Annotated in this window: 113 protein-coding genes and 1 pseudogene (2 of these 114 cut by a window edge); 56 read left to right on the top strand and 58 right to left on the bottom strand. The window is 71.3% G+C overall.

The genetic code is table 11. The features are described from left to right. A protein-coding gene (locus DJ010_RS07290) for an alpha/beta hydrolase (RefSeq protein WP_245927314.1) crosses the window boundary here: on the top strand, positions 1-586 show its 3' portion. It extends 419 nt beyond the left edge of the window; the window shows 586 of its 1005 coding nt (coding positions 420-1005); the start codon falls outside the window, past its left edge; its stop codon occupies positions 584-586. Between the two features lie 20 nt (positions 587-606). Further along, positions 607-996 carry a hypothetical protein gene (locus DJ010_RS07285; protein WP_146207278.1) on the top strand — a complete coding sequence of 130 codons (390 nt, stop codon included), beginning with the start codon at positions 607-609 and terminating at the stop codon, positions 994-996. Here the strand turns inward: DJ010_RS07285 and DJ010_RS07280 are convergent. From DJ010_RS07280 to DJ010_RS07270, 3 genes are all read right to left on the bottom strand, one after another. Next, positions 981-1265, bottom strand: coding sequence for a DUF4190 domain-containing protein (locus DJ010_RS07280; protein WP_211318684.1), 285 nt, complete (start codon positions 1263-1265; stop codon positions 981-983). The two genes, DJ010_RS07285 and DJ010_RS07280, sit on opposite strands and share 16 nt — an antisense overlap. 151 nt (positions 1266-1416) lie before the next feature. Then, a complete protein-coding gene (locus DJ010_RS07275) occupies positions 1417-2220 on the bottom strand; it encodes a sulfite exporter TauE/SafE family protein (protein WP_109692947.1) in 804 nt (267 codons plus the stop codon). Position 2221: 1 nt separating this feature from the next. Further along, on the bottom strand, positions 2222-3016 hold the full coding sequence (locus tag DJ010_RS07270) for an ABC transporter ATP-binding protein (protein ID WP_109692946.1): 795 nt from the start codon (positions 3014-3016) through the stop codon (positions 2222-2224). A 54-nt stretch (positions 3017-3070) separates the two neighbouring features. On the opposite strand from DJ010_RS07270, the gene DJ010_RS07265 reads away from it, so the two are divergent. Both DJ010_RS07265 and serB read left to right on the top strand, forming a co-directional pair. Next, entirely contained in the window at positions 3071-3808 is a 738-nt protein-coding gene (locus DJ010_RS07265) for an Rv1486c family protein (RefSeq protein ID WP_109692945.1), read from the top strand. Between the two features lie 26 nt (positions 3809-3834). Continuing rightward, complete coding sequence (gene serB, locus DJ010_RS07260; protein WP_109692944.1) at positions 3835-5055, top strand: phosphoserine phosphatase SerB; 1221 nt, start codon at positions 3835-3837, stop codon at positions 5053-5055. On the opposite strand, the gene DJ010_RS07255 is transcribed toward serB, so the two are convergent. Beyond that, positions 5052-5585 carry a SixA phosphatase family protein gene (locus DJ010_RS07255; protein WP_158282962.1) on the bottom strand — a complete coding sequence of 178 codons (534 nt, stop codon included), beginning with the start codon at positions 5583-5585 and terminating at the stop codon, positions 5052-5054. The two genes, serB and DJ010_RS07255, sit on opposite strands and share 4 nt — an antisense overlap. Positions 5586-5621: 36 nt before the next feature. Between DJ010_RS07255 and DJ010_RS07250 the strand changes: the two genes are divergently transcribed. Then, positions 5622-6335 (top strand): YwaF family protein, encoded by a 714-nt coding sequence (locus tag DJ010_RS07250; protein ID WP_109693157.1) that lies wholly within the window; start codon positions 5622-5624, stop codon positions 6333-6335. On the opposite strand, the gene fabI is transcribed toward DJ010_RS07250, so the two are convergent. From fabI to DJ010_RS07235, 3 genes are all read right to left on the bottom strand, one after another. Then, positions 6280-7059: an enoyl-ACP reductase FabI gene (fabI, locus tag DJ010_RS07245; RefSeq protein ID WP_109692942.1), complete on the bottom strand. Its 780-nt coding sequence runs from the start codon at positions 7057-7059 to the stop codon at positions 6280-6282. The two genes, DJ010_RS07250 and fabI, sit on opposite strands and share 56 nt — an antisense overlap. Before the next feature lies 1 nt (position 7060). Further along, positions 7061-7786 carry a 3-oxoacyl-ACP reductase FabG gene (gene fabG, locus DJ010_RS07240; protein ID WP_211318683.1) on the bottom strand — a complete coding sequence of 242 codons (726 nt, stop codon included), beginning with the start codon at positions 7784-7786 and terminating at the stop codon, positions 7061-7063. A gap of 96 nt (positions 7787-7882) precedes the next feature. After that, positions 7883-8095, bottom strand: coding sequence for a dodecin (locus DJ010_RS07235; protein ID WP_109692941.1), 213 nt, complete (start codon positions 8093-8095; stop codon positions 7883-7885). 62 nt (positions 8096-8157) lie between these two features. On the opposite strand from DJ010_RS07235, the gene DJ010_RS07230 reads away from it, so the two are divergent. Next, entirely contained in the window at positions 8158-8445 is a 288-nt protein-coding gene (locus tag DJ010_RS07230) for a DUF3099 domain-containing protein (RefSeq protein ID WP_109692940.1), read from the top strand. Next, complete coding sequence (locus DJ010_RS07225) at positions 8442-8660, top strand: acetone carboxylase (protein WP_109692939.1); 219 nt, start codon at positions 8442-8444, stop codon at positions 8658-8660. The genes DJ010_RS07230 and DJ010_RS07225 overlap by 4 nt, the downstream gene beginning before the upstream one ends. Positions 8661-8663: 3 nt before the next feature. On the opposite strand, the gene moaA is transcribed toward DJ010_RS07225, so the two are convergent. Then, positions 8664-9656 (bottom strand): GTP 3',8-cyclase MoaA, encoded by a 993-nt coding sequence (gene moaA / locus DJ010_RS07220; protein ID WP_109692938.1) that lies wholly within the window; start codon positions 9654-9656, stop codon positions 8664-8666. Positions 9657-9690: 34 nt separating this feature from the next. Between moaA and DJ010_RS07215 the strand changes: the two genes are divergently transcribed. Further along, complete coding sequence (locus tag DJ010_RS07215) at positions 9691-10467, top strand: SURF1 family cytochrome oxidase biogenesis protein (RefSeq protein WP_245927312.1); 777 nt, start codon at positions 9691-9693, stop codon at positions 10465-10467. Here DJ010_RS07215 and DJ010_RS07210 read toward each other — a convergent pair. From DJ010_RS07210 to DJ010_RS07195, 4 genes are read right to left on the bottom strand one after another with little or no spacing between them, the layout of a single operon-like run. After that, entirely contained in the window at positions 10459-11235 is a 777-nt protein-coding gene (locus tag DJ010_RS07210; RefSeq protein WP_109692937.1) for an SDR family oxidoreductase, read from the bottom strand. The genes DJ010_RS07215 and DJ010_RS07210 overlap by 9 nt on opposite strands. A 32-nt stretch (positions 11236-11267) precedes the next feature. Further along, positions 11268-13001: a glycerol-3-phosphate dehydrogenase/oxidase gene (locus tag DJ010_RS07205; protein ID WP_109692936.1), complete on the bottom strand. Its 1734-nt coding sequence runs from the start codon at positions 12999-13001 to the stop codon at positions 11268-11270. Between the two features lie 13 nt (positions 13002-13014). Further along, positions 13015-14538, bottom strand: coding sequence for a glycerol kinase GlpK (gene glpK, locus DJ010_RS07200; RefSeq protein ID WP_109692935.1), 1524 nt, complete (start codon positions 14536-14538; stop codon positions 13015-13017). 27 nt (positions 14539-14565) lie between these two features. Next, complete coding sequence (locus DJ010_RS07195) at positions 14566-16296, bottom strand: glycoside hydrolase family 9 protein (protein WP_146207277.1); 1731 nt, start codon at positions 16294-16296, stop codon at positions 14566-14568. A gap of 91 nt (positions 16297-16387) precedes the next feature. Here DJ010_RS07195 and DJ010_RS07190 point away from each other — a divergent pair, with 91 nt between their 5' ends. The 5 genes from DJ010_RS07190 (at position 16388) to DJ010_RS07170 (ending at position 23096) form a co-directional block, all read left to right on the top strand. After that, a complete protein-coding gene (locus tag DJ010_RS07190; RefSeq protein ID WP_211318682.1) occupies positions 16388-17137 on the top strand; it encodes an SDR family NAD(P)-dependent oxidoreductase in 750 nt (249 codons plus the stop codon). Further along, on the top strand, positions 17138-18214 hold the full coding sequence (locus DJ010_RS07185) for an S-adenosylmethionine:tRNA ribosyltransferase-isomerase (protein WP_109692932.1): 1077 nt from the start codon (positions 17138-17140) through the stop codon (positions 18212-18214). A 59-nt stretch (positions 18215-18273) separates the two neighbouring features. Continuing rightward, entirely contained in the window at positions 18274-19032 is a 759-nt protein-coding gene (locus tag DJ010_RS07180) for an ABC transporter ATP-binding protein (protein WP_109692931.1), read from the top strand. Position 19033: 1 nt separating this feature from the next. After that, positions 19034-21577, top strand: a complete 2544-nt coding sequence (locus DJ010_RS07175; RefSeq protein ID WP_109692930.1) for an ABC transporter permease — start codon at positions 19034-19036, stop codon at positions 21575-21577. An 814-nt stretch (positions 21578-22391) separates the two neighbouring features. Further along, on the top strand, positions 22392-23096 hold the full coding sequence (locus tag DJ010_RS07170) for a HEAT repeat domain-containing protein (protein ID WP_109692929.1): 705 nt from the start codon (positions 22392-22394) through the stop codon (positions 23094-23096). 260 nt (positions 23097-23356) lie between these two features. Here DJ010_RS07170 and DJ010_RS07165 read toward each other — a convergent pair whose 3' ends face one another. Then, complete coding sequence (locus tag DJ010_RS07165) at positions 23357-24955, bottom strand: ABC-F family ATP-binding cassette domain-containing protein (protein WP_109692928.1); 1599 nt, start codon at positions 24953-24955, stop codon at positions 23357-23359. A 68-nt stretch (positions 24956-25023) separates the two neighbouring features. Between DJ010_RS07165 and DJ010_RS07160 the strand changes: the two genes are divergently transcribed. Next, positions 25024-25962: a neutral zinc metallopeptidase gene (locus DJ010_RS07160; protein ID WP_245927311.1), complete on the top strand. Its 939-nt coding sequence runs from the start codon at positions 25024-25026 to the stop codon at positions 25960-25962. 10 nt (positions 25963-25972) lie between these two features. Here DJ010_RS07160 and DJ010_RS07155 read toward each other — a convergent pair whose 3' ends face one another. Both DJ010_RS07155 and DJ010_RS07150 read right to left on the bottom strand, forming a co-directional pair. Next, the gene (locus DJ010_RS07155) at positions 25973-26908 is read right to left on the bottom strand and encodes an exonuclease/endonuclease/phosphatase family protein (protein WP_109692927.1); all 936 of its coding nucleotides are present in this window, start codon (positions 26906-26908) and stop codon (positions 25973-25975) included. Positions 26909-26922: 14 nt separating this feature from the next. Further along, a complete protein-coding gene (locus tag DJ010_RS07150; RefSeq protein ID WP_109692926.1) occupies positions 26923-27822 on the bottom strand; it encodes a phosphotransferase in 900 nt (299 codons plus the stop codon). A gap of 50 nt (positions 27823-27872) precedes the next feature. Between DJ010_RS07150 and DJ010_RS07145 the strand changes: the two genes are divergently transcribed. Both DJ010_RS07145 and DJ010_RS07140 read left to right on the top strand, forming a co-directional pair. Further along, on the top strand, positions 27873-28352 hold the full coding sequence (locus tag DJ010_RS07145; protein ID WP_109692925.1) for a GNAT family N-acetyltransferase: 480 nt from the start codon (positions 27873-27875) through the stop codon (positions 28350-28352). 5 nt (positions 28353-28357) lie between these two features. Next, positions 28358-29104: a hypothetical protein gene (locus DJ010_RS07140; RefSeq protein ID WP_109692924.1), complete on the top strand. Its 747-nt coding sequence runs from the start codon at positions 28358-28360 to the stop codon at positions 29102-29104. A 7-nt stretch (positions 29105-29111) separates the two neighbouring features. On the opposite strand, the gene DJ010_RS07135 is transcribed toward DJ010_RS07140, so the two are convergent. After that, entirely contained in the window at positions 29112-29720 is a 609-nt protein-coding gene (locus tag DJ010_RS07135) for an acVLRF1 family peptidyl-tRNA hydrolase (RefSeq protein ID WP_109692923.1), read from the bottom strand. A 47-nt stretch (positions 29721-29767) separates the two neighbouring features. Between DJ010_RS07135 and DJ010_RS07130 the strand changes: the two genes are divergently transcribed. Beyond that, the gene (locus DJ010_RS07130) at positions 29768-30259 is read left to right on the top strand and encodes an SRPBCC family protein (protein WP_109692922.1); all 492 of its coding nucleotides are present in this window, start codon (positions 29768-29770) and stop codon (positions 30257-30259) included. A gap of 30 nt (positions 30260-30289) precedes the next feature. Next, on the top strand, positions 30290-30787 hold the full coding sequence (locus tag DJ010_RS07125) for an SRPBCC family protein (RefSeq protein ID WP_109693153.1): 498 nt from the start codon (positions 30290-30292) through the stop codon (positions 30785-30787). A gap of 111 nt (positions 30788-30898) precedes the next feature. Here the strand turns inward: DJ010_RS07125 and DJ010_RS07120 are convergent, their stop codons facing one another. Genes DJ010_RS07120 through DJ010_RS21770 form a run of 10 tightly spaced genes read right to left on the bottom strand, consistent with a single transcriptional unit; the run spans position 30899 to position 38139 of the window. Beyond that, positions 30899-31267, bottom strand: coding sequence for a metal-sulfur cluster assembly factor (locus DJ010_RS07120; RefSeq protein WP_109692921.1), 369 nt, complete (start codon positions 31265-31267; stop codon positions 30899-30901). Next, on the bottom strand, positions 31260-31712 hold the full coding sequence (gene sufU, locus DJ010_RS07115; protein WP_109693152.1) for a Fe-S cluster assembly sulfur transfer protein SufU: 453 nt from the start codon (positions 31710-31712) through the stop codon (positions 31260-31262). The genes DJ010_RS07120 and sufU overlap by 8 nt, the downstream gene beginning before the upstream one ends. Before the next feature lie 2 nt (positions 31713-31714). Next, positions 31715-32965: an aminotransferase class V-fold PLP-dependent enzyme gene (locus DJ010_RS07110; RefSeq protein WP_109692920.1), complete on the bottom strand. Its 1251-nt coding sequence runs from the start codon at positions 32963-32965 to the stop codon at positions 31715-31717. Positions 32966-32975: 10 nt separating this feature from the next. After that, a complete protein-coding gene (sufC, locus tag DJ010_RS07105; protein WP_109692919.1) occupies positions 32976-33734 on the bottom strand; it encodes a Fe-S cluster assembly ATPase SufC in 759 nt (252 codons plus the stop codon). Further along, complete coding sequence (locus DJ010_RS07100; RefSeq protein WP_109692918.1) at positions 33731-34066, bottom strand: non-heme iron oxygenase ferredoxin subunit; 336 nt, start codon at positions 34064-34066, stop codon at positions 33731-33733. Before DJ010_RS07100 ends, sufC begins: the two co-directional genes overlap by 4 nt. Beyond that, complete coding sequence (sufD, locus tag DJ010_RS07095; protein WP_109692917.1) at positions 34063-35226, bottom strand: Fe-S cluster assembly protein SufD; 1164 nt, start codon at positions 35224-35226, stop codon at positions 34063-34065. The genes DJ010_RS07100 and sufD overlap by 4 nt, the downstream gene beginning before the upstream one ends. Next, positions 35226-36644 (bottom strand): Fe-S cluster assembly protein SufB, encoded by a 1419-nt coding sequence (gene sufB / locus DJ010_RS07090; protein WP_109692916.1) that lies wholly within the window; start codon positions 36642-36644, stop codon positions 35226-35228. The genes sufD and sufB overlap by 1 nt, the downstream gene beginning before the upstream one ends. Continuing rightward, entirely contained in the window at positions 36641-37318 is a 678-nt protein-coding gene (locus DJ010_RS07085) for a helix-turn-helix transcriptional regulator (RefSeq protein WP_109692915.1), read from the bottom strand. The genes sufB and DJ010_RS07085 overlap by 4 nt, the downstream gene beginning before the upstream one ends. A gap of 57 nt (positions 37319-37375) precedes the next feature. Further along, positions 37376-37789: a hypothetical protein gene (locus tag DJ010_RS07080; protein ID WP_245927309.1), complete on the bottom strand. Its 414-nt coding sequence runs from the start codon at positions 37787-37789 to the stop codon at positions 37376-37378. Next, positions 37786-38139 carry a hypothetical protein gene (locus DJ010_RS21770; RefSeq protein ID WP_146207276.1) on the bottom strand — a complete coding sequence of 118 codons (354 nt, stop codon included), beginning with the start codon at positions 38137-38139 and terminating at the stop codon, positions 37786-37788. Before DJ010_RS21770 ends, DJ010_RS07080 begins: the two co-directional genes overlap by 4 nt. 86 nt (positions 38140-38225) lie before the next feature. Between DJ010_RS21770 and DJ010_RS07075 the strand changes: the two genes are divergently transcribed. The 9 genes and pseudogenes from DJ010_RS07075 (at position 38226) to DJ010_RS07040 (ending at position 46723) form a co-directional block, all read left to right on the top strand. Continuing rightward, a complete protein-coding gene (locus tag DJ010_RS07075; RefSeq protein WP_109692914.1) occupies positions 38226-38861 on the top strand; it encodes a hypothetical protein in 636 nt (211 codons plus the stop codon). Positions 38862-38883: 22 nt separating this feature from the next. Further along, a complete protein-coding gene (locus DJ010_RS07070; protein ID WP_109692913.1) occupies positions 38884-39519 on the top strand; it encodes a hypothetical protein in 636 nt (211 codons plus the stop codon). A 116-nt stretch (positions 39520-39635) separates the two neighbouring features. Continuing rightward, positions 39636-40283 (top strand): hypothetical protein, encoded by a 648-nt coding sequence (locus DJ010_RS07065; protein WP_146207275.1) that lies wholly within the window; start codon positions 39636-39638, stop codon positions 40281-40283. After that, on the top strand, positions 40280-42349 hold the full coding sequence (locus DJ010_RS07060; RefSeq protein ID WP_109692911.1) for a GAP1-N2 domain-containing protein: 2070 nt from the start codon (positions 40280-40282) through the stop codon (positions 42347-42349). The genes DJ010_RS07065 and DJ010_RS07060 overlap by 4 nt, the downstream gene beginning before the upstream one ends. A gap of 1 nt (position 42350) precedes the next feature. Beyond that, the gene (locus tag DJ010_RS07055) at positions 42351-43937 is read left to right on the top strand and encodes a TRAFAC clade GTPase domain-containing protein (protein WP_109692910.1); all 1587 of its coding nucleotides are present in this window, start codon (positions 42351-42353) and stop codon (positions 43935-43937) included. After that, complete coding sequence (locus DJ010_RS22015) at positions 43934-44101, top strand: hypothetical protein (protein ID WP_158282961.1); 168 nt, start codon at positions 43934-43936, stop codon at positions 44099-44101. The genes DJ010_RS07055 and DJ010_RS22015 overlap by 4 nt, the downstream gene beginning before the upstream one ends. A 59-nt stretch (positions 44102-44160) precedes the next feature. Further along, positions 44161-44820, top strand: a pseudogene (locus DJ010_RS07050) (ABC transporter ATP-binding protein); the annotation flags it as partial. A gap of 233 nt (positions 44821-45053) precedes the next feature. Beyond that, positions 45054-45821, top strand: coding sequence for an ABC transporter permease (locus DJ010_RS07045; protein WP_245927305.1), 768 nt, complete (start codon positions 45054-45056; stop codon positions 45819-45821). A 5-nt stretch (positions 45822-45826) separates the two neighbouring features. After that, entirely contained in the window at positions 45827-46723 is an 897-nt protein-coding gene (locus tag DJ010_RS07040) for a COX15/CtaA family protein (RefSeq protein WP_245927303.1), read from the top strand. A 280-nt stretch (positions 46724-47003) separates the two neighbouring features. Here DJ010_RS07040 and DJ010_RS07035 read toward each other — a convergent pair whose 3' ends face one another. Then, positions 47004-47942 carry a heme o synthase gene (locus tag DJ010_RS07035; protein ID WP_245927359.1) on the bottom strand — a complete coding sequence of 313 codons (939 nt, stop codon included), beginning with the start codon at positions 47940-47942 and terminating at the stop codon, positions 47004-47006. A 147-nt stretch (positions 47943-48089) separates the two neighbouring features. Here DJ010_RS07035 and tkt point away from each other — a divergent pair, with 147 nt between their 5' ends. From tkt to DJ010_RS07010, 5 genes are all read left to right on the top strand, one after another. Beyond that, the gene (gene tkt, locus DJ010_RS07030) at positions 48090-50201 is read left to right on the top strand and encodes a transketolase (protein WP_109692909.1); all 2112 of its coding nucleotides are present in this window, start codon (positions 48090-48092) and stop codon (positions 50199-50201) included. Positions 50202-50246: 45 nt separating this feature from the next. Next, positions 50247-51341: a transaldolase gene (tal, locus tag DJ010_RS07025; RefSeq protein WP_109692908.1), complete on the top strand. Its 1095-nt coding sequence runs from the start codon at positions 50247-50249 to the stop codon at positions 51339-51341. Positions 51342-51343: 2 nt separating this feature from the next. Continuing rightward, positions 51344-52975, top strand: a complete 1632-nt coding sequence (pgi, locus tag DJ010_RS07020; protein WP_439331684.1) for a glucose-6-phosphate isomerase — start codon at positions 51344-51346, stop codon at positions 52973-52975. Then, on the top strand, positions 52972-53706 hold the full coding sequence (gene pgl / locus DJ010_RS07015; RefSeq protein ID WP_109692907.1) for a 6-phosphogluconolactonase: 735 nt from the start codon (positions 52972-52974) through the stop codon (positions 53704-53706). The genes pgi and pgl overlap by 4 nt, the downstream gene beginning before the upstream one ends. Positions 53707-53896: 190 nt before the next feature. Next, positions 53897-54865, top strand: a complete 969-nt coding sequence (locus DJ010_RS07010; RefSeq protein WP_109692906.1) for a type IV toxin-antitoxin system AbiEi family antitoxin — start codon at positions 53897-53899, stop codon at positions 54863-54865. A gap of 82 nt (positions 54866-54947) precedes the next feature. Here DJ010_RS07010 and DJ010_RS07005 read toward each other — a convergent pair whose 3' ends face one another. The 10 genes from DJ010_RS07005 to uvrC form a co-directional block, all read right to left on the bottom strand. Further along, positions 54948-55307, bottom strand: a complete 360-nt coding sequence (locus tag DJ010_RS07005; RefSeq protein WP_109692905.1) for an RNA polymerase-binding protein RbpA — start codon at positions 55305-55307, stop codon at positions 54948-54950. 62 nt (positions 55308-55369) lie between these two features. Next, entirely contained in the window at positions 55370-55609 is a 240-nt protein-coding gene (secG, locus tag DJ010_RS07000; RefSeq protein ID WP_109692904.1) for a preprotein translocase subunit SecG, read from the bottom strand. A gap of 211 nt (positions 55610-55820) precedes the next feature. Further along, positions 55821-56705 (bottom strand): SDR family oxidoreductase, encoded by an 885-nt coding sequence (locus DJ010_RS06995; RefSeq protein WP_245927300.1) that lies wholly within the window; start codon positions 56703-56705, stop codon positions 55821-55823. Between the two features lie 156 nt (positions 56706-56861). Further along, positions 56862-57668 (bottom strand): triose-phosphate isomerase, encoded by an 807-nt coding sequence (gene tpiA, locus DJ010_RS06990; protein ID WP_109692903.1) that lies wholly within the window; start codon positions 57666-57668, stop codon positions 56862-56864. A 2-nt stretch (positions 57669-57670) separates the two neighbouring features. Next, positions 57671-58879: a phosphoglycerate kinase gene (locus DJ010_RS06985; protein ID WP_109692902.1), complete on the bottom strand. Its 1209-nt coding sequence runs from the start codon at positions 58877-58879 to the stop codon at positions 57671-57673. 14 nt (positions 58880-58893) lie between these two features. Beyond that, positions 58894-59889, bottom strand: coding sequence for a type I glyceraldehyde-3-phosphate dehydrogenase (gap, locus tag DJ010_RS06980; RefSeq protein WP_109692901.1), 996 nt, complete (start codon positions 59887-59889; stop codon positions 58894-58896). Positions 59890-60055: 166 nt separating this feature from the next. Continuing rightward, on the bottom strand, positions 60056-61042 hold the full coding sequence (whiA, locus tag DJ010_RS06975) for a DNA-binding protein WhiA (RefSeq protein WP_109692900.1): 987 nt from the start codon (positions 61040-61042) through the stop codon (positions 60056-60058). A 48-nt stretch (positions 61043-61090) separates the two neighbouring features. Next, on the bottom strand, positions 61091-62053 hold the full coding sequence (locus DJ010_RS06970) for a gluconeogenesis factor YvcK family protein (protein WP_109692899.1): 963 nt from the start codon (positions 62051-62053) through the stop codon (positions 61091-61093). A 7-nt stretch (positions 62054-62060) separates the two neighbouring features. Beyond that, a complete protein-coding gene (gene rapZ, locus DJ010_RS06965; protein ID WP_109692898.1) occupies positions 62061-62942 on the bottom strand; it encodes an RNase adapter RapZ in 882 nt (293 codons plus the stop codon). Next, on the bottom strand, positions 62939-64882 hold the full coding sequence (uvrC, locus tag DJ010_RS06960; RefSeq protein ID WP_109692897.1) for an excinuclease ABC subunit UvrC: 1944 nt from the start codon (positions 64880-64882) through the stop codon (positions 62939-62941). The genes rapZ and uvrC overlap by 4 nt, the downstream gene beginning before the upstream one ends. Before the next feature lie 102 nt (positions 64883-64984). Here uvrC and DJ010_RS06955 point away from each other — a divergent pair, with 102 nt between their 5' ends. Next, a complete protein-coding gene (locus DJ010_RS06955) occupies positions 64985-66274 on the top strand; it encodes a tetratricopeptide repeat protein (RefSeq protein WP_109692896.1) in 1290 nt (429 codons plus the stop codon). Here DJ010_RS06955 and DJ010_RS06950 read toward each other — a convergent pair. The 3 genes from DJ010_RS06950 to uvrA form a co-directional block, all read right to left on the bottom strand. Next, the gene (locus DJ010_RS06950) at positions 66264-66692 is read right to left on the bottom strand and encodes a Rieske (2Fe-2S) protein (RefSeq protein ID WP_109692895.1); all 429 of its coding nucleotides are present in this window, start codon (positions 66690-66692) and stop codon (positions 66264-66266) included. The two genes, DJ010_RS06955 and DJ010_RS06950, sit on opposite strands and share 11 nt — an antisense overlap. Continuing rightward, the gene (locus tag DJ010_RS06945; protein ID WP_109692894.1) at positions 66689-67183 is read right to left on the bottom strand and encodes a Rieske (2Fe-2S) protein; all 495 of its coding nucleotides are present in this window, start codon (positions 67181-67183) and stop codon (positions 66689-66691) included. The genes DJ010_RS06950 and DJ010_RS06945 overlap by 4 nt, the downstream gene beginning before the upstream one ends. 62 nt (positions 67184-67245) lie before the next feature. After that, positions 67246-70197 (bottom strand): excinuclease ABC subunit UvrA, encoded by a 2952-nt coding sequence (uvrA, locus tag DJ010_RS06940; protein WP_109692893.1) that lies wholly within the window; start codon positions 70195-70197, stop codon positions 67246-67248. Between the two features lie 174 nt (positions 70198-70371). Between uvrA and DJ010_RS06935 the strand changes: the two genes are divergently transcribed. The 3 genes from DJ010_RS06935 to DJ010_RS06925 are packed head-to-tail and all read left to right on the top strand — an operon-like array spanning position 70372 to position 73722. After that, positions 70372-71073, top strand: coding sequence for a maleylpyruvate isomerase family mycothiol-dependent enzyme (locus tag DJ010_RS06935; RefSeq protein ID WP_158282960.1), 702 nt, complete (start codon positions 70372-70374; stop codon positions 71071-71073). Then, entirely contained in the window at positions 71070-71741 is a 672-nt protein-coding gene (locus DJ010_RS06930) for an MBL fold metallo-hydrolase (RefSeq protein ID WP_109692891.1), read from the top strand. The genes DJ010_RS06935 and DJ010_RS06930 overlap by 4 nt, the downstream gene beginning before the upstream one ends. A 37-nt stretch (positions 71742-71778) precedes the next feature. Beyond that, the gene (locus DJ010_RS06925) at positions 71779-73722 is read left to right on the top strand and encodes a GMC family oxidoreductase N-terminal domain-containing protein (protein ID WP_109692890.1); all 1944 of its coding nucleotides are present in this window, start codon (positions 71779-71781) and stop codon (positions 73720-73722) included. A 70-nt stretch (positions 73723-73792) separates the two neighbouring features. On the opposite strand, the gene DJ010_RS06920 is transcribed toward DJ010_RS06925, so the two are convergent. After that, on the bottom strand, positions 73793-73996 hold the full coding sequence (locus DJ010_RS06920; RefSeq protein ID WP_109692889.1) for a cold-shock protein: 204 nt from the start codon (positions 73994-73996) through the stop codon (positions 73793-73795). Positions 73997-74321: 325 nt separating this feature from the next. Here DJ010_RS06920 and DJ010_RS06915 point away from each other — a divergent pair, with 325 nt between their 5' ends. The 3 genes from DJ010_RS06915 to DJ010_RS06905 are packed head-to-tail and all read left to right on the top strand — an operon-like array spanning position 74322 to position 78588. After that, on the top strand, positions 74322-76226 hold the full coding sequence (locus tag DJ010_RS06915) for a hypothetical protein (RefSeq protein WP_109692888.1): 1905 nt from the start codon (positions 74322-74324) through the stop codon (positions 76224-76226). Beyond that, positions 76223-77131 (top strand): SDR family oxidoreductase, encoded by a 909-nt coding sequence (locus DJ010_RS06910; RefSeq protein ID WP_109692887.1) that lies wholly within the window; start codon positions 76223-76225, stop codon positions 77129-77131. The genes DJ010_RS06915 and DJ010_RS06910 overlap by 4 nt, the downstream gene beginning before the upstream one ends. 2 nt (positions 77132-77133) lie before the next feature. After that, positions 77134-78588, top strand: a complete 1455-nt coding sequence (locus DJ010_RS06905; RefSeq protein ID WP_109692886.1) for a flavin-containing monooxygenase — start codon at positions 77134-77136, stop codon at positions 78586-78588. On the opposite strand, the gene DJ010_RS06900 is transcribed toward DJ010_RS06905, so the two are convergent. From DJ010_RS06900 to DJ010_RS06890, 3 genes are read right to left on the bottom strand one after another with little or no spacing between them, the layout of a single operon-like run. Beyond that, positions 78585-79682 (bottom strand): ferredoxin--NADP reductase, encoded by a 1098-nt coding sequence (locus DJ010_RS06900; protein ID WP_109692885.1) that lies wholly within the window; start codon positions 79680-79682, stop codon positions 78585-78587. The two genes, DJ010_RS06905 and DJ010_RS06900, sit on opposite strands and share 4 nt — an antisense overlap. Before the next feature lie 58 nt (positions 79683-79740). Beyond that, complete coding sequence (locus DJ010_RS06895) at positions 79741-80040, bottom strand: hypothetical protein (protein ID WP_109692884.1); 300 nt, start codon at positions 80038-80040, stop codon at positions 79741-79743. Next, positions 80040-81179 carry a 3-ketosteroid-9-alpha-monooxygenase, oxygenase component gene (locus tag DJ010_RS06890; protein WP_109693145.1) on the bottom strand — a complete coding sequence of 380 codons (1140 nt, stop codon included), beginning with the start codon at positions 81177-81179 and terminating at the stop codon, positions 80040-80042. Before DJ010_RS06890 ends, DJ010_RS06895 begins: the two co-directional genes overlap by 1 nt. 37 nt (positions 81180-81216) lie before the next feature. Between DJ010_RS06890 and DJ010_RS06885 the strand changes: the two genes are divergently transcribed. The 3 genes from DJ010_RS06885 to DJ010_RS21765 all read left to right on the top strand — a co-directional run bounded on the left by DJ010_RS06885 (position 81217) and on the right by DJ010_RS21765 (position 84755). After that, positions 81217-82428, top strand: a complete 1212-nt coding sequence (locus tag DJ010_RS06885; RefSeq protein ID WP_109692883.1) for an acyl-CoA dehydrogenase family protein — start codon at positions 81217-81219, stop codon at positions 82426-82428. A gap of 7 nt (positions 82429-82435) precedes the next feature. Beyond that, positions 82436-83491, top strand: coding sequence for an acyl-CoA dehydrogenase family protein (locus tag DJ010_RS06880; protein WP_109692882.1), 1056 nt, complete (start codon positions 82436-82438; stop codon positions 83489-83491). A gap of 112 nt (positions 83492-83603) precedes the next feature. After that, entirely contained in the window at positions 83604-84755 is a 1152-nt protein-coding gene (locus DJ010_RS21765) for a PQQ-binding-like beta-propeller repeat protein (protein WP_158282959.1), read from the top strand. Between the two features lie 2 nt (positions 84756-84757). On the opposite strand, the gene DJ010_RS06870 is transcribed toward DJ010_RS21765, so the two are convergent. The 4 genes from DJ010_RS06870 to DJ010_RS06855 are packed head-to-tail and all read right to left on the bottom strand — an operon-like array spanning position 84758 to position 90464. Next, entirely contained in the window at positions 84758-86239 is a 1482-nt protein-coding gene (locus tag DJ010_RS06870; protein WP_146207274.1) for an LVIVD repeat-containing protein, read from the bottom strand. Between the two features lie 10 nt (positions 86240-86249). Further along, positions 86250-87689, bottom strand: coding sequence for an LVIVD repeat-containing protein (locus tag DJ010_RS06865; protein ID WP_109692879.1), 1440 nt, complete (start codon positions 87687-87689; stop codon positions 86250-86252). 1 nt (position 87690) lies between these two features. Next, positions 87691-88797 carry an NAD(P)H-dependent flavin oxidoreductase gene (locus DJ010_RS06860; RefSeq protein ID WP_109692878.1) on the bottom strand — a complete coding sequence of 369 codons (1107 nt, stop codon included), beginning with the start codon at positions 88795-88797 and terminating at the stop codon, positions 87691-87693. Further along, positions 88797-90464 carry an acyl-CoA synthetase gene (locus DJ010_RS06855; RefSeq protein WP_109692877.1) on the bottom strand — a complete coding sequence of 556 codons (1668 nt, stop codon included), beginning with the start codon at positions 90462-90464 and terminating at the stop codon, positions 88797-88799. The genes DJ010_RS06860 and DJ010_RS06855 overlap by 1 nt, the downstream gene beginning before the upstream one ends. A 46-nt stretch (positions 90465-90510) precedes the next feature. Between DJ010_RS06855 and DJ010_RS06850 the strand changes: the two genes are divergently transcribed. Together DJ010_RS06850 and DJ010_RS06845 are read left to right on the top strand one after the other, a co-directional pair. Next, positions 90511-91332, top strand: coding sequence for a crotonase/enoyl-CoA hydratase family protein (locus DJ010_RS06850; protein ID WP_109692876.1), 822 nt, complete (start codon positions 90511-90513; stop codon positions 91330-91332). A gap of 17 nt (positions 91333-91349) precedes the next feature. Beyond that, entirely contained in the window at positions 91350-92048 is a 699-nt protein-coding gene (locus tag DJ010_RS06845; protein ID WP_109692875.1) for a hypothetical protein, read from the top strand. On the opposite strand, the gene DJ010_RS06840 is transcribed toward DJ010_RS06845, so the two are convergent. Both DJ010_RS06840 and fadD8 read right to left on the bottom strand, forming a co-directional pair. Beyond that, complete coding sequence (locus DJ010_RS06840) at positions 92026-92712, bottom strand: cytochrome b (RefSeq protein ID WP_158282958.1); 687 nt, start codon at positions 92710-92712, stop codon at positions 92026-92028. The two genes, DJ010_RS06845 and DJ010_RS06840, sit on opposite strands and share 23 nt — an antisense overlap. A gap of 10 nt (positions 92713-92722) precedes the next feature. Continuing rightward, the gene (gene fadD8, locus DJ010_RS06835; RefSeq protein ID WP_109692873.1) at positions 92723-94333 is read right to left on the bottom strand and encodes a fatty-acid--CoA ligase FadD8; all 1611 of its coding nucleotides are present in this window, start codon (positions 94331-94333) and stop codon (positions 92723-92725) included. A gap of 85 nt (positions 94334-94418) precedes the next feature. Here fadD8 and DJ010_RS06830 point away from each other — a divergent pair, with 85 nt between their 5' ends. Beyond that, on the top strand, positions 94419-95702 hold the full coding sequence (locus DJ010_RS06830) for a hypothetical protein (RefSeq protein ID WP_109692872.1): 1284 nt from the start codon (positions 94419-94421) through the stop codon (positions 95700-95702). Between the two features lie 9 nt (positions 95703-95711). On the opposite strand, the gene DJ010_RS06825 is transcribed toward DJ010_RS06830, so the two are convergent. Continuing rightward, on the bottom strand, positions 95712-96095 hold the full coding sequence (locus DJ010_RS06825) for a hypothetical protein (RefSeq protein WP_109692871.1): 384 nt from the start codon (positions 96093-96095) through the stop codon (positions 95712-95714). A gap of 37 nt (positions 96096-96132) precedes the next feature. Between DJ010_RS06825 and DJ010_RS06820 the strand changes: the two genes are divergently transcribed. Further along, positions 96133-96537 (top strand): hypothetical protein, encoded by a 405-nt coding sequence (locus tag DJ010_RS06820; protein WP_245927299.1) that lies wholly within the window; start codon positions 96133-96135, stop codon positions 96535-96537. Positions 96538-96544: 7 nt separating this feature from the next. On the opposite strand, the gene DJ010_RS06815 is transcribed toward DJ010_RS06820, so the two are convergent. After that, positions 96545-97597, bottom strand: coding sequence for an LLM class F420-dependent oxidoreductase (locus DJ010_RS06815; RefSeq protein ID WP_439331689.1), 1053 nt, complete (start codon positions 97595-97597; stop codon positions 96545-96547). 46 nt (positions 97598-97643) lie between these two features. Between DJ010_RS06815 and DJ010_RS06810 the strand changes: the two genes are divergently transcribed. From DJ010_RS06810 to DJ010_RS06785, 6 genes are read left to right on the top strand one after another with little or no spacing between them, the layout of a single operon-like run. After that, positions 97644-98624, top strand: coding sequence for a Zn-ribbon domain-containing OB-fold protein (locus tag DJ010_RS06810; RefSeq protein ID WP_109692868.1), 981 nt, complete (start codon positions 97644-97646; stop codon positions 98622-98624). A 12-nt stretch (positions 98625-98636) separates the two neighbouring features. Beyond that, positions 98637-99704 (top strand): thiolase family protein, encoded by a 1068-nt coding sequence (locus tag DJ010_RS06805; protein ID WP_109692867.1) that lies wholly within the window; start codon positions 98637-98639, stop codon positions 99702-99704. Next, complete coding sequence (locus DJ010_RS06800) at positions 99704-100867, top strand: thiolase family protein (protein ID WP_109692866.1); 1164 nt, start codon at positions 99704-99706, stop codon at positions 100865-100867. The genes DJ010_RS06805 and DJ010_RS06800 overlap by 1 nt, the downstream gene beginning before the upstream one ends. Beyond that, the gene (locus tag DJ010_RS06795; RefSeq protein ID WP_109692865.1) at positions 100867-101670 is read left to right on the top strand and encodes an enoyl-CoA hydratase; all 804 of its coding nucleotides are present in this window, start codon (positions 100867-100869) and stop codon (positions 101668-101670) included. The genes DJ010_RS06800 and DJ010_RS06795 overlap by 1 nt, the downstream gene beginning before the upstream one ends. A 26-nt stretch (positions 101671-101696) precedes the next feature. Further along, positions 101697-102464 carry a type I methionyl aminopeptidase gene (gene map / locus DJ010_RS06790; RefSeq protein ID WP_109692864.1) on the top strand — a complete coding sequence of 256 codons (768 nt, stop codon included), beginning with the start codon at positions 101697-101699 and terminating at the stop codon, positions 102462-102464. After that, entirely contained in the window at positions 102457-102912 is a 456-nt protein-coding gene (locus DJ010_RS06785; protein ID WP_109692863.1) for a hypothetical protein, read from the top strand. The genes map and DJ010_RS06785 overlap by 8 nt, the downstream gene beginning before the upstream one ends. A 12-nt stretch (positions 102913-102924) precedes the next feature. On the opposite strand, the gene DJ010_RS22010 is transcribed toward DJ010_RS06785, so the two are convergent. Further along, positions 102925-103074 carry a hypothetical protein gene (locus DJ010_RS22010; RefSeq protein WP_158282957.1) on the bottom strand — a complete coding sequence of 50 codons (150 nt, stop codon included), beginning with the start codon at positions 103072-103074 and terminating at the stop codon, positions 102925-102927. 218 nt (positions 103075-103292) lie between these two features. Then, on the bottom strand, positions 103293-103757 hold the full coding sequence (locus tag DJ010_RS06780) for a hypothetical protein (RefSeq protein ID WP_109692862.1): 465 nt from the start codon (positions 103755-103757) through the stop codon (positions 103293-103295). Positions 103758-103922: 165 nt separating this feature from the next. On the opposite strand from DJ010_RS06780, the gene DJ010_RS06775 reads away from it, so the two are divergent. From DJ010_RS06775 to DJ010_RS06765, 3 genes are read left to right on the top strand one after another with little or no spacing between them, the layout of a single operon-like run. Then, a complete protein-coding gene (locus tag DJ010_RS06775; protein WP_109692861.1) occupies positions 103923-105062 on the top strand; it encodes a sensor histidine kinase in 1140 nt (379 codons plus the stop codon). Then, positions 105059-105715 carry a response regulator gene (locus tag DJ010_RS06770; RefSeq protein WP_109692860.1) on the top strand — a complete coding sequence of 219 codons (657 nt, stop codon included), beginning with the start codon at positions 105059-105061 and terminating at the stop codon, positions 105713-105715. The genes DJ010_RS06775 and DJ010_RS06770 overlap by 4 nt, the downstream gene beginning before the upstream one ends. Then, entirely contained in the window at positions 105708-106604 is an 897-nt protein-coding gene (locus DJ010_RS06765; protein WP_109692859.1) for a phosphotransferase family protein, read from the top strand. The genes DJ010_RS06770 and DJ010_RS06765 overlap by 8 nt, the downstream gene beginning before the upstream one ends. A gap of 66 nt (positions 106605-106670) precedes the next feature. Here the strand turns inward: DJ010_RS06765 and arr are convergent, their stop codons facing one another. Genes arr through DJ010_RS06750 form a run of 3 tightly spaced genes read right to left on the bottom strand, consistent with a single transcriptional unit; the run spans position 106671 to position 109622 of the window. Continuing rightward, positions 106671-107081 carry an NAD(+)--rifampin ADP-ribosyltransferase gene (arr, locus tag DJ010_RS06760; RefSeq protein WP_109692858.1) on the bottom strand — a complete coding sequence of 137 codons (411 nt, stop codon included), beginning with the start codon at positions 107079-107081 and terminating at the stop codon, positions 106671-106673. Between the two features lie 23 nt (positions 107082-107104). Further along, entirely contained in the window at positions 107105-108361 is a 1257-nt protein-coding gene (locus tag DJ010_RS06755; protein WP_109692857.1) for a cytochrome P450, read from the bottom strand. A 13-nt stretch (positions 108362-108374) separates the two neighbouring features. After that, positions 108375-109622 carry a cytochrome P450 gene (locus DJ010_RS06750; RefSeq protein ID WP_245927298.1) on the bottom strand — a complete coding sequence of 416 codons (1248 nt, stop codon included), beginning with the start codon at positions 109620-109622 and terminating at the stop codon, positions 108375-108377. Between the two features lie 169 nt (positions 109623-109791). On the opposite strand from DJ010_RS06750, the gene DJ010_RS06745 reads away from it, so the two are divergent. After that, the gene (locus DJ010_RS06745; protein WP_109692855.1) at positions 109792-110955 is read left to right on the top strand and encodes a steroid 3-ketoacyl-CoA thiolase; all 1164 of its coding nucleotides are present in this window, start codon (positions 109792-109794) and stop codon (positions 110953-110955) included. Here the strand turns inward: DJ010_RS06745 and DJ010_RS06740 are convergent. Beyond that, positions 110939-111305, bottom strand: the final stretch of a protein-coding gene (locus DJ010_RS06740; protein ID WP_146207273.1) for a hypothetical protein. It continues 767 nt past the right edge of the window; only the last 367 of its 1134 coding nucleotides appear in the window; the start codon falls outside the window, past its right edge — the gene reads right to left on this strand; the stop codon is at positions 110939-110941. The genes DJ010_RS06745 and DJ010_RS06740 overlap by 17 nt on opposite strands.

The following is a 111305-nucleotide window of genomic DNA, read 5'->3' as shown; positions in this document are numbered from 1 at the left end:
CTCGACCGGCGGGCTGGTCGTCTCGCTGTGGGTCGACTCCCGGCAGCCGGAGGAGCTGGCGGGGGTCTTCCTGAACTCGCCCTGGCTCGACCTGCAGGGGGCGCCCTGGATGCGCACCCGCCCGGCGACGGCGCTGCTGGACCGCATCGGGCGGGCCCAGCCGATGCGGGTGTTCCCCCGCGCGGTCAGCGGCGTCTACGCGCACAGCCTCCACCACCTGCACGGCGGCGAGTGGGAGTTCGACCTCACCTGGAAGCCGCCGGAGTCGTTCCCGGTGCGGTTCGGCTGGCTGCGGGCGATCCGGGCCGGCCACGCGCGCGTGCACGGCGGGCTCGACATCCGGCGTCCGGTGCTGGTGCTGTCGTCGGACCGCACGGTCTTCACCACCACGCTCGACGAGGACGCGATGTCGACCGACATCGTGCTCGACGTGCAGCAGATCCGGCAGTGGGCCGGCGCGCTCGGGCGGCACGTCACGTCGATCGCCGTACCAGGCGCCGTCCACGACGTCGTCCTGTCCCGGCCCGCGGTGCGCGAGCGGGTCTACGCGGAGATCGATCGGTGGTTGTCGACCTACGTCGACTGACGTTCGTCTAGTCTCCCCGCATGGATCCTGTGACCGGCCTCTCCCTCGGCCGCATCGCGATCGGCGTCAGCTCGATCGCCTCGCCCACGTTCACCGCCAAGCTTTTCAACCTGTCGCCCGACGACAACCCGCAGATGGGATTCATGACCCGGATGTTCGGGGTGCGCGAGATCGCGATCGGGTCGATGACACTGCTCGCCCGCGGCCGCGCCCGGCGCTCGCTGGTGCTCGCCGGCATGGCGGTCGACGGCGGCGACGCGGCGACCGGCGTCATCGCGCTCGCGCGCAAGGAGGTCCCGCTGCTGGCGGCCGGCGGCATGATCGCCGTCGCGCTCGGCGCGGTCGGCGCCGGTGCTGCCGGTCTGGTCCAGGGCCAGGGCGGCCAGGACCAGGCTCAGTCGCAGACGTAGACGTCGCGGTCGTCGTAGTAGCAGTTGTCGTCGACCGACTCGGCCCACAGCCCGAGGCCGACGACCAGCACGACGTAGAAGAGCACCGCCGCGATCGACAACGCGAAGGCGATCCAGCCGACGATGACGCCACCCAGCGCGAGCCCGTCGCCGCCCTCGCCACGCTCGCGGATCTGCCGACGCGCGACGTGGCCCATGATCGCGCCCACGATGCCCGGCACACCGCAGCAGAAGAGGACGCTGCAGATGCTGACGACGAGCGACCCCACGGCCAGGCTGTTGGTCGGCGGGGTGGGCTGGAAGGCGCCGTACGGCGACGGCTGCGGCGCCCCGTAGGGCTGGTAGGGCCCGGGCGGTGGCGGCGGTGGTGGCTCGCGAATCGGCTCCCTCTCATGGCGCGCATTGTGTCAGGGCACCTGCTCACGTCAGCAGGATGGCGGTGACGGCCACCAGTCCGACGACGACGATCACCGCGCGCAGCACGCCCGCGGGCAGCCGCCGGCCGATCGAGGCGCCGAGGAAGCCTCCGACGACCGACCCCAGGCCGATCAGGAGCACGATCGACCAGTCGATGCGGGAGTCGATGCCGAAGAGCCCGAGCTCGGTGACGACGACGAAGACGAGGCCGGCGATCGCGTTGACGGCGGCGGCGAGCACGTTCTTGACACCGTTGAGGCGCTGCAGGGACTCGTTGATGCCGATGCCGAGGAACGCCATCAGCAGCACGCCCTGCGCGGCCCCGAAGTAGCCGCCGTAGACACCGGTGAGCAGGACCGCCGGCCACACCCACCAGGCGCCGTCACGGGCTGGCGGGAGGCCGGCCGCCTCGCGGGCCTCCGCCCGCTTCGCCACCGAGGCCGAGAGCCGGGGTCCGAGGATGACGAGCGCGACACCCAGCAGGATGAGGGCCGGCACCACCGCCTCGAACGCGTCGGGCGGCAGCACGAGCAGCAGGCCGGCGCCCACCAGGCCGCCGACGAGGGAGGCGACGAGCAGCCGGAGGACGCGCGAGCGCTGGCCCTCGAGCTCCCGGCGGTAGCCGACCGCGCCGGCGGCCGAGCCCGGCACCAGGCCGATGTTGTTGCTGATGTTGGCGGTCACCGGCGGCACGCCGATGGCGAGCAGCGTCGGGAACGTGATCAGCGTGCCCGAGCCGACCACGGTGTTGATCGTGCCCGCCCAGACGCCGGCCAGCAGGACGGCGCCGACCTCGATCGGCGACACCTCAGATCCGGTGGAGGCGGCGACGCGCGGCGTACCGGCCGTCGTGCTCCTCGAGCACCAGCGGCATGCCGAAGGTCCTCGACAGCGCCTCCTGGGTCAGCGCCTGCTCGATCGGCCCGTCGGCCACGACACGTCCCTCGCGGAGCATCAGCACGTGGGTGAAGCCGGGCGGGATCTCCTCGACGTGGTGGGACACCAGGACCGTCGCCGGTGAGGCGGGGTCGTAGGCGAGCACCGACAGCGTCGAGACCAAGTCCTCGCGACCGCCGAGGTCGAGGCCGGCGGCCGGCTCGTCGAGCAGCAGCAGCTCCGGGTCGGTCATCAGGGCGCGCGCGATCTGGACCCGCTTGCGCTCCCCCTCGCTGAGCGTCCCGAACGTGCGGTCGGCCAGCCGCTCGGCCCGCACCTCGCGCAGCAAGGAGCGTGCCCGGTCGTGGTCGAGGTCGTCGTACTGCTCGCGCCAGCGGCCGACGACGGCGTACGACGCCGACACCACCACGTCGCTGACCTTCTCGTCACGCGGGATCCGCTCGGCAAGCGCGGCACTGGTGAGCCCGATCCGCGGTCGCAGGTCGAAGACGTCGACGGTGCCGATGAGCTCGCCGAGAACCCCGACGGCGCCAGAGGTCGGATACATCTGCGCGGCAGCGACCTGGAGCAGCGTGGTCTTGCCGGCGCCGTTGGAGCCCAGCACGACCCAGCGCTCGCCCTCCTTGACGATCCACGTCACCCGGTCCAGCAGAAGCGCGTCGCCCCGACGGACGGTGACCTCGGCAAGCTCCAGGACGGCTGACATGGTCGCAACCCTATCGACCAGCAGATGGGGTCCGTTGCCCTATCGTCACGGGACGTGACGGTCGAGATGCCGGTGGCGGGACGGGTGGCGTGGTGGGGCACCGCGTTCCTCCGGGGACTGGTCGGTCCGGACGACTACGGCGACGCAGTCCTCGCCGGCGACGCCGCCCACGTCCTCGCCGGGCCCTCGGGGCCGATGACGCTGCTCGAGGCGACTGCGGCTCTCCGGCGGGACGGCGCGACCGCCCTCGGGGCCGCGTTTCCCGCGCCCGGGGATCCCACCGGGCTGGCCGGGCCGTCGGCCTTCTCGATGGCCGCCACGGACGCGGGCGAGGCGGTCGTCGCGATCGGGGTCCGGACCGAGCCGGGCACCGGCTGGGTGCCGCAGCGGGTGGGCCGCGCCGTCGAGTGGACGACGTACGACGCGCGCCGGCGGATGCCGCCCGACCTGGGTGAGGCCGACCGGACCCTGCGTCGCACCCTGCTCGAGTCCGCCAACGAGCTGGCCCGCCTCGACGTCGCGCGCTGGCGGCCGGAGGTCGCCGACGCGCTGCACGACCTCCGGGCGGGGGACACGGTCCGGGCGCCAGCCGGCGTACCGGCCCGGGCGGTCGACCTGGCCCGGCGCGCCCTGCACCTCCAGGAGGTGGTCGACCTCGCGCTCGACAGCGAGGGAGGAGCCGTCAGCGCCGGCGAGATCGCAGCCCGCCGCGCCGCGCTCCTCCCCCTCGGCACGGCGGCGCGGCACGCCCTGACCGCGGCCTGCGCGCCGGACGGATGGCCCGACGGCTGACCGCAGGCACTAGCCTCGTGCGAACGATGACCACGTCACACCAGCCTGCCGACACGCTGCTGATCACCCTCACGGGCAAGGACCGACCCGGCGTCACCTCGGCCATCTTCGGAGCCCTCGCGCACGCCGGGGTCAACGTCATCGACCTCGAGCAGATCCTGCTGCGCCGCCGGCTGGTGCTCGGTGTCCTCGTGACCGCACCGCGCGACGTGAAGCGGCTCCAGCAGTCGGTCGAGAAGGTCGCCGCCGACCTCGGGATGGTCGTCGAGATGGAGCGCGGCACCGGCGACAACAGGTCACGACGCGGGGGCCGCTCGCACGTCACCGTGATCGGGTCGCCGCTCAAGGCGTCCGCGATCGCGGCGGTCGCGGGCCGGATCGCCGACCTCGGGGGCAACATCGACCGGATCGAGCGGATGGCGCGCTACCCGGTCACCGCCATCGAGCTCGACGTCTCCGGCGCCGACCCGACCGCGCTGCGCAGCCTGTTGGCCCGGGAGGCGGCGACGCTGGCGATCGACGTCGCCGTCCAGCCTGCCTCGCTGCTCCGGCACGCCACCCGCCTGATCGTCATGGACGTCGACTCGACGCTGATCCAGGGCGAGGTCATCGAGATGCTCGCCGCCCACGCCGGTTTCGAGGCCGAGGTCGCCGCGATCACCGAGTCCGCGATGCGCGGCGAGATCGACTTCGAGGAGTCGCTGCGCGCCCGGGTGCGGCTGCTGGAGGGCCTCGACGCGTCGGTCATCGACGAGGTGTACGACTCGATCGTCGTCAACCCCGGCGCGCGGACGCTGGTGCGCACCCTGCGACGGCTCGGCTACCGGTTCGCGATCGTCTCCGGCGGCTTCAGCCAGATCACCGACCGGCTGGCCGAGGAGCTCGGCATCCACCGGGCCCGCGCCAACACCCTCGAGGTCGTCGACGGCAGGCTGACCGGCAACGTCCTCGGCGAGGTCGTCGACCGCGCCGGCAAGGCCCGCGCGCTTCGCGAGTTCGCCGCCGACCTCGGGGTCCCCCTCGCCGCGACGATCGCGATCGGCGACGGCGCCAACGACCTCGACATGCTCGAGGCCGCCGGGCTCGGCATCGCCTACAACGCCCGCCCGGTGGTGCGGGAGATGGCCGACACCTCGCTCAACGTCCCCTACCTCGACGCGATCATGTACCTGCTCGGCATCACCCGCGAGGAGATCGAGGCGGCCGATGCCGCCGACGGCATCGTCACGCCCGCTCCCCCCGTCTAGTCACCCTCGTCGTCGGGGTCGGCCCGGCCGACGTTGAAGAGGGTCAGCCGGGCACGTCCCATGGCGAGCCGCTCCCAGGTCGACGGGAGCTCGAAGACCGCCATCGCGCTCGTCGGGTAGCCACGCATCAGCCGGTCCACCGCGTCCGGCGCGCCCGCGCCGTCGTCGAGCAGCTGGGCGAGCATCCCGATCGTCGGATTGTGACCGATCACCACGACGGTGCCGACCGCCTCGTCGGTGGAGGCGACCAGGTCGAGCACGGTGTCCTCGTCGGCGCCGTAGAGCGACCGGTCGAGGTCGGCCTCGACCGACCAGCCGGCCGCCTCGGAGAGGATCTCCCAGGTCTGGCGGGTCCGGGTCGCGGCGGAGACCAGGGCCGCGTCGGCGACGACGCCCTGCTCGGCCAGCCACGCCCCGGCTGCGGCGGCGTCCGCGCGGCCCCGGGGTGCGAGCTCCCGTTCGAAGTCGCTCGGCCCGTAGGTCTCGGCCTTGGCGTGCCGCACCACGACCAGCCGGTGGGGGTTGTTCACGCGAGAAGCGTAGGGGTAGTGGTTCAGGATGGGCACGTGCCGTCGTACGGACCGTCCCACGTGGTGCCGCTGGTGCTCTTCGCCATCGGCCTCCTCGTCGCGGTGTGGCTGGGTCGGCGCCACCGCGCGGTGGACGGCCCCACCCGCTTCAGCCGTACGGCGGCGGTGCTCGTGCCGATCGCCACCGTGCCGTTCCTGGTGATCGACCTCGTCTTCAACTTCGACATCGCGGTGACGCTGCCGCTCCACCTGTGCGACCTGGCCTGGATCGCCGCGACGTGGGCGCTGTGGACGCACCGGCCGTTCCCGGTGGCGCTGACGTTCTTCTGGGGGCTGACCCTCACCATCCAGGGAGTCGTCACGCCGGCCCTCAACGAGGACATACCGCACCCGCGCTACTTCGCGTTCTGGGCGCTGCACCTGCTCATCGTCTGGGCCGCGGTCTACCTCGTGGTCGGGCTACGGCTGGTCCCGCGCTGGCGCGACTACGGGGCTGCGGTGCTCACGACCCTCGCGTGGGCCGCGGCGACGTACGTCGTCAACCTGGCTGCCGACACCAACTACGGCTACCTGATGCGCAAGCCGCGCAGCTCGATCCTCGACTACTTCGGCCCGTGGCCGTGGTACGTCGTGCAGGAGATCGCGCTCGTCCTCGCCGTCTGGGCGGCGATGACGTGGGGAGCGCAGCGGGTGGCTACGCGCCCATCGCGTGGAAGCCGCCGTCCACGTGCACGATCTCGCCCGTCGTAGCCGGGAACAGGTCCGACAGCAGGGCGCCGACCGCACGGGCGGTGGGCTCGGTGTCGCTGTTGTCCCAACCGAGCGGGGCCCGGGTCTTCCACAGGTCCTCGAGGTCACCGAAGCCAGGGATCGCCTTCGCCGCGAGCGTGCGCAGCGGACCGGCGGAGACCAGGTTCACCCGGATCCCCTGCGCGCCGAGGTCGCGGGCGAGGTAGCGCGAGCAGGACTCGAGCCCGGCCTTGGCCACGCCCATCCAGTCGTACGCCGGCCACGCCACCGTCGCGTCGAACGTCAGCCCGACGATCGAGCCGCCCGTCGGCATCAACGGTCGGGCGGCGACGGCCAGTGACTTCAACGAGTACGCCGAGACCTGCACCGCCTGCGCGACGTCCTCCCACGGACCATCGAGGAAGTTGCCGCCGAGCAGCGTCTCCGGGTTGCCGTAGGCGATCGAGTGGACGACCCCGTCGAGGGTGGCATCCGCCCCGAGGTGCTCACGGACCATCGCCGGGAGGTTCGTCAGGTGCTCGTCGTCGGTCACGTCGAGCTCGAGCACCGGCGGGGTCTCCGGGAGCCGCTTCGCGATCCGCTGGGTGATGCCCAGTGCCCGGCCGAAGTTGGAGATGAGCACGGTCGCGCCCTGCTCCTGGGCGAAGCGGGCGACCGCGAACCCGATCGAGGTGTGGTGGGTGACCCCCGTGACGAGGACCGTCTTGCCGTCGAGCAGACCCATGTCAGTGCCCCATCCCGAGTCCGCCGTCCACCGGGATCACCGCGCCGGTGACGTACGCCGACGCCGGGTGGGCCAGCCACGTCACCGCCGCGGCGACCTCCTCGGGCCGTGCGTAACGGCCGAGGGGGACCTGGTCGCGGATCGCGCTCTTCTGGTCGTCGGTGAGGACGGCGGTCATGTCGGTCTCGACGTAGCCGGGGGCGACGACGTTGGCCGTGATCGACCGCGAGCCGAGCTCGCGGGCGAGCGACCGGGCCATGCCGACCAGACCGGCCTTGGACGCGGCGTAGTTGACCTGGCCCGGGGAGCCCAGCAGCCCCACGACGCTGGAGATGAAGATGATCCGGCCGCGCTTGAGCCGCAGCATGCCCTTCGACGCCCGCTTCGCCAGCCGGAACGAGCCGGTCAGGTTGGTGTCGATGACCGAGGACCAGTCCTCCTCGGACATCCGCAGCAGCAACGTGTCGGCGGTGATCCCGGCGTTGGCGACGAGCACCTCGACCGGCCCGTGCGCCTCCTCGGCCGCGGCGAACGCGGCCTCCACCTGGCCGGCATCGGTGACATCGGCCTTGAGCTCGAGCGCGCCCTCGGGCGCACCACCGCTGCGGGTGGTCACGGCGACCAGGTCGCCCTGCGCGAGGAAGGCTTCGGCGATCGCGCGGCCGATGCCGCGGTTGCCACCGGTGATCAGTACCGAGCGTGGCTCGGGAGCGGTCGCGGAGTTCACACCCACGACGCTAGTGGTCGGCGACCCCGTGGCTCGCTGCGAGCAGGCCGCAACTTCCTGCGGCTCTTTTGTGGGGTCTCCACAAAGCCCGCAGGCTCAGTCGTCTTCCAGGCGGAAGCCGACCTTCATCGTCACCTGGAAGTGCTCGACCCTGCCGTCCTTGACCTGGCCGCGGGTGCCGATGACCTCGAACCAGTCGAGGTGACGCAGCGTCCTACCTGCGCGCTCGATGCCGTTGCGGACGGCCTGGTCGATGCCCTCGGGCGAGGTGCCGACGATCTCGGTGACGCGATAGGTGCGGTTGCTCATGGGAGCAGCGTAGTCGCGGCGCTGGCGGCCCGGCGTGTGGCGGGCAGGCGTAGGCTGCAGGTATGTCCGACAACCCGATCCGGATCACCACGGTCGGGTCGAGCCCGGAGGCCGACCTGGCCCGGCGCCAGAAGCGCTACATGATCTCGATGTCGATCCGGACGCTCTGCTTCATCGGCGCTGCGGTGGCGGGCATGGCCGGTCTCAACTGGCTCTGGCCGATCCTGATCCTCGCCGCCCTGGTGCTGCCCTACGTGGCGGTCGTCAACGCCAACGCGGCCACCACCCGGCGCGACGCGATCCCGCTCACCGACGGGGGCAGGAGCGACCGACAGCTAGGCTCGAAGTGACGGAGGCCCCCGCCACCGAGCCCGACCTCTGCTCCGCCAAGGGCTGTCGCGCCGACGCCACCTGGCAGCTGCTGTGGAACAACCCTCGCATCCACACGCCGGACCGCCGCAAGGTCTGGCTCGCGTGCGACGACCACCGGTCCTCGCTCGAGGCGTTCCTCGGTGCGCGCGGCTTCCTCAAGGACACGGTGGCGCACAGCTCGGTGGTCGAGTAGACGTCAGCCGCCGATCGCCGACATCGGCCGGTCGGGCTGCAGGAACGTCGGGTCGTCGATGCCGTGACCGGCGGCCTTCCCGGCCATCGCGGTCAGCCACCGCCCCGCGAGGTCGGCGTCAGAGGCGCCCGCGCGCAGTGCCGAGCGGAGGTCGGACTCCTCGCGTGCGAACAGGCAGTTGCGCACCTGGCCGTCGGCGGTCAGCCGCACCCGGTCGCAGTCGCCGCAGAACGGGCGGGTGACCGAGGCGATCACGCCGACCGTGGCCGGGCCGCCGTCGACGAGGAAAAGCTCCGCCGGTGCGCTCCCCCGCGGCTCGGAGGCCGGCGTGAGCGCGAACTCCTGCTCGAGGTGCGCGAAGATCTCGTCGGCGGTCACCATGCCCTCCCGCGACCAGCCGTGCTGGGCGTCCAGCGGCATCTGCTCGATGAACCGGAGCTGGTAGTCGCGCTCCAGGCACCACCGCAGCAGCTCGGGCGCCTGGTCGTCGTTGATGCCGCGCAGCAGGACGGCGTTGACCTTGATCGGGCCCAGTCCCGCGGCCTCCGCCGCCGCGAGACCGGCGACGACGTCATCGAGCCGGTCCCGGCGGGTGATCTCGCCGAACGTGTCGGGCCGCACCGTGTCGAGGCTGACGTTCACCCTGTTCAACCCGGCCTCAGCCAGCGCACCGGCCGTGCGGGCCAGCCCGATGCCGTTGCTCGTGATCGACAGCTCCACCTCGGGGTCGAGCTCGCGGGTGCGGCGCACGATGTCGACCAGCCCTCGACGGACGAGCGGCTCCCCGCCGGTGAACCGCACCTCACGGACACCGAGGCGCTGGATCGCGACGCCGATCAGTCGGACGACCTCGTCGTCGGTGAGCTGCTCGGCGGTCGGCATCCAGTCGAGGCCCTCCGCCGGCATGCAGTAGGAGCAGCGCAGGTTGCAACGATCGGTCAGCGACACCCGGAGGTCGGTCGCGACCCGTCCGTACCGGTCGACGAGGGGCTGCATCCACCCAGGATAGGCAGGTCACTACGGTGGTGCCGTGGGTGAGTGGCTGGCGTCGTGGCGATTCCTGCTCAGCCGGCGCTGGATCCTGTTCTTCCTGGCCGTCCTCGTCCTCGGCTACGGCACCTGGTGGCTCGGCGAGTGGCAGTTCGGCCGGCTGGACGACAAGCGTGACTCCAACGCGGTGATCGAGGACAACGCGCACGACGACCCGGTGCCGGTCGAGGACGTGCTGGCGCCGGGCGAGCCGGTCGCCGACGACGAGGAGTACACGGTCGTCGAGGCGACCGGCACCTACGCCGTCGACGACACGCTGATCGTCCGCTACCGCACCCGGGACGGGGCGCCGGGCGTCGACGTCGTCGTGCCGCTCGTGACCGGGGACGGGACGACGCTGGTCGTCGACCGCGGCTGGCTGTCCTACGACGGGCCGACCTCCGGGGCGCGGGACGCGGTGCCGGCACCGCCAACGGGCGAGGTGACGATCACCGGCTGGGTGCGCATCGACGGCAGCGGCGACAGCACGCGGGTGACCGACGGCGGCATGCGGGCCATCTCCAGCACGGCGGTCGCCGACGCCCTCGACATCGAGACGTACGGCGGCTTCGTGGAGCTGCTCTCGGAGGATCCCGCGCCCGAGGAGGCGCTCGAGCCGCCCGAGGAGCCGGACACCGGCGAGGGTCCGCACTTCTTCTACGGGTTGCAGTGGTGGTTCTTCGGCCTGCTCGCGCTCGGCGGTTTCAGCTATCTCGCATGGGACGAGCGCAAGAACGGTCCGCGCGGCGAGCGGAGCAGGTCGCGGACCTCAGAATGACCGGACCAGGCCACCGTCGACGGCGACCATCACCCCGGTGACGTACGACGCTCCCGGCGACAGCAGGAACGCCGCGACCCGCCCGAACTCGGCGGGATCGCCGTACCTCCGCAGCGGGATCCGTTCCTTCCAGCGCTCCTCGGTGGCCGCGGCGTCACCGGTCGCAGCGTCCAGCTCGGCGACCCGCTCGGTGCCGACCCGGCCCGGGAGCAGGCCCGTGACGCGGACGCCCCGCGGTCCGAGCTCGTCGGCGAGGTCCTTGGCGACCATCGCCAGGCCGGGGCGCAGCCCGTTGGACACGGTGAGCCCGGGCACCGGCTCGCGGGCACTGCTGGAGAGCACGAACGCGAGCGCACCGCCCTCGCCCAGGACCGCGCCGACCTCCCGCGCCAGCCGCACCGCGCCGAGGAACACCGACTCGAACGCGGCGGTCCACTGCTCGTCGGTGATCGCGTCGATCCGGCCGGCCGGCGGCCCGCCGACGCTGACCAGCGCGCCGTCGAGGCGCCCCCAGCGGTCCTGCGCGGTGCCGATGAGGCGCGCTGGCGTCGCCGGGTCGGCGTTGTCCGCGACCACCCCGGCCACCTGGTCGGCTCCCGACCCGCCCGCGGCGCCGAGCGCCTCGACGGCCGCGTCCACGTTGTCCCGGGACCTGCCGGACACGACGACGCGGGCGCCCTCGGCGAGGAGCACCTCGGCAGTGGCCCGGCCCAGGCCGCGGGTGCCGCCGGTGACGAGGTAGACGCGGTCACGAAGATCGAGGTCCATGCCGCGAGGCTACGACCTCGCTCGGTCCCGGGTCACTCGACCGCGTGCGAGACCGGCACCACGTCCGGCGCGCCCTTGCGGGCGGCATCGGCGGTCAGGTCGTCCGGCTGCCGCTGGCTCTCGCGCTCGGCCTCGACCCGCTTGAGGTAGTGCTCGAGCTCCCGCTCCCGCTGCGCGCTGTCCCAGCCGAGGTAGCCACGGGCCAGGTCCGCGACGCTCGGTGCCGCGCCCACGCCACGGTCGAAGGTCTCGATGGACACGCGCAGCCGTCGGGTGAGGACGTCGTCGAGGTGCCGGGCGCCCTCGTGGGTCACGGCGTAGACCGCCTCGGCCTGCAGGTAGTCCTCCGCGCCCGGCAGCGGCTCGGCGAGGTCCGGCTCCGCGGCGATCAGGTCGAGCACCTCCAGCACCAGCGACCCGTAGCGCTCCAGCAGGTGCTCGACGCGGTTGATCGCCAGCCCCGACTGGGAGGCGAGGGTGCGGCGCTGGTTCCACAGGGCCTGGAAGCCGTCGGCGCCCACGAGCGGGATCTGCTCGGTCACGCACGGCCCGACGGACCGTCCGGTCGCGATCTCCAGGCCGCGGACGGCCTCGTCGACGGCGTCGGCGGCCATCACCCGGTAGGTCGTGTACTTCCCGCCGGCGACGACCACCAGGCCGGGCACCGAGTGCGCGACGGCGTGCTCGCGGGAGAGCTTCGAGGTGGCCTCGTCCTCGCCCGCGAGGAGCGGCCGCAGCCCGGCGTAGACACCCTCGACGTCGTCGCGGGTCAGCGGCACCTCGAGCACCCGGTTGACGTGCTCGAGGATGTAGTCGATGTCGCTGGAGCTGGCGGCCGGATGGTCCTTCGAGAGCTCCCAGTCGGTGTCGGTGGTGCCGATGATCCAGTGCCGTTTCCAAGGGATCACGAACAGCACCGACTTCTCGGTGCGCAGGATCAGCCCGGTCTCGCCGCGGATCCGGTCGCGCGGGACCACGACGTGGACCCCCTTGCTGGCGCGCACCTTGAACTGGCCGCGTTCCCGCGCCATCGCCTGGGTCTCGTCGGTCCACACCCCGGTGGCGTTGATGACCTGGGAGGCGCGGATCTCGAACCGGTTGCCGGTCTCGAGGTCGATGACCTCGGCGCCCACCACCCGCTCGCTCTCCTTCAGCAGGCCGATGACGCGCGTGCGCGTGGCGACGGCGGCGCCGTACGTCGCCGCGGTGCGGGCGAGGAACATCGTGTGCCGGGCGTCGTCGACCTGCGCGTCGTAGTACTTGATCGCGCCGACCAGCGCGTCCTTGCGCAGGGACGGGAACGCCTTGCGGGCGCCGTGCCGGGTCAGGTGCCGGTGCACCGGCATGTCGGTGCCGTAGCCGCTGGTCTTGGCGAGGGCGTCGTAGAGGGCGACGCCCGAGCCGGCGTACCAGCGCTCCCAGCCGCGGCCGGTGAGCGGGTAGAGGAAGGGCACCGGCCGCACGAGGTGCGGCGCCAGTCGCCGCATCAGCAGGCCGCGCTCCTTGAGCGCCTCGGCGACCAGCCGGAAGTCGAGCATCTCCAGGTAGCGCAGGCCGCCGTGGACCAGCTTGGAGCTGCGGCTCGAGGTGCCGGAGGCGAAGTCGCGGGCCTCGACCAGCCCGACCTTCAGGCCGCGGGTGGCGGCGTCGAGCGCGCAGCCGGCGCCGACCACGCCACCGCCGATGACGAGCACGTCGAGCTGCTGGCCGGCGAGCTTCTTCAGCGCGGCGGTGCGGGCGCGCGGGGACAGCGCGGCGGGGCTCACGGTGCGCCTCCCATCAGACGTCGACCCAGTCGAGCGTGCGCTGGACGGCCTTCTGCCAGCGGGCGTAGCCCTCGGCGCGCCGGTCGTCGTCCCAGTGCGGCTCCCAGCGGGTGTCCTCGCGCCAGTTCTCGCGCAGCTCGTCGGTGCTGCTCCAGAACCCGACCGCGAGGCCGGCGGCGTACGCGGCTCCGAGCGCCGTGGTCTCGGGGACGACCGGCCGGCTCACCGGCACGCCGAGCACGTCGGCCTGGATCTGCATGCAGAGGCTGTTGAGCGTCACTCCCCCGTCGACCTTGAGCACCTCGAGCTCGACGCCGGAGTCCTTGCACATGGCCTCGACGACGTCGCGGGACTGGTAGCAGATCGCCTCGAGGGTGGCCCGGGCCAGGTGGGCGTTGGTGTTGAAGCGGGACAGGCCGACGATGGCGCCGCGCGCGTCGGAGCGCCAGTGCGGCGCGAACAGGCCCGAGAACGCAGGGACGAAGTAGACGCCGCCGTTGTCCTCGACCTGGCGGGCGAGCGCCTCGGACTCCGAGGCGCCGCTGATGATGCCGAGCTGGTCGCGCAGCCACTGGACGGCGGAGCCGGTGACCGCGATCGAGCCCTCGAGCGCGTAGACGCAGGGCTCGTCGCCGAGCCGGTAGGCCGGCGTCGTGAGCAGCCCGGCCTTCGAGCGGACGATCTCGGTGCCGGTGTTGAGGAGCATGAAGTTGCCGGTGCCGTAGGTGTTCTTGGCCTCTCCCGGGGCGAAGCAGACCTGGCCGACCGTGGCCGCCTGCTGGTCGCCGAGGATCCCGGTGACCGGCACCTCTCCCCCGAACGGTCCGGGGGTCCGGGTGGTGCCGAACGGTCCGGCGGCCGCGGAGGCCGACGACTCGCGGATCTCGGGCAGCATCGCGCGCGGCACCCCGAAGAAGCCGAGCAGCTCCTCGTCCCAGTCCAGGGTCTCGAGGTCCATCAGCATCGTGCGGCTGGCGTTGGTGACGTCAGTGACGTGGACGCCGCCGTCCGCGCCACCGGTCAGGTGCCAGAGCAGCCACGAGTCCGCCGTACCGAACAACGCGTCGCCACGCTCCGCCGCCTCTCGCACGCCGTCGACGTGCTCGAGGATCCACTGCAGCTTGCCGCCGGAGAAGTACGTCGCCGGGGGCAGTCCCGCGCGGTGCCGGATCACGTCGCCGCGACCGTCACGGTCCAGCGCCGCCGCGAGCGCGTCGGTGCGGGTGTCCTGCCAGACGATCGCGTTGTGCAGCGGCCGGCCGGTGCGGCGGTCCCACACGAAGGTGGTCTCGCGCTGGTTGGTGATGCCGATCGCGGCCAGGTCGGAGTGCTGGAGCCCGCGCTTGCCGAGGGCGGTCTGCACGACGCTGGAGGTGCGCTCCCAGATCTCGACCGGGTTGTGCTCGACCCAGCCGGCCCGTGGCAGCACCTGCTCGTGCTCGAGCTGGTGACGCGCGACCTCGGCTCCTGCATGGTCGAAGACCATGAACCTGGTGCTCGTCGTGCCCTGGTCGATGGCCCCCACGAATTCCGCCACGGGCCAACTCTGGCACGTCGGCCGGCGTCAGTCGGAGATCAGGGCGAAATGCAGCGCGGCGGGCGCGGAGTAGCCGATCCCGACCTCGTTCATCACGTAGTCGTCCGCCAGGTCCTGGTAGGTCTGGTCCTCGGTGTCGAACGGTCCCAGGGCGACGTCGTCCTCGCGGTTGTCGTTGATGTCGCCCAGGGGCGCCGGCCCGCCGACGACGGCACCGCTCAGCTCGCGGCCCACCGCCTGCACCCAGTGGTAGGGGTGCTCCACGTCGCCGACCTCGGCCTGCCACCGCAGCTGCCAGGGGTTGGCGCCGAGGAACCAGCCGGTCGCCCGCAGCAGCGCCGGAGCGGCGTCCTCGAGGCCGGCCCGCCCGGCCAGCTCGAGCACGATCGCGCCCGACTCGGACTGGCGCACCGAGGCCCATTGGGCATAGCCGGCGCGGCCGAAGGCGGTCGAGTTCTCGGGGTCGTCGTCGACCTGGTAGATCCAGGCCGCACCACCGGCACGCAGGATCCGGCAAGCCGGCCCGGACACCGCCGCCGGTGCCGGTGCGTCCCCGGGCCGCAACACCCCGCACAGCTCGGCAGCCGCGATCGCCGACATCTGGTAGCTGTCCGCAGCCACGAGCCAGTTCTCCTCCCCGTCGCTGGTCGCTCGCTCGAGCGAGGCCAGCGCCGCGTGGGCGTACGAGCGCTTGCCGGTCGCCCGCCACAAGCTCGCCTGGGCGACAGCGACGTCGTCGCGCCAGCTGTCTTGCTGGTAGCAGCAGTTCCGCCAGACCTTGCGGAGTCGCTGCGCCTCTGCCAACCACGACTCCGCCTCCCGGACGACCCGCTGCCTGCGCACGACTCCGAGGCGAAGGCTGGCGTTCGCCAGCGCACCCGCGACCGCCGCGGCGACGTCGGAACCCCCGGATTCCTTCGTCAGAACGTAGGACGGTCGAACCCGCCGCCGCGGGTCGTCGCTGGTGTCGTCCACGGTCGGGTCGCGGAAGCCCGCGTTGTGGTCGGCGTTCGTGTGCCCGACCTGGGCGACGAAGACGCCGCGCCGGCGCGCCTTCATCAGCCAGCGCACCCCGATCCGCGACGCGTCGAGGATGCCGTCCCGATCGCCCTGGTTGGCGCCGGCGAGCTCGAGCATCAGTGTCGAGTAGGCGGTGGTAACGGTGAACTTCAGCTGGTCCCCAGCGTCCATCCAGCCGCCCTCGACGTCGATCCGCTCCCCCTTGCGCGGACCGTTGGCGATCCTCGACCGGACGTCGTTGAGGTGGCTGGGGCGGTGGAAGCTCGACGGCTCGTTGCCGTCGGCGTTGGAGTCGAAGATGGTGAGCGTCGAGAGGAGCACGTCCCGGTAGGCGTCGTCGGCCACCTCGATCGTCGACGACGTCGTGCCGTCGACGACCACGGTGTAGCTGCCCGGCTCGTCGATCGCCGCCAGGTCGGCGAGCGCGGCGTGGGCCCACGGTGCCGCCGGCGCCTCGACGGGCTCGAGCTCACCGTCGGCGACGACGGTCTGTCCCCGGCGGACCTCGTACCCGGTGCCACCCAGCGCCTCGTCGGACGCCACGACCGCGGGCGGCACCCGGCCGGGCTCGGCGGTCGACGCCACCCGGACCACGAGGGGGCCGGCGGCCTGGTCGACCGACCCCACCGTCTCGGACACGGGCGTGTGGCCGCGCGACGGCTCCTCCATGCAGGCGACGAGGGTCGACAGCGCGACGACCACCAACAGGACGCGTGTCGCGCGCCGGCGCCGGATCATGAGCCCATGCTGCCCGCCCGGGCGGCGATCCGCACCCGGTTCCGAGGAAAGCCTTGACTTCAAGTTAACTTCAAGTTCAACCATGGTGGACATGAAGAAGACTGCACTCATCACCGGCGGCAGCGCCGGCCTCGGCCGCGCACTGGTGGCCGCACTCAGCTCCCGGGACTGGCACGTCATCACCGACGGCCGCGACCGGGACCGGCTGGCCCGGCTCCGGGACCTCCCCGGCGCCGACCACGTCACCGCGATCCCCGGCGACGTCACCGACGCCGACCACCGCGACGCGCTCCGCGCCGCGGTCGACGGGCGCGGCCGGCTGGACCTGCTGGTCCACAACGCCAGCGTGCTCGGGCCGGCGACCGGCGACACCCGGCACCGGCTGCTCGCTGACACCACGCCCGAGGACCTCCAGCACGTCTGGCGCCACAACGTCGGCGCCCCACTCGTGCTGACCTCGCTCCTCCTCCCGACGCTCGCCGCCTCCCACGGCGTGCTGCTCTCGATCTCCTCCGACGCCGCCGTGCAGCACTACCCGGGTTGGGGCCTCTACAGCGCCTCGAAGGCGGGGCTCGACCACGTCACGTTGACGTTCGCAGCGGAGAACGACGCGATCACGGCGTACGCCGTCGACCCCGGCGACATGCGCACCCAGATGCACCAGGACTGGTTCCCCGGCGAGGACATCTCCGACCGGCCGCTGCCCGAGACGGTCGTGCCGCACCTGCTCGCGCTGCTGGCCAGCCGGCCGCCGTCGGGCCGCTACCGCGCCGCCGACTTCCCGGCGTTGCGGAGCACGACGACGGACGCCGAGGCCGGCGACCTCGGGGCGGTGGTCTGAGTGACACTCCTCGACGAGCGACCCACGACCACGTTCACCGCACCGCGGAGCGCGTTCGCGCCGGCCCCTGCCGAGCGCCGGGGTGTGGCCCGCGACCGGGTGCGCCTGCTGGTCGCCGACGGGGCGCACGGCCTGACCCACGCCCGGTTCGCCCACCTGGTCGAGCACCTGCGACCGGGCGACGCGGTGGTGGTCAACGACTCCGCGACCGTCGCGGCCCAGCTGGACGCCCACCTCGCCGGCCGCGGACCGGTCGTCGTGCACCTGGCGACGCCGCTCCCCGACGGCTCCTGGGTGGTGGAGGTACGACGGGCGCCGGACGCCGACCGGGCGGTGCTCGACGCCAGCCCCGGCGACGTCCTCGAGATCGCCGCCGGTCGCGCGCGGGTGCGGCTGGTCGCGCCGTACCCCGAGCCCGGGTCATCCCCCACCGGCGCCGGCAACCGGCTCTGGCACGCCGAGCCGGAGGGCGACCTGTCGGCGACCGCCCGGCGCTACGGGCGACCGATCTCCTACGGCTACCTGGCCGACCGGTTCCCGCTGACCGAATACCAGACGGTGTTCGGGCACCGGCCGGGCAGCGCGGAGATGCCGTCGGCCGGCCGGCCGTTCACGGCCGACCTGGTCACCCGCCTGGTGGCGAACGGTGTGGTCGTCGCCCCGGTCACCCTGCACACCGGCGTGTCGTCCCAGGAGGCCGGCGAGGCGCCGCAGCCGGAGCGGTTCGAGGTGAGCGCCGCGACGGCGGCCACGGTCAACGCTGTCCGGGCGGGCGGCGGCCGCGTGGTCGCGGTCGGCACCACGGTCACCCGGGCGCTGGAGTCCGCGGTCGAGGACGACGGCCCCGGCGCCCGGGTGGTGGCCGCACGCGGCTGGACGTCGCGGGTGGTGACCCCCGAGGACCCGCCCCGGGTCGTCGACGGCCTGATCACCGGCTGGCACGACCCCGAGGCCTCGCACCTGCTCCTGGTGGAGGCCGTGGCCGGTCGCGAGCTCACCCAACGGGCCTACGCCGCAGCCGTCGACGCCCATTACCTCTGGCACGAGTTCGGCGACTCGGCCCTGCTGTTGCCCTGAGTACCGGATCAGGGCATATCCCGATGCCGCAACCACCCAGCATCGGGCAGGGTGTAGCCATGACGAGCGTCCCCCACCGCCCGCCTGCTGCCGCACGCGCCGTCGACCTGCGCAAGGTCTACGGGTCCGGCCAGTCGGAAGTCCACGCCCTCGCCGGTGTCACCGTCGACCTCGACGCCGGCAAGTTCACCGCGATCATGGGTCCGTCGGGATCCGGCAAGTCGACCCTGATGCACTGCCTGGCCGCCCTCGACACCCCGACCTCGGGGACGATCGAGGTCGACGGCACCGGGCTGGCCGGCCTCAACGACAAGGCGCTGACCGCGCTACGGCGGGACCGGATCGGCTTCGTGTTCCAGGCGTTCAACCTGATCCCGACGCTCACCGCGAAGGAGAACATCCTGCTCCCGCTCGACCTGGCCGGCGCCAAGGTCGACCAGGACTGGTTCGACACCGTGGTCGACGCCGTCGGGCTGCGCGACCGGCTCGGTCACCGGCCGAGCGAGATGTCGGGCGGCCAGCAGCAGCGGGTGGCGTGCGCCCGGGCACTGGCGAGCAAGCCGTCGATCGTCTTCGCCGACGAGCCGACCGGCAACCTCGACAGCACGTCCGGGGCGGAGGTGCTCTCGTTCCTGCGCCGCAGCGTCGACGAGTTCGGGCAGACGGTCGTGATGGTCACGCACGACGCGGTCGCGGCGTCGTACTGCGACCGGGTGATCTTCCTGGCCGATGGCCAGGTGGTCGACGAGATCACCGACCCGGACCGCGAGCAGATCCTCGAGCACATGACCGCGCTCCAGACCCGCGCCGCCGGCTGACATGTTCAGGCTCACCCTGCGCAACCTGCTGGCGCGCAAGCTCCGGCTCGTCATGAGCGGGCTGTCGATCGTGCTCGGCGTCGCGTTCCTCTCCGGCGTCCTCGTCTTCAGCAACGGGCTCTCGACCACGTTCGACGGCATCATCTACGGCTCCACGCCGGACGGGGTGGTGCGGGCGAAGGACTTCGCGGAGTTCGACGCCGGCTACTCCGGCACGCCGAAGAACGTGGTGACGCCCGAGACGATCGCCGAGCTCGAGGAGCTGCCCGAGGTCGACCGCGCCGACGGCGACGTCGCCGGCTTCGGCATGAGCCTGCTCGCGTCCGACGGGACCCTGGTGGGTGGCACCGGCGCACCGACGCTCGCTTTCAACTACCACGACGGCCCCAACATGGACGGCGGGGACATCCTCGAGCTCGACAGCGGCCGCTGGCCCGAGAGCGACCAGGAGATCGTGCTCGACACCGGCGCGGCCGAGAACGGCGAGTACGAGCTCGGCGACGAGGTGCAGCTGCTGGCGCCGTACGGCGAGATCGAGCAGACGGCCACCCTGGTCGGAACCGCGGAGTTCAACGGTGGCGGGACCGCCGGCGCGACCCTGCTCATCTTCTCCACCGAGGGCGCGCAGCGGCTCTTCCTCGACGGGAAGGACGTGTTCAACCGGGTCAGCCTGACCGCCGCGGAGGGCGTGTCCCAAGAGGAGCTGCGCGACGCGGCCGCGGAGGTGATCCCCGAGGACCTCGAGGCGGTCACCGGCGACAAGGTTGCCGACGAGTCGGAGGCCGCGATCGGTGAGTTCCTCGGGATCATCAAGATCTTCTTGATCGTCTTCGCCGCGATCGCCGTGCTGGTCGGCGGCTTCATCATCCTCAACACGTTCTCGATCCTGGTCGCGCAGCGTTCCCGCGAGCTGGCACTGATGCGGGCCCTGGGCGCCGCGCGCGACCAGGTGACGCGATCGGTGCTGCTGGAGGCGCTGGTCCTGTCGTTCCTCGCCTCGACCATCGGCATCGGGCTCGGGCTGCTGCTGTCCCGCGGCCTGGCCTCCATCTTCCGTGCCATCGGGCTCGACATCTCCAGCGCCGCCCTCGACCTGACGGTCGGCACGGTCGTGATCAGCTACGTCGTGGGCGTCGCGGTCACGATGGTCGCCGCCTACCTGCCGTCCCGACGGGCGGGCAGGGTCGCCCCGGTCGCGGCCATGCGCGCCGAGGCACCGCAGGCTCCCGCCCCGCTGGGCCGACGGGCGGCCATCGGCGGCGCGCTGCTGCTCGTGGGCGCCGCGCTGGTCGCGTGGGGCGTGGCCGGCGCGCCGGGTCCGGACGCGATCTGGGTCGGCATCGGCGGCGTGGTCTGGATCATCACGGTCGCCGTGATCAGCCCGATCATCGGCAAGCCGGTCCTGGTCGGCTGCCGCGCTCTGTTCTCACGGGTCTTCGGCGCACCGGGCCGGCTGGCGGGCGAGAACGCGCTGCGGGACGCGCGTCGTACCGGCGCCACCGCGTCGGCGCTGATGATCGGCCTCGCGCTGGTCTCGACGATCGGCGTGCTGGCCGCGTCGATGAACAAGTCGATCGACGACCTGGTCGACGAGGAGTTCACTGCCGACTACCTCGTGCAGAGCGTGAACTTCGTGCCGTTCTCGACCAGCGTCGGCGACGACCTCGCGGACGTCAACGGCGTCTCCGTGCTCAGCCGGCAGCAGTACGTCGGCGCCAAGATCGACGGCGAGACCGAGTTCGTCGCCGCCAACGACGAGCGTTTCAACGACATCTACGACCTCGACGTCGTGGAGGGCACCACCGACGTGCAGGGTGCCGAGGCGTTCGTCGCCGACGAGTACGCCGACGAGCTCGGCGTGGGGATCGGCGACCCGATCGAGCTCACCTTCCCCGGCGGCAAGAAGCTCGAGCTCGAGATCGTCGGGATCGTGAAGCCGTCCGAGGTGACCGCCTGGGTCAGCTTCCCGCTCGACCAGGTCGAGCAGGCCGGCCTCGCCCGCCAGGACACCTCCATCAGCATCCTGCTCGAGGACGGCGCCGACGCCGAGACCGTGAAGAACGACCTCGACGACGCGGCGTCCGACGTCCCGATCGTCGCGGTGTACGACAAGGAGGAGTTCAGCGACTCCATCCGCGACCAGGTCAACCAGCTGCTCTACATGATCTACGGCCTGCTCGCGCTCGCGATCATCATCGCGGTCTTCGGCATCGTGAACACCCTCGGTCTCAGCGTCATCGAGCGCACCCGCGAGGTCGGCCTGCTGCGCGCCATCGGCATGAGCCGGAGCCGGCTGCGGCGGATGATCACGCTGGAGTCGGTGGCGATCGCGCTGCTCGGCGCCGTGCTCGGACTCGGCCTGGGGCTCGTGGTCGGGGTGTCCCTGCGGGAGACGCTGAAGGAGGACCTCTCCAGCCTCGCGCTGCCGTTCACCCAGCTCGTGGTGTTCCTCGCCATCGCCGTCGTGGTCGGCGTGCTCGCCGCGGTCGTCCCGTCGATCCGAGCGTCCCGGATGAACGTGCTCGAAGCGATCGCCGAGGAGTGAGCGTCGTCGTACCTGGTGCGACGGCTCAGGCGGGCGGCTCGACCTCCGGGGCGGGAGGTGCACCGGGGTCCTCGCCCGGCTCGGGGTCCGGCGTCGATATCGGACTCGGGTCGCCACTCGGGACGACGTCAGGATCGGGACTGGGTTCAGAGGGCGTGGTGGTCATGCTCGTTCGATACCCGAGCCTCCCGCCGCCAGACCGGGCGCGAGGACCGGACACGAGTCGGTGAGGCAGACCCGCCGAACACCACCAGAAGCACGGCTAGCTCGGCAGCGACGACGATGTCGGTGCCAATCGGGGTGCCACGTCGACCGGTCATTACCCGTTGAGCACGCGCCGATCGGCCCTGGCGTGCTGGGTCATCGCCTAGGGTTCCGGCATGACGAACCAAGGACCCGGACCCAGTCTCGCGCTGAAGCTGGCCGCGTTCGCGCTCGTCATGCTCGCCGTCTTGGGAGCACTGGGATTCGGCGTCGGACTCGTCGAACTAGGCCTGTGGCTAGTGGCCCTGGTCGCGGGGACGTGTCTCATCGTTCAACGCTCTCGACGATCGCGCGCTCCGAAGGCATCGCTCGTGTGACGACGGTCGCGGCAGTGGCGTGCCGCCGCGCGCACGCACCTTGTGGCTCAGGCGTGTCGGCTGAGTTGGAGCGTGCCGATCGCCGGCTCCGGCTCGCCATCCTTACCCGCGTCATCGGCGGCCCGCGAAGCGCCCCGACGCGTGACATCCGCGCGCACCCACTGCGGCAGCAACGGGCAAGTTTTCGCGCGGGCTGGAGTGGACCGATCGGCCGCATTCGGCAGGATAGGCGGGTGGCCGGGCGATGGCGTGACGCAGACCTGCTGAGGGCGTTGCGTTACGCCAAGGGCGATGACCGGGCAGTCCTGTTCAACGCCTTGGCCGACTCCGTCGGCAGCGAAGCCCCCATCCAGTTGCGAGGGCTCTACACCTCGGAGATGGGCGCGGCACGCTCAAACGCCCTCCACGCGCTCGCTCGTCGCTGCGGACCCGCAGCGACGGATGTGCTTTCGGAGGCGCTGCGGTCGCGCTCGATCGAGGTTCAGGGGAAGGCGGCCTCCGAGCTGGCGGAGAGTGGGACAGCCGACGCGGCTGAAGCAGTTTTCGAGTGGTTGGACCGAAAGCTCGGACGCAGGAGGCGCGAAACAACCTGGGATCCCTACGAGTTGCCCAGCGCGATCAGGTTCGCGGTACGCCACGGGCTCCATGCGGAGGTGGCCCGCATCATCGCAAAGCACTGGGCAGCGTTGGACCGCGACGAACAGGACTGGCTCCGCAGAACGTGGCCCGCACTGTTCGACGGCACCGACGTGCCGGCCATAGCCACGGGCGTTCGGCCCCCGGAGCAGGTGCAAGAGGACGTCTATGAGGATCAGCGCCGAGGGCGCGCGGCTAAGAGGGAGGAGCCGGAGGCCCGGGCAAAGCAGGACGACGAGTACGTCCGCAAGGCCCTCAGGAACGCCGAGCGAAACAGGCGTCGTATCGAGAGCGACGACTAGCTAGATGCGCACGCTTCTCGGCATCCTTGCGCGCCTCATGCGGCGGTAGCGTGCTGCTCCGCGCGCACGCCGTTCGGCAATAGAGGGCGGGAGTGAGGGAACAGATCCGCCTTACGTCCTACGCTTGGGGCTCCCCATGGCCCGCACCGTAGGACGTTGCGCGCGACCGCCCTCGCTCGGACATCTTCCGCTGGCGCACCTCCCCGACAGCGGGCTGGTAGGTCGCCCGGCTTCGTTCGAGTCGCGCTCCGCGAGCCCGGTCAGGCCAGGGCGACCAGGTCGGCGTACTCGACGTTCCAGAGGTCCTCGACGCCGTCGGGGAGGATCAGCACACGGTCGGGCTCGAGGGCGTGGACGGCGCCCTCGTCGTGGGTGACGAGGACGATGGCGCCCTCGTAGGAGCGGATCGCGGCCAGCACCTCCTCGCGGGAGGCGGGGTCGAGGTTGTTGGTCGGCTCGTCGAGCAGCAGCACGTTGGCGGCGGAGACGACCAGGCTTGCCAGGGCGAGACGGGTCTTCTCGCCGCCGGACAACACGCCGGCGGGCTTGTGGGCGTCCTCGCCGGAGAAGAGGAACGAGCCGAGGACCGAGCGGGCCTCGGTGTCGGTCAGCTGGGGTGCGGCCGACTGCATGTTCTCGAGAACGGTGCGGCCGATGTCGAGGGTCTCGTGCTCCTGGGCGTAGTAGCCGAGCTTCAGCCCGTGGCCGGGCACGACGGCGCCGGTGTCGGGCTGGTCGAGTCCGGCCAGGATGCGCAGCAGCGTGGTCTTGCCGGCGCCGTTGAGGCCGAGGATGACGACGCGTGAGCCCTTGTCGATGGCGAGGTCGACGTCGGTGAAGACCTCGAGCGAGCCGTAGGACTTCGACAGCTCCGCCGCGGTCAGCGGCGTCTTGCCGCAGGGGGCGGGCTTGGGGAACGCGATCCGGGCGACGCGATCGGCCTGGCGCTCCGCCTCGACGCCGGCGAGCATCCGCTCAGCGCGCTTGAGCATCGACTGCGCGGCCTGCGCCTTGGTGGCCTTGGCGCGCATCTTGTTGGCCTGGTCGGTCAGGGTCTTGGCCTTCGCCTCGGCGTTGGCCCGCTCGCGCTTGCGGCGCTTCTCGTCGGTCTCGCGCTGCTGGAGGTAGGCCTTCCAGCCGACGTTGTAGGTGTCGATGACGGCGCGGTTGGCGTCGAGGTGCAGCACCCGGTTGACGGTCGTCTCGAGCAGGTCGGTGTCGTGGCTGATGACGACGATGCCGCCGGAGAAAGCCTTGAGGAAGTCGCGCAGCCAGACGATCGAGTCCGCGTCGAGGTGGTTGGTCGGCTCGTCGAGCAGCAGTGTCTCGGCGTCGGAGAACAGGATCCGGGCCAGCTCCACCCGGCGCCGCTGGCCGCCGGAGAGCGTCTTGAGCGGCTGGCCGAGCAGGCGGTCGTCGATGCCGAGGCTGTGCGCGATGGTCGCGGCCTCCGACTCCGCTGCGTAACCGCCTCCGGCGTGCAGCTCGGCGTCGGCACGCTCGTAGCGACGCATCGCGCGCTCCCGGACCGCCACGTCGTCACTGCCCATCTCGTGCTCGGCCGCCCGCAGGCGTCGTACGACATCGTCGAGGCCGCGTGCCGAGAGGATCCGCTCCCGGGCCAGCTGCTCGGGGTCGCCCGAACGCGGGTCCTGGGGCAGGTAGCCGACCTCGCCGCTCGACGTGACCGTCCCCCCGGCGGGCAGTGCCTCGCCGGCGAGGATCTTCGTGAGCGTGGTCTTGCCGGCCCCGTTGCGGCCGACCAGGCCGACCTTGTCGCCCGCGGCCACCCGGAAGGAGACGTCCTCCATCAGGAGCCGGGCACCGGCTCTGACCTCGAGCTGGTGGACCGTGATCATGACGTGGTCGATTCTCCCACGGTCACGGCTCGCGGGCCCAAACGAGCCGATCCCCTAGGGTGCTGATCGTGGTGCGATTCAATCCGAAGGCTCGGCTCGACAGGTCTCGCGTCCGCGACGTCGGCAGGAGTGGCGGTGGTGGCGCCACCGGGATGCGCATCCCCATCCCCGGCGGCATCGGTGGGAAAGGCGGCATCGGCGGGCTGGTGCTCGTGATCGCCCTGGTGATCCTCGCGCAGTGCACGGGCATCGACATCCTCGGCGGCGGCTCCGGCGGCGGCTCGGCCAGCAACGCCCCCAAGCTCCTCACCTACGACGCCTGCGAGTCCGGTGGGGACGCCAACGACAACCGCGACTGCGCCCGGGTCGCCACTGAGAACACGCTCACCGGCTTCTGGGAGTCCCAGGACATCGACGGCTTCCGGCCGGTCGACGGCCTCTATACGTTCAGCGGCTCCGTCAGCACCGGCTGCGGCAACGCGTCCTCCGACGTCGGCCCGTTCTACTGCCCGCCGGACGAGTCGATCTACCTCGACACCCGGTTCTTCGACCAGGTGCTGGAGGACCAGCTGGGCGGCCCCGACGGTCTCTTCGTCGAGATGTACGTCCTCGCCCACGAGTACGGGCACCACATCTCCAACGTCATCGGCGACATGGCCCGGGTGAAGTCGCAGCAGACCGGTCCCGAGAGCCCCGGGGTCCGGTTGGAGCTGCAGGCCGACTGCTTCGCGGGGATGTGGGCCAAGGCGGCGCCCACCATCGAGGACGACAACGGCGAGGTGATCATCAGCGAAATCACCGAGCAGGACCTCAAGCTCGGCCTCGACGCCGCCGCGGCCGTCGGCGACGACTACATCCAGCGCAAGACCCAGGGTCAGGTGCAGGAGGAGGCGTGGACGCACGGGTCGTCGGCGCAGCGCCAGTACTGGTTCACGGTCGGCTATGAGGCCGACTCGATGGAGGACTGCGCCACCTTCGACGTGGACAGCGTCCAGGTCCCCCGCTGACCCGCTCTCCTCAGCGGTCGTACCACCGGATCTGCGCCACCAGCGGCCGGTGGTCGGAGGCGTAGCCGTCGAGCGACCGGTGCTCGACGAACTGGCCGGTGCCCTCGTCCCGCGCCCGGACCCGCAGCGTGCGATCGGCGATCCAGACGTAGTCGATCCACCGGTCGCCCCTGGTCGGCTCGACGCCGCCCAGCCCGAGCACGTCGTACGACGAGGTCGCGTGGCCGTCCTGCGTGTCGAGGATGCCGCCCTCGGGGCGGGCCGCGACGTCGTCGGCGTGGTCGAAGTTGAAGTCGCCGGTGCCGACCACCAGGTCTCCGGGCACCTCGTCCCAGACGTCCGCGAGCTCGCGCAGGTGCTCCTTGGCGTCGTCCGCGTTGACCCGGTCGGTGAAGCCGTCGCCGGTCTCGATGCCCTGGTTGAGGTGGGTGTCGACGACGGTGAGCAACCGGCCGCTGTCCCGGTGCCGCAGGGTCACGACCACGTATCCGCGCGGCGGATAGGGCAGGTCGGTGCGTTGCTTCCCGGCACCGCCGTGCACCTCCGTCCACGCACCGTCCACCAGCTCGTAGTCGGCACGGCGCCACGAGACCGCCAGCCAGAACGGGCCGTCCGGCTCCCAGAGCTGCCAGGTGTCCCAGCCCTTGCCCTCCAGGCGGCGTCGTACGTCGGGGAAGTAGTCCGCGCGCGTCTCCTGCCAGCCGATCACGTCGACCCGGTCGTCCCGGGTGAGCCGCAACGCGTCCGCCATCGCGTCCCGGCGTGGGAGGTGCCGGTAGACGTTGAACGACGCGACGCCGACCGTGTCGACGACCGCGCCGGGGAGCTTCTTCGCCGGCGCGGGCCGCGGGGCCTGCGCCGGCGCGGTCCTCTCCTCCGGGTCGGTGGAGCACGCCGTCGTCACCAGGGCGGCGACGAGCACGCCCGCGAGGGCACGACGGGTCATGGACGCAACCTAGGTCAGAGCGCCAACAACGCTTCCATGTGCGGGAACTGTCGCTGCAGCGCCCGCAGGTGCGGCGCGACCGAGGGGTGACGGTACTTCGACGCCAGCGCGCCCTCCCCCGTCGCCACCCGTGCCAGCGCCCACTCCGCGCGGTTGAGCGCGGTGTAGACGGCCACGACCTGGGCCCCGAGCACCACCTGGTCGCGGTCCGCCTCGGGGAAGCCCAGCAGGTAGGCGTCGAGCAGCGGCTCGAACCCCTCGCGGGAGGAGAGCGACAAGTAACCGAGGTCGCCGCCGACCGGGCCGGTGCCGAGGGTTCCCCAGTCGATCGCGACCGCGTCGTCGCCCTCGCGGCCGGGCAGGTTCCGCCCGGTCGGGTCGCCGTGCTGCGGCACCTGGGGCAGGTCGTCGAGAAGGTCGAGCATCGAGTCGCGGTGGCGCCACAGGTGGTCGGCGACGTCGGCGACCGTGGTGCGGTCGAGGGTCGGCCAGCCGCCGTGGCGCTCGACCCGCTCCATCCGGTCGCGCATCAGCGAGCAGGCGAGGAAGCGGGCGTCCGGCAGGACACCCGCGGCGAACCGGCCCATGCAGAGCGCCAGGAACAGCCCGCTCGACGCGGCGTCCTCGACCCAGTCCCGCACGATCGTGATGCCGTCCTCGTCCGCCTCCGCCGAGGCCGGCGCGCCCCGCAGGCCGGGCGTGGTGTCGGTGAGCCCGGTGAGCACCACGTCGGCCTCGCGCCGCCAGTAGCCGATGTGCCCCGGTTCGGAGAGGGCCGCGGGGTCGCCGGGTCCGGGCGCTGCGAGTCGCTTGACCACCACGGGACGACCCCCGAGCGCCGTCCGCCAGACACCCACCGTCGACGTACCGGAGCCACCCGGGAGCGCGACCCAGTCGGGCTCGGGCTGCCACATGAGGTGGACGCTAGCCGATCCCGGCCGTCGTGGATGGGAGGCTGGCACCCATGCAGATCTCCGTCGACGACCCGCTGCGCGACGACGTCGTACGACTGCTCGAGGAGCACCTCGCCGACATGAGGGCCACCTCGCCGCCGGAGAGCGTGCACGCGCTCGACCCGCACGCGCTGGTGGGTCCCGGCCTCACCTTCTGGACGCTGCGCGACGACGGGCTGCTGCTCGGCTGTGCAGCGCTCAAGGAGCTCGACCCCCGGCATGCCGAGATCAAGTCGATGCGGACGGAGGCGGTCGCGCGTCGCCGTGGTGTGGCCGGGCGGCTGCTCGACCACGTGGTCTCCGTCGCGCGCGAGCGGGGCTACCAGCGGCTCAGCCTGGAGACAGGGACGCAGGAGTTCTTCGCGCCGGCCTGGGCGCTCTACGTCTCCCGCGGCTTCACCACGTGCGGCCCGTTCGGGTCCTACGTCCCCGACCCGAACAGCCTGTTCTTCACGACGAGCCTCGCGCAGGGCCCCGATCCACTACCTTGACGGCCATGCGCTCCATCCGCGTCGCGTCCGTCGCGACCCTCCTGACGCTCTCCACCCTCCTCGCCGGCTGCGGCGACGACGGGGACGGCGACGCCGACGAAGAGACGACCGAGACCGTCACGGTCGAGGCCTCGACCGAGACCACCGAGTCGACCTCCCCCACGGACACGGCGTCGCCGACCGACGTCACCCCGATGGATCCGACGGACACCGGCGACATCACCCAGGAGCAGGTCGAGGCCGCGCTCCTGACGCCAGAGGAGGTCGGGCCGGACTTCCTGCTCGGCGCCTACACCGACGAGTCCTCCCCGCCGCTGTGCGACCCGGAGGGCACACCGGTCGACGAGCAGGTGCCGCCGCAGGTGCAGGGCGGCACCCAGATCGACCACAACAGCGGCGACGTCGCGATGCAGGAGGAGATCGCGATCTACGCGACCGAGGAGGAGGCCGCCGAGGCGTTCGGCCTCGCCACGGCGGGCCTGGCGTGCACCGAGGGCAGCAGCGACGGCGCGCCCGTCACGATCGGCGCCGCCCAGGACGTGACGGCCCAGGTCAACGGCGCGAGCGGCATCGGGTCCAGCACCGCGTGGGAGATCACCGCCGACGGCTTCAACGGCGTGGTCGTCGCGACGCTGGCGGGACGGATCGTCCTGGCGACGCAGTTCGCCTCCGCGCCGCAGTTCGACACCTCCACGCTGCCGAACCCGGTGGACGTCGCGACCGACGCCTTCGCGAAGGCCCTGGCCAACTGACCCGACGCTAGGCGTTCTCCACGTCGACCTGCAGCGCCTGGGCGTCGCCGATCGCGGCGTCCAGGACCGCACGGCGCGGATCGGGTACGGCGAGCCACGGCTCGACGACGGTCAGGCCGGCCAGCCGTGGGTCGGTCAGCACGGCGCCGACGGCCGCGTGGTCGCCGCCGGTCACGAGCGGGCCCGTGAGCTCCGTCAGGATCCGCGCGGCATGGTCCGCGGCAGCGCCGTACGCCTCGCGGGCCTGGTTGTCGCGCCGGCGGGCGAACCGCTGCTGCGACTGACCGCCGGCCTTGGTGCGGCCCTGGACGTGCCGTTGGCCGACCTTCGACTCCTGCAGCCGCTTCCCCGACAGCCTGGCGACCGCGAACCCGCCCTTGCGGACGAGCAGCACGCCCCAGTCCGGCGGGGCCGCAGCTTCCGTGACCACGGCTGCGACCTCGGCCGGGCCGGAGTACGTCCGGTCGAACGGGAGCGCCGCGGTGAACCACGACCCGTCCTCGGCATCGCCGCGAAGGGCTCCTGCGGTGACCGCCAGAGCGGTCGCGCCGTGGCGGTCGGCGAAGTTGGCGACCCACCGTTCCAGCCGCGCCGGCGGGACGAGGACGCGAGCCATGGGGACGACGCTACCGACGCGGGCCCTAGGCTCTCGGCGTGCCCCGCATGCGCGACCTCCAGCGGGTCGACGACCGCTTCGTCGAGACCGCCCCGCTGCGCTTCACCAACAGCGTCGACCTCGCGATCACGCCCGAACAGCTCTTCGACGTCTTCCACGACGCCGAAGCGTGGCCGCGTTGGGTGAAGGCGCTGACCGAGGTCGTCTGGACCAGCCCTCGTCCGTTCGGACCGGGCACCACGCGGACCGTCCACCTCCGCGGCCGGATCGTCGGTGAGGAGGAGTTCTTCACCTGGGACGAGCCCCGTCGGATCGCGTTCCGGTTCAACGCGGTGTCGACGCGGCTGGTCACCGCGTTCTCCGAGCAGTACGACGTCGAGCCGGTTCCCGGCGGGTGTCGGCTCACCTGGTCGGTCGGCATCGACGTGCCCGACGCCCTCCGACCGCCGATGCGGCTCGTTCACGGCGGTCTCGACGCGCTCTTCGCGTCGTTCCTCCGCCGCCTCCGGCGCTACACGGACGCACGCCTAGATAACTAGAACTTGTTCTAGCATGGTCGGGTGACCGAGATGCACCCCTGCGAGCCGGTCGGCGTCGACTTCGTCGACACCGCCCGCTTCCGCTACGCCAACAGCGTCGACCTGGCGATCACGCCCGAGCAGCTCTTCGAGGTCCTCGAGGACGCCGACGCCTGGCCGCACTGGGCGAAGGTCATCACCAAGGTCACCTGGACCAGCGCTCCCCCGCGCGGCGTCGGCACCACCCGGACCGTCCACATGCTCGGAGGCCTGGTCGGTGACGAGGAGTTCCTGCTCTGGGAGCCGCCAACCCGGATGGCGTTCCGTTTCAACGCCGCCTCGGAGCGGACGATCCGCGCGTTCGCCGAGCGCTACGACGTCATCCGCACCGACGGCGGCTGCCGGCTCACCTGGACGCTCGCGCTGGAGGTCACCGGGCCGTCGAGGTTCGTCACTCCCCTGGGCAAGCCGGTCATGAACCTGGCGTTCCGGTGGTTCCTGCGGAAGCTGCGCCGCTACACCGACGAGGAGTACCGCGCAAACGTCTGAGCACGGGCGCTCAGCGTGTGGCCTGGCAAGGCGGAGGAAGGAGGCGGCCGTCAAGCGAAGCGGGCCGTCGACTGACGACAACGCCGCCAGGGCGCACGCTGTGCGTCCGTGTCAGACGTTGAAGCCCAGCGCCCGCAGTTGCTCACGGCCGTCGGGGGTGATCTTGTCCGGGCCCCACGGCGGCATCCAGACCCAGTTGATCGCGACGTCCTTCACGAGGCCCTCGAGGGCGGACTCGGTCTGGTCCGTGATCACGTCGGTCAGCGGGCAGGCCGCCGAGGTGAGGGTCATGTCGAGGACGACGTTGGTGTCGTCGTCGAGGTGCACGCCGTAGACCAGGCCGAGGTCGACGACGTTGATGCCGAGCTCGGGGTCGACGACGTCCTTCATCGCCTCGGTGACGTCGTCGACCGTCGTGGTCGACGTGCCGACCGCTCCGGTGGCCTCGGGCACGTCGGGCAGGTCGCTGTGGTCAGGCATCGTTTCCTCCGGCTTGAACGGTGGCGTCTTTCCAGGCCATCCACGACAGCAGCGCGCACTTCACGCGCGCCGGGAACTTGGCGACACCCGCGAACGCGATCGCGTCCTCCAGGGTGTCCTCGTCGGGCTCGACCTCGCCCTTGCCCTGCATCAGGGCCAGGAACTCCTCGTGCAGGGCGAGCGCCTCGTCGACGGGCTTCCCGACGACGAGGTCGTAGAGGACCGAGGCCGACGCCTGCGAGATGGAGCAGCCGAGCGCGTCGTACGACACGTCCGCGACGACCCCGTCGTCGAGGTGCACCCGCAGGGTCACCTCGTCGCCGCAGGTCGGGTTGACGTGGTGGACCTCGGCCTCGAACGCGTCCCGCAGGCCCTTGCCGTGCGGGTTCTTGTAGTGGTCGAGGATGATCTCCTGGTACAGGGCATCCAAGTTCTGTGCAGTCATCATCAACCCAACTTGAAGTACGAGCGGGTGTATTCCAGGGCCTCGACCAGGGCGTCGATCTCGGCCGGCGTCGTGTAGAGGTACGACGACATGCGCGTCGAGCTCTGGACGCCGAAACGAGCGTGCGCGGGCTTGGCGCAGTGGTGGCCGGCACGGACGGCGACGCCGCGCGAGTCGAGCACCTGCGCGATGTCGTGCGGGTGCACGCCCTCGAGCTCGAAGGCGATCGCGCCCCCGCGCTGCGTGGCGTCAGTCGGACCGAGCACGGTGAGGCCGGGCACGGTGGCCAGGCCCTCGAGCGCATAGCCGGTGATCGCCTGCTCGTGGGCGTGGATCGCGTCGAGGCCCAGGTGGCCGAGGTAGTCCACCGCGGCGCCGAGGCCGACCGCCTCGACGATCGGCGGGGTGCCGGCCTCGAAGCGGTGGGGCGTCTTGGCGTACGTCGAACGGGCCATCGTGACGGTCTCGATCATCTCGCCACCACCGTGGAACGGCGGCAGCCCGTTGAGCAGCTCCTCGCGGCCCCACAGGACGCCGATGCCGGTCGGTCCGCAGACCTTGTGCCCGGTGAACACGAGGAAGTCGCAGTCGACCGCCTGCACGTCGACGGGCAGCTGGGGCGCGGCCTGTGAGGCGTCGATCACCGAGAGGGCGCCGGCCGCCTTGGCCCGCGCCGTCAGGTCGGCGACCGGGTTGATCGTGCCGAGCATGTTGGAGACCCAGGTGAACGCGACCACCTTGGTGTTCTCGTCGACCAGCTGATCGGCGTTGCTCAGGTCCAGCTGGCCGTCGTCGGTCAGCCCGAACCAGCGCAGCTCCGCTCCGGACCGCTCGCACGCGAGCTGCCACGACACGATGTTCGAGTGGTGCTCCATCTCGGTGATGACGACGTTGTCGCCCGGGCCGAGGTCGATCGTGCGGGCCAGCAGGTTGAGCGCCTCGGTGGCGTTCTTGGTGAAGACGACCTCGTTGCGCGACGGCGCGTTCAGGAACGCCGCGACCTTGTCGCGGGCCTCCTCGAACGCACCGGTCGACTCCGCCCCGAGCTGGTGCATGGCGCGCGCGATGTTCGCGTTGTGCCGCTCGAGGTGGTCGACCATGGCGTCGATCACCACCTGCGGCTTCTGCGAGGTGTTGGCGCTGTCGAGGTAGACCAGCGGCTGCCCGCCCGCGAGCGTCCGCTCGAGGATCGGGAAGTCCTTGCGGACCACCTCGAGCTCGGGCAGCAGGCCGGGGAGGGTCGGGGTCGTCATGGTCGGGACCTCAGACCGCGGCCTTGGTGTACTTCTCGTAGCCGTTGGCCTCGAGCTCGTCGGCCAGCTCCGGCCCACCCTCGTCGGCGACGCGGCCGTCGACGAACACGTGCACGAAGTCGGGCTGGATGTAGCGCAGGATCCGCGTGTAGTGCGTGATCAGCAGGACGCCCTTGCCGTCCCGCTCGCGGAACCGGTTGACGCCCTCGGAGACGACCTTGAGCGCGTCGATGTCGAGACCGGAGTCGGTCTCGTCGAGGATCGCGACCTTCGGGTCGAGCAGGTCGAGCTGGGCGATCTCGTGGCGTTTCTTCTCACCACCGGAGAAGCCCTCGTTGACCGAGCGCTGCGAGAACGACGCGTCGAGGTTCATCCGCTCCATGACGCCGTTGACGTCCTTGACCCAGGTGCGCAGCTTCGGCGCCTCACCGTCGATGGCGGTCTTCGCGGTCCGGAGGAAGTTGGCGACCGAGACGCCGGGCACCTCGACGGGGTACTGCATCGCGAGGAACAGGCCGGCGCGGGCGCGCTCGTCGACCGACATCTCCAGGACGTCCTCCCCGTCGAGCAGGACCGAGCCCGAGGTGATCTCGTAGCGCGGGTGGCCCGCGATCGAGTAGGCGAGCGTCGACTTGCCCGAGCCGTTGGGGCCCATGATCGCGTGGGTCTCGCCGTCGTTGATGGTCAGCGTGACGCCCTTGAGGATCTCCTTCGGGCCGTCCTCGGTGGTGACCTGGACGTGCAGGTCCTTGATCTCGAGGGTGCTCATGCGGGCTTGACTCCATTCAGGGTGGTCTCCACGTCGACGTACACGTCGTCTCCGCGGACTTCTACGGGGAAGGTGGCGACCGGTTCGGTCGCCGGGAAGTGGGTGGGCTTGCCGGTGCGCAGCTCGAAGCACGAGCCGTGCAGCCAGCACTCGACCGCGCCGTCGGCGACCTCGCCCTCGGACAGCGACACCGCGGCGTGCGAGCACTGGTCCTGCAGCGCGAACACCTCGTCGCCGTCACGGGCGATGGCCACGTCGTACTCGCCGACGGTGACGCCGAGCGCCTCGTCGGTGGGCACGTCGGCCAGCGCGCACGCGCGTTCGAAGGTCACACGAGCTCCTTCAGCACGTTCTTGGCGAGCTCGGCCTCGACGGTCTCGAGGAGCTTCTCCTCGATCGACGGGATGCCGACCTTGCGGATCAGGTCGTTGAAGAAGCCGTGCACGACCAGCCGCTGGGCCTCCTTCTCGGAGACGCCGCGCGAGCGCAGGTAGAACAGCTGCTCGTCGTCGAACCGGGCGGTCGCGGACGCGTGGCCCGCGCCCTCGATCTCGCCGGTCTCGATCTCGAGGTTGGGCACCGAGTCGGCCTGGCAGCCGTCGGTGAGCACCAGGTTGCGGTTCTCCTCGTAGGTCTCGATGCCCTCGGCCACCTTGCGGATCAGGACGTTGCCGATCCAGACCGTGTGCGCCTTCTCGCCCTGCAGCGCGCCCTTGTAGACGACGTGCGACTTGGTCTTGGGCGCGTTGTGGTCGGCGAACAGCCGGTGCTCGAGGTGCTGGCCCTCGTCGGCGAAGTAGAGGCCGAGCAGCTCGGCCTCGCCGCCGGGTCCGGCGTACTCGACGTTGGCGTGCATCCGGACCAGGTCGCCGCCGAACGAGATCGACGTGTGCTTCACCGACGCGTCGCGGCCGACCCGGATCGCGTCGCGACCCAGGTGGACGGCGTCGTCGTCCCAGTCCTGGAGGGTGAGGACGTTGACCTGGGCGCCGTCGCCGACCAGGAACGTCTGGATCGCCGAGTAGCGCGCCGAGCCCTCGTGCACCAGCACGAGCGTGACCTCGGCGTGCGCGCCGACCCGGTAGAGGACCCGGCCCCAGACCAGGTCGTCGACCGACGAGCCGGTGAGCCGGAGGACGACCGGTTCCGCGACGACGGTCTCGGCCGGCACGTCGAGCAGGATCGCTCCGCCGGAGAGCTCGGCGGAGAGCGCGGCCGGCCGCTCGTTGGGCGGCAGCTCGAGCTCGCGCGCCTGCTCGGCGGTGATCTCGGTCAGGGTCACGCCGACGGGCAGCGTGGTGTCCCACTTCAGGTGCGCGTCGGACGCCTCGCCGTCGAGGATGCCCCGGAGGCGCTTGAGCGGCGTGAACCGCCACACCTCCTCGCGACCGGTCGGGACGGGGTGGTCGGCCAGGTCGTACGACGCGGGCGGGTTGAGGTGGCTCTCGACGCGATCGGTGGCGTTCTCGAGAGCCTCAGCGACTGCCGTCATCAGCCGACGGCTCCTTCCATCTGCAGCTCGATGAGTCGGTTCAGCTCGAGGGCGTACTCCATCGGCAGCTCCTTGGCGATCGGCTCGACGAAGCCGCGCACGATCATCGCCATCGCCTCGTCCTCGGCCATGCCGCGCGACATCAGGTAGAAGAGCTGGTCGTCGGAGACCTTCGAGACCGAGGCCTCGTGGCCCATCGAGACGTCGTCCTCGCGGATGTCGACGTAGGGGTAGGTGTCGGACCGGCTGATCTGGTCGACGAGCAGCGCGTCGCACAGCACGTTGGACTTCGAGCCGTGGGCGCCCTCGTTGACCTGGATCAGCCCGCGGTACGACGTACGGCCCCCACCGCGCGCGACCGACTTGCTCAGGATCGAGCTGGACGTGTGCGGCGCGGCGTGCACCATCTTGGCGCCCGCGTCCTGGTGCTGGCCCTCGCCCGCGAACGCGATCGAGAGCGTCTCGCCCTTGGCGTGCTCGCCCATCAGGTAGACGGCGGGGTACTTCATCGTCACCTTGGAGCCGATGTTGCCGTCGACCCACTCCATGGTGGCGCCGGCCTCGCAGACCGCGCGCTTGGTCACCAGGTTGTAGACGTTGTTCGACCAGTTCTGGATGGTCGTGTAGCGGCAGCGGCCGCCCTTCTTCACGATGATCTCGACGACCGCGGAGTGCAGCGAGTCGGAGCTGTAGATCGGCGCCGTGCAGCCCTCGACGTAGTGCACGTAGGCGTCCTCGTCGACGATGATCAGCGTCCGCTCGAACTGGCCCATGTTCTCGGTGTTGATCCGGAAGTAGGCCTGCAGCGGGATGTCGACGTGGACACCCTTCGGCACGTAGATGAACGACCCACCCGACCACACGGCGGTGTTGAGCGCGGCGAACTTGTTGTCGCCGACCGGGATCACCGTGCCGAAGTACTCCTGGAAGATCTCCGGGTGCTCCCTGAGCGCGGTGTCGGTGTCGAGGAAGAGCACGCCCTGGGCCTCGAGGTCCTCGCGGATCGAGTGGTAGACGACCTCGGACTCGTACTGGGCGGCGACGCCGGCGACCAGGCGCTGCTTCTCCGCCTCCGGGATGCCGAGCTTGTCGTAGGTGTTCTTGATGTCCTCGGGGAGGTCCTCCCACGAGGCCGCCTGCTTCTCGCTGGAGCGGACGAAGTACTTGATGTTGTCGAAGTCGATGGCCGACAGGTCCGAGCCCCAGGTGGGCATCGGCTTGCGGTCGAAGAGCTTGAGGCCCTTCAGGCGCAGGTCGAGCATCCACTGCGGCTCGCTCTTCTTGCCGGAGATGTCGCGGACGACGTCCTCGTTGAGGCCGCGCTTGGCCGCTGCGCCCGCCACGTCGGTGTCGGCCCAGCCGAACTCGTAGCGACCGATCCCCTTCAGCTCGGGGTTGAGGTCTTCGATCGAGGTCATGTGGTGACCTGCTCCTTCTTCTCGGGCGTGGTGGGAATGCACGTGGTGCAGACGCCATCGCCGTGGGCGATGGTCGCCAGCCGTTGCACGTGCGTGCCGAGCACGCGGCTGATCGCCTCGGTCTCGGCCTCGCACAGCTGCGGGAACTCGTGGGCGACGTGGGAGACCGGGCAGTGCTGCTGGCACAGCTGCTCCCCCACGACCGGCAGCTCGCGGACCGACGCGGCGTACCCCTCGTCGGAGAACACCACCGCCAGCACCTCGGCCGGGGACTTCTGCGGGTGCGCGGCCGCGACCTGCGGGAACTTCGTCTCGATGAAAGCGGCCCGCCGCTCGGCGAAGGCCTTCACCGCCTCGGGACCGACCGTCTCGGTGAGGAAGCGGAGCGCCTCGGCCGCGAGGTCGTCGTACTGTGCCTCGAAGCCGTCGCGCCCGCGCTCGGTGAGCGCGAACACCTTGGCCGGGCGGCCACGCCCGCGGTGCCCCGCGGGGCGGGGGTCACGGGCCTCGACGGCGCCCTCCTCGAGCAGGTGGTCGAGGTGCCGGCGTACGGCGGCGGCGGTCAGGTCGAGGCGCTCGGCCAGGGCCGCCGCGGTGGACGGTCCGTTGACCAGGATCGACCGCGCGACGCGCTGGCGCGTCGGCTGGTCACCTTCCTGGAGAGCGGGGTCCACGTTTTCCACAACACCAGTGTGACGTTATTGCTTCCTGCCCTTCAAGGAAGGCTCCCCTTAGTTGTCCCGGCTGCCGTGGCCGGCCTCGGCGCGGGTGTGGCGGAGCCAGGCGATCCCGGCCAGGGGCAGGACGAGCGGCAGGAACCCGTAGCCCTGGCCGAAGTGCGACCACACGGTCTTGTCCGGGAACAGGTCGCTCGCCGCGTAGCTGAGCGCCCCCACGACCAGCACACCGGTCAGCTCCACGCCGACGGCGGTCGCCGCGAGAAGCCAGCCGATCCGCCCGCCGAGGAGCAGCGCGGTGGTCGCCGCCAGGTAGACGACCGCGGCGAACAGCGACAGCGAGTACGCCAGCGGCGCCTTGTCGGCGTCGGTGCTGAGCTGCAGCAGCGACCGGCCGGTGGCGGCCACCGCGAAGACGCCGTACACGAACACGAGGGCGCGACCCCAGCCCACGGCGAGGGTGCTCACGACCAGATCCCGTCCAGCCGGACCTCGAGCGCCGCGACGGTCAGCACCGCGAGCATGACCACGGCGGTCCCCGCCCGGTTGCGCTCGGCCAGCGACCAGAACGCGCCGATCGGCAGCACCAGGGTCACGCCCACCAGGTAGCTGACGAACAGGAGGCCGTCGACCTCGCGGTCGGTGCTGCCGAGCGCGATGCACCCGGCGACCAGCTGACCGAGGAGGACGAGCTCGGTGATGCCGAGCAGCACGAACATGCCGTCCTGGGCCGCGAGGTCGCGGACGAGGTGCACGAGGAGCAACAGCATCGTGATCCCGCAGAGCACGAGGACAGCTCCGAGGACCCAGGGACTCACGCCGGTCAGCGTAGTGACCAGATGTCCGCGACCGGCTGACGGGACCTGCTGACACCTTTGGCAAAGCGGCATACGATCCGACTGCCATGACGACAGCCGACTCCAGCGCGTCGGGCGCGGGCTCCGGCTCGTTCGCCGATGAGCTCCGCTCGCTCTACGAGATGCGGCAGCGCGCCGAAGCGGCGATCGGCGAGGCGCTCGCCACCCGCCGGCAGGCGCTGTCGGAGGCGGACCAGATCGTCGCCCGGGCGCAGCAGGCCGCCGACGCCGTCAAGGCGGAGGCCGACTCGCGCACGTCCCTCTCCTCGGCCGAGGCCCGGGGCCGCGCGGAGCAGATCGTGGCCGAGGCCAAGGCCGCGGCACGGTCGATCCTGGCCGAGGCCGAGACCGACGCCGAGCGGCTGCGGCACGAGGCGACGGCCACGACCGCGCGGGCCGAGGAGCTCGAGGCCTCGGCCACCGAGCTGATCGAGACCGCCCGCCGGATGGCGGAGTTCGAGCGGGAGGCGTCCGCCCGGGAGACCGCCGACCTGCGGGCGGCTGCGCTCGCCGGGGTCGCGGCCTCGAGCCACGGCGCGCTCGACCAGCTCGACCAGGTCGCCGCCGGGCTCGACGACGCGATCAGCGCGGCCGCCGCGCGGCTCTCCGACATCGTGGCCACGCTGTCCGGTGTGCGCGAGACGCTGCCGCACGCGGACCGCGAAGTGGACGCTGATGACTGACGGCGCAGGTAGCCTGGGCCGCGTGAGCACACCGGCCGGAGGCGGCACCGCCGATCTCGTGGCGGAGCTGCGTGCCCAGGCCGAGGCAGCGGTCGTGCAGGCGACCGAGACCGCCGACCAGGTCGCCCGCGAGGTGGTCGAGGTCCGCGAGCAGGCCGACGCCGTCGCCGCGGCGCTCGAGGCCGGTGCCCGGCAGGCCGCGGAAGCCGCCGCCGCCGAGAGCCAGCTGGCCGACGAAGCCCTCCTCAGCGAGGCACGCGCCGCTGCCGCCGCCGTGATCGCCGAGGCGGAGGCCAAGGCCGCCAGCATCCGGGTCACCGCTGCGGCGGCCGCCGACGACGCCAAGGCCGCGCTCGCCCGCGCGGAGGTACGCCGGGAGTCGGCCGCCGTGCAGGCCGACGCGCTCCGGCTCACCGCCCGCCGCGAGGCCGCGATGCACCGCCGGCAGCAGCTGGAGGAGACCCACCAGGTCGGCAACGGCCAGCTCGACGCCGTCTCGGACGTCGCGAGCCGGCTGGGCGTGACGCTCGAGACCCTCTCGGCCGCGCTGGCCGAGGTCGGCCCCGCATCGAGCCGGCTGCACGCCGAGATCCCGGCCGCTGACGAGATCGCCCCGGCGTCGCCCGCGACCGAACGGTTAACACGGTCTCGGAACTGATAACCCGATTTTCTTTCGTCGCGAGGCGGGTGTACGAGAATATCGAGGCTGCGTCGCTGACGCGCGCGGCGTTCTCTGCTCCAGCACCACCCAATCGCTCCCAATGGGGGGACCTGATGACCGAAGCAAGGCCGACCGGCTCTGCCGGCACCAATCCGTCAGCGCAGGAGATGCGCGAGGTCTTCGACCTCAAGAGCCGCGCCGAGCAGGAGCTCGCCGAAGCCGCCGAGATCCGTCGCAAGGCGCTCTCCGAGGCCGACGCGATCGTGATGCAGGCGCAGAAGATCGCCGACGGCGTGGCGGGCGACGCGGAGAGCCGCAAGGACCTCGCGGCGGCCGAGGCGAAGGGCCGCGCCGAGCAGATCCTCGCCGACGCCCGCACCCGCGCCGAGGAGATCGCCGCTGCCGCGGAGCGCGAGGCCCGCGAGACCGCGAACGCCGCCGAGGAGGACCGCGCGCAGGCCGCCCGCACCAAGGCGGAGGCCGAGCAGCTGCTGTCCGAGTCACGCCGCGCCGCCGAGCAGGACCGGAAGCTGGCCGAGAAGGAGTCCCGGGCGCTCATCGACTCGGCCACCGCCGACGCCGCCCACCAGGCCGACTCCGCCCTGCGCGACCTGGTCTCGATCGCCTCGTCGCTGCGCGACTCGATGGCGGCCGCCTCGATCCGTCTCGGAGACCTCCTCGAGCAGCTGGGCGAGGTGACCGACAAGTTCGCGGCGGCCCGGCAGGGCGAACCTTCTGGATCCTCGCGCTTCCGGCGGTGACCGCGGTGCTCGACGTCGCCGTCTACTCCGACACGACGGCTGAGGAGTCGGTCGACGGGGTCGAGGGGTTCAACTTCCGCGCGCTCAGCGCCGGGATCACCCCCGAGGACCGCCGTCGCATCCGCGAGGAGCTGCTGCACCGGGTGCACCCGACCTGGGCGCACGACCACGACGAGCTCGACCACCCTCCGACCTGTGCTCTGCTCCGGCGGGACGGGCGCACCTACCTCGCGCGCGGCCGGTCCACCGGTCTCACGCTCAGTGGCCGTCAGGGCAACCTCGTCACCCAGGTCCTGGTCGCCGACGACGGGGACGCGTTCGGGAAGTACCACCCCGCCCAGCTCTACGCAGCGCCCGAGTGGACGCTGGAGGCCACCCCGAGCGGAGACCTCGACCCGTGGCCGGCGCCGACGTCGGTGCGCGCGGACTTCGAGGCCGACGCCCTCGAGGCGATGCTGCGCGACGACCCGTGGGCGGTCCGGGTGCTCCCCCACTACCTGACGATGCTCGACGCCGCCGCTCGCGAGGCACCGCAGCGGCTGGTGCTCGTCCACCGCGACCTCGACGTGGTGATGCGCTGGATCGCCGCAGGTGCGCTCCTGCTCGAGCCGGAGCGGGCGGCCAACCTGACCTTCCGCGCGCTCGTGGACGACCCGCTGCGGACCGACGCAGCCGTCGTCGGCCTGAGCCCGGAGTTCGAGCTCGAGCCCGTGGTCGGCGCGAACGTGATCGACCTCGAGCGTCGGACGACCTCCGACATCGAGCCCAGCACCGGCAGCCGGGCCCGCGTGGCCGCGTTCCTCGACGGTGCGCACGCCGGAGGGCGACCCGCGTTCGACCTGGCCGCCCGGTGGGAGCCGACCGTCGGCGCCGAGCTCGCCGCCCGCGCGGCGTCGGCCCTGCACGGGGCCATCCCGGCGAGCGAGCCGTGGCGGCTGGCCGTCGAGCTGGTCGACGCCCTGGACAGCGCCGGCGCGCGGAACGAGCTCGTCGTCCCGGCCCAGCCGGTCCTCGCCGCGATCGACACCTGGCTGCCGGCCACCGCGGAGGAGATCCGGACCGCGCGCGAGACCCGCGACCGGGTCCGCGCCATCGGAGCCACCGGCGTCGCGGACGCCCTCGACCGGGTCGCGGGCGCCGGGCTCGAGCGGCTGGTGACCACGTTGAGCGCCGAGCTCGAGGCGCACGACCGGGGGGCCGAGCTCGCCGTCGTCAACGGCACCTGGGACTGGCTGGCCGAGGAGCCGGAGGCCGAGACGGTCCACCCGTGGCTCGAGGCCGCCGTCATCGGGCAGCTGCCCCGCGAGCAACGGGCCGACGCGCTGGCCGGCGTCCAGCTCGAGATCCGGACCTGGCCGATCGTCATCGGCCGGCCGATCCTTCCCCGCGACAACCTGCTGGTCGCCGCCTGGCTGCGGCACCAGGGCATCGACGCCCGACTCGCCGCGATCGTCCGCAACGGCGTCGCGGCGCTGCGGGGCGGCCAGGGCGGCAGCGACGCGTCGTACGACGAGCTGCTCGACGCCGCACTGCACGCGCCGTACTTCGGCACCGACTTCCCCGACGAGGAGCTCGCCGACCTCGTGCTCGAGTACGCCGCCGTCCACGAGCGCATCCACGGGGCGCGCGCCCGGGTGGCGGACCGCGCCAACAAGACGCTGAAGCCGCTGCTCGCGGACCTGCGCGCCTGGGGCCCCGCCGTCGCGCCGCACCTCGGCAGCTGCCTGATCGACGCCGTCGACGCGCGCGCGGTCGAGTACGTCGCCGAGGAGGCCGGCCCCTGGGCGAGCGACGGGGTGCGCCACGCGTTGCGCAGCCGGTTCACGTCGGAGCCCAAGTCCGACGTCGCACTGCACGCGCTGAGGCTCGCCGGCGGCTCGCCCGCACCGATCGCCGACGGCGCGCGCAAGTTCCTGACCGAGGACGTGAAGTCGTCCACGCTGACCCGGCTGCGCGGAGAGTGGGAGCGCCCGGAGCGCGACCGCCTCGACGCCCTGCTCCGATCCGCCGGTCCCGACCGGCGTCGCGGGCGCAGCGGTCGGTTCGGAAAAGCCAAGGGGGCCTGAGTTGCTGTTCGCGACTGTCGCAGGATGGTGGGCGGCGTCGGCGGTCGTCGCCGGCATCGCCGGAGCCGTGGTGGGTGTCGTCCTGCCGGTGCTGAGCTTCACCCGGCGGTTCCACCCGCCGGAGATCACGACGCCGGACGCGGTCGCCGAGGGCAAGGTCCTCCACGCACCGGTCGGCGCCGGGCACCGGTTCGGGTGGGACCGGGCCTGGCCGCTCTACCTGCCCCACCAGGGGCTGCGCGACGCCGCAGCCGTCCGAGCCGGCGCGCTCGCGGTGGGGCGCCGCACCGTGGACCTGGCCCGTTCCCTGTGGTGGCGTCCGGGCGAGGGCGCCGGCCGCGCCGCCGCGGCAGTCCTCACCGGAGCGCTGTGGGTGCTGCTGCTCCTTCCCGTCCTCGTCGGCGTGCTGGCCGGCCTGGCGGTGTCGGTGCTGGCCTGGCACGTGGCGCTGGCCGTGGCGGGCGGGCTCCTCGCCGTCGGCCAGGCGTTCGCGATCGTGGTCCGCCGGTCGGTCGAGGCGACACTGCGCTCGCAACGTCGTACGACGTCCCGCTGTCCGCGCTGCTACGCGGTCACGGTCACGCCGAGCTACCTGTGCACCAACACCGGCTGCCTCGTCATGCACCGCGACCTCACCCCTGGCCCGCTCGGGATCTTCCGCCGTCGCTGCGCGTGCCAGACGACCATCCCCAGCACCGTGCGCCAGGGCGGGAAGCACCTGGTGGCGGTGTGCCAGTCCTGCCGACGCGAGCTGCCGAAGGGCAGCGGCACCCGGCAGATCATGTTCCTGCCGGTCATCGGCGCCGTCGCCTCGGGCAAGACCCAGTACCTGTCCGGGGCGCTCGTCAGCATCGCCGACCGGGTCACCGCTGCCGGTGGCGAGCTGACCCCGATCTCCCCGGTCTCCCGCTCGTTCCTCAAGGCGGCCGAGGCGGCGGTCACGACCGGGCGGCGGGTCGCCAAGACGCCGTGGGACGACCGGCCCGAGGGCCTGCCGTTCCGGCTCACCGTCGGCGCGGTCGACAAGGAGGTCCAGCTCATGGACGCGGCCGGCGAGGCGTTCGCCGACGAGGACCGGTCGCGGGCGCTGGTCTACTTCGACACCGCCGACGTGATCATGCTGATGCTCGACCCCCTCGCGCTGCCCAAGGTCACGCCGCTCTACAACTCCTCCGACCTCGCCGGGTCGGTGTCCGTCGCCGACGGCGACCCCACCCGGGCCTACGCGAGCGTCGTCGAGCGGCTCAAGGCCGACGGCGTCGACCTCACCGGCAAGCACCTCGGGGTGGTCGTCACCAAGGCCGACATCGTCCACGAGCTGATGGGCGACGACGTGCTCGACGCCGGCGACGGCGGTGCCGTGCGCCGGTGGTTGTCCAACCGCGGCCTCGACGACTTCGTCGCGACCATCGAGAGCGACTTCGGAAGCGTCGGCTACTTCGCCATCGACTCCTACGGCCAGCGGGAGCCCGACGACCCGCTGCACCCGCTCAACGCGCTCGACTGGGCGTTCCACGAGTCGGGCTTCTGGGTCGAGGCGATCGGCCGCACCGAGCCCGAGGACGAGCTGGAAGGAGTGCTGAAGTGAGCACCGCACCCGACCGCCTGCCCCCGCACTACCACGCGCTCCGGGTCCTGTGGACCGTCCTCCAGGTCGTGCTGCTGCTCGTCCTGGTCGTCGTGCTGTTCGGGGCCTACCCGCCCGTCGACCTCGTCGGCGACGTCAGCGACTGGGCCCGCGACCTGCTGTAGCCGGGAGGCTCCGTAGACTGACGCGCGTGTCGCCCGCCGTCGAGATCTCCGATCTCCGCATGTCCTACGGCGGGAAGGCGGCCGTCGACGGGCTCTCCCTGGAGGTCGCGAGCGGCACCATCACCGCCGTGCTCGGACCCAACGGCGCCGGCAAGACCACCACGCTCGAGACCTGCGAGGGCTACCGCCGCCCGCACGAGGGCCAGGTCCGCGTCCTCGGCCTCGACCCGATCGCCGACCACCGCGCCCTGATGCCCCGCATCGGTGTGATGCTGCAGTCCGGCGGCGCCTGGAGCGGCGTCCGCGCCGAGGAGATGCTGCGCCACGTCGCCCGGCTGCACGCGCACCCGATCGACCCCGACCTGCTCGTCGAGCGGCTCGCGCTGCACGAGTGCGGGCGGACGCCGTACCGCCGTCTCTCCGGCGGCCAGCAGCAGCGGCTCGGGCTGGCGATGGCGCTGGTCGGGCGGCCGGAGCTGGTCTTCGTCGACGAACCGACCGCGGGTCTCGACCCGCAGGTCCGGCGGACCGTCTGGGAGCTGCTCGAGGAGCTGCGCGGCGACGGCGTGACCGTCGTCCTGACGACCCACTACCTGGAGGAGGCCGAGCGGCTGGCCGACCAGGTGCACATCCTCGACAAGGGCCGCCTCGTCGCCAGCGGCTCACCGCTCGAGCTGACCCGGGGCGGCACCGTGGCGACCATCCGGCTGGTCGTGACCCAGCCGTTCCCGCCCGGTGCGCCCGAGTCGCTCGCCGCAGCGCTGGGACCGACCACCGAGCTGGTGGTCCTCGACGCGCACAGCCTGCAGGTCTCCGGCCCGGCCGACGGGACCACGCTGGCCGTGGTCTCCCGCTGGTGCGAGCAGCACGGCGTGCTGCCGGAGTCGCTGACCCTGGGCCAGCGCAACCTCGAGGACGTCTTCCTCGAGCTCACCGGACGGGAGACCGCCTCGTGAGCAGCACCGGGACGTTCACCCCCGCCCCCGGCGCGGCACCGCTGGCACGGCAGGTCCTCGCCCAGGCCGGCATGGAGACCAAGCTCCTGCTGCGCAACGGCGAGCAGCTCCTGCTCGCGGTGGTGATCCCGCTGCTCGTCCTCGTCGGAGCCGTCCGCGGCGCACCGCGGCTGGACCTCGACTCCCCGCACACCTCGATCGACGTGCTGACCCCCGGCGTGCTCGCGCTGGCGGTGATGTCGACCGCGTTCACGTCGCTGGCGATCGCGACCGGCTTCGAGCGGCGGTACGGCGTGCTCAAGCGGCTCGGCACCGCTCCCCTGTCCCGCAGCGCGCTCCTCGGCGGCAAGGTCGGCGCGCTGCTGTGCGTCGAGGTGCTGCAGTTCCTCGTGATCGGCGTCGTGGGGCTGCTGCTCGGCTGGTCGCCGGACCTGTCCGTGGTCGGGGTGCTGCTCGCGGTCCTGCTCGGCACCGGGGCCTTCGCCGGGCTCGGCATGCTGCTGGCCGGCACGCTGCGTGCGGAGGCGACCCTGGCGGGCGCGAACCTGGTCTACCTGCTGCTCCTGGCGGGCGGCGCCGTCGTACTCCCGGCGGAGGCGTACGGCGGCCTCGGCGACGTCGTCTCCTGGCTGCCGTCGGGCGCGCTCGGCGAGGCCATGCGGACGGCCTGCGAGGGCAGCGTCCCGGGCCGGGACCTGCTGATCCTCGCCGCCTGGGCGGTCGCCGGCACCGCGGCCGCGGCTCGGTGGTTCCGGTGGGAGTGACGACCGTGACCACGGCGCCGGCGCGCCTGCTCGTGCCGCTGGCCTGGGCGAACCTGGTCGCCAACATCGGCATCGTCATCACCGGCGGCGCGGTCCGGCTCACCGGATCGGGCCTCGGCTGCCCGACCTGGCCCCGCTGCACCGACGAGTCCTACGTGGCGCACGGCGAGCTCGGGCTGCACGGCGCGATCGAGTTCGGCAACCGCCTGCTGACGTTCGTCCTCGTCGTGATCGCGATCGGCTGCTGGCTGGCGGCGCTGCTCCCGGTGCTCCGGGACCGGGTGGGACCCGACCGCGCGGACCGACGGCCGCTGCTGCTGTCGACGATCATCGCTCTCGGCATCCCCGCCCAGGCGGTGATCGGCGGGATCACGGTGCACACCGACCTCAACCCGTGGGTGGTCGCCCTGCACCTGCTGGTGTCGATGGCGATCATCGGCGTCTGCGTGCTGCTCGTCGACCACCTGGTCGGCCGACCGCGGGCCTGGGCCGACGCGTCGTCCCGGCGGGCTGGCGTGGCGACGTTCCTCGCCGGCTGGGTCGTCCTCTACCTCGGCACCGTCGTCACCGGTTCCGGTCCGCACAGCGGCGACGAGGACTCCCGCCGCACCGGGCTCGACCCGGGCGCGATGTCCCACGTGCACGCCTGGGCGGTCTACGTCCTGGTTGCCCTGACGATCGCGACGCTGGTGCTGGCCCGGCGGCACGGCAACCTGCCGCTGCGCAACGCCGCGCTCGCGCTGCTGGCGGTCGAGGCCGTGCAGGGCGTCATCGGCTACACCCAGTACTTCCTGGACCTGCCGATCGCGCTGGTCCTGCTGCACATGCTCGGCGCCGCGCTGACGGCCGCCGGCCTCGCCTGGGTGGCCGTCTCCACGAGGGCACACCGGCCGACCCGCTGAGGGGGTCGGGTCGGAACGGCGCCGACGCTCTTTCCAGTGCTGCCTCCCCCTCGGGACGTCGGCGTTGGAGCGCGCCGACGTCCCGAGGGTGCGTCGTGGAGGAGCAGACCCGCCGGACGAATGGGGAGTCACGTCCGCCGAGCCGGTGTCGTTGTCACTGACACCCGAGGTAGATGAAATCAGCAATACCCGACCCCGGTCACCTCTTTACCGGACGCCGCCACCACATCCGATACCGACGACCGGTCGGACCCGGGCCAGGCGGCCGGTCACCCGGAGATCAGCGCAGCAGCGGGTCGATCGCGACCGCGACGAACAGCAGCGAGAGGTAGAGGTTGCTGCTGTGGAAGAGATGCATCGGACGGATCACCGAGAGATCCTCCGACCCCTTCGCGCGGCGCTCGAGCTGGTGTGCCTGGACCAGGAACACCGCGCCGAGCACGCCGGCGACGACCGGGTAGACCGGACCGGTGCCCGCCACCGGCCAGAGCACCAGGCTGGTCGCGACCATCACCCAGCTGTAGACCACGATCTGCACCGCGACGTCGTGAGCCGGGCGCACCACCGGCAGCATCGGGACGTCGACCTGCTTGTAGTCCTCGCGGTAGCGCAGCGCCAGCGCCCACGTGTGCGGCGGGGTCCAGAAGAAGACCACCGCGAACAGCACGACCGGCGCCCAGGCGAGCTCGCCGGTGACCGCGGTCCAGCCGATGAGCGCCGGGAAGCAGCCGGCGATCCCGCCCCAGACGATGTTCTGGGCGGTCCGCCGCTTGAGCAGCATCGTGTAGCCGAAGACGTAGAAGGCGTTGGCGCCCACCGACAGCGCGGCTGAGAGCGGGTTCACCCACGCCCACAGGATGATCGTCGACAGGATGCCGAGCGCGAAGCCGAAGACCAGCGCCGCCCGCGGGCTGATGATGTGCCGCGGCAGCGCCCGGCGACGGGTCCGCCGCATCTGCTCGTCGATGTCGCGGTCGTAGACGCAGTTGAAGACCGACGCCGAGCCCGCGGAGAACGCACCGCCGAGCACGGTCGCGACGACGAGGCCGAGGTCCGGGACGCCCTGCGCGGCGAAGAACATGACCGGCACGGTCGTCAGGAGCAGCAGCTCGATGACGCGCGGCTTGGTGAGCCCGACGTAGGCCATGACGACGTCGCGGACGGAGGCCCGCTCGCGGAGGTCGCCCTGCTCGACGACGCCGTTGACACCGACGACCAGCGGGACTGCTGGGCGGTCAGGATCGACGGTCGTCACGGGTTACCTCACGGCAGGGGTCGGGGCGGGCCCGAGTCTATCGGTGATCGCGCTCGGTCCCGCCATCCGGTCCTTGTCGGCCGGTGTGGAGCGCTCGGTAGGCTCGGAACCATGATCCCGGACCTGGACTGGACCGACCTCGACCGCAAGGCGGTCGACACCGCACGGGTGCTCGCGATGGACGCCGTGCAGAAGGTGGGCAACGGTCACCCGGGCACGGCGATGAGCCTCGCGCCCGCGGCGTACCTCCTCTTCCAGAAGGTGATGCGGCACGACCCCGCCAACCCCGACTGGGTCTCGCGCGACCGGTTCGTGCTGAGCGCGGGGCACAGCTCGATCACCCTCTACACCCAGCTCTACCTCGGTGGGTTCGGCCTGGAGATCGAGGACCTGAAGTCGCTGCGGACCTGGGGCTCCAAGACCCCCGGCCACCCCGAGTTCGGCCACACCGCCGGCGTCGAGGTCACGACCGGTCCGCTGGGCCAGGGCGTCGGCAACGCGGTGGGCATGGCGATGGCCGCCCGCCGCGAGCGCGGCCTGCTCGATCCCGACCCGGCGCCCGGCGAGTCGTTGTTCGACCACAACATCTACGCGATCGCCTCCGACGGCGACCTCCAGGAGGGCGTCAGCAGCGAGGCGTCGTCGATCGCCGGCACCCAGGGGCTCGGCAACCTGACGGTCATCTACGACGCCAACCGGATCTCGATCGAGGGCGACACGAACATCGCGTTCAACGAGGACGTCGCGAAGCGCTATGAGGCCTACGGCTGGCACGTCCAGACCGTCGACTGGACCCACGAGGGTGACCACGGCAACGGCAACGACTACCACGAGGACGTCCCGGCACTCCACGAGGCGATCAAGGCCGCCGACGCCGTCACCGACCAGCCCTCGCTGATCGTGCTGCGCACCATCATCGCGTGGCCCGCGCCGAGTGCCCAGAACACCGAGGCCGCCCACGGCTCGGCGCTCGGCGAGGAGGAGGTCGCGGCCACCAAGAAGGTGCTCGGGTTCGACCCCGACCGCACCTTCGAGGTCCCCGAGGACGTCCTCGCCCACACCCGGTCGCTGCTGGAGCGCGGCAAGGAGTGGGGCGCGGAGTGGGACCGGAGGTACGACGAGTGGGCCGCCGCCAACCCCGAGCGCGACGCGCTGCTCCACCGGATCAAGGGTCGCGAGCTCCCCGAGGGCCTCGAGGCCGCGCTGCCCTCGTTCCCCGCCGACGAGAAGGGCGTCGCCACCCGCGCGGCCTCCGGCAAGGTCATCAACGCCGTCGCGCCGGTCATGCCCGAGCTCTGGGGCGGCTCCGCCGACCTGGCCGGCTCCAACAACACCACGATCAAGGACGCGCCGTCGTTCCTCCCGGCCGAGCGGTCCGTCGAGGAGTGGCAGGCCGACCCGCTGCAGGGCCGGGTGCTCCACTTCGGCATCCGTGAGCACGGGATGGGCGCCGTGATGAACGGCATCGCGGTGCACGGCGGCACCCGCGTCTTCGGCGGCACCTTCCTCACCTTCTCCGACTACATGCGCGGCGCGGTCCGCGTCGCGGCGCTGATGAAGGCGCCGGTCGTCTATGTCTGGACCCACGACTCGATCGGCCTGGGCGAGGACGGCCCCACGCACCAGCCGGTCGAGCACCTCTGGGCGCTCCGGGGCATCCCCGGGCTCGACATCGTCCGTCCCGCCGACGCCAACGAGACCGCAGCGGCCTGGCTGCAGATCCTGAAGAACACCGACCGCCCCGCGGGGCTGGTCCTGACCCGGCAGAACGTGCCGGTCTTCCCGCGCGGCGAGGACGGGTTCGCGACGGTCGAGAAGGTCGGCAACGGTGGCTACGTGCTGCTCGACGCCGAGGGCGGCCAGCCCGACGTGATCCTCATCGGCACCGGCTCGGAGGTCCAGCTCGCCGTCAAGGCGCGCGAGCAGCTCAAGGCCGACGGGATCAACGCCCGCGTGGTCTCGATGCCCTCCATCGAGTGGTTCGAGCAGCAGACCCAGGCCTACCGCGACGAGGTGCTGCCGCCGTACGTCAAGGCGCGGGTCAGCGTGGAGGCAGGCATCCGGCAGGGCTGGCGGGAGTACGTCGGCGACGTCGGCCGGATGGTCAGCCTCGAGCACTTCGGCGCCTCCGCCGAGTACCAACGGATCTACCAGGAGGTCGGCATCACCGCCGAGGCGGTCACCCAGGCCGCCAAGGACAGTATCGAGGCCGCCGCAAAGTAACCCACCACGGCGGCCGCACGCCCACGACGCACGAAGGAGAACCCTGTGAGTGATCGTCTGAAGGCACTGGCGGACGCCGGTGTGAGCATCTGGCTCGACGACCTGTCGCGCGAGCGCATCGAGACCGGCAACCTCGCCGAGCTCGTCAAGAACAAGCACGTCGTCGGCGTGACCACCAACCCGACGATCTTCGCCTCGGCGATCGCCGACGGGGAGCGGTACGACGAGCAGGTGCGACGGCTGGTCTCCGAGGGCGCCGACGTCACCAAGGTGATCTTCGAGCTCACGACCGAGGACGTCCGCAACGGCTGCGACGTGATGAGGCCGGTCGCCGACGGGGCACCCGCCGACGGCAAGGTGTCCATCGAGGTCGAGCCGGACCTGGCCAACGACACCGACGCGACCATCGACTCGGCGCGCAAGCTGTGGAAGGCCGTCGACCGGCCCAACGCCTACATCAAGATCCCGGCCACCAAGGAGGGCCTGCCGGCGATCACGACCGCGATCTCCGAGGGGATCTCGGTGAACGTGACGTTGATCTTCAGCACTGAGCGCTACCGCGAGGTGATGGACGCCTACGTAACCGGGCTCGAGCAGGCAAAGGAGGCCGGCCACGACCTCGGCTCGATCTACTCCGTGGCGTCGTTCTTCGTCTCCCGGGTCGACACCGAGATCGACAAGCGGCTCGAGGCGATCGGCAGCGACGAGGCGCTGGCGCTGCGGGGCAAGGCGGCCGTCGCCAACGCCCGGCTGGCCTACGCGGCGTACGAGGAGGTCATCGCCTCGGACCGGTGGCAGGCGCTCGCCGCGGCGGGCGGCAACGCGCAACGCCCCCTCTGGGCGTCGACCGGCGTGAAGAACCCGGACTACCCCGACACCCTCTACGTCACCGACCTGGTCGTCCCCGACACCGTCAACACCATGCCGGAGAAGACGCTGGAGGCCTTCGCCGACCACGGTGAGGTCAACGGCGACCAGGTGACCGGCAAGGCCGAGGAGGCGCAGCAGCTATTCGACCAGCTGGCCGAGGTCGGCATCGACCTCGAGGACGTCTTCCTCGCGCTGGAGTCCGAGGGCGTCGACAAGTTCAAGAAGTCGTGGGAAGAGCTCGTCGAGACCGTGAAGGGCCAGATGGGCTGAACGTGGACCCGACGACGACGCCGGCGTGGGCGCGCTTGACCGAGCTGGCCGCCAGGGGCACGCCCGACCTGCGCCAGGTGTTCGCGGACGACCCCGGTCGGGTCGACCGGTTCACGTTCGCCGCGGCCGACCTCCACGTCGACCTCTCGAAGAACCTCGTCGACGACGACGTCGTCGCGACGCTGCTCAACCTCGCCCGTGAGGTCGACCTCGAGCAGCGGCGCGACGCGATGTTCGCCGGCGAGCACATCAACGTCACCGAGGACCGCGCGGTGCTGCACACCGCACTGCGCAAGCCTGCGGACGCCCGGCTCGAGGTCGACGGCCAGGACGTCGTCGCCGATGTGCACGCCGTGCTCGCGCGGGTCTACGCGTTCGCCGAACAGGTGCGGTCGGGGGCGTGGACCGGCGTCACCGGCGAGCGGATCCGCACGGTCGTCAACATCGGCATCGGCGGTTCCGACCTCGGTCCGGTGATGGCCTACGAGGCGCTCAAGCCCTACCGGCACGATGACATCGAGTGCCGCTTCATCAGCAACATCGACCCGACCGACGCGGCCGAGACGCTTGCGGGGCTCGACCCGGCGACGACGCTGTTCATCGTGTCGAGCAAGACGTTCGGCACCCTCGAGACCCTCACCAACGCCCGACTGTGCCGGTCGTGGTTGCTCGACGGCCTGGGCTCGGCCGAGGGCGCGGTGGCGAAGCACTTCGTCGCCGTGTCCACCGCGCTCGACAAGGTCGAGGCGTTCGGCATCGACCCGGCCAACGCGTTCGGCTTCTGGGACTGGGTCGGCGGCCGCTACTCGGTCGACTCGGCGATCGGCCTGTCGCTGGTGCTCGCGATCGGTCCCGAGCGGTTCGCCGAGTTCCTCGCGGGCTTCCACGCCGTCGACGAGCACTTCCGCACGACCCCGCTGGAGAGCAACGTGCCGGCGCTGATGGGTCTGCTCAACGTCTGGTACGTCAACTTCCTCGGCGCGCAGACCCACGCCGTACTTCCCTATGCGCAGTCGCTGCACCGGTTCGCGGCGTACCTCCAGCAGCTGACGATGGAGAGCAACGGCAAGGGCGTGCGGTGGGACGGCTCCCCCGTCACCACCGACACCGGTGAGGTGTTCTGGGGCGAGCCCGGCACCAACGGGCAGCACGCGTTCTACCAGCTGATCCACCAGGGCACCCGGCTGATCCCGGCGGACTTCATCGCGGTCGCCAACCCCGCGCACCCGCTGAAGGACGGCGAGGTCGACGTGCACGAGCTGTTCCTCGCGAACTTCTTCGCGCAGACCAAGGCGCTCGCGTTCGGCAAGACCGCCGACGAGGTGCGCGCCGAGGGCACGAAGGAGGCGATCGTGCCGGCGCGGGTCTTCACCGGCAACCGCCCGACCACCTCGATCATGGCGCCGGAGCTCTCGCCGTCCGTGCTCGGTCAGCTGATCGCGCTCTACGAGCACATCACGTTCACCCAGGGCGTCGTCTGGGGGATCGACAGCTTCGACCAGTGGGGCGTCGAGCTCGGCAAACAGCTCGCACAGCAGGTCACTCCCGCGGTCGCGGGCGACGACGCGGCGCTGGAGCAGCAGGACGCGTCCACCCGCGCCCTCATCGACTACTACCGGAGGCACCGCCGGTGACCGACGAACGACCCGCCCCGCTCGTCGAGGTGAAGCCCGACGCCGACGCGCTGGCGACCGCCGTCGCGGGCGAGCTGCTGAACCGGATCGCCGACGCCCAGGCCGCCGGCCACGTACCGCACATCGGTCTCACCGGCGGCACCATCGCCGAGGTCGTCCACAAGGAGGTGGCTCGGATGGCGCCCGCCTCCGGCGTCGACTGGGGTGCCGTGCACTTCTGGTTCGGCGACGAGCGCTTCGTCCCCTCCGACTCCCCCGACCGCAACGCCGGCCAGGCCCGTGCGGCGTTCCTCGACGAGGTCGGGGCCACCCGCGTGCACGAGGTCCCCGCCGCCGACCAGGTGGCCGACGCCGAGGCCGCCGCTGCGTCGTACTCCGAGGAGGTGCGGGCCGAGGGCGGCGGCGCCTTCGACGTCCTCATGCTCGGCATCGGCCCCGACGGCCACGTCGCCTCGCTCTTCCCCGGCCACCCCGGCCTCGACGTCACCGATGCCCTCGCCGCCGCCGTCCACGACTCCCCCAAGCCCCCGCCCGAGCGCGTCACCCTCACCTTCGAGGCCCTCGACCGCGCCCACACCGTCTGGTTCCTCGCCTCCGGCGAGGGCAAGGCCGAAGCGGTCGCCCGCGCCCTCGCCGACGACGGCTCGGTCGCCGAGACCCCCGCCCGCGGCGTCCGCGGCCTCACCGAGACGACGTGGTTCCTCGACCACGACGCCGCCTCCCGCCTCTGACGACCCGTCGCAAACTCGCACTCATCAACCGCCGACCCGTCGCAAACTCGCGCCCGTAGGGCGCCGACCCGTCGCAAACTCGCACTCATAGGGCGCCGACCCGTCGCAAACTCGCAGTCCGCCCGGCAGTTTTCCACAGGCTCGACGAAGTGCGGTGTTCTAGGACGCCGAGAGGCCGGACCCTTGCGGCATGGACTTCACCCCGCTGCTCGGGCAGCCGTTCCTCGGGCCCGCCTTCCCCCTGCCCCTCGACCGACCGTTCACCACCGCAGAGGCGCGCTACGAGGCCGGGCTCTCGTACCGCGACCTCAAGTGGCTGGTCGACGAAGGCTTCCTGCGCCACCCGGTCAAGGGCGTGTACGTCGCAGCCCAGCTCGGCGATTCGACGAGCCTGCGTGTCCAGTGCCTGCGCCTGGTGGTGCCGGAGGATGCCGTTGTCTGCGACCGTCACGCCGGATGGCTTCACGGCGCCGAGATGGCCCTCGCGCCGAACGAGCACGTGAACGTGATGCCGATCTGCGTCTTCCTGCCACCGGGCCGCCGGTTGCGCAACGAGCTGACGGTCGGCGGCGAACGCAAACTCGAGCCCTCCGACATCACCGAGGTCGACGGTCTGCTCGTCACCACACCGATCAGGACGACCTGGGACCTGGGGCGGACTCGCTGGACCGATCGCTCGATCGCTGGAATGGACCAGATGCTTCGCCTGGGCGTGTTCTCCAAGGAGGAGCTGATCGCCGGCATCGAGCGATTCCGCGGGATGCGCTGGGTGACGGTCCTCCGGGTCGTCGCTCCGCACACGGACGGCCGCGCCGAGTCACCACCGGAATCGGTGCTGCGCCTGCGGTGGATCGAGACGTACCTGCCCGCGCCCATCCCGCAGTTCGAGGTCTGGTCAGCCGGGGAGTTCCTCGCCCGGCTGGACCTGGCGAACGAGCAGCTCCGCTATGCCGCTGAGTACGACGGTGCCGAGTGGCACTCCAGCCCTGGTCAGCTGGAGCACGACCGCCTCCGCCGCGCACTGGTGACGGAGCAGGAAGGCTGGCACATCACGCCGTTCACCAAGGAGAACCTGTTCGGCCCGCACCAGAACGCGGACCGGGTGCTGCGGCGCGAGATCGCCGAGGCAGGACGCAGGATCCGTCGTACCGGCGCGTGAGTTTGCGCCGGGTCGGCACCTTGCTCGCGCGAGTTTGCGCCGGGTCGGCGCCCCAGTGGTGCGAGTTTGAGCCGGGTCGGCGTCAGAAGATGATCTCGCCGGACTTGCGGCGGGAGCGGAGGAGCTGGACGGCCTCGTCGAGGATGACCTCGGCCTCCTTGTCGGAGCGGCGCTCCTTCACGTAGGCGAGGTGGGTCTTGTAGGGCTCGATCTTCGGCGCCGGAGGGGCGTTCTCGGAGTCGAGGCCTGCGGGGAGGCCGCACTTCGGGCAGTCCCAGGAGTCGGGCACGACGGCCTCGACCGAGAAGGCGATCACGGAGCGGTGCCCGTGTGCGCAGTAATAGGTCACCGCCTGGCGGGGCGCTGCCTCGCCACGCTCGGCCTCGCCCATGGGGCCGGCCCCGACACGACTACCGCGGATCGCGTTGCCACCACCTGCCAACGGACTCTCTCCTCAGCTCGATCCGGCGCCGCCGGGCGCCTTCAGGGTTTCCCGGGGGTCGATCAGTTCTGGTAGGCCAACAGGAGCCCGAGGGCGACGACACAGGCGAACCAGATCACGCCGATGCCGACCGTGAATCGGTCGAGGTTGCGCTCCGCGACGGACGAGCCGCCGAGCGAGCTCGAGACGCCACCGCCGAACATGTCCGAGAGTCCGCCACCCCGACCTTTGTGCAGCAGCACGAGCAGGATCATGATCAGGCTCGTGAGCACGAGCAGGACGGTGAATAACGTTTCAAGCACGACAGGGATCCTACGTCAGCCTCGACCGCGTACCGAACCGGGACGACCGTGTGGACAGGAGATCCCGCCGAGGCGGGCATGTCGTAGGACCGGCGGACGCCCTCACGCCTCGGCCGGACCGACCCTTGAAGTTGCCCGCGGTGTCATCGGCTCGGACTGGCCGTGTCCGACTCGCCTCAGATCGACACCGGCTGCCCGCCGGTGACCGCGATCACCTCTCCGGTGATGTAGCTGGACTCGGCCGACCCAGGTAGACGAAGGCCGTGGCGACCTCGACCGGCTGGCCAGCCCGTCCGAGCGGGGTCTGCTCGCCGAAGGTCTCCACCTTCTCCTCGGGCATGGTCGCGGGGATGAGCGGCGTCCAGATCGGGCCGGGCGCCACGCAGTTCACCCGGACCCCCTGCTCGGCGACCATCGATGCGAGTCCCCGGGTGAAGTTCACGATGCCGGCCTTGGTGGTGGCGTAGTCCAGCAGCTCGGGTGACGGTGACGCCGCCTGCACCGAAGACGTGTTGATGATCGACGAGCCGGCGCGCATGTGCGGCAGGGCCAGCTTGCACAGCCAGAACATGGCGTACAGGTTCGTCTTCATCACGCGGTCGAACTGCTCGGTGGTGATGTCGGCAATGCCCCCAGGCTGGACCATCTGGTACGCAGCGTTGTTGACCAGGATGTCGATCCTCCCCAGCTCGTCCACCGCACGGTCGACCAGCTGACGGCACGCGTCCTCCCCGGTGAGGTCGGTCGGGACCAGGACGGCTCTGCGTCCGGCGTCCTCCACCAGACGTGCGGTCTCCTGACCGTCCTCGTCCTCCCCGTCCAGGTAGGCGAGGACCACATCGGCGCCCTCCCGGGCGAAGGCGAGTGCCACAGCGCGCCCGATTCCCGAGTCGCCACCGGTGATGACCGCGGCCCGACCGTCGAGTCGCCCGTGACCCCGGTAGGTGGTCTCCCCGTGGTCGGGCTCGTCGCGCATCGCCGGAGTGACCGAGCCTGGGTCCCCTGGCTTCGGCAGCTGCTCGCCCTCGGTGTGCGGCTGGGTGTGCGCCTCGACGGGGTCCTCGAGTGCGCCCCCGGCTGCATGTTCGTCGGCCATGACCATCGTCCTTCGCAGGTGTCGCCGGGAGCTTCCGGCCGGGCTATACCCGCACCGGGCACCGGGAGACCCCTGGCTGCCCCCTGAAAGGGGAACACCGGCGGGCGCAGAACTGCAGGGGCGCTGCCGCCGACAGTGAGCTGCGGCGGCCTGCGCTCAGTGGGTGCCGAGCTGCGGCATGTCGTAGAACCGGCTGATGCCGCCGAACTCGTCGGCCTGCAGGCTCGCACCACCGACCAGACAGCCGTCGATGTCCGGCTGGGCCATGATCCCGCCGACGTTGGCGGCCTTCACGGAGCCGCCGTACTGGATGCGTACGGCGTCGGCGACGTCGGCGCCGTACGACTCCTTGATCTGACCACGGATCGCCCCGCACACCTCCTGGGCGTCGTCGGGCGTGGCGACCTCGCCCGTCCCGATCGCCCAGACCGGCTCGTAGGCGATGACCAGGCCGGCGACCTGCTTCGCGGTGAGCCCGGCGAGCGAGCCGACGACCTGCGCGGTGTTGTAGGGCACGTGGGTGCCCTCCTGGCGGACCTCCAGGCCCTCGCCGACGCAGACGATCGGGGTGATGCCCGCCGCCAGCGCGGCCTTCGCCTTCGCGGCGACCAGCTCGTCGCTCTCGCCGTGGTACTGCCGGCGCTCGGAGTGGCCGACGGTGACGTAGGAGCAGCCGAGCTTCGCGAGCATGCCCGCGGAGATCTCCCCGGTGTAGGCGCCCGACTCGTGCACGGACACGTCCTGCGCGCCGTACTTGATCGCCAACCGGTCCCCGTCGACGAGCGTCTGCACGGACCGGATGTCGGTGAACGGCGGCAGCACGACGACCTCGACCTTGCCGAAGTCGTGCCGCTTGTCGGCGAGCGTGAACGCGAGCTTCTGGACCAGCACCACCGCTTCCTGGTGGTTGAGGTTCATCTTCCAGTTGCCCGCCATGATCGGCGTGCGGGAGGTGCTGGCCATCGTCACTCTTCCTCGTCGAGCAGAACGGTGATGCCGGGGAGCTCCTTGCCCTCGAGGTACTCGAGGCTAGCGCCGCCACCGGTGGAGATGTGGCCGAACGCGGCCTCGTCGAAGCCGAGCGTGCGCACCGCGGCCGCGGAGTCACCGCCGCCGACGACGGTGAGGCCGTCGACCTTGGTGAGCGCCTCCGCAACCGCCCGGGTGCCGGCGGCGAACGCGTCGACCTCGAACACCCCCATCGGGCCGTTCCAGAAGACGGTCCTCGCGTCGGCGAGCGCCTTGGCGTAGTCCGCTGCTGCGTCCGGGCCGATGTCGAGCCCGAGGCTGTCGGACGGGATCTCCGAGGCCGGTACGACGCCAGGGGCCGGCGTGCGGTCGCCGGAGGGGAACTCGGTGTCGACGACGATGTCCGTCGGCAGCAGCAGCTCCACCCCGGCCTCGTGGGCACGACGGAGATAGTCCCGACAGGTGTCGAGCTGGTCCTCCTCGAGGAGGCTCTTGCCGACCTCGTGGCCCTGTGCGGCCAGGAACGTGAACACCATGCCGCCGCCGACGAGGAGCTTGTCGGCCTTGCCGAGCAGGTTGTCGATCACGCCGAGCTTGTCGGAGACCTTGGACCCGCCGAGCACCACGACATAGGGACGCTCCGGGTCGACGGTCAGTCGCCGCAGCACGTCGACCTCTGCGGCGACCAGCCCGCCCATGGCGTGCGGCAGGCGCTGCGCGACGTCGTACACCGAGGCCTGCTTGCGGTGCACGACACCGAAACCGTCGGACACGAAGGCGTCGGCCAGCCCGGCGAGCTGGTCGGCGAACGCGCCGCGCTCGGCGTCGTCCTTGCTGGTCTCCCCCGCGTTGAACCGCACGTTCTCGAGCACGGCGACCTGGCCGTCGGCCAGCCCGGCCACCACCTGCCGGGCGGACTCGCCCACGGTGTCGGTCGCGAACGCGACGTCCTGGCCGAGCAGCTCGCCGAGTCGCGCGGCGACGGGCGCCAGCGAGTACGCCGGGTCGAGCTCGCCCTTGGGACGACCCAGGTGCGCGGTCACGACCACGCGGGCACCGGCGTCCGCCAGTGCCTTGATGGTCGGGACGCTGGCCCGGATCCGGCCGTCGTCGGTGATCGTGGTGCCGTCGAGGGGCACGTTGAGGTCGGACCGGACGAGGATCCGCTTGCCGCCTACCTCGCCCAGCCCGGCGTAGCTGCCCATTCCTCGGCCGACGCTCAGAGGGTGGCGCCGACGTGGACGATCAGGTCGGCGAGGCGGTTGGAGTAGCCCCACTCGTTGTCGTACCAGCCCGCGACCTTGACCTGGTTGCCGATGACCTTGGTCAGCGGCGCGTCGAAGATGCAGGACGCGGGGTCGGTGACGATGTCCGAGGACACGATCGGGTCGGTCGAGTAGCGCAGGATGCGGCCGTCGGCAGCCGCCTTCACGGCCTCGTTGACCTCCTCGACGCTGGTCTCGCGCGACGCCTCGAACGAGAGGTCGGTGAGCGAGCCGGTCGGGGTGGGCACGCGCAGCGCGTAGCCGTCCAGCTTGCCCTTGAGCTCCGGGAGGACCAGGCCGATCGCCTTCGCGGCACCGGTCGAGGTCGGGACGATGTTGAGGGCCGCGGCGCGGGCGCGGCGCAGGTCCTTGTGGATGTTGTCCTGGAGGTTCTGGTCCGCGGTGTAGGCGTGGATGGTCGTCATCAGGCCCTTGTTGATGCCGACTGCGTCGTTGAGCGCCTTGGCCATCGGGCCCAGGCAGTTGGTGGTGCACGACGCGTTGGAGATGACGGTGTGCTGCTCGGCGTCGTAGAGCTCGTGGTTGACGCCCATCACGACGGTGAGGTCCTCGTTCTTCGCGGGCGCGGAGATGATGACCTTCTTGGCACCTGCGTCGACGTGCGCCCGCGCCTTGGTGGCGTCGGTGAAGAAGCCGGTCGACTCGACGACGACGTCGACGCCGAGGTCGGCCCACTTCAGGGCGGCCGGGTCGCGCTCGGCGAACGCCTTGATCTCGGTGTCCCCCACGACGATCGCGTCGTCGGTCGAGGTCACGTCGGCGTCGAGCCGGCCGAGGATCGAGTCGTACTTGAGCAGGTGCGCGAGGGTGGCGTTGTCGGTCAGGTCGTTGACGCCGACGATCTCGATGTCGAGGCCACTCGCGCGAACGGCGCGGAAGAAGTTGCGGCCGATCCGGCCGAAGCCGTTGATGCCTACACGTACGGTCACAGGGTTGCTCCTTGTCTCGGTGGTGGGTGTTCGGTCACCCGCCTTGACTGGATCGCGGGCGTTCAGTCACCCGCGCCAGCAACCCTACAAGTGGCGCCGGGACGCATCCCGACCAGTCCCGCGGTACGTGCGGGTAACAACGATCACGCCACCTGTGGCGGGTCGGTCAGCCCTCGCCGGCGAGCATCTCGGGCGTCAGCGACGCCTCGGTGTCCGGGATGCCGAGGTCCTCGGCCCGCTTGTCGGCCATCGCCAGCAGCCGTCGGATGCGGCCGGCGATCGCGTCCTTGGTGAGGACCGGGTCGTGCAGCTGACCGAGCTCCTCGAGCGAGGCCTGCTTGTGCTCGAGCCGCAGCCGGCCGGCCATCCGAAGGTGGTCGGGGACCTCGTCACCGAGGATCTCCATCGCCCGCTCGACCCGCGCGCCGGCGGTGACCGCGGCCCGGGCGGACCGGCGGAGGTTGGCGTCGTCGAAGTTGGCGAGCCGGTTGGCGGTCGCCCGGACCTCGCGCCGCATCCGGCGCTCCTCCCAGGCCATCAGCGTCTCGTGGGCGCCGAGCCGCGTCAGCAGCTGACCGATCGCGTCGCCGTCGCGGATGACCACGCGGTCGACCCCGCGGACCTCCCGCGCCTTCGCCTGGATGCCGAGCCGTCGGGCCACACCGACCAGGGCCAGCGCCGCCTCCGAGCCGGGGCAGGTGACCTCGAGCGAGGACGAGCGACCCGGCTCGGTGAGCGAGCCGTGAGCCAGGAACGCGCCCCGCCAAGCGGCGACCGCGTCGCACCCACCGCCGGAGACCACCGCAGGCGGCAGGCCGCGCACCGGCCGGCCACGCTGGTCGAGCAGTCCGGTCTGGCGGGCGAGCGCCTCTCCGTCCTTGACGACGCGGACGATGTAGCGGCTGCCCTTGCGGATGCCGTTGCCCTGCACCATCACGACGTCGGACGACTGGCCGTACATCTCCGCGATGTCGCGCCGCAGCCGGCGGGCGGCGGCGCCGGTGTCGAGCTCGGCCTCGACGACGATCCGGCCGGCGACGATGTGAAGGCCACCGGCGAACCGCAACGTGGAGGCGACCTCCGCCTTGCGACAACACGCCTTGGTGACCGAGGTGTTGGCCAGTTCCGCCTTGACCTGAGCCGTCATCGCCATGGAAGTGATCCTGCCACGGAGGTCAACAACCCTCGACGGGATCCCGGGTCAACCTTGCTGCATGATCCGGGCGTACGCTGCGGCGAGCAGAGCCGGGTCGTGACGCGGGCTGCCGTCGCCCATCGCGACGTCGTCGATCACCAGCTGCGCGCCCAGCGCCGCGACCATCGCGCCCAGCTCGTCGGCGGCGTCGCCGACGCTCTCCCGGTCGGCCAGGACCGTGTGGACGGCGAGGTCGGGGGCGTGCTCGGCGAGCACCGCCAGGTGGTCGGCCGGGCCGAAGCCGGGCGTCTCCCCCTCCTGCTCCGTCAGGTTGAGTACGACGATCAGCCGGGCCTCCGTGGCGACGAGCGCATCCCGCAGCTGGGGCACCAGCAGGTGCGGGATCACGGACGTGAACCACGATCCCGGGCCGAGCACCGCCCAGTCGGCCCCGCCGATCGCGGCGAGCGCCGCCGGGCTGACCTCGGGGTCGGGCGGGTCGAGCGCGATCGAGGCGATCACGCCGTCGGTGGTCGCGACCTCCACCTGGCCGCGCACGGTGACCAGGTCGTCCGGGCCGGCGCCGATGCCCCGCACCTCGGCGGTGATGTCCATCGGCGTCAGCGCCATCGGCAGCACCCGTCCCTTGGCGCCGAGCAGGCGACCGACCCAGTCGAGGGCGTCGACGTCGTCGCCGAGCAGCTCCCACAGCCCGACGATGAGGAGGTTGCCGACCACGTGGCCGCGCATCTCGCCGTCACCCGCGAACCGGTGCTGCAGCACCTTCGCCCAGGTGGCGCCCCACTCGTCGTCGCCACAGAGCGCCGCGAGCGCCATCCGCAGGTCGCCGGGTGGGAGCACGCCGAACTCGCCCCGCAGCCGCCCCGACGATCCGCCGTTGTCGGCCACGGTGACCACCGCGGTCAGCTCGTCGACAGTGAGGTCGTCGACCAGCATCCGCAGCGCTGTCAGCGATGCGTGGAGCCCGTGGCCGCCGCCGAGCGCGACGACCGACTGTGCCCGGATCATCCGCGGATCACTCTCGTCCCAGGTCTCGGTGGAGGGCGCGGGCGACGTAGCCGAGCTCCTGCATCCGGCGCGCGATCTCCTCGCTCATCGCCACGCTGCGGTGCTTGCCGCCGGTGCAGCCGATGGCGACCCGCATGAACCGCTTGCCCTCGCGCAGGTAGCCCTCCGCCACCCCGCTCAGCAGCCTCACGTACTGGTCGAGGAACTCCTGGGCCGCCGGCCGGTCGAGCACGTAGTCGGCGACGTCCTGGTCGCGCCCGGTGTGCGCCCGCAGCTCGGGCACCCAGTGCGGGTTGGGCAGGAACCGCATGTCCGCGACGTAGTCGGCGTCGACCGGGATGCCGTACTTGAAGCCGAAGCTGATCGTCGTCACCCGCAGCCGGGTGGTCTCGGGCGTGCCGAACGACTCGGCGATTCGGTCGGTGAGCTGGTGGACGTTGAGGTTGCTGGTGTCGATGACCAGGTCGGCGTCGCTGCGCAGGTCGGCGAGCACCACGCGCTCCCGCTCCAGGCCGTCGAGCAGCCGGCCGCCCTCCTGGAGCGGGTGCGGGCGGCGCACCGCCTCCTGCCGTCGCACGAGCACGTCGTCGGAGGCGTCGAGGAAGACCAGGGTGGTGTTGCGGCCGGTGACGTCCTGCGCCAGGGCGGCCTGGAGACCCTGGAAGAACGAACCCGACCGGACGTCGACCACGACGGCGATCCGCTGACTGCGGCCCTGGCTCTCGTCGACCAGCCGCACCACCTCGGGCAGCAGGCTCGGCGGCAGGTTGTCGACGACGTAGAAGCCGAGGTCCTCCAGCTCCTTCGCCGCCGTGCTGCGGCCGGCGCCGGTCATCCCGGTGACGACCACCAGCTCGCCCGCCGGCTCCCGGCTCGTCTCGACGCTCATGGCGTCGTAGTCTTCCGCGTCCCGCGGCCGCCCGCCGCATCCCCCGCCGCGACGGCGTCCTTGATCGCGGTGGCGGTGCGCGGTCCGATGCCGGGCACGGCGGCGATGGCATCGACGTCGGCCTCGCGGAGCTTCTTCAGCGAGCCGAAGTGCCGCAGCAGCGTCTTGCGCCGGACCTCCCCCAGGCCGGGCACGTCGTCGAGGACGCTCTCGACCATCGACTTCGACCGCCGACCGCGGTGGTGGGCGATCGCGAACCGGTGCGCCTCGTCGCGGACCCGCTGCAGGAGATACAGCCCCTCCGACGTACGCCGGAGGATGACCGGGTCGGGCTCGCCGGGCAGCCACACCTCCTCGAGACGCTTCGCGAGGCCGCACACCGGGATGTCGTCGATGCCGAGCTCGTCGAGCGCCCGCTGCGCGGCGGCCACCTGGGGCGCACCACCGTCGACCACGACCAGGCCGGGGGCGTAGGCGAACTTCCGCGGCCGCCCGGTGTCGGGGTCGACCAGCATCGGGCCGTCCTCCCCCATCCGCTCCTCGCTGCGGGACTGCTCGTCGAGCAGCCGGCGGAACCGGCGGGTGATGACCTCGTGCATGGCCGCGACGTCGTCGGAGCCCTCCTGGTCGCGGATCACGAACCGGCGGTACTCGCTCTTGCGGGCCAGGCCGTCCTCGAAGACGACCATCGACGCGACGATCTCGGTGCCCTGGATGTGGGAGACGTCGTAGCACTCGATGCGTAGCGGAGCCTCGTCGAGGCCGAGCGCCTCGGCGATCTCGGCCAGTGCGCGGTTGCGGGTGGTGAGGTCGCTGGCGCGCTTGGTCTTGTGCAGGGCCAGCGACTCTTTCGCGTTGCGCGCGACGTTCTCCTGCAGCGAGCGCTTGTCGCCGCGCTGCGGGACCCGGATCGAGACCCGGGACCCGCGCAGGTCGCTGAGCAGCTGCTCGAAGGTGGCGGGGTCCGGCGGAAGCTCCGGCACCAGGATCTCCTTGGGCACCGCGTCCGGCTCACCGGCGTACAGCTGGAGCAGGAAGTGCTCGACCAGCTCGGAGGTGTCGCCGTCGTCGGTGCGGTCGGCCACCCAGCCCCGCTGGCCGCGGATCCGCCCGCCGCGCACGTAGAAGACCTGGACGGCGACCTCGAGCGGGTCCTCGGCGAGCGCGATCACGTCGGCGTCGGCTCCGTCGCCGAGCACGACGGCCTGCTTCTCCAGCGCCTTCTGCATCGCACCGAGGTCGTCGCGCAGCCGGGCGGCCCGCTCGAAGTCGAGGGCGTCGCTGGCGGCGTACATCTCCTGCTCGATGCGCCGGATGAACGGCCGGGTGCGACCCGCCATGAACTCGCAGAAGTCGTCGACGATCGCACGGTGCTGCTCGGCGTCGACGTTGCCGACGCAGGGCGCGGCGCACTTGTCGATGTAGCCGAGCAGGCAGGGGCGCCCGATCTGCTGCGACCGCTTGAACACCCCGTTGCTGCACGACCGCATCGGGAACACCCGCAACAGGATGTCGACGGTCTCCCGGATCGCCCACGCGTGGCTGTAGGGCCCGAAGTAGCGGGTGCCCTTGCGCTTGGCGCCGCGCCCGACCATCACCCGCGGGAACTCCTCGCCGACGGTGACCGCCAGCCAGGGGTACGACTTGTCGTCGCGGTACTTCACGTTGAAGCGCGGGTCGAACTCCTTGATCCAGGAGTACTCCAGCTGCAGCGCCTCGACCTCGGTCTTGACGACCGTCCACTCCACCGAGGCGCCGGTGGCGACCATGGTCGCGGTGCGCTGGTGCAGGTTGCCGATGTCCTGGAAGTACGACGACAGCCGGGACCGCAGGTTCTTGGCCTTGCCGACGTAGATGACCCGCCCCTGCTTGTCGCGGAACCGGTAGACCCCGGGCTCGGTGGGGATCTCGCCCGGTTTCGGGCGGTAGCTCTGCGACACGCTCCCACCTTACGGACGGGCACCGACCGCGCTCACACCGTGGCAGGCAGATGCGGGCACCCATTGCTCGTTCCGGCGGGGGTGGCGAGGCACCATGTCGGCATGGGATGTCGTGACGACTACGGCTATCCGCTGACCACCAGCCCGACGGCGGCGGCGGCGTACGTCGACGGTGTCCGCGCCCTGCTCCGTCTGCGCCGGGACGCCCACGTCCGCATCGCCGCCGCGCTGGCCCACGACCCGACCTTCGCCCTCGCCCACGCCGACCTGGCCCTGCTCGGTCACGAGCTGTGCCTCGACGTCGACATCGCGTCCCGCCTCGACGACGCGCGCCGACTGTCCGCCCGTGCCAGCGACCGGGAGCGCAGCCACGTGCACGCCGTCGACCGGCACCTCCAGGGCGACCCGCAACCGCTGCTCCAGCACCTCGCCGAGCACCCCCGCGACGCCGTGCTGCTCTCGGTCGCGATGCCGACGATCGCGTTCGCCGGCGTGACCGAGGTGCCCGCCGAGGCGTGGGCGATCGTCGAGCGCGCCGCTCCGGCCTACGGCGACGACCCCTGGTTCCTCGGCCTGCTGGCGTTCGTCCGCCAGGAGCAGCGCCGGTACGACGAAGCGATGAAGCTCGCCACCACCGCGCTCGCCGCCGACCCCACCTCGGGCCACGCGGCCCACGCCCGCGCGCACGCGCACTACGAGACCGGCGACCACGGGCCCGGGCTGGCCTGGATGGACGCCTGGATCGCCGGCGACGGCGCAGCGACCGAGAGCCTCACGCACTTCTCCTGGCACGCGGCTCTGCACGAGCTGTCGCTCGGCGACCTCGAGGCGGTCCGGCGGCGCTACGAGACCCAGCTCCAGCCGCTGCACGCCGTCGGCTGCCGGGCCCTCGTCGACACCGGCTCGATGCTCTACCGCTGGGCGCTGACCCCCGATGCCGAGGCCGTGCCCGGCCTCGAGGAGGTTGCCCGGATCACCGGCCGCCGGACCTTGGAAGCGCCCGCGACCGCCTTTCTCGGCATGCACTCGGCGGTGACACTGCTGGCGCTCGGCGACCTCGACGGCCTGCGCCGCCTCTCCCACCGCTGCGCGCAGCACCCGCACGTCGGACTGCGGGAGGTCGTGGCGCCGCTCGCCGACGCGTTGGGGGACCTGGGCTCCGGCCGCGCGAGCCAGGCGGCCGACCGGCTGGCTGTCCTCGCACCGCACTGCTGGCGGCTCGGCGGCTCCGACGCGCAGCGCGAGATCGTCGAGGAGACCCGCATCGCTGCCCTCCTCCGGGCCGGGCGGTACGACGAGGCGCGGCTCGTCCTCGACGCGCGGCTCGACCGCCGGCCGTCCCCCCGCGACGAGCGCTGGCGCCGGACGACGCTGCTGCCCGCTACGTCGTGACGATCCGGTCGCCGTCGACCTCGATCCGCACCTCGGCGAGCGCAGACCCGGCCGGCCCCTTCGTGACCTCGCCGGACGCCAGGTCGAACTCGCTGCCGTGGTTGTCGCAATGGATGACGCCGTCCTCCACCGACCCCACGAGCAGCTGCTGGTGCGTGCAGACCGCGGTGAACGCCATGAACTCGCCCTCGGTCGGCTGGGTGACCACGACCTTCTCGTCGACGAGCACCACGCCGCCGCCGACAGGGACCTGGTCGGTCGTCGTCAGCTCGGTGCCGGACTCGACGTCCGTTCCTCCGCCTCCGCCGTCACCTTCGTCGTCGCCGGCGCAGCCCGCCAGTGCCGCCGCCACTCCGAGCGCACCCAGGCCGTGGAAGACGATCCGACGGCTGGCGCGGACCTGTCCGAGACTGCTCATCCGAGCACCACGCGGTCGCCCTCGACCGACACACCGACCTCGCCGAGCGGCTGCGACGCCGGACCGGCGGTCACCGAGCCGTCCTCGATCGAGAACCGGCTGCCGTGGCACGGGCAGCCGATCGTCCCGTCGGTGACCTCCGTGACCAGGCACTGCTGGTGGGTGCAGACGTTCGTGAACGCCTTGAACTCACCCTCGGACGGCTGGGTGATCACGGCGTCGTCGGTGACGATGCCGCCGCCGACCGGAACGTCGGAGGTCGGGATTCCGTCGGCCGGAGGCGGGGCCGTGCTCTCGGCCGCTGTGCTCTCCCCCTGCGTCGGCGTACCCGAGGCTGTCGGCGAGCTCTCGGCAGACGACGCCGCGTCGGACGCGCTGGTCGTCGAGTCGCCCCCGTCATCACCGCAGGCCGCGAGCAGCGGGACCCCGATGCCGGCCGTTGCCGCTCCCGAGATCGCCCGGCGTCTGCTGATGGATCGCTTGATCGTCATACCGTCCTCAACGTACGGAGCCCGCGTCGGGTTCAGTCACGCGCGACATTCTTGGTGAACGCTCAGCGACGGGCGGTGGCGCGCTTCTTGGCGGGCTTCGAGGCCGCCGCCGAGGCCCGCTTGCGCTTCGGCTGCGCCGCGGCGCGTCCCTCGAGCAGCGGCCGCAGGAAGTCGCCGGTGAAGCTGCCCGGCGTCGCCGCGATCTGCTCCGGCGTGCCCTCGGCGACCACCGTGCCGCCCCGGGAGCCACCCTCCGGGCCCATGTCGATGATCCAGTCGGCGGTCTTGACGACGTCGAGGTTGTGCTCGATGACGAGCACCGTGTTGCCCTTGTCGACCAGCGACGACAGCACGCCCAGCAGCTTGCGGATGTCCTCGAAGTGCAAGCCGGTCGTCGGCTCGTCGAGGACGTAGACCGTGCGGCCGGTCGACCGCTTCTGCAGCTCGGTCGACAGCTTCACGCGCTGCGCCTCGCCACCCGACAGGGTCGTCGCGGGCTGCCCGAGACGGACGTAGCCGAGACCGACCTCGACCAGCGTCTTCATGTGGCGCGCGATCGCCGGCACCGCGGCGAAGAACTCGAGCGCCTCCTCGATCGGCATGTCGAGGACCTCGGCGATGGTCTTGCCCTTGTAGTGGACCTCGAGCGTCTCGCGGTTGTAGCGGGCACCGTGGCAGACCTCGCACGGGACGTAGACGTCCGGCAGGAAGTTCATCTCGATCTTGATCGTGCCGTCGCCGGCGCACGCCTCGCAGCGTCCGCCCTTGACGTTGAACGAGAACCGGCCCTGCTGGTAGCCGCGGATCTTGGCCTCGGGCGTCGAGGCGAAGAGCTTGCGGATGTGGTCGAAGACCCCGGTGTACGTCGCCGGGTTGGACCGCGGCGTCCGGCCGATCGGGCCCTGGTCGACGTGGATCACCTTGTCGACGTTGTCGATGCCGGTGATCTTCTGGTGACGGCCCGGGATCGACCGCGCGCGGTGCAGCTCCTTGGCCAGCGAGGTGTAGAGGATGTCGTTGACCAGGGTGGACTTCCCGGAGCCGGAAACGCCGGTCACCGCGACGAAGAGCCCCAGCGGGAAGCTGACGTCGATGTTGCGGAGGTTGTGCTCCTTGGCGCCGTGGACCCGCAGCTCCCGCCCGACCGTGCGCGGGCGACGGACGGCCGGCACCGGGATCTCGCGGCGACCGGAGAGGTACTCCCCCGTCATCGAGTCGGGGTGCTCGAGCAGCCCCTTGACCGTGCCGGAGTGGACCACCTGGCCGCCGTGCTCGCCGGCGCCCGGGCCGATGTCGACGACCCAGTCGGCGACGCGGATCGTGTCCTCGTCGTGCTCGACGACGATCAGCGTGTTGCCGAGGTCCTTGAGCCGGACCAGGGTCTCGATGAGCTTCTGGTTGTCGCGCTGGTGGAGTCCGATCGAGGGCTCGTCGAGCACGTAGAGGACGCCGACCAGGCCGGCGCCGATCTGGGTCGCCAGCCGGATCCGCTGCGCCTCCCCGCCGGACAGCGAGCCGGAGGGCCGGTCGAGGCTGAGGTAGTCGAGACCGACGTCGAGCAGGAACTGCAGCCGCTCCTGGATCTCCTTGAGCACGCGCTCGCCGATCTGGCGCTCGCGGGCGGAGAGGTCGACGTTGCGCAGGTAGTCGGCGGTCTCGTTGATCGGGAGCGCGCACACCTCCGCGATGTTCTTGCCGCCCGCCTCCTTGGGGCCGAGGGTCACGCCCATCGAGACCGGCTTGAGGCGCGAACCCTGGCACACCGGGCACGGCACCTCGCGCATGAAGCCCTCGAACCGGTCGCGGCTGACGTCGCTCTCGGCCTCGCGGTGGCGGCGCTCGACGTAGGAGCGCACGCCCTCGAAGTCGGCGTAGTAGGAGCGCTGCCGCCCGTAGCGGTTGCGGGTGACGACGTGGACCTTGGTCGGGTGACCGTCGAGGATCGCCTTGCGCGCCTTCGCCGACAGCTGCTCCCACGGCGTGTCCATGTCGAAGCCCAGCTCCTCGCCGAGCGCCTGGACCAGCTTGCCGAAGTAGTCGGCGACGTGGGCGTGGCTCCACGGCTGGAGCGCCCCCTCGGCCAGCGTGGCCGTCGGGTCGGGCACGACCAGCTCGGGGTCGACCTCCATCCGGGTGCCGAGCCCGGTGCAGGTCGGACACGCGCCGAACGGCGAGTTGAACGAGAACGAGCGCGGCTCGAGGTCGTCGGTGTCGATGGCGTGGTCGTTGGGGCACGCCATCTTCTCGCTGAACCGCATCTCGCGGCCCTCGTCGCCCTCGGGGAGGTCGACGAAGTCGAGGACGACCAGACCGCTGGCGAGGTTGAGCGCGGTCTCGACCGAGTCGGTCAGCCGGCGCTTCGCGCTCGCCTTGACCGCGAGCCGGTCGACGACGACCTCGACGGAGTGCTTGATCTTCTTGTCCAGGCTGGGTTGTTTCTGGGCGAGGTCGTCGAGGTTGTGGATCGCCCCGTCGACGCGGGCCCGGCTGAAGCCCTGGGTCTGCAGCTGCCGGAACAGGTCGACGAACTCGCCCTTGCGGCCGCGGACCACGGGCGCGAGCACCTGGAACCGGCGGCCCTCCTCGAGCGCGAGCACCCGGTCGACGATCTGCTGCGGCGTCTGCCGCTCGATCGGCGCACCGCAGGTCGGGCAGTGCGGCCGCCCGGCGCGGGCGTAGAGCAGCCGGAGGTAGTCGTAGACCTCGGTGATCGTGCCGACGGTCGAGCGCGGGTTCTTCGACGTGGACTTCTGGTCGATCGAGACGGCCGGCGACAGGCCCTCGATGAAGTCGACGTCGGGCTTGTCCATCTGACCGAGGAACTGACGGGCGTAGGCCGACAGCGACTCCACGTAGCGACGCTGGCCCTCGGCGAAGATCGTGTCGAACGCGAGGCTGGACTTGCCCGACCCGGACAGCCCGGTGAAGACGATGAGCGAGTCACGCGGCAGGTCGAGGGAGACATCCTTGAGGTTGTGCTCGCGCGCACCGCGGATGATGAGCTGGTCCTGCACTGCTGTCCGTTCGTCGTCTGGTCGGCGGTCCGGTGGTCGAGCCTGTCGAGACTCGAACAAGTGTTCGCTATCGTACGGCGTCGCACAAGTCGCCACGCTGCCGTTCACACTCTCATGCGCCGCCGACAACGGTGCCCTCGCGGACCGCTCGGACACGGGGCGATGATGGGTCCCGTGACCGACATCACCGACAGCGACGGCCTCACCGCAGCAACGGCGCGCCTCCTCGACACCGTCGACGGGCTCCGGGACGACGACTGGCCCGGGGCGAGCGGGTGCGCGGGCTGGAGCCGCGCCCACGTGATCGCCCACCTGGCCCTCAACGCCGAGGCGCTCGCGGGCGTCGTCCGCGGGCTGGCGGACGGCCGACCGACCGTCATGTACGCGTCGAACACCGCCCGGGACGCCGACATCGAGACGCTGGCGGCGCGACCAGCCGACGAGATCCGCGGACGGCTCCGCGCCTCGGCGGACGACTTCACCGCGGCGCTGACCGGCCTCCCCCGCGTCGCGCCCGACGCGACCTTCGACCGCACGCCCGGCGGGCAGCAGATGCTCGCCCGCGCGGTGCCGCTGCTCCGGCTGCGGGAGGTGGAGATCCACCACGCCGACCTGCGGGCCGGTTACGGCCACGCCGACTGGCCGGGCGAGACGGTCGTCCGGTTCCTCGAGCGCGACGTCGAGCGGTACGACGGCCCGCCGCTCCTCGCGTACGCCACCGACCTGGACCGCACCTTCGCGCTGGGGTCGGCCGAGGACGGCGCCGTCCAGGTCTCCGGCCCGGCCTCGGCTCTGGCATGGTGGCTCACCGGCCGGGACCCCGGCGACCAGCTGACCAGTGCGACCGGCGAGGTGCCGGGGATGGAGGGACGATGAGCTACACCGGAGCCGTCACGCCCGGCGGCACGGCCGACGTGCGCGAGCTGGCGCACCTGACGATCACCAAGGTCGCGGTCGACGAGCAGATGTCCAACAACGCTTACCTGCTGCGCTGCAACGAGACCGGCGATCAGGTGCTGGTCGACGCCGCCGCCGAGACCCACACGCTGCTGCCGCTGATCGGCGATGCCGGCCTCACGGCCGTCGTGACCACCCACCAGCACTGGGACCACCACCGGGCCCTCGCCGACGTGGTGGGCGCGACCGGCGCCGACGTCGTCGCCGGCGAGCCGGACGCCGACGCGATCACCGAGCAGACCGGCGTCCAGGTGACCAGGCGCGTGTCCGACGGCGACCGGGTCGCCGTCGGCGCCTGCGAGCTCGAGGTCATCCGCGTCACCGGGCACACCCCCGGGTCGATCTGCCTGCTCTACCGCGACCCCGACGGCCATCCCCACCTCTTCACCGGCGACTCGCTGTTCCCCGGCGGGGTGGGCAACACCTTCGGCGACAGCGCCGCGTTCACCACCTTGATCGACGACGTCGAGCACAAGCTCTTCGGCGCGCTGCCGGACGACACCTGGTTCTACCCCGGCCACGGCGACGACTCCACGCTCGGCGCCGAGCGACCCCGGCTCGGCGAGTGGCGCGAGCGCGGCTGGTAGCCGCCCACGGGACCGGACAGGGTCTAGCCTCGCGCTCATGACCTTCACCGCCCGCGAACGCGAGGCGATGCGCCTCATCTGCGACACCTTCGCCCCCGGCAACGCCGACGGCGTCCCCTCGGCCAGCGAGGCCGGCTCGGTCGACGTGGCCCTCGAGGTGGCAGCCGCCAACCCACGGGTGATCGAGGTGCGGCAGCTCAAGATGCTGCTGCGGATGTGGGACACCCGGGCGATGGCGCTCGCGCTGACCGGGCGGTCGCAGCGGTTCTCCCGCCTCGACCAGGCCGGCCGGGAGCGCTTCCTGCTCGCCATGTCCGACTCCCCAAGCGCCCAGCGCCGGGCACTGTTCGCGGCGCTCAAGTCCGCGGCCCTGCTGCCGTACTACATGGTGGCCGGTCCGGGCGCCTGGGACCCGATGGGCTACCCCGGACCGTTCGGCCGCCGCGACGACGCCCCCGCCCCCACCCTTCGCACCTTGCGCGCGACGACGGACGCCGACCTGACGTGCGACGTCGTGGTCGTCGGGTCCGGCGCCGGTGGCGGCACCGCGGCGGGCGTGCTCGCCAGCTCGGGCCTCGACGTCGTGGTGCTGGAGGCCGGCGACCACCACGACGAGCGGTTCTTCGACGGCGGCGAGGAGACCGGGTTCCTCAACCTCTACGCGCTGGCGCCCCAGGCCACTGCCGAGGGCCAGATCAGCCTCCTCGCGGGCCGCGGGCTCGGCGGTGGCACGGTCGTCAACTACACGACCTCGTTCCGCACGCCCGACCGGGTGCGGCAGGAGTGGGCCGACCTGGGGACGAAGCAGTTCGTCACCGAGGAGTACGACGCCGCGCTCGACGCCGTCTGCACGCGACTGGGCGTCAACACCGACCACGACGCGGCCGCGCCGCGCGACGCCCTGCTCGAGCGCGGCGCCCGCGCCCTCGGCTGGGACTGCCGGGCGATGCCGCGCAACGTCATCGGGTGCGACCAGGACGTCGAGTGCGGCCGCTGTGGCATGGGCTGCCGGCTGGGCGCCAAGCAGTCGACCGCCAAGACCTGGCTCGAGGACGCCGCGGCCGCCGGGGCCCGCATCTACACCGGCGTGACGGCCCGGCGGGTGACCCGGGCCGGTGGCCGCGCGACCGGCGTCGAGGCGGTCAGCGCCGAGGGCCGCCGGGTGACGGTGCACGCCCGCGCGGTCGTGGCGTCGGCGGGCGCGATCCAGACCCCCGCGCTGCTCCACCGCAGCGGCCTCACCAACCCGAACGTCGGCCGCCACCTCCGCCTGCACCCGGCCACCGCGCTGTGGGGGCTGATGGAGGAGCGCGTCGACCCGTGGGTCGGCTCGATGCAGAGTAGGTACAGCGACGCGCTCACCGACCTCGACGGCAAGGGCTACGGCGTGCTGTTCGAGACCGGCCCGCTCACCCCCGCGTTCGGGTCGGGGTTCGTCAACTGGCGCGGGGGCGCGGAGTTCCAGAGGCGGATGGCGGAGCTGAGCCACAGCCTCGGCGTCGCCGTACTGCTCCGCGACCGCGACTCGGTCGGGACGGTGCAGACCAAGCGCGACGGCCACCCCGTCGTCCGCTACCGGCTCTCACCCCACGACTCCGAGCACCTCGTCCAGGGCCTGCTCGGCGGGGCCCGGATCGCGGAGGCAGCCGGAGCCACGCGGATCAGCACCACCCACCACCGGACGGTCTCCTACGAGCCCGGGAAGCGCGGTTCGCTGTCGACGTTCGAGGCGGACGTGAGGGCGGCCGGGACCGACCCGGCGCGGATGGTGCTCGCGGCGCTGCACATCATGGGATCGGCCCGGATGGGCGACTCGCCGATCACCTCGGCCACCGACCCCGACGGCCAGACGTGGGACCTGCCCGGCCTCTACGTCGCCGACGCGTCCTGCTTCCCGACCTCGTCGGGCGTGAACCCGATGATCTCCATCGAGTCGATCGCCTACATGAACGCGACCCGGCTCGCCGCCCGGCTCGCCTGACCCCTCGGGAAATGCACGACGGCCCCGCCGGAGCGGGGCCGTCGCTGACGTCGTACGTCGACGCGTCGTCTCAGACGGCGCGGACGTTCTCGGCCTGCAGGCCCTTGGGGCCGCGGGTCACGTCGAACTCGACCTTCTGGTCCTCGGCGAGGCTCTTGAAGCCGCTGCCGGCGATGCCGGTGTGGTGGACGAACACGTCGCCCTCACCGGTGTCCTGCGCGATGAAGCCGAAGCCCTTGGTGTCGTTGAACCACTTGACGGTTCCGCTGGCCATGTCGATCTCCTTGCTGTTACTGCTGTCGAGACGCGCAGACGATGGTGCCTGCCGCGCGGAAGAAAACACCTGCACGTACCTCGACGGCAGCCCGATCGACAGGCCGCAAGGAACCACGTAAGTGAACCGGCGCCCTGCAGTCCTGCGCCGGGAGAGCTCGTCGGAGACGAGCCCCTTCAACTGCCGTGAAGCCTACCAGCGCCTGCCCCTTGTCCACGCTTCCGCGCGGCTGCGGCGACCGGACGGATAGCCGCTACAGTCTGTATCGAGAACCTCGCGTGACCAGCTCCCGGCATGGGAGGATCCGAACGAACGGAGTGCGGGCATGGACCTCAGGGCAGCGGAGACTCCCCCGGCTGCAGGCGCAGCCTTCGACGAGATCGCGATCGCCGGCGCCATGGCCGGTGTCGTCATCCTGTTCTTCGGGTGGGTGATCCTCCGCGAGCGTGCCGGGAGGCCCACGTTCGTCAGCCGGCTCGCCGACTGGTCCGCGGACCTGGTCCAGCTGCCGCGCTGGGTCGCACTGCCCTCGGCGCTCGGCCTGGTGTCGGTCCTGGTGGCCGGCTGGGGCGTGTGGTGGGACGTGCCGATCCACATGCAGAACGGTCGCGACGAGGGTCCGCTCGCGAACCCGAGCCACTACCCGATCTTCCTCGGCATCCTGGGCTTCTGCCACGCCGGGCTGCTCAGCATGGGCCTGGCACGTGACCCGCTGCCCCGGCACACGGTGCGGCTGTCGCGGACCTGGCGGGTCCCGCTCGGCTCACTGGTGATCACCGGCGCGGGCCTGATCGCGCTCGTCGGGTTCCCGGCCGACGACCTCTGGCACCGCCTGTTCGGCCAGGACGTCACCGAGTGGGGACCGACCCACGTGATGATGATCGGCGGGGCCGTGACCTTCGTCCTCGGCATCCCGCTCCTCCTGGCCGAGGCCGCGCAGGTCAGCGCGCCGCGCACGTCGGGCTTCATCGGCCGGCTCCTCGGCGCCCTGGCGATCACCGTCTGCGGGATCCCGTTCGCGTTCCTGATGGAGTTCGACCTCGGCGTGCCGCAGTTCCCCGCCGTGACCCAGTTCATCATCTTCGCGTTCCTGGCAGCGTGGATCGGCTGCGCCGTACGCCTCTGGCTCGGGCCCGGCGGTGCGTTGCTGGTCGGTGCCGCCTTCTGGACCGCCCACCTGTTCCTCTGGGCGACGATCTGGGCGTTGCCCGACGTGCTGACCGCACGGTGGCTGCTGCTCGTCCCCTCCGTCGTGATCATTGAGGTGGTCGCCGCGATCCTCCAGCCGAAGCGGACGGGGCGGGAGATCCCGTTCGTCGTCGTCTCCGGCGTGCTCGTCGGGTCGCTGGGCATGTACGGCGAGTGGCTGTGGTCGAAGTTCTTCATGCCGCTCCCCCAGCCGTTCGACGCCGACACCCTGCCGTTCCTGCTCGGCGTGAGCACGATCGCCGGCCTCGGCGGCGGCCTGATGGCGGCGTGGATGCTCAGCCGGCTCGTGCTCACCGGCAGCAGCGCGGCACCGCCGGAGGACCGGCCGGCGCCACGCCGATGGTTCGGGCTCGCAGGGCTGGCGATCTTCGCCGTGCTCATGGGCGTGTTCGGCGTGCCGAAGGCGCCGGAGACCTACACCGGCGTCGTCGGGTTCAGCGACGTGACGACCGGCGGCTCGGAGTGCGCGGGCACCGAGGAGAAGTGCCTGGCCACCGTCACCATCCGGCTCGACGACCCCGACGTGGCGGAGGACGCGGTCTGGTTCTACGCCCTCGCCTGGCAGGGACGTCCCGGAGGCGACTCCACCGGCGTCCCGCGCGACCCCCAGTCCGACGCACCCGGCATCGTGCGCACCGCACTGGAGCCCACCGGGGTGCCGGGCGAGTACCGCACCGAGCACCCGGTCCCGCTCTACGGCAACTGGAAGACCTTGCTCCGGCTCCACGTGGCGCCGAGCGAGATGGTGTCGTTCCCGCTCTACGCGCCCGACGACCCGGCCATCGAGAGCTCGCGTGGTCGCGCGATCGTCACGACCGACGGCCAGCAGGTCGAGACGGTGCTCGAGCGGGAGTTCCTCCAGCGCGAGCAGCGGGAGGACGTCCCGACTTGGGCGTGGACGGTCGGGTACATCGCCGTCATCGCGACCTGGCTGGCGCTGCTGCTGTTCTACGGCTGGTGCTACAACCGCGCCGCCCAACCGGTCGCCCCGTCGACCACGAGGACCAAGGAGACCGTATGACCGCCTCTCTCGCAGGACAGGTCGTCCTCATCACCGGCGGTGCGCGCGGCATCGGCGCGGAGACCGCCAAGGCGCTCGCCGACCGTGGCGCGAAGCTGGTCCTCACCGACCTCGACCGGGCCGCGCTCGACCAGACCGCCGCCGCGATCGGCGAGGACCGGTGCCTCGCCGTGGTGGCCGACGTCTGCGACCTGCCGTCGATGGAGGACGCGGTCGCGGCCGGCGTGCAGCGGTTCGGCCGGCTGGACGTGGCCGTCGCGAACGCGGGCATCGCGTCGTACGGCTCGGTCCTGCACACCGACCCTGCCGCGTTCAAGCGGGTGCTCGACATCAACGTGCTGGGGGTCTTCCACACCGCGCGGGCCGCCCTTCCCGCCCTGGTGGAGAGCAAGGGCTACTTCCTCGTCGTGTCGTCGCTGGCGGCGTTCGCCGCCGCTCCGGGACTGGCCGCCTACAACGCGAGCAAGGCGGGCGCCGAGCACTTCGCCAACGCGCTGCGGCTGGAGGTGCACCACCAGGGCGTCGCGGTCGGCTGCGCCCACATGTCGTGGATCGACACCCCGCTGGTGCGGGACGCGAAGAAGGACCTGTCGAGCTTCGCCGAGCTGATCAAGAAGCTGCCCTACCCGCTGAGCCGGACGACGTCGGTCGACGCGTGCGTGAAGGCGTTCGTCAGGGGCATCGAGAGTCGGTCCCGCCACGTCTACTGCCCGGGTTGGGTCCGCGCCGTCGGGCTCAACCGCAACGTCGTGAACTCGGCGGCCGGCAGCCGGGCGACGCTCCCGCACGTGCCGGAGCTGCTGCCGAAGATGGATGCCGAGGTGGCAGCTCTCGGCCGCGCCACGAGCGCGCGCAACGTCGCCAACGCAGCCGACCCCGCCGCGGTCGTCGACCCGAAGGAGTGACGATGAGCGAGGCGACCCACCTCGAGGTCCTGATCATCGGCGCCGGCCTCTCCGGGATCGACGCGGCCGTGCACATCAGCCAGGCCTTCCCCGCACGGAGCTATGCGGTGCTCGAGCAGCGTGGCGAGCTCGGCGGCACGTGGAGCCTGTTCAAGTACCCGGGCATCCGCTCCGACTCCGACATGTACACGCTCGGCTTCGGCTTCCGGCCCTGGGACGGCAAGGACGCGATCGCCGAGGGCGCCGACATCCTGCGCTACCTGCGCGAGACCGCCCGGGAGTACGGCGTCGACGAGCGGATCCGCTACCACCGCAAGGCCACGCTCTTCGAGTGGTCCTCGGAGGACAAGGTCTGGACGGTCACCGTCGAGAACACCGAGACGGGCGCGGTCGAGACCCTCACCTGCGACTTCCTGTTCTCCACCAGCGGCTACTACAGCTACGAGGCCGGCTACACCCCCGACTGGCCCGGCCTCGACGACTACCAGGGCCGGGTGATCCACCCCCAGCACTGGCCCGAGGACCTCGACTACACCGGGCAGCGGATCGTCGTGATCGGCTCGGGCGCGACCGCGGTCACCCTGATCCCGTCGATGGCCCGGGACGCGGGGCACATCACGATGCTCCAGCGCACGCCGACCTACATCGTGAGCCAGCCGAGGATCGACCCGGTCGCGCAGACGCTCAAGCGCGTGCTGCCGGGGAAGCTGGCCGCCAAGGCGATCCACGCCCGGTACGCCGCGGTGACGATCGGGTTCTACGAGTTCTGCCGGCGCAGCCCCAGGCTCGCCAAGGCGCTGCTCAAGCGGTGGGCGAAGCTGCACCTGCCCGACGACTTCGACTACGACACCCACCTGACGCCGCCGTACGACCCGTGGGACCAGCGGCTCTGCGTGGTGCCGGGCGCCGACCTCTTCAAGGCGATCCACAGCCACAAGGTCGACGTGGTCACCGACGTGATCGAGCGGTTCACGAGCACGGGCATCGCGCTGCGTTCGGGTCAGGAGCTGGACGCCGACATCGTCGTGTCCGCGACCGGGCTCGAGGTCGTCCCGATGGGCGGCGCCGAGATCGTGGTCGACGGTGAGAAGGTCGACCTCGGCAGCACCTTCACCTACAAGTCCCTGATGCTGAGCGACGTGCCGAACTTCGCTTTCATCATCGGCTACTCCAACGCGTCCTGGACGCTGAAGGCCGATCTCGTCTGTGAGTACGTCGTCCGGCTGCTCGAGCACATGGACCAGCACCACCTCCGCGTCGTGGTCCCGCGCCGGCAGGCCGGCCTCGAGCCGACGCCGGTGATGGACCTGACCTCCGGCTACCTGCAGCGGGCCGCCGGCCGACTTCCCGTCGCCGGCGACCGCGACCCGTGGCGGCTCAAGCACAACTGGTACTTCGACAAGCGGTTCCTGCGCACGAGCGAGCTCGACGACGGCGTGGTGGAGTTCAGCGCCTAGCTGTAGGTGACCCGCACCGTGTCGGTCACCGGGAGCGACTGGCAGCCCAGCCGGATGCCGTCGGCGAGGTCCTCGTCGTCGAGGACGTCGTTGTGGACCATCTTGACCTCGCCCTCGAGCAGCCGGATGGCGCAGGCGGAGCACTCCCCCTCGCGGCAGGAGTACGGCGCCTTGACGCCCTTGCTCTCGAGGAAGTCGAGGAGCTTCGTCCTCGGGTCCCAGTCGTCGAAGGTGAACTCCTCGCCGTCGAGCTCGACCTCGACCTTCACCGGCCCGGAGGCGAGGTCGGCGAAGGCGTCGGCGGCTGCGGAGTCCTCGTCGGCGTCCGCGGCGGCCATCTCCTCCTCGGCGCGCTGCAGCTCCTCGACGTCGCCGAACGGGTTGCCGCCGAGGGAGACGAACTTCTCCTGGTGTCGGCGGTCGCGCGGGAAGTCGAGCTCGCGGAGCACGGTCGTGACCAGCTTCATGTAGGGCGCCGGGCCGCACACGAAGGCGTCGTAGGTCAGGTAGGGCTGGACGAAGGTCTTGACCTGCTCGGGCGTCGGGAGCCCCTGCACCGACTCGAGCCAGTGCACGACCTGCAGCCGCTCCGGGTTCTCGGCGGCCAGCCGGGTGAGCTCCTCGGCGAAGATCACCGACCGCTCGTCGCGGTTGGCGTAGAAGACCACGATCCTGCCCGTGCCCTGGTCGAGGGCGGTGCGCGTGATCGACATGATGGGGGTGACGCCGCTGCCGCCGGCGAAGAGCAGCAGGTCGGCGTCGAGGGAGGCCGGGGTGAAGATCCCCGAGGGCGGCAGCACGCGCATCGTGTCGCCGACCGAGAGGTTGTCGCAGATCCAGTTGGAGGCGTAGCCGTCGGCGGTCCGCTTCACCGTCACCGTGAGCGGGCCGCCGTCGTGCGGGCTGCTGGACAGCGAGTAGCAACGGGCGGCGATGCCGGTCTGGTTGCTCGGGACGGCGACAGTCAGGAACTGGCCCGGCTTGTAGGCGAACTTCTCGGGCGCCTCGGCCGGCACCTCGAAGCTGACGGAACGGGCGTCCGCTGTCTCGTCGACGATGTCGACGACCTTCAGCAGGAACGACTCGATGTCCACGAAGGGATTCTCTCTTCGCTCGGGGGTGGGGCGGTGCGGGCGGGGTGAGCGGCGCTGCTCAGTACCCGTCCTCCGCGCCGACGCTGAGCGCTCCGCCCGCCACGGCGGCCTCGATGCTAGCCGCGAGCCGCGGGCAGCCACGGTCACCGTCCCGGCTGTCGGACCGTGTCCTCCGACACAGCTCGGGGCACGCGGCGACCGCCTCGGCGCTCCACTGGATCGACGTGTGGTGCTCGGAGTTCTTCTTCACCGACACCTTCGCCAGGCAGTCGAGGCACTCGACCTCGACCAGCCGCGCCTGTGTGTAGCGGCGCTGCTCCTCGAGCGTCTCGGCGTTGGTGGGGACGAACGACGGCATCAGTGGCTCACGGTCTCCGGGTCGTCCGCGGCGCGCTTGGCGAGGTTCTCGGCGACCTCGGCGTGCCAGTACTCGTTGGCCTTGGTGGTGTCGACCTCGAACTCGAAGCGGTCGGTCATCTCGGGCTTGATGTCCGCGACATCGGTGTAGAACTGCTCGTACCACCGGCGCAGCTGGTAGACCGGACCGTCCTCCTCGCACAGCAGCGGGTTCTGCACCGCCACCTTGTTCTCCCAGATGTGCACGTCCTGGAGGAAGCCCTCACCGAAGGACTCGGTGTAGCGCTCGGCGATGTAGTCGACGGTCTTGTCGTCCAGCCCCTCGGGCTTCTGGACGCTGATGCCGTACTGCAGCGTGAACGAGTCCGGCCCGGTCGGGATGTGGCAGTTGATGAGGATGACCTCGGTGACGAAGCCCTTGTAGTCGACCGTGAGCCAGTTGATCATGTAGGACGGCCCGTAGTAGGTCGCCACCGACTTCAACGTCGAGTTGGCGTCGCTGTAGCCGCCGGTGGTCTTGTCGGGGCGGCCGGTCGACTCCATGAACTGGGTCGCGGTGTGGCCCTCGAAGATGTTGCGGAAGCTCGTCGGGAACGCGAAGTGCACGTAGTAGAAGTGCGCCATGTCGGCCACGTTGTCGATCAGCTCGCGGCAGTGCGAACCGTTGATCTCCTTGGTGTGCCACGACCACGGCGTGTACTTGTCGGTGAGCACGTCGGGCAGCTCGGGCGGGAGGATGTCGCGGTCGGCCGCCGAGCCCTCGGGGTCGTTCCAGATGAGCAGCTGGCCGTTGACGACCGCCGTCTCGTAGCGCTGGGTGCGGGCACGCAGCGGGACCCGGCGGGCGTAGGGGATCTCCTTGCACTTGCCGTCGCCGCCCCACCGCCAGTCGTGGAACGGGCAGGCGATGTTGTCGCCCTTGACCTCACCCTGGGTCAGGTCGCCACCCATGTGCCGGCAGTAGCCGTCGAGGACGTTGAGCTCACCCTTGCTGTCCTGCCAGACGACCAGCTTGGTGCCGAACCCGTTGATCGCGTGCGGCTTGCCGTCCGAGAACGTCGAGGCGAGGCCCAGGCAGTGCCAGCCGCGCGCGTAGCGCAGAGGGGTCGTCCCGTGGTCGAGCGTTCGGGTGTCAGCCATGTAGAACACGTTACAGTTTTGCCGCTACTCTTACAACGTGCACATCGATCTGGAACCCCAGCAGAAGGCCCTGCGCGAGGAGCTGCGCGAGTACTTCACCGCACTCGTGACGCCCGAGATCCGGGCCGGCCTCTCCTCCGCCACGGGCGAGTTCGGCGAGGCCGGCGTCTACAAGGACGTCATCCGCCAGATCGGCAAGGACGGCTGGCTCGGCATCGGCTGGCCGAAGGAGTACGGCGGCCAGGACCGCTCGATGGTCGAGCAGCTGATCTTCACCGACACCGCCGCCATCGCCGGCGTCCCGATCCCCTACCTGACGCTCAACACCGTCGGGCCCACGATCATGCGCTACGGCACCGACGAGCAGAAGGAGTTCTTCCTCCCGAAGATCCTCGCCGGCGAGCTGCACTTCTCGATCGGCTACTCCGAACCCGGCTCCGGCACCGACCTCGCGTCGCTGCAGACCAAGGCCGTCCTCGACGAGGCCGCCGGCGAGTGGGTGATCAACGGCCAGAAGATGTGGACCTCGCTCATCCAGTACGCCGACTGGATCTGGCTGGCCTGCCGCACCGAGCCCGACCAGCCCCGCCACAAGGGCCTGTCGATGATCCTAGTGCCGGCCGACGCCGAGGGCGTGTCGTACACCCCGGTCCACACCGTCGCCGGTGTCGGCACGTCGGCGACGTACTACCAGGACGTCCGCGTCCCGGCCTCGAACCTTGTCAGCGAGCGCGGCGGCGGCTGGGCACTGATGACCAACCAGCTCAACCACGAGCGGGTGTCGCTGACCTCGGCCGCGCCGCTGGTGCACTCCCTGCAGCTGGTCCGCGAGTGGGCGACCAGCACCGTGAACCCGGACCCTTCGACAGGCTCAGGAACCAGGAGGGTCATCGACTCCGAGCTCGTCCAAGCCGCGCTCGGCCGGGCCCACGCGCGGGTGGAGGCACTCTCGCTCATCAACTGGAAGCTCGCCGCCGACGCCGACCACGGCGTCGCGCTCTCCCCCGCGGAAGCCTCCGCCACCAAGGTCTACGGCTCCGAGCTCGCGACCGAGGTCTACCGGTCGCTGATGGAGATCGTCGGCCCCCACGCCGGCATCACCGCCGACTCCCCCGGCGCCGCGATCGCCGGCCGGCTGGAGCGCTTCTACCGCTCCTCGTTGGTGATGACGTTCGGTGGCGGCACCAACGAGATCCAGCGGGACATCATCGGCTACGTCGGACTCGGCCTGCCGGCCGCGAAGCGCTAGGACGGACATGGACTTCCTTTTCACCCCCGAGCAGGACGAGGCGGCGGCGCTGGCCGCGGAGATCCTCGCCGACAAGGCGACGACCGAGCGCATGAAGTCCGTCGAAGCCGCGGGCGACCGGTTCGACCGCGAGCTGTGGGCGACCCTCGGTGACGCGTTCGACTGGACGGAGCTCGACCTGATCGAGCTGTCCCGCGTGCTGATCGAGGTCGGCCGCAAGGTCGCACCGGTCCCGCTCGCCGTGCACGCGGCCTGCATCACCTTCCTCCAGGGTGCCGGCCGACCTGCGGACCGCGCCCTGTACGCCGCCGCGGTGGCCGAGGAGCGCTCGCACCTGCCGTCCGCCCCGACCGTCACCGTCGACGCCAGTGGCGCCCTCACCGGCACCAAGACCCTGGTCCGCGCTGGCATGGCGGCCGACGCGCTGCTCGTCACCGCGACCGGGCCCGACCCTTCGACAGGCTCAGGGACCACCGGGGTCTACCTGGTCGACGCCACCGCCTCCGGACTCGACCGCACGCCCCAACGCACCAGCGACGGCGACACCGCCGCGCTCATCCAGCTCACCGACGCACCGGGGGTTCTTGTCGCCTCGAGCGCCGGGGACGGACAAGATTCCCCGGTGCGTCGCCTGCACGAGCTGCTGATGACGTGCGCCGCCGCGGAGCAGCTCGGGGTGACCGAGGGCGCGCTCGCGCTCACGTCGGCGTACGCCAAGACCCGTGAGCAGTTCGGGCGGCCGATCGGGACCTTCCAGGCCGTCTCGCAACGGCTGGCCGACGGGTTCATCGACGTGCTGGCGCAGCGGCTGACGTTCTGGCAGGCCGCCTGGCGGCTCCAGGAGGGGTTGCCGGCCGCCACGGAGGTGGCGGTCGCCAAGCTGTGGGCGGCCGACGCCGGCCACAAGCTCGCGCACACCACCGTCCACGTGCACGGCGGCGTCGGCATCGACCTCGACGGTGAGGCTCACCGCTACTTCACCTCCGCCAAGCGGTTCGAGTTCCTCTTCGGCAGCGCCACCGACCAGGCCCTGGCCATCGGTCGATCCTTTTCCTCGATCTGATAACACTGCGCCTCCCCAACGGCCAGCCCTCTCCCTAGAGTGGGGCGGCGTCCGGGCCGCTCCACACCGCACCCGGCGCGCGCTCCACTCGACTTCACCCTGGGGGATGGCCATGGCCGCCACACGGATCACACGTGCGCCCCTGCGCACCCTCGTCGCCGCAGCCGCGGTGGCGCTCGCCGTCACGACGACGCTCCAGCCCACGGCGCACGCGAGCGTCTCGGCGACACCGACCAAGACCGCCGGGCTGTCGGGCGAGGCCGTCTTCGACCTCGCCGTGCTCGACAGCGGGCGGGTGATCCTGGGCGGCCGGTTCACCGGCGTCGGCGCCTTCCCCCGCAGCAACCTCGGAGCGCTCCTGCCGAGCGGGAAGGCCGACCCGGCCTTCGCGCCGAGCACGAACGGCGACGTCCGCGCCGTCGCGGCGTCGGAGGACGGCACGCGGGTCTTCATCGGCGGCACCTTCACCGAGGTCAACGGCCAGCCCCGCCAGAACCTCGCGGCGCTCGACGCCGTGACCGGAGCCCTGATCACGGACTGGCAGGCCGACACCGTCGGCGCGGACCCGACGGTCCGTTCGCTCGACGTCCACGGCGACCGGCTCTACGTCGGCGGGCGGTTCGACGGGATCGACGGCACGGCCAAGCAGAAGCTGGCTGCCGTCGGAGTCACCAGTGGCAACACCCTCGCGTGGAACACCTGGACCAACGGGAACGTCGCCGAGGTCCGGGTCTCCCCCGACGGCCAGACGGTTTGGGTGGGCGGGGCCTTCTCGAAGATCCGCGGCATGGCCCGCGCCTACTTCGGCGGCATCGACGCCACCACCGGCTACCCGAACGCGTTCAGCCGGGACAGCTGGGGTGGCGTGGTCATCACGGTCGGGACCAGCCCGGACGGCGGGACCGTCTACGTCGCCACCGAGAACAACCACCTCTTCGCCTACGACTGGGCAGCGTCCAAAGAGCTGTGGCGCACGCGGATGAGCGGCAACGTCCAGGCGATCGCCGCGTCGCCCACCGAGATCTACATCGGCGGCCACTTCTCGTCCTTCGCCGACTACAAGGTGAAGCGGCCCTCGCTCGCCAGCGTCGTCGCGAGCACCGGGGCACCCACGTCCTGGGACACGAAGGCGACCGGGCTGCTCGGCGGTGGCTGGTCGCTCGTCATCGACGGCAGCACGTTGCACGTGGGCGGGCAGTTCACCCGGTTCGACGGCGTGCAGCAACGGCTCTACGCCCGCTTCGCGGGCACACCCACGCCGTAGGGCTACTCGCCCAGCAGCCGCCCGACGCCGTTGGTGAGCCGCACGGCGTAGAAACCGGTGTGCACGTCGGTGTACCAGACCTGCTTGTTCCTCACGTCCCACGCCGGCCGCGACATCGCGTAGGAGCCCACCTCGGGCAGCAGGCCCGGGCTGGGCAGCTTCGGCTTGTTGAAGTACGCCACCTCCCGCGGCCGCTCCGGGTCCCGGATGTCGAAGACCCGCAGGCCGGACAGGATCATCGAGCAGGCCGCGAGCCCGGGGTCCTTGCGCTCCGGGACCGAGCAGTAGTGGGCGGCATAGCCCTGCGCCGGTGAGACGTTGCCGGGGTCGCGGAACAGGTCGTCGGTGCGGAGCCGCGGCTGGTGCACCTCGAGCCGGATGTCGGAGACGATCTCGGGGTTCCGCGGGTCGTCGACGTCGATGATGCGAGCGGCACCGACCGGCGCGGTGCGGAACCTGCCTAGGGACTCGAACGTGAACAGGTCGATGAACTCGTCGACCTCCAGGACGTACTGGTGACCGTCGACGGTGAACGGCTCCGCCGACTGCGGGATCGACACCTCCGGCCACGTCAGCTCCGAGAGCTTCCGCACCTCGGGGTCGGGGCGACGCTCCTGCACCTGCGACACGTCGTAGATGTGGAGCCCCCCACCGCTGAGGATGCCGCCGGTGCCGGGTGAGCCGATGTTGGCGACGTACATGGTCCGGCCGTCGGCCGAGAACCGGAGGCCGTGGTAGATGTGGCCGTTCTCGTTGAAGACGATCTTCGGCCGGCGCGGGTTCGAGATGTCGAGCGCGGTCAGGTTGCCGCCGGCGGCGCCTGCCGCCCAGAACGTCCTGCCGTCCGGCGACAGGCCGCTCTCGTGACCGAACAGCACCGACGGGAACGTCGAGAGCAGCTTCGGTCGTCGGCAGTCGCCGCTCACGTCGTAGATGTCGACGAAACCCGGCGCCGTGCCGAGCGTGCCCATCACGGCGATGAGCAGGCCGCGCCGCTGGTGGACCATCAGCGACTCGTGGGGAGCGACCATCGCCGGCGTCATCAGGTTGGCGGTACGGCGGGGCCGCTCCGGGTCGCTCATGTCGAGCGCCACGACGCCGAGCCCGTCCTCGAGCACCCCGCCGAGGATGTCGCGCGGCATGATCGGGTCGGAGTCGTAGTACGCGCAGACCCGGCCCGTCCGGTCGACGTACCGAAGCGTCTTGAAGCCGCCCGTGCCGCCGTAGTGGCCCACCTGCCGGGTGTTGCAGAGGTAGCCACGCGCGGCCCGACCCGAGGTGTAGTCGGCCTTCGGCACCCGTCCCTGGAGGTCGCCCTCGGGACGGGAGCCCGGACCGCACCTCGCCTCGGGCACCGGGCTCGCCACCCGCGGCTCGTCGTCGAAGGCGTCGGCCGCGAAGGTCCCCGCCAGCACCGCACTCACCGCGACAGCGGTCACCACCAGCCGTCGCCACGGGCTCTGTCCGTCGGCCACCCCATGCATGTGCGGCAGGCTACGGCAGCAGGGCGCGCGCGGTCTCGCCCAACCGCACGACGTACAGGCCGCTGGTGGCGTCGGAGTACCAGACCGTGCCGCTGTCGACGTCCCACGCCGGCTGGGACAGGGCGTTGCTGCCCTTCTTCCCGGGCTGGTTGAAGTAGCCGATCTCGCGCGGGTTCTCCAGGTCGCTGATGTCGAACAGCCGCAGGCCGGACGCGATCATCGAGCAACCCACGATCCTCGGGTCGTCGCGGGTCGGGACCGAGCAGTAATGGGCGGAGTAGCCGCCGAGCGGACTGCTGGCTCCCGGGTCGTCGAACAGCTCGTCGGTGCGGTTCTCGGGCTGGTGCACCTCGAGCCGGAGGTCGGAGACGACGTAGGGGTTCGCCGGGTCGTCGACGTTGATGATGCGTGCGGCGCCGACCGGGCCCTTGGTGGTGAACGTGAAGCCGTCGCCGAACAGGTCGCTGAACTCGTCGACCTCCAGGACGTACTGGTGGCCGTCGCGCTCGAACGGCTCGGCGACCTGCGGGATCGAGACCTCGGGCCACTCCAGCCGCCCGATCTCGCGAATCTCCGGTTGCGCAACCCTCTCGTCGACCTCCGAGACGTCGAAGATCCGCAGGCCGGGGCGGTCGAGGACGCTGTTGCGGCTGGGGGTGCCCATGTCGGCGACGTACATGGTGTCGCCGTCGTCGGACAGCCGGAGGCCGTGCGAGACGACTCCCGGCTTGGACGCGAGGATCCGCGGCCGCCGCGGGTTCGTCAGGTCGACCGCGGTCATCAGGAAGCCCGCGGACCCCGACGACCAGAACGTGCGGCCGTCGGGCGAGAAGCCGCTCTCGTGGCCGAGCAGCCCGGACGGAGTCGACGACATCAGCCTCGGTCGCCGGCAGTTCTTGCTGATGTCGTAGACGTCGAGGATGCCGGGCGCCGTCAGCAGGTTGCCCATCACAGCGGCGAGCAGGCCGCGCTCCTCGTTGACGAGCAGCGACTCGTGCGGGCTGAGCATCGCCGGCGTCATCAGGTTCGCGGTCTTTCGGGGCTTCGCCGGGTTCGTCATGTCGAGCACGATCACGCCGAGGCCGTTGCCGTTGAGCAGGTTCGTCACCGCGTCGAGCGGGAACATTCGGGTCGAGTCGTAGTAGGCGCAGGTGCGCCCGGACGCGTCGGTGTAGCGCTGCACCTTGAACCCGCCGGTCCTGCCGTGCCGACCGACCAGCTCGGTGTTGCAGGTGTAGCCCTGCGCGGCCCGTCCCGAGGCGACGTCGGCCGCCGGCACCCGGCCCTGGATCGACGTCTCCGGGCGGGAGCCGGGAGCGCACTCCGCGACCGGCACTGCCTCGGCGGACTCGTCGTCGTCGCCGACCGCGGCGACCATGCCGCCGCCGGCGACGACCGCCGCGGCAACGGCGGCGATGGCGACCTGACGCCAGCCGCCCGCGCGCCGCACGTCAGATCCCGGCGATTCCGTCGAGCTTCTTGACCGTCGCCTCGAACTCGGCGACCAGGTCGGCCACCACCTCGGAGACCGGTCGCACCTCGTTCATCCGGCCCACGATCTGCCCGACGGGCATCGAGATCACGTCCGGGTCCCCGGAGGCGTTGATCCGGTTGTGGGCGTCGGAGACCAACAGGTTCTGCAGCGGCATCGGGAGCGGGGCGGGAGCACCCTCCTCGGCCCAGGCCTCGGTCCACTTGGTCTTCAGCAGCCGGGCCGGCTTGCCGGTGTAGATCCGGGTGCGGACGGTGTCGGAGGACGTCGCCCGCAGGAACGCGGTCTCCCAACCGGTGTTGCTGGTGAGGTTGCGGTACTCCTCGGTGCCGAGCCAGATCGAGCCGGTCCACACGCCCTGGGCACCGAGCGCGAGCGAGGCCGCGATCTGGCGGCCGGAGCCGATGCCGCCGGCGCCGAGCACCGGCACGTCCGGCCCGACGGCGTCGACGATGTCGGGGGTGAGCACCATCGAGGCGATCTCGCCGGTGTGACCGCCGGCCTCGTAGCCCTGGGCGACGATGATGTCGACGCCGTTGGAGACGTGGCTGACGGCGTGCTTGGGCGCCCCGGCCAGGGCGGCCACCTTGAGCCCGGCCGCGTGGCACTGCTCGATCACGTCGTTCGGGGGCGTGCCGAGTGCGTTCGCGATGAGCACCGGACGGTGCTGCAGCGCCACGTCGACGTGGGAGCGGGCCATCGAGTGCAGCCAGCCGAGGACGCCCTCACGACCCTCGCCCTCCGGCAGCGGCGGCACGCCGAGCTTGAGGAGCGTCTCGTCGACCCATTTCTTGTGGTCCTCCGGGATGTACGACGACAGGTCGGTCGACGTGCCCTCGGTGGGGATCTTCATCGGCATCACCACGTCGACGCCGTACGGCTTGCCGTCGGTGTTCTCGTCCATCCAGTCGAGCGTCTTGTCGAGCTCCTCGGCGTCGTTGAAGCGGACGCAGCCGAGCACGCCGAGACCGCCGGCGCGGGACACCGCAGCAGCGACGTGCTCCGACGGGGTGAAGGCGAAGATCGGGTACTCGATGCCGAAGGCATCGCACAGCGCGGTACGCATCAGGCGGTCACTCCACTCGTCGCGGTCTGGGCGGTGCCGGCCTGCTGGGCGCTGATCGCCATCTCCTTCGCGGCCGGGTACTGCGCCTTGCCGGTGGCGTTGCGGGGGATCTCGTCGACGAGCGTCAGCACCCGCGGCAGCTTGTAGCCCGACAGCTCCTTGCGCAGGAACGTGCGCAGCTCCTCGAGCTCCACCTTCTGGCCCTCGCGAGGCTGGACGACGGCAGCGACGGTCTGGCCGTACTTCTCGTCGGGCAGGCCGACGACGAGCACGTCGTAGACGGCAGGGTGCGCCTTGATCGCCATCTCGACCTCCTCCGGGTAGACCTTCTCGCCACCGGTGTTGACACAGTTCGAACCGCGTCCGAGCAGCGTGATCCGGTTGCCCTCCTCGATCCGTGCGTAGTCCCCCGGCACGGAGTAGCGGACGCCGTCGATCTCGTAGAACGTGCGCGCCGACTTCTCGGGGTCCTTGTAGTAGCCGACCGGGACGTTGCCCGCGCGGGCGGTGCGCCCGACCTTGCCGACGTCGGCGACCGGGTCGAGCACGTGGCCCTCGTCGGAGATGACCGCGGTGTTGGCGCCGATCGAGACGACGGGACCATCGGTCGACAGGGCGCTGGCGTCCTGGAGGCCGGTGCCCTGGAAGCCGGTCTCCGAGGACCCGATGGAGTCGGTGAAGACCGCGTTCGGGAACGCCGCCATCCAGCGCTCCTTGACGGCCTTGCTGAAGATCGCGGCGCTGCTGGCGATCGCGAACAGCGACTGGCCGCTGAACGGCCGGTCGGTGCCCTGGCTCTCCTCGTAGGCCTCGATGAGCGGCCGCGCCATGGCGTCACCGGTCATGAACATCATGTGCGCCTGGTTCTCGTCGATGATCTGCCAGGTGCGCACCGGGTCGAACTTCGGCTCGAGGATGGTGAGCTGGCCGGCGAACAGGTGCATGAGCAGGCTGGCCTGGGCGCCGCCGTGCATCAGCGGGCTGAGCGGGAAGGTGACGAGGCCGTCCTCGGTCGCCTTCTTGGACTGGTCGTACTCCTCCAGCGGCTCGCCGGTCATGAAGTCGATGCCGCCGCCGAGCACCCGCCAGAAGTCCTCGTGGCGCCACATGACGCCCTTCGGGTACCCGGTGGTGCCGCCGGTGTAGATGATGTGGATGTCGTCGGGGCTGCGCTCGCCGAAGTCACGGGCGTCACTCTGGTCGGCGACCGCGTCGGCGAGCAGCACGCCGCCGTACGACGAGAAGTCGCTCTGGTCGTCGGGCTCGATCGGGTCCGGCAGCACCACGAACGTCTGGAGCTTGTCGTGCTTCGGCGACACCTCGGCCACCAGGTCGCTGTAGACCCGGTCGTGCACGACGCCCTTGAGGTCGGCGTTGTCGAAGATGTAGTCGAGCTCGCCGGCGACGTACCGGTAGTTCACGTTGATCGCGACGGCACGCACCTTGAGGATCGCGAGCAGGGCGATCACGTGCTCGATGCTGTTCTTGGCGTAGAGGCCGACGTGGTCGCCCGTGCCGATCCCGCGCGAGGCCAGGAAGTGCGCGAGCTTGTTGCTCTCGGTCTCCAGCTCCGCGTAGGTGATCGTGCGCTGGCCCACCTTCACGGCGGGCTTGTCGGGGGCCGCGTCGACGGCATGTTCGAAGAGGTCGGCGATGTTCAAGGCCACACCCCGAGACTAGAACACGTTTCAGTTCTTCGCTAGCGTTGTTCGTATGACGACGACGGATGTTCCTGTGCCCGCGACGGACGCGGAGCCGCACTGCCTGGTCGAGCTGGTCGGCCACACCCTGGTGGTCACCATGAACCGGCCCGAGGTCCGCAACGCGCTCTCGGGCGAGATGCTCGCGATCATGGAGCAGGCCTGGGACCGGGTGAACTCCGACCCCGAGGTGCGGGTCTGCATCCTCACGGGCGCGGGCGGCGCGTTCTGCGCGGGCGCCGACCTGAAGTCGATGAACAAGAAGCCGCCGTCGGAGAGCTTCGAGTCCGGTGAGTACGACCCGTCGGTCATCAAGGGGCTGCTCAAGGGGTTCCGGCTCACGAAGCCGCTGATCGCCGCCGTCGAGGGTCCGGCGATCGCGGGCGGCACCGAGATCCTCCAGGGCACCGACATCCGGGTGGCCGGCGAGTCCGCGAAGTTCGGCGTGTCCGAGGCGCGCTGGAGCCTCTACCCGATGGGCGGGTCCGCCGTCCGCCTCCCCCGGCAGATCCCCTACACCGTCGCTGCGGAGCTGCTCCTCACCGGCCGCCACGTCAAGGCGCCGGAGGCCAAGGAGCTGGGCCTCATCGGCCACGTCGTGCCGGACGGGCAGGCCCTGGCCAAGGCCCACGAGATCGCCGACCTGATCGCGGCCAACGGGCCGCTGGCCGTGCAGGCGATCCTCAAGACCATGCGCGACTCCGAGGGCAAGCACGAGGACGAGTGCTGGGCCGACGACGCCCGCGTCGGCGCCGCGGTGTTCGCCTCCGAGGACGCGAAGGAGGGCCCGCGGGCCTTCATGGAGAAGCGCACGCCCGAGTTCAAGGGCCGCTGACCCGCTAGTTTGCGGCCGTGGAGCTCTCCGAAGTCCTCGGCATCCTCCTCGCCACCGGGATCCTCGCGGGCACCGTCGCCTGGGGCGTCGTGCGCACGAAGCGCGAACGCGAGCGCGTCGCGGCGCGCAATGCGGCCCTTCGTGCGCACGCCGCGCATCGCGAGTGGGACTTCACGGAGCGGGAGGACCGCCTCCTCGGCAAGTACGACGGTGCGCCGTTCGGCCGCGGCCGGGCCCGGAAGGTCGTCAACGTCCTGAGCGGCCGGCACGACGGACGCCCCTTCACCGCGTTCGACTACGAGTACGTCACGACCTCGGGGTCGGGCAAGGGACGCAAGACCCACCAGCACCGCTACTCGGTCGTCGCGCTCGAGCTCGGTCTCCACACGCCCGGTCTCGAGGTGTCTCCCCAGGACTTCCTCGCCCGCATCGTCGACGCCGTCACCGGCCGCGACCTCGAGATCGGCCACCCCGTCTTCGACCGGACGTTCTCGGTGACGTCACCCTCGCCCGACTTCGCCCGCGACCTGCTCTGCCCGGCCGTGGTCGAGGTCGCCCTGCACCACCCCCAGCTCGCCTGGCGGTTCCAGGGCGACGCGATGCTCGTGATCCGCGAGGGCGAGCACTCACCGCACGAGATCGAGGGCAAGCTGCACTTCATGGACGCGGTCCTCGACCGGGTCCCGCCGCACGTCAGGGACCGGCTGCTCGGCTGACCTCCGCGCCCGAGCGGCCACCCGGCAGCATCCTCGGCAGCATCCGGGGCAGCAGCCGGCGGCCCAGCACCATCGCCAGGTGCGCGCCGAGCGCGACGAAGAAGCAGATGTGCGCCGCGACGTGGACGGCGACCGGGCCGTCGTCGACGGCGACGAGCAGCAGCCCGGAGGCGGGCACGGCGAACATGAGGGTCAGCAGGGCCAGCTCGGTGGCATGGACGATCCGTTGGTCCAGCGGCGTCAGCCGCGGGTCCCAGGGCGGCAGCGGCGTCGTCCGACGCCACCCCACCCGCGCCGCGCCGAGCAGCAGGATCAGCAGGCCGAGCAGCACGTGCGCCTCGGGCAGGCTGACACCCTGGGCCGGCAGGTCGCCCGCCCAGAGGTCGTCCCACGCCGCGCCGAGGGTGTCGTCGGCGCGATCCTCCCGAGCGTCCTGCCGCGCCTCGCACCGGTCCTCGACCCGGTCGAGCCGGTCGTCCTCGGCGTCCGAGGTGTCGCCTCCGCCGCGATCCTCACCGGCGGGGTCGCACTCGACCTTCGGCACGTCGCCGTCGGTCTCCATCGTGTAGCCGACGACGAACTGGAGCGCGAAGGCGAGGACCGTCAACCAGTGCAGGGCCTTCGTGACCGCGCCGTACCCGTGCTCCCCGTTGCGCAGCCTCACGGGCCGAGCGTTACCCGACCGACCGCTCGCCAGTCCAGTACTGCGCCCGCAACGCCTTCTTGTCCGGCTTCCCGAGCGCCGTCAGCGGGAGCGAATCGGCGACGAGCACGTCCTTCGGGACGTGCACCGAGCCCTTGCGCTCCTTGACCGCGGCCTTGATCTCGTCGGTCATGCGCGCCACCGACTCCTCGTCGGCGGGCGCGTCGGGGCGCAGCACGACGATGGCGGTGACCGCCTCTCCGAACTTCTCGTGCGGGGTGCCGATGACGCCCACCTGGGCCACCATCGGGTGCTCGGCGACGACGTCCTCGACCTCGCGCGGGAAGACGTTGAAGCCCCCGGTGACGATCATGTCCTTGGTGCGGTCGACGATGTACCAGAAGCCGTCCTCGTCCTCGCGCGCCACGTCGCCGGTGTGCATCCAGCCGTCCCGGAAGGTCTCCGCAGTCTGGTCCGGCAGCTGCCAGTAGCCGCCCGCCAGCAGCGGGCCCGCGACGCAGATCTCGCCCGGCTCGCCCACCGGCACCGGCTGGCCGTCCTCGCCGAGCAGCGCTGTGCGCAGGAAAGCGGCCGGCCGGCCGCACGAGCTGAGCCGCTTCTCGATCGGCTTGCCGTCGCCGTCGACGTGATCGCCCTTGGGGAAGTAGGTGATGACCATCGGCGCCTCGGACTGTCCGTAGTACTGGGCGAAGATCGGGCCGAACCGCTCGATGGCCTCCTTGAGGCGGACCGGGTTGATCGCCGAGGCGCCGTAGTAGACGGTCTCGAGCGACGACAGGTCCCGGGTGCGGGAGTCCGGATGGTCCATCAGCGCGTAGAGCATGGTCGGGACCACCATCAGCGAGTTGATCTTCTTCTCCTCGATCGTCGCGAGCACCTCGGCGGGGTCGAAGCGCGCGGAGACGAAGAGGGTGCCGCCCTTGATCACCGTCGGCACGAAGAACGCCGCACCGGCGTGCGAGAGCGGGGTGCACATGAGGAAGCGCGGGCTCTCCGGCCACTCCCACTCGGCGAGCTGCACCTGGCTCATCGTGTTCATCGCCTGGACGGTGCCGATCACGCCCTTGGGCTTGCCGGTGGTGCCGCCAGTGTAGACGAGCGACACGATGTGGTCCGGCGGCAGCAGTCGCGCCTCCAGCGGCACCGCGTCGAACGTCGCCGCGACCGCGGTCAGGTCGGACCCGACCGCCGCGAGCGACTCCGGCACCGGACCGATGGTGAGCACCTGCTTGAGCCCGGGGCACTTGTCGAGCAGCTCGAGCGCCCGCTCCTCGAAGTAGGGATCGATGATCAGCGTGTTGATGCCTGCGTCGTTGATGACGTAGGCGTGGTCGTCGGCGCTGCCGAGCGGGTGCAGCGAGGTGCGCTGGTAGCCCTGGGTCTGTCCGGCGCCGAGGATGAACAGCACCTCCGGACGGTTGAGCGCCAGCAGGGCGCCCGGGGACCCCTGCCCGGCACCGAGCGACTCGAACGCCTGGACGTACTGGCTGATCCGCTCGGCCACCTGGCCGCCGGTGAGCGTGACCTCGCCGAGGTGGATCACCGGGCGGTCCTTGTGCCGCTTGAGTGCCGCCACCATCAGGTGTCCGTTGTGGGCGCCGATCCGCAGGGTGTCGTCCATGACGGCAACACTAGAACGTGTTCTAGATCGAGGACAAGGTTCGCATCGCGAGTCCCAGCGGTCCGGGCGGCGATAGCGTCCCCCCATGGCCAAGCGCCCCCGCTCGCACGGATTCGCCGCGTTCGCACCCGAGGACGTCGCCGACGCCCGCGCCGGGCGGCCTCCTGGCGACCTCCGTTCGTACGGCGAGGAACGCGGCCTCGAGTGGCTCGACCGGGCCCGCCCGCTCGGGTTCACGGCCGCCTCCCCCGGGTTCGACGAGTACCGGTTCAGCGTCCTTCGCGGAATGCTCCCCGGCGGGCGGCACGGCGTGCTCATGCACCAGCTGCTGGAGGTGCCCGTCACCGGGTCGCCGAACGTGAGCGGCAGGCTCTACGGGTCCGTCGTGCGGTCCGGAGGGTCGTGGTGGCGGCCTCGTCTCCCCAACCGCACCGACATCCCGATCATCGGCGACTTCCTGGACCCGCCGACCGACGACAGTCCCCGCGAGCCGTTCGACACCGATGCCGTGTGGATCCCCACCACGGCGGTCGCCTGCCTCGTGCCCGAGAGCGTGCTGCCGCTCTTCCTGACCCGCCTCGACCGGCGGGACAAGCTCGCGCCGTACGACTTCGACCAACGGCGTGACCTCTCCGCCCACGGCGCGCCGGACTGGCGGCTGCGCACCCACGGTCGGCCGGTGAGCGACGCCCTGGTCGACCGGTTGCTGACTCCAGCGGTGCAGGAGGTCCTCGGCCGACGCTCCCACGACCCCTACTTCGGGCTGCTGGTGCTCCGGGGCACGCTGGTCGTCCGCCGGAACGGGTTCGTGCTCGACCCCACCGAGCTCGACCGCCTTGCCGTCGACACCTGCACGCTCGCCGACGCGCTGCGCGGGGCCTGTCTCCCCGAGCTCGCACCGCGTCCCCTCACCGAGCCGCTGCCCTCCCCGAGGTCGGAACACCCGGAGGTCACCCCTGCCTGGCGGGACGGCTACATCCGGGTGGCCACCAGGCTCGGCCTGGCGATGGAGGACCCGGACGAGCTGCATCGCGCCTTCCCGTCGCTGCCTCTGCCCGGGCGCGTGGTGGCGGCGATGGCCGGGGACCTCGGCGGCGGAGTCCACGGGCGCCTCGTCTACGCCGCGGAGCTGAACCTGGCGGCGTCCGAGCGAGCACGGGGCGCCGTCCTGCTCGCGGCCGCGCCGGGCAGCCCGGAGACTCCGGCGTCGGGGGTGCGCCACGACGACTGGCGACTCGTCCACCACACCCGCGCCGGGACGCACGTCCTGGTGAGCACGATGACGGCGGGCTTCTACCCCGAGGAGCAGGAGGGGCTGGTCGAGCGGGCACTGGCCTTCGCCCGCGCCGGCGGGCTGCTCAGCCGCTGACGCGCCACCTCAGCCGGTCGGCTCGAGCGGCACCTGCAGCGGTCGCACCCCGCCGAGCCGGCGGTGGTAGCGGACGTGGGCGCCGTGCTGCTCCAGGGCGTGCCACAGGGCCTGGTGGGCGGACCACGGCAGCGGCTCGTCGCCGAACCGCCAGCTCTCGCCGAAGCTGATCCACACCGGCGTCCACTCCGCCGCGAGGTCCCACTCGCCGTGGTGCTTCATCACCAGCGACCGACGGATCTGGAACGCCTGCCGGGGCCCGTCGACGCAGATCGGCGCGGTCGCGACCGGCCACACCCGCAGGTCGAGCTCCATCAGCTCGAGCTCCAGGTCCTCGAGCACGCGCGGGTCCACCAGGACGGTCGCGACGTTCTCGTGAGGAAGGCGCCTCATGCGCCCGCAGGTTAGCCCCGACCGCCGACTCCACGCCATGCTTGACCCCATGCGGTTCACCGAGCACGAGCTGACCTTGGCGCTCACGGGGGCGGCGAAGTCCGTGCACGGGGCCCGCAAGGACGTGCGCAAGCGCAAGCTCGACCCCGACGCCGCCTGGGAGGAGCTGAGCCGCTACGAGCGGTTCCAGCTGCTCGACGCGCTCGGCGGGCAGATCCTGCCGGTGCTGGTGGCGCTGCCGGACGTCGACGTCGCCGCGGGCCAGCGGGCGTCGTACTCCACCGACCAGGTGCAGCGGGTGGTCGAGGAACAGGTCGGCGACGGGCTCGGGCGGGTACGACGCGCCGTGGTGGTCAAGGCGCGCACGGTGCTGGTGCAGACCGCCCTCGCCCACCTGCCCCCGCGGCTCGACCCGGACGCCCTGCGGCACACCGAGGAGTAGGCAGGGGCTAGGCGAGCAGCTCCGCGACCTGGCGCACCTCGTCGGCACTGCGGCAGCTGAGGAGCAGCGTGGTCACGCCGGTCTCCTCCCACGCCGCGACCCGGTCCTTGACGTAGGCCTCGTCGCCGATGATGTGCATCTCCTCGACCAGCTCGTCGGGGATCAGCGCCGTGGCCTCCTCGCGCTTCTGCGCGAGGAACAGCTCCTGCACCTGGTCGGTGATGGCGGCGTAGCCCATGCGCTCGAAGACGTTCTTGTGGAAGTTCTGGTCCTTGGCGCCCATGCCGCCCATGTAGAGCGCCACGACCGGCTTGATGCCGTCGATGACCGCGCGGCGCTCGTCCTCGCTCGAGGTGATCTGCAGGTGGCAGGTGGCGGCGATCTCGAAGTCGGCGCGGGTCCGGCAAGCGCCCTCGCGCGCGAAGCCCTCGTCGAGCCAGGGTTGGTACATGCCGGCGCTCTTGGGCGTGTAGAAGATCGGGATCCAGCCGTCGGCGATCTCAGCGGTCTGGGCCACGTTCTTGGGGCCCTCGGCGCCGAGCCAGATCGGGATGTCGGCGCGCAGCGGGTGGACGATCGGCTTGAGCGGCTTGCCGAGCCCCACCGAGCCGGGACCGTTGAACGGCAGCGGGTAGTGGGGGCCCTCGTTGGTGACCGGCGCCTCACGGGCCAGCACCTTGCGGATGATCTCGACGACCTCGCGGGTGCGAGCCAGCGGCTTGGCGAACGGCTGGCCGTACCAGCCCTCGACGACCTGCGGGCCACTCACCCCCATCCCGAGGATCACCCGACCGCCGGTGAGGTGGTCGAGGGTCAGCGCGTGCATGGCGATCGAGGTGGGCGCCCGGCCGGACATCTGCACGATCGAGGTGCCGAGGCGGACCCGCGAGGTCTCCCGCCCCCACCACGCCAGCGGCGTGAACGCGTCGCTCCCCCACGCCTCCGCGGTGAAGATCGCGTCGAACCCGGCGTCCTCGGCCGCGGCGACCAGCTCGCCGACGCCCTGCGGGGGCTGCGCGCCCCAGTAGCCCAGCTGCAGTCCAAGCTTCATGCGACACATCATGCCGTACTTGAAGCGCAAACTAGAACGTGTTTCACTTTCGCCCATGAGCCGCACCCTGCAGGCGCCGGTCACCGTCGCCTTCGACTACACCCGTTCGACAGGACCCGTGATCGGTCGCTTCTTCTCCGGCCTCAGGGACGGCGTGGTCATCGGCGGACGCACGTCGGCCGGCGAGGTCGTCGTACCGCCGCTGGAGTTCGACCCGGTCACCCACGAGCCGACCACCGACTTCGTCGAGGTCTCCTCGGTCGGGACCGTCACCTCCTGGACCTGGGTGCCGGAGCCGGTCAAGGCCCAGCCGTTCGACCGTCCGTTCGCGTTCGCGCTGGTGACCCTCGACGGCGCCACTGCTCCCCTGCTGCACGCGCTCGACGTGACCTCGCCGGAGGACGTCTCCACCGGGATGCGCGTCCGGGTCCGCTGGGCCGCCGAGCGCACCGGCGCCATCACCGACATCGCGTGTTTCGAGCCGCTGGCGCCCGGTGAGGCCTCGACAGGCTCGACCAACGAGGCGTCCAGTCAGGTGGTCGAGCCTGTCGAGACCCCCGTGACCGGCGTCGTCGTCCCGGTGTCGCTCGACTATGACTACGCCGCCTCGCCCGAGGAGTCGCTGTTCTACCGCGGTCTCAACGAGGGCAAGATCATGGGCCAGCGGTGCCCGACCTGCCAGAAGGTCTACGTGCCGCCGCGCAGCGCCTGCCCCGCCGACGGCACGCCGACCGAGGAGGAGGTCGAGCTCTCGCAGACCGGGACCATCACGACGTTCTGCATCGTCAATGTCCCGTTCCTCGGGCAGAAGATCACGCCGCCGTACGTCTCGGCCTACGTCCTGCTCGACGGCGCCGACATCGCGGTGCTGCACCTGATCCTCGGCGTGCCCGCCGAGGAGGTCCGGATGGGCATGCGCGTCAAGGCCGTGTGGAAGCCGAAGGAGGAGTGGACGTTCTCGCTCGAGAACATCGACCACTTCGCGCCCACCGGCGATCCGGACGCCGACTTCGACACCTACAAGCACCACCTCTAGGGAGAGCCTTCGATGAGAGACGTTGCAGTCGTCGGGTTCGCCCAGCGACAGATGCCCGAGTTCGACGGGTCGCCGACCTGTGTCGAGCTCCTCGTGCCGCTCTTCAAGGAGTGCTACGAGCAGACCGGCTGGACCCGCAAGGACGTCGGGTTCTGGTGCTCCGGGTCCTCCGACTACCTGGCCGGGCGGTCGTTCTCGTTCGTGCAGGCGGTCGACGCCATCGGCGTGATCCCGCCGGTCAACGAGTCCCACGTCGAGATGGACCTCGCCTGGGCGATGTACGAGGCGTGGATCAAGATCCAGACCGGCGAGGTCGACACGGCCCTCGTCTACGCCTTCGGCAAGAGCTCGGCCGGGGTGCTCCGGCGGACCCTCGCGCTCCAGCTCGAGCCGTACACGATGACGCCGCTCTGGCCCGACACCGTCTCCCTCGCCGGCCTCCAGGCGCGAGCCGGCATCGACGCCGGGCTCTGGGACGAGCGCGCGATGGCCGAGGTCGCCAACCGGTCGCTGACCGACGCGGAGAAGAACGAGTACGCGATCCGCAAGGGCGGGTCGTCGGTCGAAGAGCTCCTCGCGCGGCCGATGTACGCCGACCCGCTCCGCAAGCACGACTGCTCCCCTGTCACCGACGGCGCGGCGGCGATCGTCCTCGCAGCCGGCGACCGGGCCCGGGAGGTGCGGGACCGGCCGGCGTGGATCACCGGCGTCTCCCACCACGTCGACCCCATGGGGATGGGCGTGCGCGACCTCACCCGCTCGCCGTCCGCGCAGCGGTCCGGCGCGGCACTCGACCTCGGCGGCGTCGAGGTGGCCGAGCTGCACGCGCCGTTCAGCCACCAGGAGCTGATCCTGCGTCGCGAGCTCGGCCTGGCCGACGACGTGGCCATCAACCCCTCGGGCGGCGCGCTCACCAGCAACCCGATGTTCTCGGGCGGCGGGATCCGCGTCGGTGAGGCCGCGAAGAAGGTGTGGTCCGGCGACGCCGACAAGGTGCTCGCCCACGCCACCAGCGGTCCCGCGCTCCAGCAGAACCTCGTGTGCACCCTGGCTGCATCGACCGAAGGGAACAACAACTGATGGGCAAGCAGCCTGCAGCGATCATCGGCGTCGGCCAGACGCACCACCGTGCCAAGCGGGAGGACGTCTCGATGGCGGGCCTGTGCCGCGAGGCCATCGACCGCGCCCTCGCGGACGCGAACCTGTCGCTCGACGACATCGACGCGATCGTGGTCGGCAAGGCGCCGGACCTGTTCGAGGGCGTGATGATGCCCGAGCTGTTCCTCGCCGAGGCGCTCGGTGCGGCCGGCAAGCCGCTGCTGCGCGTGCACACGGCCGGCTCGGTCGGCGGTTCGACCGCCATCGTGGCGTCCTCGCTCGTGCAGGCCGGGGTGCACAAGCGGGTGCTGACGGTGGCCTACGAGAAGCAGTCGGAGTCCAACGCGATGTGGGCGCTGTCGGTGCCGCTGCCGTTCAACATGCCGGTGCACGCCGGTGCCGGCGGCTACTTCGCACCGCACGTCCGCTCCTACATCCGTCGCTCGCAGGCGCCGACCCACGTCGGCGCGATCGTGGCGGCCAAGGACCGCACCAACGCGCTGAAGAACCCTTACGCCCACCTGCACAACGAGGGCACCACCGTCGAGACCGTGCTGGCCTCGCAGATGCTGTGGGACCCGATCCGCTACGACGAGACCTGCCCGTCGAGCGACGGCGCCTGCGCGCTGGTGATCGTCGACGAGGACACCGCCGCCTCCTCGCCCAACCCGGCGTGGATCCACGGCACCGTGATGCGGTCCGAGGCCACGACCGCCGCCGAGCGTGACCAGGTCAACCCGCAGGCCGGCCGCGACGCCGCGGCCGCGCTGTGGAAGCAGGCCGGCATCACCAACCCGATCGAGGAGATCGACGCGGCGGAGATCTACGTGCCGTTCTCGTGGTTCGAGCCGATGTGGCTGGAGAACCTCGGCTTCGCGGCGGAGGGCGACGGCTGGAAGCTCACCGAGGCCGGCGAGACGGCGATGGACGGCAGGATCCCGGTGAACTGCTCCGGCGGCGTTCTCTCCTCCAACCCGATCGGCGCCTCGGGGATGCTCCGCTTCGGCGAGGCCGCTCTGCAGGTCCGTGGCGCGGCGGGCGAGCACCAGGTCGACGGCGCCCGGCGAGCGCTCGGCCACGCCTACGGCGGCGGCTCGCAGTTCTTCGCGATGTGGGTGGTCGGCTCCGAGAAGCCGTCGAACTGATGTCGTTCGTGACGGTCGAGCGGCGCGGCGACGTCGCGGTCGTCACGCTGAACCGGCCGGAGCGGATGAACTCCATGGCGTTCGACGTCATGGTGCCGTTCCGCGACGAGCTGCGCCGGCTCAGCGACGACAACGAGGTGCGCGTCGTCGTGCTCACCGGAGCCGGGCGGGGCTTCTGCTCCGGCGCCGACCAGAGCGGCGAGAAGGGCCGGATGCCCAACATCGACGGGCTGACCGGCGTGACCATCGCCCTGCGCGCGATGGAGCTGCTCGACGACATCATCGTGACGCTCCGGCGCCTCCACCAGCCGGTGATCGCTGCCGTCAACGGGCCCGCCATCGGCGGAGGGCTCTGCCTCGCGCTGGCCTGTGACGTCCGGGTCGCCGCGGAGTCGGCGTACTTCCGTGCCGCCGGGATCAACAACGGCCTCACCGCCAGCGAGCTCGGTCTCAGCTACCTGCTCCCCCGCGCCATCGGGTCCTCCCGAGCCGCCGAGATCATGCTCACCGGCCGCGACGTCGACGCTGCCGAGGCCGCCACGATCGGGCTGGTCTCCCGCGTCGTCCCCGACGACCAGCTGCTCGACAGCGCGCTGGAGACCGCCGCCTCGATCACCCGTTGGAGCCGGCCCGGAGTGGAGCTGACCAAGCGCACCCTCCAGGACAGTCTCGACGCCGCCAGCCTCGAGCAGCACATGCACGCCGAGGGCGTCGGCCAGCTGCTGGTCCGGCTGCTCACGAAGAACTTCGAGGAAGCGATCGACGCCCGCAAGGAGAAGCGGGAGCCGCGGTTCCGGGACTGACACGTCGCGCCCGTACTCTTGACCTCGTGATCGAGCTCCGCACCCCGACCCAGATCGAGCAGATGCGGCCCGCGGGCCGCTTCGTCGCCTCGGTGATCAGCGCACTCGCGGAGAAGGCGGACGTCGGGGTCAACCTGCTCGAGCTCGACGAGCTGGCGCACCGGATGATCAAGGACGCCGGCGCGACCTCCTGCTACATCGACTATCACCCCTCGTTCGGCGCGATGCCGTTCGGCAAGGTGCTCTGCACCTCGGTCAACGACGCGGTGCTGCACGGCCTGCCGTTCGACTACACGCTGCAGGACGGCGACCTGCTCTCGGTGGACTTCGCCGCCTCCGTCGACGGCTGGGTCGCCGACTCCGCGCTCTCCGTCGTCGTCGGCACGCCGCGCCCCGAGGACCTCCGGCTGATCGACGTCGCCCAGCAGGCCCTCGACGCCGGCATCGCCGCGGCGCGGTCCGGCAACCGGCTCGGCGACATCTCCGCCGCGATCGGCTCGGTCGCTCGCGGCGCCGGCCTCGGCGTCAACCTCCAGTTCGGCGGCCACGGCGTGGGACGGACCATGCACGGCGACCCGCACGTCCCCAACGACGGTCAGGCGGGGCGCGGCCTCAAGCTCCGCCCGGGACTCGTCATCGCCATCGAGCCGTGGTTCCTCCACACCACCGACGAGATCAGGTTCGACCCCGACGGCTGGACGATCCGCAGCGCCGACGGCTCCCGCGGTGCGCACGTCGAGCACACGATCGCGATCACCGACGGTGACCCGATCGTGCTCACCGCGCGTGACTGAGAGCTCCCCTCGCAGCGCCGCCGAGCGCAAGCAGGACGCCCTCGACCAGCTGACGACGCGGCACCAGGACGGCTGGGTCGCCACGACCTACGACGGCGTGGCGCACCTCGTGCCGCTGTCGATCGCCTGGGTGGAGGAGCGGGTCGTGATCGCACTCGACGCGACCTCCGTGACCGCCCGCGGGATCGCCAGCAGCGGGCGGGCTCGCGTCGGCGTCGGACCGACCCGTGACGTCGTCATGATCGACGCCGTGCTCGAGCGGACCGTCCCGGTCGCCGATGCCGGTGAGCTCGGCGAGGCCTACGCCGGCCAGGCCGACTGGGACCCGCGGCAGAGCGGCGGGAGCTACCAGTACGTCGTGCTCGCCCCACGCCGGATCCAAGCCTGGCGCGAGGTCGACGAGATGGTGGGGCGCACGATCATGCGCGACGGCGCGTGGTTGGTGTGACCACGCCTCCGGTCAGTCGAGCCCCACGATGAAGCCGTAGATCCCGAACGCGACGCCGATCCCGACGATCAGCCAGAGCGAGATCCACGCGTAGGTGTGCATCGTGTGCTGGTAGCTGTTCTCCGAGTAGCCCTCGAAGAGCTCGGGGTTGCTGTCGCTCATCAATCACTCCTGAGGTCGGGCGAGACTTCCTCCTCCACCGTAGCGCCGCTGGGCCCTCGGTGGCCTGTATCGACACCCTCGAACTGCGCGCGCGGTCTTCGTGTCGTGCGCTCGCCCATCAGGAGGACTTCTCTACGTCGACACGGTGCGGATCGTGACGTTCGACCGCGATCTCGTACGCGGACTTTGATCCGGTGCGCGGCTGGTCGCGAGACGCGCTACCCGCGGACCCGAGCCGAGACGGCCCGGATCGCAGACGCGACCAGACCGCAGCTGACGCCGACCGCAATCCCGGTGAACAGGCTGCTCACGAAGGCGGCGACGCGGAGCGGCACCTCCGCCAGGTCCGCGTCGAGCTCACCCAGCACCGGCTCGTCGTCCCCGAACACCTGGTCCCAGAGGAGGTTGTGCACGATCCCGAGCGCGAGTCCGTAGACAGCACCGACCACCAGCAGGGTCAGGACCGGCGAGGGGACACGCGCCCTCAAGGCGACGAGGATCCACACCGCCAACGGACCGATGGTGAGGATCGCAGGGACAGGACCGGCGTCGATCCCTAGGTCGTGCGCGAAGATCCGCGGAACCGACAGCAGCGCGAGACCGAGGACCGCCCAGATCGGGAGACCGGTTCGGTGCCGTGGACGGATCGGGGGCGACGCGGGAGTGGGGCGATCGTGGGTCATGGTCGGGAACGTAGGAGCCGACGGCCCGCGGGGCGTCCCCCGCAGGGCGGCACGAGTACTTCTCAGATCGACGTCGTGAAGCGACTCCTCGTCGCTCGAACGCGATGGTCTCCGGCCGTGAGCGGACGTAACATTCGGCTCCCCGGAAGGCTGAGGTGGGACGGCATGCATGCACGACGAGCGGATCTTCTGCTGTGCCTGGTTGTCGTGATCGCCCTGGCGGTCGTGGTCAGCTCCGACCAGGGCCGGGGCGGTCACGTCAACCCGGTGGCCTACCTGTGGGCCGTCGGGCTCGGCGGCCTCATGCTGATCAGGCGAAGCCACCCACGGCTGGTCCTCGCCCTCACCGTCCTCGGCTTCGTCTCCTACCACGCGGTGGGCTTCCCGTCGATCGGCGTCGCGGTCCCGGTCGCGGCGTCGCTGTACTCAGCGACGGAGATGGGACACGTCCGGGCGGCCGTCGTCGCCGGGCTGTTCGCGCTCGGAGTGTCGACGACGTACCGCGTCCTCGCTGGGCAAGATCCCGCGTTCGTGCTGGGCTACGAGCTGGTCTACCACTTCGCGCTGATCGCGGCAGTCATCCTCCTCGGCCACAGTGTCCGCAACGCACGGAGGCTGCGACGGCGCACCGACCAGGTCACCCGCCTCCTCGAGCGGCAGCGTGCGATGGACGCCGACGCACGCGTCCAACAGGATCGGTTCCACCTGGCGAGAGAGCTGCACGACTCCATCGGACACTCGCTCTCGATCGCATCCCTCTACACCGACATCGCCCGGGAGGCCGGCTCCGACCAGACACGGCGAGAGGAGGCACTGGTGCTGGCTCGGTCGAGCATCGTCGAGTCGCTCGCCCACCTACGCCGCACCGTCAAGGTGCTCCGCGAGCCAGGTCGCGACGCGGGCGAGGACGGACCACGGGTCGCGGACCTCCCGAGTCTCCTCGACGGGCCTGCGGCAGCGGGATACCGGGTGGAGGTCGACGTCGAGCACGGCGTCCGTGAAAGCGGCGCGCCGCCGGACGTCGAGACCGTTGCCTTCCGCGTCGTCCAGGAGGCCGTGACGAACACCTTGCGGCACTCCAACGGCACCCGGATCGACGTCCGGGTGGCGTCCGTCCCCGGAGGGCGACTCGTGGTCAGCGTGAAGGACGACGGGCAGGTCACCGGGTCGACGGCGGCGCCTCGCGGTCACGGGCTGCGAGGGCTGTGCGAGCGGGTCACGGGCCTGGGCGGGATCTTCGACGCCGGCCCCGCGCCGGGCGGTTGGCTCGTCCGCGCCGAGCTTCCCGCAGGAGGTGGCAGTTGATCCGGTTGCTCCTCGTCGACGACCAAGCCCTCCTCCGCGCCGGCCTGCGGGCCGTCCTCGAGCACGGCGGTGACATCTCCGTCGTCGGTGAAGCCGCGAACGGCAAGGAGGCACTGCGGCACGGCCGCGACCTTCGGCCGGACATCGTCCTGATGGACCTGCGGATGCCGGTGATGACGGGGACCGAGGCCATCCGCGCCATGCGTGCCGACCCGCTGTTGGCCCGCACACCGATCCTCATGCTGACGACGTTCGACGAGCACGAAGACGTGGTCGACGCGATCGCTGGCGGCGCGAACGGATACCTGCTCAAGAGCATCGAGGCCGACGACCTGCGGCGCTCCGTGCGCCGAGCGGTCGACGGCGAGGTCCAGGTGGCACCGAGTGTCGTCGAACAGATGATGGCGCGGATCGCGCGGCTGCCCACCCGCCGCTCCGGAGGACCGCAGCTCGCCGGCCTCACCGAGCGCGAGCTGGAGGTCCTTTCGCACGTGGGCCAGGGTCTGAGCAACGAGGAGATCGGCAAGGCCCTGTTCCTCAGCCCGCAGACCGCACGGACCTACGTGAGTCGCCTGATGAGCAAGCTCGACGTGAGGAATCGAGCCCAGCTCGTCGTCCTCGCCCACCGAGCCGGGTTGATCGACGATGTCTGAGCCCGCCGAGCGCCAGGCGCGCCTGCTTGCCGAGGAGCTGTCGTGCACCGTCCACCTGGAAGCACTGGGAGGCGCGAGCCGGACCTTCCGGGTCGCCGGGACGGACCACATCGTGACGGTCCCGCTGTCCTGGCCCGACGACCGAGAACCCGCGTCAGAGCTGATCCGCCGAAGCACCCTGCAGGAGCGGATCGCGGGACGGGTGACCGTGGCCGTGCCACGTGTCGTCGGGGCGGTGCCGCGGTCGGGCCTGGTGGTCGTGCGCCGGCTGGACGGGGAGCGGATGATCACCGCTCATCCCGCTCGACAACGCGCGGTCCGGCACCAGGCGGCGGTCACCGCCGGTTCCGTCCTGGCGCAGCTTCACACCTGGGAACCGGCGGCGTACGAGGATGTCGCCGTCGCCGACGACTACTCCCCCGAGGACTGGCGGCAGGAGGGAGGCGAGCTCGCCCGCGAGCTGCACCCGGTGCTCAGCGACGGCCAGCGGAGCGACGTCCGCCGGTTCCTGGCACATCCACCTCCTCCGCCCGCCGCGACCCACGTGCTCAGCCACAACGACCTCGGTATCGAGCACATCCTGATCTCGACCGGGGACGACGCCCCGGCCGTGACCGGCATCATCGACTGGGACGACGCCGCCATCTGCGATCCCGCCTACGACTTCGGCCTCCTGCTCCGCGACCTCGGCCCCACAGCGCTCGACACCGCACTGGCTGCCTACGCGACCCACGGCGCCGCGCCCATCGGGTACGTCGAGCGCGCCCGCTTCTACGCGAGCTGCAAGCTGTTGGAGGACCTGGCTTTCGGCTACGCGAACGAGCGACGCGACTACGTCGAGAAGTCCCTCGCTGCATGGCCGTGGACCTTCGGTCCCGCACGCGGGTGAGCTCAGGCGCAACGATCCGAGGGCCCGGGCGCCGGGTAGTCCCTGCCCTGGCTCGAGCTCCGTCCGTCAGTTGATGATCTCGCCCCGCTCGTCGGCCCGCAGCGCGGCGATCCGGTCGCGCCAGGCCTGCAGCGCCTCGGGGGTGAGCCGGGTCCAGTCGGTGACCTCGCCGACCACACGGATCGGCTCGCGGCTGCGGTAGGACCTGGTCGGGTTGCCGGGGAACTTCTTGTCGGTGACGTTGGGGTCGTTCTCGAAGTCCCCGGTCGGCTCGACGACGTACACCCGGGGCTCGCCGTCACCCGCAGCCAGCTCCGCAGCGAGGCCGGCGCCGTCGACCAGGGCGGTGAAGTAGATGTGGTTCATCACCACCTCCGGCCGGTAGTTCGACCGGAAACCCGCAGTGAGCAGGTCGCCCACCTGCAGGTCCGCCTTGGTGCCGTGGAAGAACGGCCCCTCGTCCAGCACCTCGCTCACGCGGCCACCTTAGGCGGCCACGTTCAGGCGTAGGCGACCTGGAGCTCCTTGATGCCGTTGATCCAGCCGTGCCGCAGCCGGCGCGGCTCGGCGACCTTGGCGATGTCGGGGGCGAGATCGGCGAGGGCGTCGAAGATCATCTTGATCTCCTGGCGCGCCAGGTTGGCGCCGAGGCAGTAGTGCGCGCCGTGGCCGCCGAACCCGACATGCGGGTTGGGGTCCCGCGTGATGTCGAAGCGGAACGGGTCGTCGAAGACGTCCTCGTCGAAGTTCGCCGAGGCGTAGAACATCCCGACCCGCTGGCCGGCCGTGACCGGGACCCCGCCGACCTCGACGTCCGCGGTCGCCGTGCGCTGGAAGACGGTGACCGGGGTGGCCCAGCGGACCACCTCGTCGACCATCGTGACCGGTCGCTCGCGCTTCCAGAGCTCCCACTGGTCGGGGTTGTCGAGGAACGCGTTCATGCCGTGGCTGATCGCGTTGCGGGTGGTCTCGTTGCCGGCGACCGCGAGGATGATCACGAAGTAGCCGAACTCGTCGTCGGTCAGCCCGCGGCCGTTGCCGGAGGTGTCGCTCAGGTCGGCCTCCAGCAGCTTGGTGACGATGTCGTCGCGCGGCGCCGCCTTCCGCTCGGCGGCCATCCCCATGGCGTACATCAGCACCTCGGCCGCGGCCTGCTGGCCGTCGACCTCGCCGTAGTCCGGGTCCTCGTTGGCGAGCATCTGGTTGGACCAGTGGAACAGCTTCTTGCGATCCTCCTGCGGCACGCCGAGCAGGTCGGCGATCGCCTGCAGCGGCAGCTCGGCGGCCACCTCCTCGACGAAGTCGCCGGTGCCGCGCTCGACGGCCTCGGAGACGATCCGGCGGGCGCGGTCGCGCATGATCTGCTCGAGCTGCGCGATCGAGCGCGGGGTGAACGCCCGCGACACGATGTGGCGCATCATCGTGTGCTCGGGCGGGTCCTGGTTGAGGATCATCACCCGCTGCATCTCGACGTCCGCCCGGGTCATCCCCGCCGGGAACCGGATGATCGCGCCGTTCTCGGCCGAGGAGAAGTGCTTGCCGTCCTTCGACACCGCGGCCACGTCCGCGTGCTTGGTCACGGCCCAGTAGCCGGAGCCCGACTCGGGCGCGAAGCCGTCGTACGAGCCGGGCTGCTGCGCGATCCAGGAGACCGGCGCCGTACGGCGGAGCTCGCGGAACCGGTCGTGCGGGACCGCGGCCCAGTTGACGTCGGGCTCGGTGGGATCGAAGTCCCGGGTCTCCTGGTCCGCGGTCATCGCTGCACCCTAGCTACTTGTAGGAGACCTGCAGGTCCTTGATGCCGTGGATCCAGCCGTGGCGCAGGCGGCGCGGCTCGGCGAGCTTGGTGATGTCCGGCACGTGGTCGGCCAGCGCGTTGAACATGAAGTTGATCTCCTTGCGGGCCAGGTTGGCGCCGATGCAGTAGTGGGCGCCGTGGCCGCCGAAGGAGAGGTGCGGGTTGGGATCGCGCAGCACGTTGAAGGAGAACGGGTCCTCGAAGACGTCCTCGTCGAAGTTGCCGCTCGCGTAGAAGATGCCGACCCGCTCGCCCTTCTTCACCGAGGCGCCGCCGAGCTCGACGTCCTCCAGCGCGGTGCGCTGGAAGCAGAGCACCGGAGTCGCCCAGCGGATGATCTCGTCGACGGCGGTGTCGGGCCGCTCGCGCTTGTAGATCTCCCACTGCTCGGGGTGGTCGAAGAACGCGTTCATGCCGTGGGTGATCGCATTGCGCGTGGTCTCGTTGCCGGCGACGGCCAGCATGATCACGAAGTAGCCGAACTCGTCGTCGGTCAGGCCGCGACCGTCCTGGTCGGCGGTGATCAGCTTGGTGATGATGTCGTCGCGGGGTGACGCCTTCCGCTCCGCGGCCAGGCCCATCGCGTAGCCGAGGATCTCCGCGGCAGCCACGTCCGGCTCGCCATCGACCTCGGGGTCGTCGTAGGACATCATCTGGTTGGACCAGTGGAAGAGCTTGTGCCGGTCCTCCTGCGGCACGCCGATGAAGTCGGCGATCGCCTGGAGGGGGAGCTCGGCGGCGACCTCGTCGACGAAGTTGCCGGTGCCGCGCTCGGCGGCGTCCTTGACGATCTGTACGGCGCGCTGCTGCATGATGTCGTCGAGCGTGCCGATCGCGCGCGGGGTGAACCCGCGGCTGATGATGCGGCGGAAGACGCCGTGGTCGGGGTCGTCCTGGTTGATCAGCATGACCCGCTGCAGCTCGACCTGCTCGCGCTCCATGCCCTCGGCGAAGCGGATGATCGCGCCGTTCTCCATGTTGGAGAAGCGCTTGGCGTCCTTCGACACCGCCGACACGTCGGCGTGCTTGGTCACCGCCCAGTAGCCGGTGCCAGACTCGGGCGACATGCCGTCGCGGGAGCCCTGGGGCTGCTCCACCCACCGCACCGGCTCGCTCTGGCGGGCCGCCTTGAAGTGCTCGTGCGGGATACCGCCTGCCTCGATCAGGTCGGGTGAGGTGAAGTCGAAGTCGGTCGGCAGTGCGGGCTGGACAGCGGTCACGTCGGTGGAACCTTTCGGTGGCTCGGGCAGCATGGGGCGAGACCCGGGTGTAACACGTTCTACCGGGAGACTACAGAGCGTCGGTCAAATACGAAAGAGTTTCGTATCGGCGTTTCCACGGTCGGTCGGCACAACGAGAACGTGTTCTAGTTTCCGCTATGATGCCCTCATGGGCAACCCCGTGATCATCGACGCCGTCCGCACTCCCCTCGGCAAGCGGAAGGGCTGGCTGGCCGGTCTCCACCCGGGTCAGACGCTCGGTTTCGTGCAGGAGGAGGTGCTCCGGCGCGCAGGGGTCGACCCTGATCTCGTCGAGCAGGTCGTCGGCGGCTGCGTGACGCAGGCCGGCGAGCAGTCCAACGACATGGTGCGGCGCTCGTGGCTCTACCAGGGCCTCCCGCAGCACACCGGCGGCACGATCATCGACGCCCAGTGCGGCTCGGGCCAGCAGGCAGCCCACCTCGTCAACGACATGGTCGCGGCCGGCAGCATCGACGTCGGCATCGCCTGCGGCGTCGAGATGATGTCCCGCATCCCGCTCGGCGGCAACGTGCCGCCGGGGCTCGGCGACCCGCGGCCGGACGACTGGTCGATTGACATGCCCAACCAGTTCGAGGGTGCCGACCGGATCGCCAAGAACCGCGGCATCACGCGTGCGGACCTCGAGGCCTTCGGCCTCGCCTCTCAGCAGAAGGCACGGGTCGCCGTCGACGAGGGACGGTTCAAGCGGGAGATCGCGCCGATCGAGGCGCCGGTGCTCGACGAGGAGGGCAAGCCGACCGGCGAGACCCGACTGGTCGACACCGACCAAGGCCTGCGCGACACCACGCTGGAGGGCCTGGCCGGCCTGAAGTCGGTGCTCCCCGACGGCCTGCACACCGCCGGCACGTCGTCCCAGATCTCCGACGGCGCCGCCGCCGTGCTCATCATGGACGAGGACCGCGCCCGCGAGCTCGGCCTGAAGCCGCGCGCACGCATCACGTACCACTGCCTGGTCGGCTCCGACCCCTACTACCACCTCGACGGCCCGGTCGACGCGACCAACCGGGTGCTCGCCAAGACCGGGATGTCGATCAGCGACTTCGACCTGTTCGAGGTCAACGAGGCCTTCGCGTCCGTGGTCCTGTCCTGGGCCGGCGTCCACGGTGTCGACATGACGAAGGTCAACGTCAACGGCGGCGCCATCGCCCTCGGCCACCCCGTCGGCGCCACCGGTGTCCGCCTCATCACCACCGCCCTGCACGAGCTCGAGCGGCGCGACCAGACGACCGCGCTGATCTCGATGTGCGCCGGGGGTGCGATGGCCACCGGCACGGTCATCGAGCGGATCTGAGCCGTAGGACTCCCCAGTGGGCGAAGGTGCCCACGACGTTCGCCTCGCCCAGAGGTACGACGGCGAGGTCGTCGGTCAGCTCGCGGGTGGGATCGGCGCCGGAGCCTCGGTGGAAGAGCCGGAGCAAGCGTCCGGTCCAGGTGTCGTAGGCGAAGGGGCTGATCAGGACCCAGCGGTCGCCGACCGAGGCGTACTCGTAGCTGAGGCGGAGGTCGGCGACCGGGCGCGCTCGGCGGTCGAGCACGACCTGGCGTCCGTAGTCCAACCCGCAGACCGCAACCACCAGAGCGTCCGAGGCGACGAGTCCGGTGACGCCGCACTTGCCGTCGACGGCGTGCTCGTGCTCGGCC

It is taken from the genome of Nocardioides silvaticus, from assembly GCF_003160695.1.
GTDB classification, from domain to species: domain Bacteria; phylum Actinomycetota; class Actinomycetes; order Propionibacteriales; family Nocardioidaceae; genus Nocardioides; species Nocardioides silvaticus.
The sequence above is the reverse complement of the archived record's forward strand: the minus strand, read 5'-3'. Positions and strand labels throughout refer to the sequence as shown.

What these genes read in the sequence shown, in the direction of transcription:
- DJ010_RS07285 (WP_146207278.1), top strand. Translation starts at nt 607, where the DNA reads ATGGATCCTGTGACCGGCCTCTCCCTCGGCCGCATCGCGATCGGCGTC.
- DJ010_RS07270 (WP_109692946.1), bottom strand. Translation starts at nt 3,016, where the DNA reads ATGTCAGCCGTCCTGGAGCTTGCCGAGGTCACCGTCCGTCGGGGCGAC.
- serB (WP_109692944.1), top strand. Translation starts at nt 3,835, where the DNA reads ATGACCACGTCACACCAGCCTGCCGACACGCTGCTGATCACCCTCACG.
- fabI (WP_109692942.1), bottom strand. Translation starts at nt 7,059, where the DNA reads ATGGGTCTGCTCGACGGCAAGACGGTCCTCGTCACGGGGGTCACCCAC.
- DJ010_RS07235 (WP_109692941.1), bottom strand. Translation starts at nt 8,095, where the DNA reads ATGAGCAACCGCACCTATCGCGTCACCGAGATCGTCGGCACCTCGCCC.
- DJ010_RS07230 (WP_109692940.1), top strand. Translation starts at nt 8,158, where the DNA reads ATGTCCGACAACCCGATCCGGATCACCACGGTCGGGTCGAGCCCGGAG.
- moaA (WP_109692938.1), bottom strand. Translation starts at nt 9,656, where the DNA reads ATGCAGCCCCTCGTCGACCGGTACGGACGGGTCGCGACCGACCTCCGG.
- DJ010_RS07210 (WP_109692937.1), bottom strand. Translation starts at nt 11,235, where the DNA reads ATGGACCTCGATCTTCGTGACCGCGTCTACCTCGTCACCGGCGGCACC.
- DJ010_RS07195 (WP_146207277.1), bottom strand. Translation starts at nt 16,296, where the DNA reads ATGATCCGGCGCCGGCGCGCGACACGCGTCCTGTTGGTGGTCGTCGCG.
- DJ010_RS07190 (WP_211318682.1), top strand. Translation starts at nt 16,388, where the DNA reads ATGAAGAAGACTGCACTCATCACCGGCGGCAGCGCCGGCCTCGGCCGC.
- DJ010_RS07180 (WP_109692931.1), top strand. Translation starts at nt 18,274, where the DNA reads ATGACGAGCGTCCCCCACCGCCCGCCTGCTGCCGCACGCGCCGTCGAC.
- DJ010_RS07175 (WP_109692930.1), top strand. Translation starts at nt 19,034, where the DNA reads ATGTTCAGGCTCACCCTGCGCAACCTGCTGGCGCGCAAGCTCCGGCTC.
- DJ010_RS07165 (WP_109692928.1), bottom strand. Translation starts at nt 24,955, where the DNA reads ATGATCACGGTCCACCAGCTCGAGGTCAGAGCCGGTGCCCGGCTCCTG.
- DJ010_RS07155 (WP_109692927.1), bottom strand. Translation starts at nt 26,908, where the DNA reads ATGACCCGTCGTGCCCTCGCGGGCGTGCTCGTCGCCGCCCTGGTGACG.
- DJ010_RS07150 (WP_109692926.1), bottom strand. Translation starts at nt 27,822, where the DNA reads ATGTGGCAGCCCGAGCCCGACTGGGTCGCGCTCCCGGGTGGCTCCGGT.
- DJ010_RS07145 (WP_109692925.1), top strand. Translation starts at nt 27,873, where the DNA reads ATGCAGATCTCCGTCGACGACCCGCTGCGCGACGACGTCGTACGACTG.
- DJ010_RS07140 (WP_109692924.1), top strand. Translation starts at nt 28,358, where the DNA reads ATGCGCTCCATCCGCGTCGCGTCCGTCGCGACCCTCCTGACGCTCTCC.
- DJ010_RS07135 (WP_109692923.1), bottom strand. Translation starts at nt 29,720, where the DNA reads ATGGCTCGCGTCCTCGTCCCGCCGGCGCGGCTGGAACGGTGGGTCGCC.
- DJ010_RS07130 (WP_109692922.1), top strand. Translation starts at nt 29,768, where the DNA reads ATGCGCGACCTCCAGCGGGTCGACGACCGCTTCGTCGAGACCGCCCCG.
- DJ010_RS07125 (WP_109693153.1), top strand. Translation starts at nt 30,290, where the DNA reads ATGCACCCCTGCGAGCCGGTCGGCGTCGACTTCGTCGACACCGCCCGC.
- DJ010_RS07120 (WP_109692921.1), bottom strand. Translation starts at nt 31,267, where the DNA reads ATGCCTGACCACAGCGACCTGCCCGACGTGCCCGAGGCCACCGGAGCG.
- sufU (WP_109693152.1), bottom strand. Translation starts at nt 31,712, where the DNA reads ATGACTGCACAGAACTTGGATGCCCTGTACCAGGAGATCATCCTCGAC.
- DJ010_RS07110 (WP_109692920.1), bottom strand. Translation starts at nt 32,965, where the DNA reads ATGACGACCCCGACCCTCCCCGGCCTGCTGCCCGAGCTCGAGGTGGTC.
- sufC (WP_109692919.1), bottom strand. Translation starts at nt 33,734, where the DNA reads ATGAGCACCCTCGAGATCAAGGACCTGCACGTCCAGGTCACCACCGAG.
- sufD (WP_109692917.1), bottom strand. Translation starts at nt 35,226, where the DNA reads ATGACGGCAGTCGCTGAGGCTCTCGAGAACGCCACCGATCGCGTCGAG.
- sufB (WP_109692916.1), bottom strand. Translation starts at nt 36,644, where the DNA reads ATGACCTCGATCGAAGACCTCAACCCCGAGCTGAAGGGGATCGGTCGC.
- DJ010_RS07075 (WP_109692914.1), top strand. Translation starts at nt 38,226, where the DNA reads ATGACGACAGCCGACTCCAGCGCGTCGGGCGCGGGCTCCGGCTCGTTC.
- DJ010_RS07065 (WP_146207275.1), top strand. Translation starts at nt 39,636, where the DNA reads ATGACCGAAGCAAGGCCGACCGGCTCTGCCGGCACCAATCCGTCAGCG.
- tkt (WP_109692909.1), top strand. Translation starts at nt 48,090, where the DNA reads ATGATCCCGGACCTGGACTGGACCGACCTCGACCGCAAGGCGGTCGAC.
- DJ010_RS07010 (WP_109692906.1), top strand. Translation starts at nt 53,897, where the DNA reads ATGGACTTCACCCCGCTGCTCGGGCAGCCGTTCCTCGGGCCCGCCTTC.
- DJ010_RS06995 (WP_245927300.1), bottom strand. Translation starts at nt 56,705, where the DNA reads ATGGCCGACGAACATGCAGCCGGGGGCGCACTCGAGGACCCCGTCGAG.
- tpiA (WP_109692903.1), bottom strand. Translation starts at nt 57,668, where the DNA reads ATGGCCAGCACCTCCCGCACGCCGATCATGGCGGGCAACTGGAAGATG.
- DJ010_RS06985 (WP_109692902.1), bottom strand. Translation starts at nt 58,879, where the DNA reads ATGGGCAGCTACGCCGGGCTGGGCGAGGTAGGCGGCAAGCGGATCCTC.
- whiA (WP_109692900.1), bottom strand. Translation starts at nt 61,042, where the DNA reads ATGGCGATGACGGCTCAGGTCAAGGCGGAACTGGCCAACACCTCGGTC.
- DJ010_RS06970 (WP_109692899.1), bottom strand. Translation starts at nt 62,053, where the DNA reads ATGATCCGGGCACAGTCGGTCGTCGCGCTCGGCGGCGGCCACGGGCTC.
- rapZ (WP_109692898.1), bottom strand. Translation starts at nt 62,942, where the DNA reads ATGAGCGTCGAGACGAGCCGGGAGCCGGCGGGCGAGCTGGTGGTCGTC.
- DJ010_RS06955 (WP_109692896.1), top strand. Translation starts at nt 64,985, where the DNA reads ATGGGATGTCGTGACGACTACGGCTATCCGCTGACCACCAGCCCGACG.
- DJ010_RS06950 (WP_109692895.1), bottom strand. Translation starts at nt 66,692, where the DNA reads ATGAGCAGTCTCGGACAGGTCCGCGCCAGCCGTCGGATCGTCTTCCAC.
- DJ010_RS06945 (WP_109692894.1), bottom strand. Translation starts at nt 67,183, where the DNA reads ATGACGATCAAGCGATCCATCAGCAGACGCCGGGCGATCTCGGGAGCG.
- DJ010_RS06930 (WP_109692891.1), top strand. Translation starts at nt 71,070, where the DNA reads ATGAGCTACACCGGAGCCGTCACGCCCGGCGGCACGGCCGACGTGCGC.
- DJ010_RS06925 (WP_109692890.1), top strand. Translation starts at nt 71,779, where the DNA reads ATGACCTTCACCGCCCGCGAACGCGAGGCGATGCGCCTCATCTGCGAC.
- DJ010_RS06920 (WP_109692889.1), bottom strand. Translation starts at nt 73,996, where the DNA reads ATGGCCAGCGGAACCGTCAAGTGGTTCAACGACACCAAGGGCTTCGGC.
- DJ010_RS06915 (WP_109692888.1), top strand. Translation starts at nt 74,322, where the DNA reads ATGGACCTCAGGGCAGCGGAGACTCCCCCGGCTGCAGGCGCAGCCTTC.
- DJ010_RS06910 (WP_109692887.1), top strand. Translation starts at nt 76,223, where the DNA reads ATGACCGCCTCTCTCGCAGGACAGGTCGTCCTCATCACCGGCGGTGCG.
- DJ010_RS06905 (WP_109692886.1), top strand. Translation starts at nt 77,134, where the DNA reads ATGAGCGAGGCGACCCACCTCGAGGTCCTGATCATCGGCGCCGGCCTC.
- DJ010_RS06895 (WP_109692884.1), bottom strand. Translation starts at nt 80,040, where the DNA reads ATGCCGTCGTTCGTCCCCACCAACGCCGAGACGCTCGAGGAGCAGCGC.
- DJ010_RS06890 (WP_109693145.1), bottom strand. Translation starts at nt 81,179, where the DNA reads ATGGCTGACACCCGAACGCTCGACCACGGGACGACCCCTCTGCGCTAC.
- DJ010_RS06880 (WP_109692882.1), top strand. Translation starts at nt 82,436, where the DNA reads ATGGACTTCCTTTTCACCCCCGAGCAGGACGAGGCGGCGGCGCTGGCC.
- DJ010_RS21765 (WP_158282959.1), top strand. Translation starts at nt 83,604, where the DNA reads ATGGCCGCCACACGGATCACACGTGCGCCCCTGCGCACCCTCGTCGCC.
- DJ010_RS06870 (WP_146207274.1), bottom strand. Translation starts at nt 86,239, where the DNA reads ATGCATGGGGTGGCCGACGGACAGAGCCCGTGGCGACGGCTGGTGGTG.
- DJ010_RS06860 (WP_109692878.1), bottom strand. Translation starts at nt 88,797, where the DNA reads ATGCGTACCGCGCTGTGCGATGCCTTCGGCATCGAGTACCCGATCTTC.
- DJ010_RS06850 (WP_109692876.1), top strand. Translation starts at nt 90,511, where the DNA reads ATGACGACGACGGATGTTCCTGTGCCCGCGACGGACGCGGAGCCGCAC.
- fadD8 (WP_109692873.1), bottom strand. Translation starts at nt 94,333, where the DNA reads ATGGACGACACCCTGCGGATCGGCGCCCACAACGGACACCTGATGGTG.
- DJ010_RS06830 (WP_109692872.1), top strand. Translation starts at nt 94,419, where the DNA reads ATGGCCAAGCGCCCCCGCTCGCACGGATTCGCCGCGTTCGCACCCGAG.
- DJ010_RS06825 (WP_109692871.1), bottom strand. Translation starts at nt 96,095, where the DNA reads ATGAGGCGCCTTCCTCACGAGAACGTCGCGACCGTCCTGGTGGACCCG.
- DJ010_RS06820 (WP_245927299.1), top strand. Translation starts at nt 96,133, where the DNA reads ATGCTTGACCCCATGCGGTTCACCGAGCACGAGCTGACCTTGGCGCTC.
- DJ010_RS06815 (WP_439331689.1), bottom strand. Translation starts at nt 97,597, where the DNA reads ATGTGTCGCATGAAGCTTGGACTGCAGCTGGGCTACTGGGGCGCGCAG.
- DJ010_RS06810 (WP_109692868.1), top strand. Translation starts at nt 97,644, where the DNA reads ATGAGCCGCACCCTGCAGGCGCCGGTCACCGTCGCCTTCGACTACACC.
- DJ010_RS06805 (WP_109692867.1), top strand. Translation starts at nt 98,637, where the DNA reads ATGAGAGACGTTGCAGTCGTCGGGTTCGCCCAGCGACAGATGCCCGAG.
- DJ010_RS06800 (WP_109692866.1), top strand. Translation starts at nt 99,704, where the DNA reads ATGGGCAAGCAGCCTGCAGCGATCATCGGCGTCGGCCAGACGCACCAC.
- DJ010_RS06795 (WP_109692865.1), top strand. Translation starts at nt 100,867, where the DNA reads ATGTCGTTCGTGACGGTCGAGCGGCGCGGCGACGTCGCGGTCGTCACG.
- DJ010_RS22010 (WP_158282957.1), bottom strand. Translation starts at nt 103,074, where the DNA reads ATGAGCGACAGCAACCCCGAGCTCTTCGAGGGCTACTCGGAGAACAGC.
- DJ010_RS06780 (WP_109692862.1), bottom strand. Translation starts at nt 103,757, where the DNA reads ATGACCCACGATCGCCCCACTCCCGCGTCGCCCCCGATCCGTCCACGG.
- DJ010_RS06775 (WP_109692861.1), top strand. Translation starts at nt 103,923, where the DNA reads ATGCATGCACGACGAGCGGATCTTCTGCTGTGCCTGGTTGTCGTGATC.
- DJ010_RS06765 (WP_109692859.1), top strand. Translation starts at nt 105,708, where the DNA reads ATGTCTGAGCCCGCCGAGCGCCAGGCGCGCCTGCTTGCCGAGGAGCTG.
- DJ010_RS06755 (WP_109692857.1), bottom strand. Translation starts at nt 108,361, where the DNA reads ATGACCGCGGACCAGGAGACCCGGGACTTCGATCCCACCGAGCCCGAC.
- DJ010_RS06745 (WP_109692855.1), top strand. Translation starts at nt 109,792, where the DNA reads ATGGGCAACCCCGTGATCATCGACGCCGTCCGCACTCCCCTCGGCAAG.